General features: G+C 66.8%; 87 protein-coding genes (1 of these 87 only partly in view). 60 read left to right on the top strand and 27 right to left on the bottom strand.

Annotated elements, in window-relative coordinates; genetic code table 11:
• From OXU42_05415 to OXU42_05385, 7 genes are all read left to right on the top strand, one after another.
• The coding region (locus OXU42_05415; protein ID MDE0028830.1) for a hypothetical protein at positions 1-380 on the top strand (380 nt) is incomplete at its 5' end.
• Between the two features lie 228 nt (positions 381-608).
• The gene (locus OXU42_05410) at positions 609-1,628 is read left to right on the top strand and encodes a cupin domain-containing protein (GenBank protein ID MDE0028829.1); all 1,020 of its coding nucleotides are present in this window, start codon (positions 609-611) and stop codon (positions 1,626-1,628) included.
• A 30-nt stretch (positions 1,629-1,658) separates the two neighbouring features.
• Positions 1,659-3,263: a UbiD family decarboxylase gene (locus OXU42_05405; protein MDE0028828.1), complete on the top strand. Its 1,605-nt coding sequence runs from the start codon at positions 1,659-1,661 to the stop codon at positions 3,261-3,263.
• 11 nt (positions 3,264-3,274) lie between these two features.
• The gene (locus OXU42_05400; GenBank protein ID MDE0028827.1) at positions 3,275-4,282 is read left to right on the top strand and encodes a hypothetical protein; all 1,008 of its coding nucleotides are present in this window, start codon (positions 3,275-3,277) and stop codon (positions 4,280-4,282) included.
• A gap of 44 nt (positions 4,283-4,326) precedes the next feature.
• Positions 4,327-5,805 carry a UbiD family decarboxylase gene (locus OXU42_05395; protein MDE0028826.1) on the top strand — a complete coding sequence of 493 codons (1,479 nt, stop codon included), beginning with the start codon at positions 4,327-4,329 and terminating at the stop codon, positions 5,803-5,805.
• Positions 5,806-5,831: 26 nt separating this feature from the next.
• The gene (locus OXU42_05390; GenBank protein MDE0028825.1) at positions 5,832-6,443 is read left to right on the top strand and encodes a glutathione S-transferase family protein; all 612 of its coding nucleotides are present in this window, start codon (positions 5,832-5,834) and stop codon (positions 6,441-6,443) included.
• Complete coding sequence (locus OXU42_05385; protein ID MDE0028824.1) at positions 6,430-7,572, top strand: FAD-dependent oxidoreductase; 1,143 nt, start codon at positions 6,430-6,432, stop codon at positions 7,570-7,572. Before OXU42_05390 ends, OXU42_05385 begins: the two co-directional genes overlap by 14 nt.
• Positions 7,573-7,847: 275 nt before the next feature.
• On the opposite strand, the gene OXU42_05380 is transcribed toward OXU42_05385, so the two are convergent.
• The 7 genes from OXU42_05380 to pspA all read right to left on the bottom strand — a co-directional run bounded on the left by OXU42_05380 (position 7,848) and on the right by pspA (position 11,307).
• The gene (locus OXU42_05380) at positions 7,848-8,177 is read right to left on the bottom strand and encodes a hypothetical protein (protein ID MDE0028823.1); all 330 of its coding nucleotides are present in this window, start codon (positions 8,175-8,177) and stop codon (positions 7,848-7,850) included.
• Positions 8,178-8,301: 124 nt separating this feature from the next.
• The gene (locus tag OXU42_05375; GenBank protein ID MDE0028822.1) at positions 8,302-8,811 is read right to left on the bottom strand and encodes a hypothetical protein; all 510 of its coding nucleotides are present in this window, start codon (positions 8,809-8,811) and stop codon (positions 8,302-8,304) included.
• Positions 8,808-9,080 carry a hypothetical protein gene (locus tag OXU42_05370; protein MDE0028821.1) on the bottom strand — a complete coding sequence of 91 codons (273 nt, stop codon included), beginning with the start codon at positions 9,078-9,080 and terminating at the stop codon, positions 8,808-8,810. Before OXU42_05370 ends, OXU42_05375 begins: the two co-directional genes overlap by 4 nt.
• A 199-nt stretch (positions 9,081-9,279) precedes the next feature.
• On the bottom strand, positions 9,280-9,966 hold the full coding sequence (locus OXU42_05365) for a glutathione S-transferase N-terminal domain-containing protein (protein MDE0028820.1): 687 nt from the start codon (positions 9,964-9,966) through the stop codon (positions 9,280-9,282).
• Positions 9,967-9,970: 4 nt separating this feature from the next.
• Positions 9,971-10,363: a PspC domain-containing protein gene (locus OXU42_05360; GenBank protein MDE0028819.1), complete on the bottom strand. Its 393-nt coding sequence runs from the start codon at positions 10,361-10,363 to the stop codon at positions 9,971-9,973.
• Complete coding sequence (locus OXU42_05355) at positions 10,360-10,575, bottom strand: hypothetical protein (protein MDE0028818.1); 216 nt, start codon at positions 10,573-10,575, stop codon at positions 10,360-10,362. The genes OXU42_05360 and OXU42_05355 overlap by 4 nt, the downstream gene beginning before the upstream one ends.
• A gap of 63 nt (positions 10,576-10,638) precedes the next feature.
• Positions 10,639-11,307 carry a phage shock protein PspA gene (gene pspA, locus OXU42_05350; GenBank protein MDE0028817.1) on the bottom strand — a complete coding sequence of 223 codons (669 nt, stop codon included), beginning with the start codon at positions 11,305-11,307 and terminating at the stop codon, positions 10,639-10,641.
• Between the two features lie 214 nt (positions 11,308-11,521).
• On the opposite strand from pspA, the gene pspF reads away from it, so the two are divergent.
• Positions 11,522-12,541, top strand: coding sequence for a phage shock protein operon transcriptional activator (gene pspF, locus OXU42_05345; GenBank protein MDE0028816.1), 1,020 nt, complete (start codon positions 11,522-11,524; stop codon positions 12,539-12,541).
• Between the two features lie 27 nt (positions 12,542-12,568).
• On the opposite strand, the gene OXU42_05340 is transcribed toward pspF, so the two are convergent.
• From OXU42_05340 to OXU42_05305, 8 genes are all read right to left on the bottom strand, one after another.
• Positions 12,569-13,861, bottom strand: coding sequence for an MFS transporter (locus tag OXU42_05340; GenBank protein MDE0028815.1), 1,293 nt, complete (start codon positions 13,859-13,861; stop codon positions 12,569-12,571).
• Between the two features lie 93 nt (positions 13,862-13,954).
• The gene (locus OXU42_05335) at positions 13,955-14,545 is read right to left on the bottom strand and encodes an MOSC domain-containing protein (GenBank protein ID MDE0028814.1); all 591 of its coding nucleotides are present in this window, start codon (positions 14,543-14,545) and stop codon (positions 13,955-13,957) included.
• Complete coding sequence (gene mutY / locus OXU42_05330) at positions 14,542-15,591, bottom strand: A/G-specific adenine glycosylase (GenBank protein ID MDE0028813.1); 1,050 nt, start codon at positions 15,589-15,591, stop codon at positions 14,542-14,544. Before mutY ends, OXU42_05335 begins: the two co-directional genes overlap by 4 nt.
• 155 nt (positions 15,592-15,746) lie before the next feature.
• Positions 15,747-16,844 carry an ornithine cyclodeaminase family protein gene (locus OXU42_05325; protein ID MDE0028812.1) on the bottom strand — a complete coding sequence of 366 codons (1,098 nt, stop codon included), beginning with the start codon at positions 16,842-16,844 and terminating at the stop codon, positions 15,747-15,749.
• A complete protein-coding gene (locus tag OXU42_05320) occupies positions 16,825-17,643 on the bottom strand; it encodes a TatD family hydrolase (GenBank protein ID MDE0028811.1) in 819 nt (272 codons plus the stop codon). The genes OXU42_05325 and OXU42_05320 overlap by 20 nt, the downstream gene beginning before the upstream one ends.
• 92 nt (positions 17,644-17,735) lie before the next feature.
• Positions 17,736-19,121, bottom strand: coding sequence for a UbiD family decarboxylase (locus tag OXU42_05315; protein MDE0028810.1), 1,386 nt, complete (start codon positions 19,119-19,121; stop codon positions 17,736-17,738).
• Between the two features lie 77 nt (positions 19,122-19,198).
• A complete protein-coding gene (locus tag OXU42_05310; protein ID MDE0028809.1) occupies positions 19,199-21,565 on the bottom strand; it encodes a xanthine dehydrogenase family protein molybdopterin-binding subunit in 2,367 nt (788 codons plus the stop codon).
• Positions 21,566-21,659: 94 nt separating this feature from the next.
• Positions 21,660-22,343 (bottom strand): iron-containing redox enzyme family protein, encoded by a 684-nt coding sequence (locus OXU42_05305; protein ID MDE0028808.1) that lies wholly within the window; start codon positions 22,341-22,343, stop codon positions 21,660-21,662.
• A gap of 157 nt (positions 22,344-22,500) precedes the next feature.
• On the opposite strand from OXU42_05305, the gene OXU42_05300 reads away from it, so the two are divergent.
• The 10 genes from OXU42_05300 to OXU42_05255 all read left to right on the top strand — a co-directional run bounded on the left by OXU42_05300 (position 22,501) and on the right by OXU42_05255 (position 32,113).
• Complete coding sequence (locus OXU42_05300) at positions 22,501-23,691, top strand: ABC transporter substrate-binding protein (GenBank protein ID MDE0028807.1); 1,191 nt, start codon at positions 22,501-22,503, stop codon at positions 23,689-23,691.
• Positions 23,692-23,751: 60 nt separating this feature from the next.
• Positions 23,752-24,612, top strand: coding sequence for a branched-chain amino acid ABC transporter permease (locus OXU42_05295; GenBank protein MDE0028806.1), 861 nt, complete (start codon positions 23,752-23,754; stop codon positions 24,610-24,612).
• Positions 24,613-24,636: 24 nt separating this feature from the next.
• Positions 24,637-25,620 (top strand): branched-chain amino acid ABC transporter permease, encoded by a 984-nt coding sequence (locus OXU42_05290; GenBank protein MDE0028805.1) that lies wholly within the window; start codon positions 24,637-24,639, stop codon positions 25,618-25,620.
• Between the two features lie 26 nt (positions 25,621-25,646).
• The gene (locus OXU42_05285; protein ID MDE0028804.1) at positions 25,647-26,387 is read left to right on the top strand and encodes an ABC transporter ATP-binding protein; all 741 of its coding nucleotides are present in this window, start codon (positions 25,647-25,649) and stop codon (positions 26,385-26,387) included.
• Positions 26,384-27,133, top strand: coding sequence for an ABC transporter ATP-binding protein (locus OXU42_05280; protein MDE0028803.1), 750 nt, complete (start codon positions 26,384-26,386; stop codon positions 27,131-27,133). The genes OXU42_05285 and OXU42_05280 overlap by 4 nt, the downstream gene beginning before the upstream one ends.
• Positions 27,134-27,283: 150 nt before the next feature.
• A complete protein-coding gene (locus OXU42_05275; protein ID MDE0028802.1) occupies positions 27,284-28,528 on the top strand; it encodes an aldo/keto reductase in 1,245 nt (414 codons plus the stop codon).
• A gap of 129 nt (positions 28,529-28,657) precedes the next feature.
• Positions 28,658-29,581, top strand: a complete 924-nt coding sequence (locus OXU42_05270; protein ID MDE0028801.1) for an NAD(P)H-binding protein — start codon at positions 28,658-28,660, stop codon at positions 29,579-29,581.
• On the top strand, positions 29,578-30,540 hold the full coding sequence (locus tag OXU42_05265) for a lysylphosphatidylglycerol synthase domain-containing protein (GenBank protein MDE0028800.1): 963 nt from the start codon (positions 29,578-29,580) through the stop codon (positions 30,538-30,540). The genes OXU42_05270 and OXU42_05265 overlap by 4 nt, the downstream gene beginning before the upstream one ends.
• Positions 30,541-30,596: 56 nt before the next feature.
• On the top strand, positions 30,597-30,869 hold the full coding sequence (locus OXU42_05260) for a type II toxin-antitoxin system prevent-host-death family antitoxin (protein ID MDE0028799.1): 273 nt from the start codon (positions 30,597-30,599) through the stop codon (positions 30,867-30,869).
• Positions 30,860-32,113, top strand: a complete 1,254-nt coding sequence (locus OXU42_05255; protein MDE0028798.1) for an MFS transporter — start codon at positions 30,860-30,862, stop codon at positions 32,111-32,113. The genes OXU42_05260 and OXU42_05255 overlap by 10 nt, the downstream gene beginning before the upstream one ends.
• Here the strand turns inward: OXU42_05255 and OXU42_05250 are convergent.
• The 8 genes from OXU42_05250 to OXU42_05215 form a co-directional block, all read right to left on the bottom strand.
• Positions 32,110-32,595 carry a hypothetical protein gene (locus OXU42_05250; GenBank protein MDE0028797.1) on the bottom strand — a complete coding sequence of 162 codons (486 nt, stop codon included), beginning with the start codon at positions 32,593-32,595 and terminating at the stop codon, positions 32,110-32,112. The two genes, OXU42_05255 and OXU42_05250, sit on opposite strands and share 4 nt — an antisense overlap.
• A gap of 98 nt (positions 32,596-32,693) precedes the next feature.
• Positions 32,694-33,212, bottom strand: coding sequence for a 3-hydroxyanthranilate 3,4-dioxygenase (locus OXU42_05245; GenBank protein MDE0028796.1), 519 nt, complete (start codon positions 33,210-33,212; stop codon positions 32,694-32,696).
• Between the two features lie 70 nt (positions 33,213-33,282).
• Entirely contained in the window at positions 33,283-33,777 is a 495-nt protein-coding gene (locus OXU42_05240; GenBank protein MDE0028795.1) for a protein-tyrosine phosphatase family protein, read from the bottom strand.
• 93 nt (positions 33,778-33,870) lie between these two features.
• On the bottom strand, positions 33,871-34,884 hold the full coding sequence (locus OXU42_05235) for a hypothetical protein (protein MDE0028794.1): 1,014 nt from the start codon (positions 34,882-34,884) through the stop codon (positions 33,871-33,873).
• A 12-nt stretch (positions 34,885-34,896) separates the two neighbouring features.
• Positions 34,897-36,174, bottom strand: coding sequence for an MFS transporter (locus OXU42_05230; protein MDE0028793.1), 1,278 nt, complete (start codon positions 36,172-36,174; stop codon positions 34,897-34,899).
• Positions 36,175-36,195: 21 nt separating this feature from the next.
• On the bottom strand, positions 36,196-37,284 hold the full coding sequence (locus tag OXU42_05225; protein ID MDE0028792.1) for an amidohydrolase family protein: 1,089 nt from the start codon (positions 37,282-37,284) through the stop codon (positions 36,196-36,198).
• Positions 37,285-37,343: 59 nt separating this feature from the next.
• Positions 37,344-38,456, bottom strand: a complete 1,113-nt coding sequence (locus OXU42_05220; GenBank protein ID MDE0028791.1) for an amidohydrolase family protein — start codon at positions 38,454-38,456, stop codon at positions 37,344-37,346.
• An 84-nt stretch (positions 38,457-38,540) separates the two neighbouring features.
• Complete coding sequence (locus tag OXU42_05215; protein ID MDE0028790.1) at positions 38,541-40,001, bottom strand: hypothetical protein; 1,461 nt, start codon at positions 39,999-40,001, stop codon at positions 38,541-38,543.
• Positions 40,002-40,255: 254 nt separating this feature from the next.
• On the opposite strand from OXU42_05215, the gene OXU42_05210 reads away from it, so the two are divergent.
• The 20 genes from OXU42_05210 (at position 40,256) to OXU42_05115 (ending at position 62,854) form a co-directional block, all read left to right on the top strand.
• Positions 40,256-41,143 carry an EamA family transporter gene (locus tag OXU42_05210; protein MDE0028789.1) on the top strand — a complete coding sequence of 296 codons (888 nt, stop codon included), beginning with the start codon at positions 40,256-40,258 and terminating at the stop codon, positions 41,141-41,143.
• Between the two features lie 90 nt (positions 41,144-41,233).
• Positions 41,234-42,406 (top strand): iron-containing alcohol dehydrogenase family protein, encoded by a 1,173-nt coding sequence (locus OXU42_05205; GenBank protein MDE0028788.1) that lies wholly within the window; start codon positions 41,234-41,236, stop codon positions 42,404-42,406.
• 9 nt (positions 42,407-42,415) lie between these two features.
• Positions 42,416-44,170 (top strand): DNA mismatch repair endonuclease MutL, encoded by a 1,755-nt coding sequence (gene mutL, locus OXU42_05200; protein MDE0028787.1) that lies wholly within the window; start codon positions 42,416-42,418, stop codon positions 44,168-44,170.
• Between the two features lie 34 nt (positions 44,171-44,204).
• The gene (miaA, locus tag OXU42_05195; GenBank protein MDE0028786.1) at positions 44,205-45,134 is read left to right on the top strand and encodes a tRNA (adenosine(37)-N6)-dimethylallyltransferase MiaA; all 930 of its coding nucleotides are present in this window, start codon (positions 44,205-44,207) and stop codon (positions 45,132-45,134) included.
• Positions 45,135-45,344: 210 nt separating this feature from the next.
• On the top strand, positions 45,345-46,301 hold the full coding sequence (locus OXU42_05190) for a CoA transferase subunit A (protein ID MDE0028785.1): 957 nt from the start codon (positions 45,345-45,347) through the stop codon (positions 46,299-46,301).
• Positions 46,298-47,059 carry a hypothetical protein gene (locus OXU42_05185; protein ID MDE0028784.1) on the top strand — a complete coding sequence of 254 codons (762 nt, stop codon included), beginning with the start codon at positions 46,298-46,300 and terminating at the stop codon, positions 47,057-47,059. Before OXU42_05190 ends, OXU42_05185 begins: the two co-directional genes overlap by 4 nt.
• A gap of 12 nt (positions 47,060-47,071) precedes the next feature.
• A complete protein-coding gene (locus OXU42_05180) occupies positions 47,072-48,028 on the top strand; it encodes a TIGR03619 family F420-dependent LLM class oxidoreductase (protein ID MDE0028783.1) in 957 nt (318 codons plus the stop codon).
• Positions 48,029-48,030: 2 nt separating this feature from the next.
• Entirely contained in the window at positions 48,031-48,924 is an 894-nt protein-coding gene (locus OXU42_05175; protein MDE0028782.1) for a xanthine dehydrogenase family protein subunit M, read from the top strand.
• Positions 48,921-49,418 carry a (2Fe-2S)-binding protein gene (locus tag OXU42_05170; protein ID MDE0028781.1) on the top strand — a complete coding sequence of 166 codons (498 nt, stop codon included), beginning with the start codon at positions 48,921-48,923 and terminating at the stop codon, positions 49,416-49,418. Before OXU42_05175 ends, OXU42_05170 begins: the two co-directional genes overlap by 4 nt.
• Positions 49,415-50,740, top strand: a complete 1,326-nt coding sequence (locus OXU42_05165; GenBank protein ID MDE0028780.1) for a molybdopterin-dependent oxidoreductase — start codon at positions 49,415-49,417, stop codon at positions 50,738-50,740. The genes OXU42_05170 and OXU42_05165 overlap by 4 nt, the downstream gene beginning before the upstream one ends.
• A gap of 20 nt (positions 50,741-50,760) precedes the next feature.
• Entirely contained in the window at positions 50,761-51,774 is a 1,014-nt protein-coding gene (locus OXU42_05160) for a molybdopterin-dependent oxidoreductase (protein ID MDE0028779.1), read from the top strand.
• A gap of 32 nt (positions 51,775-51,806) precedes the next feature.
• Positions 51,807-52,496 carry an Asp/Glu racemase gene (locus OXU42_05155; GenBank protein ID MDE0028778.1) on the top strand — a complete coding sequence of 230 codons (690 nt, stop codon included), beginning with the start codon at positions 51,807-51,809 and terminating at the stop codon, positions 52,494-52,496.
• An 11-nt stretch (positions 52,497-52,507) separates the two neighbouring features.
• Positions 52,508-53,380 (top strand): DUF6282 family protein, encoded by an 873-nt coding sequence (locus OXU42_05150; GenBank protein MDE0028777.1) that lies wholly within the window; start codon positions 52,508-52,510, stop codon positions 53,378-53,380.
• A 165-nt stretch (positions 53,381-53,545) separates the two neighbouring features.
• Complete coding sequence (cysK, locus tag OXU42_05145; GenBank protein MDE0028776.1) at positions 53,546-54,580, top strand: cysteine synthase A; 1,035 nt, start codon at positions 53,546-53,548, stop codon at positions 54,578-54,580.
• Positions 54,581-54,710: 130 nt separating this feature from the next.
• Positions 54,711-55,946 (top strand): threonine synthase, encoded by a 1,236-nt coding sequence (gene thrC / locus OXU42_05140; GenBank protein ID MDE0028775.1) that lies wholly within the window; start codon positions 54,711-54,713, stop codon positions 55,944-55,946.
• A 158-nt stretch (positions 55,947-56,104) separates the two neighbouring features.
• Positions 56,105-57,472, top strand: a complete 1,368-nt coding sequence (locus OXU42_05135; GenBank protein ID MDE0028774.1) for a UbiD family decarboxylase — start codon at positions 56,105-56,107, stop codon at positions 57,470-57,472.
• Between the two features lie 4 nt (positions 57,473-57,476).
• A complete protein-coding gene (locus OXU42_05130; GenBank protein ID MDE0028773.1) occupies positions 57,477-59,063 on the top strand; it encodes a UbiD family decarboxylase in 1,587 nt (528 codons plus the stop codon).
• A 28-nt stretch (positions 59,064-59,091) separates the two neighbouring features.
• A complete protein-coding gene (locus OXU42_05125; protein ID MDE0028772.1) occupies positions 59,092-60,180 on the top strand; it encodes an amidohydrolase family protein in 1,089 nt (362 codons plus the stop codon).
• Positions 60,181-60,209: 29 nt separating this feature from the next.
• Complete coding sequence (locus tag OXU42_05120; GenBank protein ID MDE0028771.1) at positions 60,210-61,202, top strand: ornithine cyclodeaminase family protein; 993 nt, start codon at positions 60,210-60,212, stop codon at positions 61,200-61,202.
• 164 nt (positions 61,203-61,366) lie between these two features.
• Positions 61,367-62,854: a chlorohydrolase family protein gene (locus OXU42_05115; protein MDE0028770.1), complete on the top strand. Its 1,488-nt coding sequence runs from the start codon at positions 61,367-61,369 to the stop codon at positions 62,852-62,854.
• Between the two features lie 9 nt (positions 62,855-62,863).
• Here OXU42_05115 and OXU42_05110 read toward each other — a convergent pair whose 3' ends face one another.
• Positions 62,864-63,739: a DMT family transporter gene (locus OXU42_05110; GenBank protein ID MDE0028769.1), complete on the bottom strand. Its 876-nt coding sequence runs from the start codon at positions 63,737-63,739 to the stop codon at positions 62,864-62,866.
• 140 nt (positions 63,740-63,879) lie between these two features.
• Between OXU42_05110 and pheA the strand changes: the two genes are divergently transcribed.
• The 10 genes from pheA to OXU42_05060 all read left to right on the top strand — a co-directional run bounded on the left by pheA (position 63,880) and on the right by OXU42_05060 (position 75,884).
• Positions 63,880-64,956: a prephenate dehydratase gene (gene pheA / locus OXU42_05105; GenBank protein MDE0028768.1), complete on the top strand. Its 1,077-nt coding sequence runs from the start codon at positions 63,880-63,882 to the stop codon at positions 64,954-64,956.
• Complete coding sequence (hisC, locus tag OXU42_05100; GenBank protein ID MDE0028767.1) at positions 64,953-66,059, top strand: histidinol-phosphate transaminase; 1,107 nt, start codon at positions 64,953-64,955, stop codon at positions 66,057-66,059. Before pheA ends, hisC begins: the two co-directional genes overlap by 4 nt.
• Positions 66,059-66,913, top strand: a complete 855-nt coding sequence (locus tag OXU42_05095; GenBank protein MDE0028766.1) for a prephenate dehydrogenase/arogenate dehydrogenase family protein — start codon at positions 66,059-66,061, stop codon at positions 66,911-66,913. The genes hisC and OXU42_05095 overlap by 1 nt, the downstream gene beginning before the upstream one ends.
• Positions 66,914-66,915: 2 nt before the next feature.
• Positions 66,916-68,193 carry a 3-phosphoshikimate 1-carboxyvinyltransferase gene (gene aroA / locus OXU42_05090; protein ID MDE0028765.1) on the top strand — a complete coding sequence of 426 codons (1,278 nt, stop codon included), beginning with the start codon at positions 66,916-66,918 and terminating at the stop codon, positions 68,191-68,193.
• A 65-nt stretch (positions 68,194-68,258) separates the two neighbouring features.
• Positions 68,259-68,942 carry a (d)CMP kinase gene (gene cmk, locus OXU42_05085; GenBank protein ID MDE0028764.1) on the top strand — a complete coding sequence of 228 codons (684 nt, stop codon included), beginning with the start codon at positions 68,259-68,261 and terminating at the stop codon, positions 68,940-68,942.
• The gene (locus OXU42_05080; protein ID MDE0028763.1) at positions 68,939-70,741 is read left to right on the top strand and encodes a 30S ribosomal protein S1; all 1,803 of its coding nucleotides are present in this window, start codon (positions 68,939-68,941) and stop codon (positions 70,739-70,741) included. Before cmk ends, OXU42_05080 begins: the two co-directional genes overlap by 4 nt.
• A 29-nt stretch (positions 70,742-70,770) precedes the next feature.
• The gene (locus tag OXU42_05075; protein MDE0028762.1) at positions 70,771-71,073 is read left to right on the top strand and encodes an integration host factor subunit beta; all 303 of its coding nucleotides are present in this window, start codon (positions 70,771-70,773) and stop codon (positions 71,071-71,073) included.
• Between the two features lie 82 nt (positions 71,074-71,155).
• Entirely contained in the window at positions 71,156-72,553 is a 1,398-nt protein-coding gene (locus tag OXU42_05070; protein MDE0028761.1) for a magnesium chelatase, read from the top strand.
• A 22-nt stretch (positions 72,554-72,575) separates the two neighbouring features.
• Positions 72,576-74,171, top strand: a complete 1,596-nt coding sequence (locus OXU42_05065; protein MDE0028760.1) for a VWA domain-containing protein — start codon at positions 72,576-72,578, stop codon at positions 74,169-74,171.
• Positions 74,172-74,672: 501 nt separating this feature from the next.
• On the top strand, positions 74,673-75,884 hold the full coding sequence (locus tag OXU42_05060) for an endonuclease/exonuclease/phosphatase family protein (protein ID MDE0028759.1): 1,212 nt from the start codon (positions 74,673-74,675) through the stop codon (positions 75,882-75,884).
• Between the two features lie 308 nt (positions 75,885-76,192).
• On the opposite strand, the gene OXU42_05055 is transcribed toward OXU42_05060, so the two are convergent.
• On the bottom strand, positions 76,193-76,630 hold the full coding sequence (locus tag OXU42_05055; GenBank protein ID MDE0028758.1) for a type II toxin-antitoxin system HicB family antitoxin: 438 nt from the start codon (positions 76,628-76,630) through the stop codon (positions 76,193-76,195).
• Between the two features lie 44 nt (positions 76,631-76,674).
• Entirely contained in the window at positions 76,675-76,896 is a 222-nt protein-coding gene (locus OXU42_05050; GenBank protein ID MDE0028757.1) for a hypothetical protein, read from the bottom strand.
• Between the two features lie 252 nt (positions 76,897-77,148).
• On the opposite strand from OXU42_05050, the gene OXU42_05045 reads away from it, so the two are divergent.
• The 12 genes from OXU42_05045 to OXU42_04990 all read left to right on the top strand — a co-directional run bounded on the left by OXU42_05045 (position 77,149) and on the right by OXU42_04990 (position 89,815).
• Complete coding sequence (locus tag OXU42_05045; GenBank protein MDE0028756.1) at positions 77,149-77,505, top strand: XRE family transcriptional regulator; 357 nt, start codon at positions 77,149-77,151, stop codon at positions 77,503-77,505.
• Positions 77,506-77,532: 27 nt separating this feature from the next.
• On the top strand, positions 77,533-80,136 hold the full coding sequence (gene mutS, locus OXU42_05040) for a DNA mismatch repair protein MutS (GenBank protein MDE0028755.1): 2,604 nt from the start codon (positions 77,533-77,535) through the stop codon (positions 80,134-80,136).
• Complete coding sequence (locus tag OXU42_05035; protein ID MDE0028754.1) at positions 80,137-81,249, top strand: N-acetylmuramoyl-L-alanine amidase; 1,113 nt, start codon at positions 80,137-80,139, stop codon at positions 81,247-81,249.
• Entirely contained in the window at positions 81,246-83,975 is a 2,730-nt protein-coding gene (glnD, locus tag OXU42_05030) for a [protein-PII] uridylyltransferase (GenBank protein ID MDE0028753.1), read from the top strand. Before OXU42_05035 ends, glnD begins: the two co-directional genes overlap by 4 nt.
• On the top strand, positions 83,965-84,882 hold the full coding sequence (gene xerD, locus OXU42_05025; GenBank protein ID MDE0028752.1) for a site-specific tyrosine recombinase XerD: 918 nt from the start codon (positions 83,965-83,967) through the stop codon (positions 84,880-84,882). Before glnD ends, xerD begins: the two co-directional genes overlap by 11 nt.
• A gap of 45 nt (positions 84,883-84,927) precedes the next feature.
• On the top strand, positions 84,928-85,584 hold the full coding sequence (locus OXU42_05020) for a site-2 protease family protein (protein ID MDE0028751.1): 657 nt from the start codon (positions 84,928-84,930) through the stop codon (positions 85,582-85,584).
• A 10-nt stretch (positions 85,585-85,594) separates the two neighbouring features.
• Positions 85,595-86,572 (top strand): tryptophan--tRNA ligase, encoded by a 978-nt coding sequence (trpS, locus tag OXU42_05015; GenBank protein ID MDE0028750.1) that lies wholly within the window; start codon positions 85,595-85,597, stop codon positions 86,570-86,572.
• Positions 86,573-86,643: 71 nt separating this feature from the next.
• Positions 86,644-87,411, top strand: a complete 768-nt coding sequence (locus tag OXU42_05010; protein MDE0028749.1) for a segregation/condensation protein A — start codon at positions 86,644-86,646, stop codon at positions 87,409-87,411.
• Positions 87,401-87,961, top strand: a complete 561-nt coding sequence (gene scpB / locus OXU42_05005) for an SMC-Scp complex subunit ScpB (GenBank protein ID MDE0028748.1) — start codon at positions 87,401-87,403, stop codon at positions 87,959-87,961. Before OXU42_05010 ends, scpB begins: the two co-directional genes overlap by 11 nt.
• A gap of 4 nt (positions 87,962-87,965) precedes the next feature.
• Positions 87,966-88,739, top strand: a complete 774-nt coding sequence (locus OXU42_05000) for a pseudouridine synthase (GenBank protein MDE0028747.1) — start codon at positions 87,966-87,968, stop codon at positions 88,737-88,739.
• A 15-nt stretch (positions 88,740-88,754) separates the two neighbouring features.
• A complete protein-coding gene (locus tag OXU42_04995) occupies positions 88,755-89,318 on the top strand; it encodes an NUDIX hydrolase (protein MDE0028746.1) in 564 nt (187 codons plus the stop codon).
• A gap of 44 nt (positions 89,319-89,362) precedes the next feature.
• Entirely contained in the window at positions 89,363-89,815 is a 453-nt protein-coding gene (locus tag OXU42_04990) for a redoxin domain-containing protein (protein ID MDE0028745.1), read from the top strand.
• An 85-nt stretch (positions 89,816-89,900) separates the two neighbouring features.
• Here the strand turns inward: OXU42_04990 and OXU42_04985 are convergent, their stop codons facing one another.
• Positions 89,901-90,324: the 3' end of an aminomethyltransferase family protein gene (locus OXU42_04985; GenBank protein MDE0028744.1), read on the bottom strand. The gene runs 638 nt beyond the window's last position; 424 of the gene's 1,062 nt are visible here — the last part of the coding sequence; the start codon falls outside the window, past its right edge; the stop codon is at positions 89,901-89,903.

Genomic DNA, 90,324 nt, shown 5'->3' with positions numbered 1-90,324 from the left:
AGCCGCTCCCCACCACCCGGGCTGCGGTGTTCGGCTGGTTCTGGATCGCGCGCACGCGTCCGTGGCAGGAGGGCCTGGCCGCGTCCACCATCGCAGAGTGGACCAACGACGACCGCCTGCTGGGCGACCTCGGCGGCGGCAACTGCGGCCGGCTCTACGAGAGCTGGAGCAGGGACCTGAAGTTCACCGACGAGCAGATGCCCAACTTCACCGCCCATCGGGCCGCGGACGAGAAGCACGCGGAGATGTTCCTGGACATCCTGGAGCGCTACGTTCCCAAGGGCGGCGAGGACGGCGTGCTGAACACCGCCAGGGAGTCCATGGATCTCCACCGGGCCTACTTCGGCGGCATGGCAACGGCCATGAGCCGTCTTCCTTAGACGGCGTCCTTCGACTTCGCTTCGCTACGCTCAGGACGAACGTAAATAGTAATTGATGAATCGTAAACTTGTCACCGTTCGTCCTGAGCGTAGCGAAGCGAAGTCGAAGGACAAACAGGACAAACCAAATCCGACAGACACGCCGGGTTTCTTTGCGACCATAGCCGGCGGGCGGTTTCGGAGCCGCCCGGGCCGGCGAGCCGACGCCGCATCCCGAGGAATTCTCCCATGAAGATGGAGCTCAAGGACCTCAACGAGTCGCTGGCCGAGCACGACCTCTCGGGGTTCTGGAACACGCGCACGCCCGAGCACAAGGACGAGGCGCCGTACCTGTGGAAGTGGCGCGAGGTGTACCCGTGCCTGATGGACGCCAGGGAGTCGGTGGGGCTGGAGCTGGCGGAGCGCCGTGCCATACGGCTGGTGAACCCGCAGAACCCCACCCGCGCCACCTCCCGGACGCTGCTGTTCACCTTCTCGGTGGTGAACCCCGGCGAGATCGCGCGGCCCCACCGCCACAACATGGCGGCCATCCGCTTCGTGGTGAAGGGGAGCGGCGCCTTCACGCTGGTGGAGGGAGAGCGCTTCCCCATGCACGAGGGGGACCTGATCCTCACGCCCAACTGGACCTGGCACGAGCATCACAACGAGTCCGACGAGCCCATCGTGTGGCTCGACGGCCTCGACGGCCCGCTCATCAACGCGCTGAACGTGCTGTTCTTCGAGAACTACGACAAGGACACCCAGGGCGTGAGCCGCGCCGACGGCGACGCGCAGATGCGTTTCGGTTTCGCCCGCCCGCCGGCCAACGCGGAATCGCCGGGCCGGGGCCTGCCGTTCCGCTACCGCTGGCAGGACACCGACGCGTCGCTCCACAACATCGCCGATGCCGAGGCTGACCCCTTCGACGGCCACCTGGTGCGCTACATCAACCCGGTGACCGGCGGCTACACCATGGCGACCCTGTCCTGCGAGGCGCAGATGCTGAAGCCGGGCTGGGTCACCGGCACCCACCGCCACACCAGCACCTCGCTGTACCACGTGTTCCGCGGCCGCGGCCGCACCGCCGTGGGCGAAGGGTTCCTGGAATGGGAGAAGGGCGATTCCTTCATGATCCCCAACTGGCAGTGGCACCGCCACGAGAACCCTTTCGACGAGGAGGCGGTGCTCTTCTCCATGAACGACCGGCCGGTGCTGGAAGCGTTGGAGCTGTACCGCGAGGAGCAGCGTCCCGCCGGCAACGGCGCGTAACGGCACTCGGTAGAGAACGCGAACCCGGCTATGTCCTATCCCGACCTTCAAGAGCACCTGTCCAACCTGGAGTCCGCCGGACTCCTGCTGCGCGTCCGCCACCCCATCAACAAGGACACGGAGATGCACCCGCTGGTGCGCTGGCAGTTCCGCGGCGGCCTGCCCGAGGCGGAGCGCAAGGCATTCCTGTTCGAGAACGTGGTGGACAGCCACGGGCGCACCTACGACATGCCGGTGGCGGTGGCCGCGCTTGCTGCCTCGCCGCAGGTGTACTCCGTAGGGCTGCAGCGCCCGGTGGACGAGATCCCCGAGCTTTGGGCGCACGCGCTGGCCAACCCCATCGAGCCGGCCATCGTCGAGTCCGGTCCCGTGCACGACGTGGTGCTGCAGGGCGCCGACCTCGACGTCGAGGGCGGCGGGCTGCTGCAGCTTCCGGTGCCCATCTCCACGCCGGGGTTCGACAACGCCCCCTATACCACCTGTTCCCACTGGTTCACCAAGGACCCCGATACCGGCATTCGCAACCAGGGCAACTACCGCGGCCAGATCAAGAGCCAGAAGCGCGTGGGCATGTACGCCGGCATGCACCAGCACATCTTCCCGCACTGGGACAAGTGCCGCGAGCGGGGCGAGCCGCTGCACGCCGCGCTGGTGGTGGGGGCGCCGCCGGTGGTCTCCTACGGCACGGTGCAGAAGGTGCCGCCCGGTGTGGACGAGATGGGAATTGCCGGCGGTCTGGCCGGGGAGCCGGTCCGGCTAGTGCGCTGCAAGACCGTGGACATCGAGGTCCCCGACAACGCCGAGATCGTCATCGAGGGGCTCATCAACACGGATTTCGTGGAGCCGGAGGGCCCCTTCGGCGAATCCCACGGCTATCTGCACCCGCGCACGGTGTCGCCGTTCATGGAAGTGACCGCAATCACCATGAAGCGCAAGCCGGTGCTGTGCTCGTTCATCAGCCAGGTGACCCCCAGCGAGTCCAGCGTCATCAAGAAGGTGGGCTACGAGCCGCTCTTGCGCCGCTACCTGCGCGACACCGTGGGCATCAAGAGCGTGACCCAGGTGGCCATGCACGAGCCCCTCACCAACCTGCGCAAGCTCGTCATCGTGCAGATGAGCAAGCCCGCGGAAGGGGACGTCTGGCGCGCCCTGAACAGCATCGCCAACTACCAGCACGGCGTCGGCAAGATCGCCATCGCGGTGGACGACGACATCGACCCCCACAACCTGGACGCGGTGTGGTGGGCCATCTGCTACCGCTCCAAGCCGCACCAGGACGTGCTGATCCTGCCCGGACGGGTCAAGGGCCACTCGCCGCCGTTCGAGGACGAAGGCCACCTGATCACCGCCAAGGAGCTCTTCTACCAGCCGGCCACCGACTCCGGCATGCTCATCAACGCCATCCTGAAGGAGCCGTTCCCGCCCATCTCGCTGCCGAAGCGCGAGTTCATGGAGCACGCCCTGGAGCTGTGGAACCGGCTGGAGCTGCCGCCGCTCAAGCCCCAGGCGCCGTGGTACGGCTACTCGCTGGGCCAATGGGACGACGAGTGGGAGGAGGAGGCGCAGGCCGCGGTGAAGAGCGACTACCTCCAGACCGGCGCCAAGCTAGCCCAACGCAGGGTCAAGCCCACCTGAGATCCTTCGCCATGTCCGACCCCTGCCACCTCCGTCTCGCGTGCCGCAACTACGACGGCACCAACGCCATCCTCCGCGGCACCTTGAGCGCTCCGGGCATCGAGCTGGAGCCGGTGGAGCAGGTGAGCGTGCAGGGCATGTTCGCGGCCATGTACCGGGGCGAGTTCGACGTCTCGGAGATGTCCCTGGCCGAGCTGATCTACTACACGTCGCGTAACCAGAACGACTTCGTCGGCATCCCGGTGTTCCCGTCCCGCATGTTCCGGCACGGCTTCATCGTGGTGCGGCGCGACGCCGGCATCGACACGCCCCAGGACCTCGTGGGCAAGCGCCTGGGTTTCCTGCGCTGGGTGCAGACCGCCGCGGTGTGGATCCGCGGCATGCTGACGGACGAGTACGGCGTGACGCCGAAGAATTCCCAGTGGCACGCCGCCTCGCTGCACCATTGGGACGACGGCGTCACCGACACCTCGGTAAAGCTCCCGGGCGGCGCCGTAATCGAGGTGCTGCAAGGGGAGGGGAACGCCGCCGAACGGGCCATGCGCGCCCTGCGCGAGGGACGGCTGGACATGCTCGGGGTGACGGAAACGCAGCTCCCGCCGCTGCTGGCCGACCCGGCGCTGAAACGGCTGTTCGAGGACTACCGGGAAGTGGAGGCGCAATACTTCGCCAAGACCCGCCTCTTCCCCATCATGCACGTGCTCGCGGTCAAGAAATCGGTGCTGGAGCAACACCCGGAGGTCGCGCCGGCCCTCTTCGAGCTGTTCAGCCGGGCCAAGCGGCAGGCGCGGCAGTGGTACGCGAACATCCCGAGCATGGTGGTGGCCTGGCGCGAGCACGCGCTGGACGAGGAACGCGCGGTGTTTGGCGGCGACCCGTGTCCCTTCGGACTCGACGCCAACCGCCACGCCATCAACACGTTCATCGAGTACTGCGAGTTCCAGGGCATCTGCGAGCGCAACCTTTCGCCCGAGGAACTGTTCGCGCCCGACACCTGGGATCTGACGGAGCAGGAATGACGTTTCGTAGGTGTGTAAGGCGTATAATCGACGAGAGGTGACCCATGGCCAGACCACAACGGATACAGGACGCCGAGATGACTCCCTTCGACGACCTTCGCGTGTGGCTCGCGCAGGTGGAGGAGAAGGGCCAGTTGGAGCGCATCTCCGGCGCCCACTGGGACCTGGAGGTGGGCGCTCTGAACGAGATCATCTGCGAACGCACGCCGACCCCGCCGGCGCTGCTGTTCGAGGACGTCGTCGGCCACGAGGGCAAGGGGCGCGTCCTGGCCAACATGATGGAGACCATGGAGCGCACCGCGCTCGCCCTGAACCTGCCGCCGGACCTCGGCACCCTCGAGGTCATCGACCGGCTGCGCACGCGCCTGAGCGCCCTGGAGCCGGTGGAGCCGCGCGTCTTGGCGACGGGTCCTGTCATGGAGAACCGCTTGACGGGCGACGACATCAACATCCTCGACATCCCGGTGCCGCGCTGGCACTCGGGCGACGGCGGCCGCTATCTGGGCACCGCGCACCTGGTGGTCACGCGGGACCCCGAGACCGGCGAAGAGAACGTCGGCTGCTACCGCGTCATGGTGCACGAGGGGGACAAGCTGGCGCTCTACATCTCGCCCGGCAAGCACGGCCGCATGCACATGGAGAAGACGCTCCGGGCGGGCAAGCCGGTGCAGGTGGCCATGGCCTTCGGTCAGCACCCGCTGATGTTCGTGGCCGCCTCCCAGGCGGTCCCGCCCGGCGTGAGCGAGTACGCTTGGGCCGGCGGTCTGGTGGAGCAGCCACTGAGCGTCATCGAGGCGCCGATTACCGGGCTCCGCGTGCCGGCCGCGGCGGAGATCGTGGTGGAAGGGGAGATCGTGCCGGGCGACACCCGCCCCGAGGGCCCCTTCGGCGAATGGACCGGCTACTACGCCAGCGCCCGCCGGGCCGAGCCGGTGGTGCAGTTGAAGGCCCTCTACCACCGGGACGACCCGATCCTCACCGGCGCGCCGCCGTTCCGTCCCACCATCCACGGCATGTACCGCTCGATGCTGCGCTCGGCCATGATCTGGAACGGTGTGGAGAGGGGCGGGGTGCCGGACGTGGTGGGCGTGTACGTGCCGCCGCCGGCCCAGCGCTTCATGATCGTCATCGCCATCCGGCAGCGTTACCCGGGCCATGCCAAGCAAGCGGCGATGATGGCGGCCCAGTGTCACGCCGGCGCCTACCTCGGCCGCTACGTGGTGGTGGTGGACGACGACGTGGACATCACCAACCTGAACGAGGTGGTGTGGGCCATGTGCACCCGCTCCAACCCCGAGGAGTCCATCGACATCATCCGCCGCACCTGGAGCGGGCCGCTGGACCCGATCATCCCACGCGACAAGAAGGGCCTCAACTCCCGCGCCATCATCGACGCCACCCGGCCCTTCGAGTGGAGAGACCAGTTCCCGGCGGTGAGCGAGATCGACAAGGACACCCACGAGACCGTGTCCGCCAAGTGGAAGGACGAGCTGGAGCGGGTGGTGCGGGGGCACCGGCCGTAGAGGACGCTAGACAAGAGGAGCCTGCAATGAGCGACGCCATCAAGCTGTACGACTTCACCACCTCGCCCAACTGCCAGCGGGTGAAGGTGGTGCTGGAAGAGAAGGGCCTTGCCTACGAGACGGTCCCCGTAGACCTGCGCAAACGCGAGCAGAAGGCGCCCGAGTACCTCGCCATGAACCCCTACGGCAAGGTGCCGGTGCTGGTGGACGGCGACACGGTGCTCTACGAGTCCTGCATCATCAACGAGTACCTGGAAGAGAAGTACCCGGACCCGTCATTGCTGCCCGCCGACCCCTCGGCACGGGCACGGATACGCATCCTCATCGACTACGGCATCGTCCACACCAACGACAGTCACCAGGCCATCCGCGCCGAGATGATGAAGCCCGAGGGCGAGCGCGACGCCGATGCGCTGGCCGCGGCCAAGGCCCGTTTCATCGAGGAACTGCAACCGCTTGAGAAGGAGCTCGAAGGCCGCGACTACATGGCCGGCGGCTTCTCGCTGCTCGACGCCGCCCACTTCCCGCGGGTCATGCGCCACGTCCAGTGGGGCATCCTGCCGGACCCGGGCCTGCCGCTGCTTGACGCGTGGTACCAGCGCATGACGGCGCGCCCGTCCGTCCGTGCAATCCTCTAAAGAACCGCGAATCGTCCTCCTCGGCATCGGCCACACCAACGCCCATGTCCTCGACCTGTGGCGCCGGGAGCCCATCGCGGGCGCCCGGCTGGTGTGCGTTTCGAGCTTTGCCGCGTCCACCTATTCCGGCATGCTGCCCGGCACCCTGTCGGGCCAGTACCCCCCCGGCAGGTTGGAGATAGACCTCCGGAGCCTCGCCCAAGCGGCCCGGGCCGAGCTGGTGGTGGAGCCCGCGCTGGGCGTGGACGTGGAGGCGCGAACCGTCCTATTCGAGAAGCACGAGCCTGTCCCCTACGACATCCTGTCCGTGGGCGCCGGCTCGGTGCCCAACCGCGCAGGCATTGACGCCGACCCCGGAACGTGGGTTCCCATCAAACCCATGCAGACGTTCCTCATGCGCCTCTACGAACGGCTCCAGGAGATCGCACCGCAGAATGGTGGGGAACTGCGGGTATTGGTCATCGGCGGCGGCGTCGGCGGCATCGAGATCAGCCTCTGCCTGCCTTCATACCTGCACCGCGTGCTGGGGGAAGTGCGCCACGCCATCACCATCGTCGACGCGGGAGAGCGCATCGGCGGCGGCCTGTCGCCACGGGCGCTGCCGCGGGCGGAGGCGCTGCTGGAGGCCCGCGGCGTGGAGGTGATCACGGGCGCCCGTGTCACCCGTGTCGACGCGCACGAAACGGTGTGCGCCGATGGCCGCCGCATTCCCGCGGACCTCGTGATCCTGGCCGCGGGAGCGGCGCCGCCTCCGGTGCTGGAGAACACCGCCTTGCCGAAGGACGCCAGGGGGTTCCTCCTGACCCGCGAAACCCTCCAGTCCACCGGCTCGGAGAGTGTCTTCGCCGTGGGAGACAGCGGCACCATGGCCAACGCCGCCGTCCCCAAGGCCGGCGTGTACGCCGTGCGCCAGGGCCCGGTCCTGTGGCGCAACATCGGCGCGCTGGCGCGCGGCGAGCCCCTCTCCCCCTACGAACCCCAACACGACTTCCTGCGGCTCCTCAACACCGGCGACGGCAAGGCGCTGATGGACTACAAGGGATGGTCCGCCCACGCCCGCTGGTGCTGGCGTTTCAAGGACTACCTCGACAGCCGCTTCATGGCGCGCTTCCGGGTCATCCGGCGCTAATCGAGCGCCACCATTTGTCCCCAAAACAGAAACGGGGCCGTGTGAAACACAGCCCCGTTCATGAAGATCCCCACGTGCCGGTGGGACATGAGGGTACATCAACGCAAATACGGTATCGGAACGCTCGGCATTTGTCTATCGTCTTGGCGAAACTTTCGCCAAAACAAACCGGCCGAGAGGTGGCTACGCAGGTTCCCTCACGGCGCTGCTCATGTCCACTGGAGAAGACGTTCGGTCCCAGCGTTTCGGACTCGTGGAGGTCGGGGGTGGTAGGTTCAAGCGCCCACCATTTGCCGCAATTGCTCCCTTACGAACTCCAGGAGGTCCAATGCATCCTCGTAACGAGCACGACAGTTCTTCCCGTTAACGTATGCGAAACAGGCGCCTCGTCCGTCGTTGCCCACCAGTACCAACACCGAGGACTTCGCGACCGGCGACTTGAAATACAGAGCAATTTCTCCGTCTTCCGTAGGATATACAGTCGGGGCGATTGGTTGATTGGCCAAGGCGACAAGGATTCTTCTGGCCAAGTCCTTCGTGCCCGAAAAGATCGCGGGCAGTCCCTCGTCAACTATTTCCTCGTCCATGGTGGTCAAGTCAGCCACAAGGTCCCCTTCATACGATGGAGCTTCTTGGACGACAAGCGCCCTTGCCTCACCAACGCGCGTGAAAACAGGCAGCTCTTGGAATGCCGTCGACGGAAGATGTCGTTTCTTCGTGAACGACGGTTCATCCTTGCATGTGTCTGTACGCAAGTAGTCCGGTGAGGAAAGTGTCGGCCTGCAGGCTACCGCGTACTCGCTCCCAGTCTCGAAATGCTTGGTCCGTCAGGTCGGCCAGATCAAGGGCCTCCCGTCGGGTGAATCGGAGCGCGCGATTATAGTCTGCCTCATGACGGGCTTCCTGAAGTTGGACGAAGGAAGACGCGACGTCTATCAACTCCTGTTGGAGCGGTTGTTGGTGGAACCCTGACGCCAGCTTGGGGGACACCGCCTTGTTGGTGAATTGGACCGCGATTTGTTTCATGGCAGCGTGATGAAACGCACGTGAGAGACAGTCGCGCAGCGGCCCGCGGGCATGGCCCGACAGCATGAGTTTGGTCGCTTCATCGACCAGAAGGTGAAAGAGCGCGTAGTAGGAAGCCGAAACCGAGCGGCGAAGACTGGCTTGGGTCGGCTTCTTCGGTTCCTTCTGGGCAAGGAAACGTGCCTGTTTCAACAGCTCCGAGTGAAGGCTCATGTTTCCTGCGCCACCTCGGATGCGCCGCGAAATCGAACATACACGAGTATGGAGGAGTCCGTCTTTTCCTGCACGAGGTCGCGGATTATCGAACGCAATCGCGATCGTTTGGTGAATTCAACGTCATCGTCTATCAGCATCGCCCAAACCCATACGGCGGGGTCGTCGGTGGAGTCGTGCCCGGTTTCTACGTGCCAGCGGCTGACGGGGGTAGGCAGTTCAGGGAGTTGCCGAAGCGCGGCTTCGATGGCGTTCGCATTGATGTCCATGTCGGTCACCTCTTGGCCGGTCTGTTTAGCGCTGCAGGTGGCATGTCGGTAGACCCGCGCTACGTCTCAAGACGAGTATGGTGGCGAGGGTAGAGCTTGTCAACTCGAAGACCAGATGAGAGCCTGACGCCGCCGCGCCGCACGCCGAGGGCAAGCTCCAGCCCCGGTGCTGGAAGGAGGACGACGAGGACTTGCCCACCTAGCGTCTCTCGTACTGCTTCGCCCCGTACATGATCTCCCGCGCCTTGTCGTCCATGGGGGTGACGGGCACGTCGGCCATGACCTGGAGACCGCGCTGCACGCCCGGGCGGGCGGTGACGGCTTCGAACCAGCGCTTCACGTGGGGAAAGTCGTCCAGGTTCTGGCCCTGTTTCTCGTGGCCTTGCAGCCAGGGATAGCAGGCGATGTCGGCGATGGAGTACTCGTCGGCGAGATACTCGTGGTCCGCCAGGCGCTTGTCCATGACGCCGTAGAGGCGGCCGGCCTCGTTGGTGTAGCGCCGGACGCCGTACTCGTTGTCGGGCGCCTGGCCGCGGAAGTGGTTGGCTTGTCCCAGCATCGGGCCGATGCCGCCCATCTGGAACATGAGCCACTGGATCACCGTGTAGCGGCGTTCCACGACCGTGGGCATGAGCCTGCCGGTCTTCTCGGCGAGGTACATGAGGATGGCGCCAGACTCGAACACGGCGTAGGGTCGTCCGCCGGGTCCGTCCTGGTCGACGATGGCCGGGATCTTGTTGTTGGGGCTGATCTTCAGGAACTCCGGCTCGAACTGGTCGCCCTTGCGGATGTCGATGGGGTGTATGTGGTATTCGAGCTCCAGCTCCTCCAGCGCAATGTGCAGCTTGCGGCCGTTGCTGGTCCGCCACGAGTATGCCTCGATCACGACGCTAGTCCCTTTCTCCGGTCCGCAGCCTTCGTTCCCAATCGTACTCGCGGTTGGTAACCATGTTCTCCATGCGGCGAATACGGCGGTCGAGTTGACCGAAGGTGCGGCGCAGGCGATTTAGCGCAATCGTACGCGAGTGCGCGTAGCTGTTGTAGAAGTCCTGATCTCCTTCCGTCTGCAAGGGCAGCACGGGCTCCGGCTTGAGGACCAAGGCGGCGAGCAGATAGAGACCGGCAAACGGCCAGAATCCGGTGCTGATCAACAGGACGACGGCGATCACGCGGATCCACAACACCCGCACGTCCAGATGTTCCGCGAGACCGCGGCACACGCCCAGAATGACACCGCGACGCGAGCGATAGATGCGGGTAGTCCTCGAATAGCCTCGAATCATGGGTTTCTGTCCTTTCTGTCGAGTAGAATGGTCTCCAGGGATTCCACGCGGTCTTCGAGCCGGCTCAGCCCCTGGTAGAGCTCTTGCATCAGTTTGGCCTCTTCGCCACCGGCTCCGTTGCCCCGTAGCGACTTGATCGCCCACACCACCATGACTATCAATGCCGCACCCAGGATCAAGAGGACCCCGAGCACGCCCAACACTATTCCCACGATGCTTTCCGGTGCCATCCTCGCTCACCCATGCGCATCAGCCGGACAGGCCGCCGCCGCATCTCAGGTATCGGACCGCCGGGCGGCATCCTTGAGCGCCCGCAGTTCGGCTTCGATCTCTTCGTCCTGTCCGAGGCGGGCGAACTCTTCATCGAGATCCGGTTTCCGCGCAAAGTTGACAAGCTCGGCCTCGGCCTCCATGCGCTCGATACGGTTTTCGAACTGCTCGAAACGCAGCATCGTGTCCGCGCTGCCCATCTTGCGGATCCCGCTCTGGGCGCGCTTGCGCTCGTGCGCCTGAATGTGGCGCTGCACCAGGATGCGTTGCTTTTCCTTCGCTTTCGCCAGCTTGTCTTCCAATTGGGCCATGTCCGACTGGTATTGTTCAATGATGGCGGAGCACTGGATCGCCTCGCTCTCCAGAGTTTCCGAGCGTTCCCGATAGCGCCGCTTTTCCATCAGCGCCTCCCGCGCCAGGTCTTCACGTCCCTTGTCCACGGCGAGGGTGGCCTTGTCCTCCCACTGGTCGTGGCGCCGTCGCGCTTCGTCGAGTTCGCGCTCGACCTTCTTGTGCGTCGCCATCGCTTGGGCGCAAGCCACCTTGATCTCGACCAGTGTGTCCTCCATCTCCTGTATCATCAGCCGGATGAGCTTTTCCGGGTCCTCTGCCTTGTCAAGCATCGAGTTGATGTTCGAGCTGATGATGTCGCTCAAGCGTGTAAAGATTCCCATTTGACTTCCTCCCTCGGAGTTTCGCGGAGAACGTGTCCGTGCCGCTGTGCCCTGGAGAAAGCACGAAGAGTGCCAACCGCGGTCGGGATTTCCAAGGTGCTGTTTTTATTGAGTTTTTGTAATGCCGAGGCATCTCATCATGTTGGCAAAATTTATGTATTCTTGGTGAAAATAACTATTATGTGGTATTTTCTACTATCCACGGGAGATGTCCATGCCCGAATCCTACACGGAGCCGCTGGGACAGTCCAACGCCTTCCTGGACTTCCAGGAAACGCTGTCCCGTGCCGCCGAGGTCGATCGTCCGATCCTGCTGATCGGTGAACGCGGCACCGGCAAGGAACTGGCCGCGGCCAAGCTGCACTATCTGTCACAGCGTTGGCGGGGGCCGCTCGTTGCCCTGAACTGCGCCGCGCTGGCGCCGACGCTGCTGGAGTCGGAGCTGTTCGGCCACGAGGAGGGCGCCTTCACGGGCGCGCATCAACGGCGCACCGGGCGGTTCGAGGCGGCAACGGACGGGACACTGTTCCTGGATGAAATCGCTCAGATCCCCACGGAGGTCCAGGAGAAGATCCTTCGGGTGGTGGAGTACGGCAGTTTTGAAAGGGTGGGATCTTCGGAACCCGTTCAAGTGGACACGAGAATCATCGGCGCGACCAACGCAGACCTGCCCTCGCTGGCCCGTCAGGGCCGTTTCAAGCGCGACCTGCTCGACAGGCTGTCGTTCGACGTCCTCTTCGTTCCACCCTTGCGGGCTCGCGGTGACGACATCCTGTTGCTGGCCAACCACTTTGCCGCGCGCATGGCGCACGAATTGGGTCGGGAAGCGCTTCCCCGGTTCAGCCGTAGCGCGGTGGCGCAGATGGAACGCTACCCTTGGCCGGGCAACGTGCGCGAGCTCAGGAACGTGGTGGAGCGCGCGGTGTATCGATCCGACACGCCCACGGTCGACGAGCTCGTCTTCGATCCTTTCGTCCCGCCTTTCGGCACGGGCGCGGGCGATGGAATCGAGGCGCCGGCGCCGGACCCGGCCCCCACGGCCCGTGTCCCCGAAGGGCCGGAAATATCCCTGGAGGAGGCGGTGAGAGAGCTGGAGGTGCGAATGATCCGCGAGAGCCTTGCGGACGCGAGGTACAACCAGCGCCAGGCGGCAAAGGCGCTCGGTCTGACCTACCACCAGTTCCGCGGCCGGTGGCGAAAGTACCGGGAAGAGTTGGCCGCCGAGGATGAGTGAGAAAGGGGAGACCGATGCCCGGTCCGCTCAAGGGATGAACCTGCCACGACGGCGTCGCGGCACCAGCGGACCTCCGGGGGGACGGATGCCCACGCAAACGGCCGCGCCCGTGAACGCCATGACGAGGCAGGCCAGGAACATGCCTCCGTACGAGCCGGTGGCGTCGTAGACGAGACCTCCCAGCAGGGCGCCGAGCGCCCCGCCGGTGTGATGCACCCACAGAATGGCGCCGGTGATGAGGCCGATGTTGCGGACGCCGAAGTAGTCCCCGGTCATGGCCGCGGCCAGGGGTGCCGTGGCCATCAGCGTGAAGCCCATCAGCAGCGCGGCCGTGAGTATGGCCGGTTCCGCGGACGAGAACACCAGCAACCCGAAGCAGACTATGCGCAGGAGGAACATGAAGGACAGCGGAAGGCCGTGTCCGAACTTCTCCGTTACCGCCGGGAAGGCGAGAACGCCCGCCATGGCGAACAGTCCGGACAGACCCTGGATGTTCGAGGCGTGCTGGCTGGTGAGGCCGGCGTCGGTGGCGAAGGGGATGAACTGGGTCACGAAGAAAAAGTCCTGGAAGCCGCACAGCCCGTAGGCCAGGACGACGAAGAGAAAGCTCCGCGAAAGGAATGCTTCCCGCGGCGCGAGGTCCGCGGCCGGGGCGAGGCGCCAGCCCCGGGCGGTGCCGCCGCGTTCGTAGGGCGAAAGACCCATGTCGGCGGGTTCCTTCTTCATCAGCGCCAGCGCCACCGGCACCACCACCACGGACACCAGGACGCCCAGGCCGACCCACGAGCCGCGCCAGCCGAAGCGCGCCAAGGAGTAGGCCAGGGCGGGGATGACGACGAAGTGTCCGAAGGCCGTGCCCGTCACCGCGATGCCGCCGATGACGCCGCGCAGGCTCAGGAACCAGCGGGAGACCGTGGACGACACCACGCCGATGGTGGTCCCGGATACGCCCACCGCGGTGACCACGCCGTAGTAGAAGTAGAACTCCGGGATGGAGCTGGTGCGGGAGGTGAGGAAGATGCCGGCGGAAGCCAACAGCGCCGAGACGGAGAAAAGCAGGCGCGGGCCGTAACGGTCCAGCATCCTCCCCGCCATCATCTGGCTGAAGCCAAACACGAGCATGTTCAGGGTGTAGGCGAAGGTGATGGCGCCTCGGTCCCAGCCGAACTCCGCCGCCAGGGGCTTCACCAGCACGCCGAAGGAGAAGCGCACGCCGCCGTCCACCACGAGTATGAGGAAACCGCCGAGGAGGATGAACCAGCCGTAGAAGAACGTGGACTGCGAGCCGGCCGGGGCCGGCGTGGGGACGGGAGTGGACACTAGGGAAGCCCTGATTCGTTGCCGCCGGGCAAGATGGCGCCCTTCGACTTCGCTACGCTCAGGGCGAACGGCGCCATCTTGTTCAGAGTCTCCCTATAGAACGGCTATTTCGTCGCCGGGCCGGATGACGCCGCCCTGCACCACCAGCGCGCATATCCCGCTCTTGCCCATGAGGGCTCGGGTCATGCCTGGCTCGGTGATGGACTGGATGTAGGCGCACGGGGGGCGCGGCCGGTCGAACGCCAGCACGGCCTCGCCGACACGAAAGGCGTGGCCCACCAGGTCGTCCAAGCGGGTGTCGCGAGTGACGATGTTGCGCCGGTGCTCGCCGTTGAGCACCTGGAGGCCTGCCGCGGCGGCGATTTCCTCCAGGTCCTCGGCTTCGATCAGGGTCACCTGGCACTCGTCCCAACCGCTGTAATATCCGGTCGACTCGCAGTAGCGGTCCCCCTTCAGCCCCATGCTGGCGACCGCCTCGGCCTCGTCCACCTTGCGCATGTGCGCGCTGCCTTCCGGCGCGATGTAGATCTCGTGTACCGTACCCATGGTGCTCCCGCGGCGCTGGTTTTCGGAGACTATATGCGGCAGGTGGCGGACCGTCAACGCACCGAGCAAGGCCCCGCTCCACCCCTGGATTCCCGCTTCCGCGGGAATGACGGTATGGGGCGGCTGTGCCTCGCTCAAGGATTTTCAATGTCGTCGCTGGACAGACGCGCCGCCAGTCGGGGCCGCGCGGCGGCCAGGGCCTTGGTGCAGAGGGAGGACAGGGGATAGGAGGACAGGCCGGCCGTCTCGACCCAACGCCAGGCCTTGCCCCGCACACGGGCTTCCCGGCGCAGCAGGTAGACCGGAGCGGTGATGCGCTTGTCGGTGATGGCATGGCGGATGACGGCGATGGGTGGCGTGGCGAGGCTGTCTTCCGCCACCTCCGGCGGCAGCGTCTCGGGCGCGGGCAGTTCCCACAGCCCGGCCAGAAGCCCGTCCTCCGGCCGGCGGTGCAGCAGGATTCCCGATTTCGACTCGATGATGACCAGCGGCCATTCCACCGCCTTGGTCTCGCCGCGCCGCCTGCGCGGCAGTTCGAAGGAGCCGGATGCGCGAGCCCGACACCAGTGTGCCAGGGGACAGCGCTCGCACAGCGGTGCGGCGGGCAGACAGACGGTGGCGCCTAACTCCATCAGCGCTTGGTTAAAATCTCCGGGACGCGAGCGGGAAACCATCCGCTCGGCGGTTCCGTCCACGGCCTTCGCGTCGGTGAGACCGAAGAGCCGCGCATAGACCCGCCGGACGTTCCCGTCCACCGCGGGGTAGGGCCGCTGGAAGGCGATGCTCATGATCGCTCCCGCCGTGTACCGGCCGACCCCGGGCAGACGCAACAACGTCTGGTAGTCCCCGGGCAGTCGGCCGCCGTGCCGGCTCGCCAGTAGCCGCGCCGCCTGTTTCAGGTTGGCAGCCCGCCGGTAGTATCCCAGACCGCTCCAGACGCTACGGACCGCGTCCAGCGGCGCTTGGTCCAGGGCTTCCACCGATGGGAACGCCTCCATGAAGCGGTGGTAGTAGGGCAGCACCGTGGCCACCTGGGTCTGCTGCAACATGGTCTCGGAGACCCAGATGGCGTAGGGGTCCCTGGTTCGGCGCCAGGGCAGGTTGCGCCGGTTGCGGTCATACCAGCGCAGCAGGGCGGCGCGCATGCGCGCGCGCAGGTTGGGGGAGTCTGCGTTCTCGGGCATGGCGCAGAAACATTACGAATACGTCATTCCCGCGGAACAGGCCGTGTCAAAACACCATCTGAGAACGGCACCAACCCCCTGAAACGTCATTCCCGCGGAAGCGGGAATCCAGGGGTGGGAGGCGGGGACGACGCGGTCCGGTGTCAGCTCCCCAACTAATCCCGGATATCCTGCAGGAACCACTCCCGCGGCAGCGGGTGGCCCAGGCCCTTGGACTTGGCCATCTCGTAGGCGGTGCCGCCCACGGCGGCGAACTGGAGTCCCTGGGTGCCCTGGTTGTTGAGGAAGGTCACCTGCTCGTCGCTGGTGCGTCCGGGCCAGCGGCCGGCCATGAGGTCCGGGATGGTGCCGATGCTCGCGTTGTCGATCTCGCGGATGGGCGAGGGCGGGATCTTCTTCATCTCGTCCTCGGTGCCGGCGATGTAGGCGAACATGCCGTCGCTGCCGTGGACGGTTCCCGGCGGGGGACTGTCCAGCACCATGGTGGAGGCTCCCAGGCGCGCCTGGATGTCGCACCTGGCGAGGATCTCCGGTCCGGCCTCGTTGGAACGGACGTTGGTGATGTGCATGCCGGGCTCCACCCACTCGGGCTTCATCACCTGGACCAGCGAGTCCGTGGCCAGCGCCACGATGTCCGCGCCGCGGCACACCGTCTCGGCGTCGTCGCAGGTCTCGACGTCGAGACCGAGCTGCTCCCGCATCTCCGCGGCGAAGGCCTCCCGGTTGGCCTTGGTGGGGCTGAACACGCGCAGCAGCTCGATGTCGCGCACCTCGTGGATGGCCTGGGTGTAGGTGCGCGCCATGCCGCCGGAGCCCAGCATTCCCAGCACCTTGGAGTTCTCCCGCGACAGGTACTTGACCCCGAGGCCGGCGCAGGCGCCCACGCGCATGTGCTGGAGGTAGCCGTCGTTCATCAACGCCAGCGGCTCGCCGTTGCGCACGCTCAGGAGGAAGATGAGACCGCAGTAGGTGCCCGGCTCGATGCAGTACTTGTCCTCGGTCTCGAACTCTCCGTCCTTCTCCCAGACGAGCATGTCGGACTTCATGCGGATGGCCAGATAGCCCAGCGACCGGGTGGCCCCCTCCATGGTGCCCCAGCGATAGTAGTGGGGCTCCTGCGGCACGTAGAAGTCGATCCTCGGCCGGTACGCCGCCTCGTTCTTCGAGAGGTCGCGGTAGGCATCCTCCATGGCGTCAAGGCAGGTCTTCATGTCCAGGACTTCCTGGATGTGCTCATTGGTCAGAAACAGCATTGCTCCTCCTTGTTGCGTTGTCGTTCTGTCGTTCCAGTAGTGCCTGCGCTCCCGCGAGCCTCGGATCGCCGCTGATGAGCCTCAGGAAATTAGCCTGGATCACGGCCTCCATCTTCTCCGGGGGCAGCCCCTTGAGCCGCGCCACCTCGGCCACCACGTCGGCGATGATATCCGGCGGCGCCACCTCGCCCGCGAGCCAGCGGTGGCCGCCGGGATTGTCGGTTTCGGAAAGCAGTTGCCGGGGCGGCACGGCCCGCGCCACGTCCCGTATCTTCTCCGAATACAACACTTCGACCCCCACGGTGAAGAGGTACCCTTCGCCGATCATTTCGTCGAGCACGTCCATGGGTCCGGAGTACCAGTGGATGATGGCCTTCTTCACGCCGAACGCACGCAGGGTATCGAGGATGCGGCGTTCGGCGCCCTTGGTGTGCAGGTTGACGACTTTGTCCCGCTCCGCTGCCTCCCGGATCAGGAACTCGAAAACCCGGATCTGGTGCGGATACGTTTCCGTGTCCCGTACCCAGTGGAAGTCGAGCCCCAGTTCGCCGAGCATGGGGCTCTGCTCCGCCATCGGCCGCAGGTCCGACAGATTGCGGGAGTGTTCGGTCGCCCGCCGGGGATGAACGCCGAAGCTGGGAAGGACGAAAGCCGAGTCTTTCGCCAGCGCGAGATTGCGCCGGTACGAGTCGGGGTCCATGGCGTTGGCCAGCGTAAGGATGCGCCGGTCCTCGATACGCGTCAGCGCCTCCTGCGGGTCGTCGTAGTGATCGAGATGGGCGTGGGCGTCGATCAGCATGGCGGGTCCCGGACCATACGGGTCTGGCTTCATTGCGGTGGCGGTGTCGCTTGGCAGGGCCGTGGGCGTGCCCGGCCGCAAGCCCGTACGCGCTACTTGAAACGCGCGCCGAAATACTTCGACAGGTCGATGCCGTCCGTCCCCGGGACCTTGATCTCCAGCGGGTAATCGGACTTGCGGGTGGCGTCCACGCCGACCTTGGTGACCAGGTGGGATCCGCCGGCCGGGTCGTAGGACGCCGGGTCAAGCGGGGACCCACGGGAGTGGGTGATCATGAACACGTCGCGGTCCGCGCGCACGCGGGTGGCGATGGCGTGCATCACGTCGCTGTCGTTGCTGATGTCCACGTCGTCGTCCACGCAGATGACGAACTTGAGGAACGGATCGGCGGCGAAGGCGGCCATGGCCGCGTTCTTGGCGTCGCCGTCGATCATGGACTCCATCTGGATGTAGCAGATGTAGCGGGAACGCCCGCAGGGCGGCACGTAGACCGCCTTCACCCCGGCGCTGGCGATGCGGCAGGTGTGGTAGATGTAGCTGTTCCGCGTCACCCCCGACAGCAGCAGGTTGTCGGCGTGCCCCACGAACGAGCTCTGGTAGAGCGCGTTCTTCTTCATGGTGATGGCCTTCACGTACACCACCGGGTTGATGCGCTGAGGGCCGTAGGTGCCCGGATACTCGCCGAAGGGCGCCTCTTCCTCCATCTCGGTGGGGTGGATCTCGCACTCAAGCACGATTTCGGCCGTGGCCGGCACCTCGACGTCGATGGTCTTGCACTTCACCAACTCCACCGGCCGGCCCAGCATGGAGCCGGCGATGCTGAACTCGTCGGTGTCGATGGAGGTGAAGCTCAGGTTGCCGATGTTCATGGCCGGGTGGCCGCCGATGACCGCCGCCATCTGCGTGGGCAGGCCCCGGGACTTGTTCTTCTTGAGGATGTAGTGGCCGTGGGCGGTCTCGGAGATCTGGATGCCGAAGCGGTTCTTGCCCTTGAGCTGCAACCGGTAGATGCCGGCGTTGCGGATGCCGCTGTCCGGTTCCTTCATGACGTCGAAGGCCAGCGTGATGTAACGGCCGGCGTCGAGCTCATGGTACTGCAGGATCGGGAACATGGTGACGTCCACGTCGTCCCCGGTGAGCACCACCTCCTGGCACGGCCCGCTCTCCACCTCCACCGGCGGCAACGGGTTGGCCTCGCGCCTGCCGTACTCATGGATGAAGTCCGCGGGCGTGGCGTTGTAGGGCAGCCCGATGGCCATGGCCAGCCGCGGGAAGCTCGCGTGCATGTTGGTGACGAGGGGGATGGAGGACCCTTTGACGTTCTCGAAGATCACGCACGGAAACTGCTGCTGCCGCTCCAGCTTCGCCAGGATCCCCGTCACCTCGAAGATCGGGTCCACCTCGCGGGTGACCCGGATCACCTCGTCCGGATAATTGGCCTCGAGAAAGTCGATGGCTTCCCCGAGGGTATCCCCCATGCCATTGGTTGATGCTGCCATAGTGGCGGACGGCTTAGCATGCGGGTTTTTTCGCCGCAAGCGGGACCCAGGGGGGGTCAATCACGGTGACTGCGTATCAGCGCCAGCACCCGCTCGGGGGTCACCGGGGTCTCGGATATCTCTATCCTGGCGATGGGCCGCAGGGCGTCCACCACGGCATTGGCCACGGCCACCGGCGGGGCGATGGCGCCGCCCTCGCCGATGCCCTTGAGGCCGAGGGGGTTGAGGGGGGAGGGGGTCTCCAGGTGCACCTGCTTGATGGCGGGCACCTCGCCGCAGGTGGGCATCAGGTAGTCCAGGAAGGTGCCGGTAAGGAGCTGGCCCAGGTCGTCGTAGACGAACTCCTCGTAGAGCGCCCCGCCGATCCCCTGAGCGACGCCGCCGCGTACCTGCCCCTCGACGAACAGGGGGTTGATGGCCGGTCCCGAGTCGTGCGCCACCGCGTAATCCAGCAGCGTCACCTCGCCGGTTCCCGCGTCCACCTCCACCACGGCCACGTGGGCGGCGTGGGCCCACGTCACGGTCTGCGGCACGTAGTAGTAGCTCGCCTCCAGATTGGGCTCCATGCCCTCGGGCATCCTTGAAGCCCAGCCGGGCACGGCAGCGCCGGCCAACTCGGCCAGAGAGACGCCATGGTCCGGCCGCTCCGCCACGAAGACCCGGCCGCCGCGCGTGGTCAGGTCGTCGGGGTTGGCTTCCAACAGATGACCGGCCAGTTCGAACACCTTGGCCTTGAGGCGCCGGGTGGCCTCGTGGATGGCGGTGCCCGCGTTGACGGTGCTGCGGCTGGCGAAAGTGCCGCAGCCGTAGCGAATGGCGTCCGTATCGCCCCCCACCACGGTGACGTCCTCCGGCGCCACGCCCCAGAGGTCGGCGGTGAGCTGGGCGAACACGGTCTCGTGTCCCTGTCCGTGGCCGCTGGCGCCCACCGAGACCAGCAGTCCGCCGGACGAGTCCACCTCCACCCGGGCGCCCTCGAAGGAGCCCACGCCGGTCCCCTCGGTGTAGAAGCCGATACCGACGCCCACGTAGCGGCCGTCGCGCGGAGCCTCCTTCTGCCGCGCGCGCACCTCCTCGTACCCGCACGCGTCCAGGGCCTTGCGCAGCGTGGCCGGAAAGTCGCCGTTGTCGTAGCGCACGGGCATGCCGTCGCGGTAGAGGACGCCGGCGTCGTACGGGATCTCCTCGGGTTGCACGAAGTTGCGGAAGCGCACCTCCGCCGGGTCGAGGTCCAGTTCGCCCGCGATGCGGTCGATGCAGCGCTCCATGACGAACACGGCCTCGGGCCGGCCGGCGCCGCGGTAAGGCGCGTTGGGCACCTTGTTGGTGGTCACGCAGGTGCCGGTGACCGCGAGGTTGGGGATCCGGTACGGCCCCTGCAGGTGCGCCGAGGTGTTGTAGGCGTCGGTGAGGCCCATGGGGTTGTAGGCGCCGTTGTCCAGCAGGAAGCGGTCCCTGAGGGCCAGGATGCGGCCGTCGCCGTCGAAGGCCAGCTCCATGTAGTGGATCTGGTCCCGGGCGTGAGCGGTGCTGATGAAGTGCTCGCGCCGGTCCTCGATCCACTGCACCGGCCGGCCCAGCTCCAAAGCAAGGTAGGGAACCAGCACCTCCTCGGGATACACCACCACCTTGGGACCAAATCCGCCGCCCACGTGGGGCGCCACCACGCGGATGGTCTCCTCGGCCAGTCCGAGCTGGGAGGCGATCTGCCGGCGCACGCTGTGAGGCACCTGGGTGGAAGACCACACGGTCAGGCGGCGCGGCTTGACCTCGGCCATGGCCACGACGCCCCGTCCCTCCATGGGAATGCCGCCGTGGCGCCGGTGGTGCAGCCGCTCCTCGATGCGGTGGGGCGCATCCGCGAAGGCCCGCTCCACGTCGCCCTTGGCGATGCTGAAGTGGAACACCACGTTGTCATCGGCATCGTCGTGGATCGGTACCGCGTCCGGCGCGAGCGCCGCCTCCGGATCCACCACCGGCGGCAGCTCCTCGTAGTCGACGGCGATGCCGTCGAGCGCGTCCTCGGCCTTGTAGCGGTCCTCGGCCACGACCATGGCCACGGGCTCGCCCACGTAGCGCACCTTGTCCAGGGCCAGCACCCGGGCGCGCGGTCCCTTGAGCACGGGCTTGATGGCGTTGAGCCACGGGGGCGGGTGGAACTCGAAGCTCGATGGGAAGGGCGCGACGGCGTCGCGCACGTCCGCGCCCGTGAGCACCCGCACCACTCCCGGCATCGCCAGCGCCGCGCTCACGTCGATGCTCCGAATCGTGGCGTGGGCATGGGGGCTCCGCAGCACCGCCGCGTGCAGCATCCCCGGAAACCGCAGGTCGGCCACGTAAGCTCCCTGGCCCCGCAGCAGCGGCTCCGCCTCGCGCATGGGAACGCTGCGCCCCATGTGGCGTATGGCGCCCTGATCCTTCATGGTTTCACTTCCGAGTTGCCCCTCCACCCCTGGATTCCCGCTTTCGCGGGAATGACGGAGGGGTGCAGTAATGACGGACGCAGGTGACTCGACCCTAGATCGTCCAGATGTCGTACAGCAGCTCCATGCGCCGGAACATCATCTCCCGCGTCTGCTGCTGCAGGTTGGTCGAGGTGAGGTAGCGGCGCGCGATCTCTTCCGCCAGGGAGCCGTGCTCCTCGTCGGCCTCCACGTGCACGGTGAAGAAGCGCACCGACTCGGGCGACATGCCGTAGCTCTTCATGAACCCCTTGCCCAGCAACGCCGCGGCCGGTCCGAACGTGCCCTCGGCGCCTATCTGGGCCGCCATCACCACGAACCACGGATGCGTGTGGATCACCAGCTCGGCGAAGTAGAGGTGCGCGGCGGTGGCCGGCAGCAACTGCGGGTTCTCCAGGTCCGCCCGCGTGAGTCCGATGGCCTCGGCGAACTCCACGAACATGTCCGGATGGCCGGAGGCGCCCGGCAGCAGGCCGCGGGTTTCCTCCTCCGCAACCTCGAACAGCTTGGGGGCGAACTCGGGGTCGCTGCACGCCACGTAGCGCAGCAGGGCGATGCGCGGCACGGCGGCGCGGAACTGGTAGTCCTGTATCGCCCAGGTGCGGATCAGGTCCATGGAAGCCGTGCCCTCGCATATGGCTTTCACGAACGGGTGGTTGATGCGCAGCTTGTGGAACGCGGCGATCTCTTTCTTGAGTTGCTCGACGAACTCGTTGGACGACAGGGTCGTGCTGCTCATGCGCTTGCCTCCTGTGACGAAGGGTTGAGGTACGCGTAAGGCTATCGGCTTTGCCGCAGGAATGCGAGTTGGCCCGGGGCCATTGCCGTGTCAACGACAGGGGTGTTAAGATCGATCCGCGCTCGCGGGCGCCAGCAGACTCGAAGGAGGTGACACCATGAAGACTATAAGACTTCCGGCCGCATTGTTCGCGGCTTTGTTGATCGTGACCGGGGTTGCATGGGCCGAGACGGTCAAGGTGGGCGTGATCCTTCCGTACTCTGGCCCCAACGCGCAACTGGGACAGCAGGTGGACCGGGGCTTCGAGCTTTACCAGAAGCTCCACCCCAAGGGGACGGGCGACCACAAGATCGAGATCATCAAGCGCGACAGCACCGGCCCCAAGGCCGACGTGGCCAAGCGCCTGGCCACCGAGCTCATCACCCGCGACAAGATCGATATCCTCGCGGGCGTCGTCTACTCCAACAACGCCTTCGCCATCTCCGACGTGACGCGCAAGGCCAAGGTGCCGTTCCTCATCATGAACGCCGGGACCTCGGCGATCACCACGCGTTCTCCATACACCGCCCGTGTGTCGTTCACCATGTGGCAGGCGGCGTACCCGTTGGGGAGGCACGCCTACGAGAAGATGAACATCCGCACCGCCGCCGTGGCCTACGCCAACTACTCGCCGGGCAAGGACAGCAAGACGGCGTTCACCAAGGCGTTCACCGCCGCCGGCGGCAAGGTCGTGGCGGACATCCCGTTCCCGTTTCCTAAGATCCCGGACTTCACGCCGTTCCTGCAGTCGGTGAAGGATGCCAAGCCCGATGCGCTGTACGTGTTCATCCCGGCGGGCAAATGGGCCACCGGCGTCATGAAGACTTACGACGACCTGGGCATGAGGGCGGCGGGCATCGAGCTGATCGGCCCGGGCGACATCACCCAGGACTCGGAGTTGCCCAACATGGGAGAGGTTCCCCTTGGCGTCGTCACCATGCATCACTATTCGGCGGCCGCGGACCGGGCCGAGAACAAAGCCTTCGTGAAGGCATGGAAGGATACCTACGGCGCCGACAGTACGCCGGACTTCTTCGGCGTCCAGGGCTGGGACGGCATGGCCGCGATCCATGAGGCGGTGCGGCGCCTGAACGGCAAGATCGACGCCGACAAGGCCCTGGCGGTGTGGAAGGGGTGGAAGTTCAACAGTCCGCGCGGCCCCATCATGATCGATCCCGAGACGCGCGACATCGTGCAGAACCAGTATCTGCGCAAGGTCGAGAAGCGTGACGGCGCCCTCGCCAACGTCGAGACCGACACGCTCGAGATGATCAAGGACCCGTGGAAGGAGCTGGAGAGCAAGAAGTAGCGTGCGTGCTCGCAAGGTATCGCGCCGCCCCGCGATAACGTGGGGCGGCGCGCCGTACCCGTGATCAACTCCCTCGTCAGCATTGCGTTCGACGGCCTCGCGTTCGCAATGGTCCTGTTCATCATCTCGGTGGGGCTCTCCGTGACCATGGGCCTCATGGGTTTCGTGAACTTGGCCCACGGCATGTTCGCCATGCTGGGCGGGTACATCGCGGTGTCCTTCATCCGGGAGTGGGGGGTGCCGTTCCTCCTTGGCGCGCCCCTGGGCTGCGTGGCGGTGGCGCTCATCAGCATCGTGCTGGAGCGTACGCTCTACCGCCGCCTCTACGGCGCCGACGAACTGCAGCAGGTGCTCCTGACCATCGGCCTGGTGTTCATGGGCATCGCCGTGTGCACGTTCCTCTGGGGTCCGTTGAACGTGCAGCTCGATGTCCCGTCCTACCTCAAGGGCCAAGTGGACCTCGGGTTCCGGGACTTCCCCACCTACCGCACGTTCATCATCCTGGTGAGCGTTACGGTGATCATCGGCCTCTGGTACGGGTTCGAACGCACGCTGCTGGGCGCCAAGGTGCGCGCCGCCGTGGACAACCAGCGCATGGCCGAGACCGTGGGCATCAACATCCGGCGGCTGTTCACGCTGACCTTCGCCTTGGGGAGCGCCCTGGCGGCACTGGGGGGCGCCCTGGGCACGGAGATCCTGGGTCTGACCCCCACCTACGCGCTCGAATACCTGGTCTACTTCCTCATCGTGGTGGCGGTGGGCGGCCTCGGGAGCCTGCGGGGGGCCTTCGCCGCCTCCCTGATCCTCGGCATCGTGGACACCGCGGGAAAATACTATCTGCCCGCCTTCGGCGCGTTCTTCATCTTCGCGGTGACCATCATTCTGCTCCTGTGGCGCCCGCAGGGGTTTTACGCCCGATAGGGGCCGCGCCGCGCAGGGTCCGGTATGGAACAGCCGGCTTACCAGAACGCGCTTCGAACCGCCGCCGTCCGTCCGGCGGAGATGCTCCCCTGGCTGGCGGCGGGTCTGGGGTTCTTCCTGTTCCCCGACTACCTGCAACTGGGTTCCCAGATCCTCATCATGGTGCTCTTCGCCATGTCGCTGGACATGATCCTGGGTTACGCGGGCATCGTGTCCCTGGGCCACGCGGCCTTGTTCGGCACCGGGGCGTACACCGCCGGCATCCTGTCGGCGCACGTGGGCTGGAGCGAACCCCTGAGCGGGTTGGTGATCGCGGGCCTGGTGGCGGGCGCCGTGGGCTTCGTGTGCGGCGCCGTGATCCTCTACACGCGCGGGCTCACCCTGCTGATGCTGACGCTGGCGGTGACGATCCTGTTGCAGGAGCTGGCCAACGAGCAGGAGCACTGGACCGGCGGCGACGACGGTCTGCAGGGCGTGGTGATGGAACCGCTGTTCGGCGTCTTCGAGTTCGATCTCTACGGCCAGACCGCGTACCTGTACGCCCTGGCGGTGCTGTTCGTCATGTTCCTCGCCGCCCGCGCCATCGTGAACTCGTCCTTCGGGCAGTCGCTGCGCGGCATCCGGGAAAACGAACGGCGCATGCACGCCATCGGCTGTCCGGTGTACCGTCAGATGCTGCGCGCCTATACCATCGCCGCGGTCATGGCCGGCGTCGCCGGCGCCTTGTTGGCGCAGACCACGGAGTTCGTGGCCCTGGACGTGCTCAGCTTCGAACGTTCGGGCGACGTGATGATCATGCTGATCCTCGGCGGCACCGGCCGGCTGTACGGCGCGTTTATCGGCGCGCCGCTGTACATGATCCTGCAGGACCAGCTCGCCAAGCTGAGCCCGGAATACTGGCTCTTCGGCATCGGCGCGCTGCTTGTGGCCACCATCCTGTACGCCCCCGAGGGCATGCTGGGGCTGACGGAGCGCCTGCGTGCGTGGGTCAGGCGGGAGGGACCGTGAGCGCCCCCCTGCTGGAGGTCCGCGACCTGTCCAAGAGCTTCGGCGCCCTGGTGGTGGCGGACGCGGTTTCCCTGGCCCTGCGGCCCGGCGCCCGGCACGCCCTCATCGGCCCCAATGGCGCGGGCAAGACCACCCTGGTGAACCTCATCACCGGCACCGTCGAGCCCTCCGGCGGCGTCATCCTGCTGGACGGCCAGGACATCACCTACTGGCCTCAGGCGCGCCGGGTGAAGCGCGGGCTCGCGCGCACCTTCCAGATCAACACACTGTTCCGCGGCTTGAGCGTCCTTGAAAACGTCTGCATGGCCGTCAGCGAGCGGCGTTCCCTTTCGGCCAGGCTGTGGCGGCGCGCCGACGCGCGCGGCGATGTGATCGCGGAGGCCATGACGCTCCTTGAATCGGTGAAGCTCGACGACGACGCCCAAAGGCAGGTGCGCGAGCTTCCCTACGGCCGGCAGCGGCTGGTGGAGCTGGCCATCGCCCTGGGCCTCCACCCCAAGGTGCTCCTGCTGGACGAGCCGGCCGCCGGGGTGCCGTCCACCGAGAGCCACGTGCTTCTGGAGGCGGTCGAAGCCTTGCCCGAGTCCATCGCCGTGCTGATGATCGAGCACGACATGGACATCGTCTTCCGCTTCGCGCAAAGGATCACGGTGCTGGTTGCCGGCGCGATTCTCACCGAAGGCACTCCCGCCGAGGTGGGCGCGGACCCGCGCGTCCGGGAGGTGTACCTGGGCGAGAACGCCGAGTTGCACGGAGGAAGGCGTTGAACGCTCCCGAAAGCCAGGCCCCGGGCGCGGCTCCGGACAAGGCCCTCGCCCTCGCCGGCGTCCATGCCGGCTACGGCCGGACCGTGGTGCTGGAGGACATCGACCTGGCCCTCGACCGCGGCGAACGTGTGAGCATCATCGGCCGCAACGGCGTGGGCAAGACCACGCTTCTGGGCACCGTCCTGGGCTACACCACGCTCCACTCCGGGCGCATCGAGCTGGCGGGGCGCGACATCTCCAATGCCAGGACCTACGACCGCGTGCGCGCCGGCCTGGGGCTCGTGCCCCAGGAACGCGAGGTGTTCCCGTCACTGAGCGTGTACGAGAACCTGGCGGTGGCGCGCCGCGCCGGCGGCTGGACCTTCGAGCAGGTCTACGAGCTGTTCCCGCAACTGGGCTCGCGCACCACCCACAAGGGCAACCAACTCTCCGGCGGCGAGCAGCAGATGCTTGCCATCGCCCGGGCGCTGGTGGGAAACCCGGCGGTGCTGCTCATGGACGAGCCCACCGAGGGCCTGGCCCCGGTCATCATCGAGCAGCTTGTGGACGCCATGCACACCCTGCGCGCCCAGGAAGGGCTCACCATTATCCTGGTGGAGCAACACACCGGCATCGCCCTGGAGTTCTCCGACCGCACCGTGGTCATGAACCGCGGCCGCATCGTCTACGACGGCCCCAGCGCCGCCCTCGCCGCCGACGAGGCACTGCTAAACTCGCTGGTGGGCGTCGCCGGGGATGAGGCCTGATCCGTCAGCGCGCGTGTTCGGGTGCGGGCATGTGGATGTGAATTCCGGAAATGCTCGTTGGACAATCGGTGTCGTTTCAGGTCTACTCTTTCCATAACGTATTGTGCATGAGTCTTTCGGTGAGATCGGCGCAAGACTCGAGGAGCCGCCATGAAGAAGTCCGACGAAGCTGAGAAGCTGGGCCGGCGCGAGCTTTTCCGCCGGGGTGCTCTGGCAGGGGTAGCCGCGGGGCTGCTGCCTTTCACCGGGAACGCGGCCGGGACGGCGCGCGCCGCAACCCGTGCCGAGGTGAAGCGCTACGTCACCCTTGGCCGCACCGGACTCGAGATCTCCGACATCTCGTTCGGCTCCAGCCGCCTCGACGCCGGCGAGGAGCACCTGGTGCTGGACGCCCTGGACCGCGGCATCAACTACTTCGACACCGCCGAGAGCTATCGCGGCGGCGATTCCGAGATCACCATCGGCAACGCGCTCCGGGGCAAGCGCGACAAGGTTTTCATCGCCTCCAAGACCCACACCAGTTCGAGCGAGGGCAGGGCGTCGATGATGCGTTCCCTGGAAGCCAGCCTGCGGCGCCTTCAGACCGACTACGTGGACGTGTACTTCACCCACGCGGTCAACGACGTCGGCCGGCTCGAGAACCCCGAGTGGCACGCCTTCGTGGACCAGGCGAGGAAGCAGGGCAAGATCCGCTTCACCGGCATGTCCGGTCACGCCGGCCGGCTGATCCAGTGTCTGGACTATGCGCTGGACCGGGACATGATGGACGTCCTCCTGGTGTCCTACAACTTCGGCATGGACCCGAAGTTCTACGAACGTTTTACGCGCGGGTTCGACTTCATCGCGCGCCAGCCCGATCTCCCGCGGGTGCTCCAGAAAGCCAAGACCAAGAACGTGGGCGTCATCGCCATGAAGACCCTCATGGGCGCTCGCTTGAACGACATGCGCCCGTTCGAGAAGGACGGCGCGACCTACGCCCAGGCGGCGTTCCGCTGGGTGCTGTCCAATCCCGACGTGCACGCGCTGATCATCTCCATGACCGACGCGGGCGGCATCAAGGAATACCTGGGCGCCTCCGGCTGGACCACCGCGGCGCGCGGTGACTTCGAGCTGCTCAAGGGCTACGCGGCCATGAACGGCGCCTCCTACTGCCGCCACGCGTGCAACGACTGCGAGGGCGCCTGTCCCTACGGCGTCCCCATCGCCGACGTGCTGCGCACGCGCATGTACGCCCGCGACTACCAGGACGAGAAGCTGGCGCGCAGCGAATACGCCCTCCTCGGCCGAGGCGCCGAGGCCTGCCTCACCTGCCCGACCCAGGCGTGCGCCGGCTCATGCACGCACGGGCTTCCGGTGGAGAAACTGCTGGCACCGACGCACCGGATGCTGAGCTGACGCCGTTCCAACCGAAACGCCGGCCCCGCACGACGCTGTTGGCACCAATATGCGGCTGAGACCCCGGAACCGTCATTCCCGCGAACGCGGGAATCCAGGAGCGGTGGGGCTGGGAGTCCTGCCATCGATATCGTAGTCACTGGGGCCAACGGTGTGGTGGGAGTCGCGCTGATCCGTCTTCTGGCGGAATCCGCTCGTCCACCGGGTGAACGTGTGAGTGCGCTGGTGAGAGGACCCGCCCAGGCCGCCGTCCTCGACGGTCTCCCGGTCGAAGTCCGCCAAGTCGACTACGGCGATTCCGGATCGTTGGCGGACGCGGTTGCAGGTGCTGCCGCCGTGGCGCACTTGGCCGGGGCACTCCAGCCTCGGCGTGGCGAGCGGCTCCAGGATGCCAATACCGCGACCACCCGAACCGTGCTGTCCGCCGCCAAGTCCGCCGGCGTTGGTAGGTTCGTCTACCTGAGCGCGCCGGGCGCGAAGTTGAACTCGCCCAACGAGTACCTGCGTTCCAAGGCTCAGGCCGAATCGGCCATCCGCCGCGCGGGATTCGAGACCGTGGTGTTCCGCGTCCCCATGGTGCTGGGCGGGGGAACGCCGTCGACGCGCACTCTGTTCCATCTGGCAGCGAGACGGGTGGTACCCCTGGTGCGCGGCGGCAAGGTGCGCATCCAGCCGGTGGCGCTCGCGGACGTGACCCGCGCCATCCAGTGGGCGCTCACGGTGGAGACCGCCCCGGTCCACGTGCTGGACCTTGTGGGTCCCGACACCCTGACCTACGCCGAACTGCTGCGCCGGGCCGCGGCCCGCATGGACCGCCGTCCGCTGGTGGTGGGTGTGCCCGGCTGGCTGGCAAAGGCAACCGCCGTCATGGGCGGACGGCTGGGGTGGGGCTGGAACCCGACCCTCTTCGACACGCTGTTCAACGAGCATCTCGGGGACGCCACGGAAACGCGCGAGCTTCTGCCGTTTCCGTTGACCCCGGTGGACGAACTGCTGGATGAACTGTCGGCGCAGGCTCACAGGCAGGCTACCCAACACGGACAAGGAACGTGAACGATTCAGCGACTCGTGGAACAACGGCTTCGCCGAAGGAACAGAGCCTCCTGGCTCGCCTCGTGCCGGTCGCGCTGACCATCATCATCTTCGGCATCATCTTTTGGCGCATCCCCTTCGAGGCCTTCTGGCAGGCCGTTTCCGGCGCGCGCCTGCTGCCGTTCTTCGCCGTCATGGGCTCGTTCTCGCTCTGTTTCTTCCTGGCGGACTCGGCGGTGCTCACCGCTTTGATTCGCTGGTTTCACGGACCGATCCGTTACCGGGAGCTGCTGCCGGTGCGCGCGTCCACCTACGTCGTGGCCATCATCAACACGCAGCTTGCCCAAGCGGCGCTGGCGCTTTACCTGAACCGTCGCTTCCGCACGCCCCTGGGCGAGATCACCAGCACCGTGGTGCTGCTCATCCTGCTGGAAGCCACCAACCTCATCTTCTTCGCCACCGTGGGCTCGGCCGCTTTCCCCGGCGGTACGCCGGCGGTCTTCTTCGTCCTGCCGGTGCTGCTGGCACTGATCTGGCTCACCGTGGTCGGCATCGCCCGCGGCCGGCTTGGGGCGCTGGGACGGCGTTTCGGCGGCAACGTACTGCTGTCCACGTTCCGCCGGGTGCGCTTACGACAGTCCCTGGCGATCCTCGTCCTCAAGGGCTCGGTGTTCTTCCTGTCATTGCTGGTCCATTACCGGGCACTCACGTTCTTCGGCATCGAGATCCCCGTGCTGCCGCTGCTGGCCTTCCTGCCCATCGTCTACCTGGTGGCCGCGCTGCCCGTCACCGTGGCCCACCTCGGCACCTCCCAGGCCGCCTGGATCTTCTTCTTCGGCGGCTACGCCGCCGAGGCCGACCTCCTCGCCTACAGCCTCGCCGCCCACCTCACGTTCATGCTCGCCAACGGTTCCTTCGGCCTGATCTTCCTGCCGCGGGTGTACGCGGATTTGTTCGGGAAGAGGACCGTACAGGACTGACCTTTGGGCTTCGGGGAGTTGCGTGTTATCTGGTGAGGACGGCAGGGGAGGAGCACATGATCAACATCTGGAAGCTCGAGCAAGCAAAGACCCGCCTCGAACAGGTGGTGCATGATGCCATGGAGTCGGGTCCGCAGACCATCATGGTGAATGGCCGCAGGACGGCGGTGGTACTGTCCGCGGACGACTACGACCGCATGGCGCGGTCGGAACTGTCGACGGCCGAATTTTTGAAAAAATCTTCCTTGGTGGGAGTCGATCTCAACATCAAGCGCGACAAGTCACGGCCGCGAAGCAACAGGGCGACGGGCGGTTTGGCATGTCGATGATCGCTCCCGACCATAGTCCGCTCGTCCGTTCCCGCACCCAGCGTCTCGTAGACGCCGCCCGCGACCTGGGACAGGAACGGCTCCGTCTGCTGGCCGTCGTGACCGGCGGACACATCGTGATCCACTGGTTCCAGCAGTTGTTTCCGGTGGCGTTGCCGTTCATCAAGGCCGGGCTCGGTCTCAACGCGGTGCAGGCAGGGGCGCTGGGGGCCGCGCGCCAATTCGGGCAGGGTACCCTCAACCTTCCCGCCGGAATCCTCGCAGACGCCCTGCACCGGTACCGGGACATGATACTGGCCTCCTCCCTGGTCATGATGGGGCTGGCGTACCTGCTTTTCGGAAGCCGCGGCGGCTTCGGTGTCGCTTTCGCCGCCAGCGTGCTCATCGGCTTCGGCACCGCCTTATGGCATCCGACGGCCGCGGCGACACTCACGTCCAAGTTCCCGGAACGGCGGGGCACGGCCATCTCGGTCCACGGCACCGGCGCCACGGTGAGCGACAGCCTGTCGCCCCTGGCCCAGGGCGTGCTGCTGGCGGCGTTGCCGTGGGAGGGTATTCTCTGGTGGCAGATCGTTCCCGGGATCCTCTTCGGTTTTCTGGTCCTTCGCGGGCTCCTCGGGTTGTTCCGGCAGGATGAAGTCCCCCGGTCGCGCATCGGACGCTTCGGCGAGATGATGGCGCTGCTCAGGGACGGCACCTTTGTGGCGATATCCGCCTCCCGAGGCCTCCTCACCATGGGCCGGGTCGTGGTCCTGACCTTTCTGCCCATCTACCTCGTGGAGGAGTTGAAGCTTTCGGCAAGTCTGCTGGGTGTCTACTGGATGCTGCTCCACGTCGTCGGCATCTTCTCTCAGACCCCGCTGGGCTATCTCTCCGACCGCTACGGCCGGAAGCTCGTGCTGGTCCCCTCGATGCTTGTCCTCGCGGTCCTCTACATGCTGCTCGCCGTGGCGCCCCCCGTGCTGGGCTTGACCCTCGTCATCACCGCCATCGGCACCTTCTTCTACACCCTGATGAACGTGCTCACTGCGGTCATCGCCGACGTCTCCGGCGCCAACGTGCAGGCGTCGTCCCAAGGCCTGACCACGGTAATCGCCCAGATCGCGGTCCTGCCCACGCCCATCATCGCCGGCTACCTGGCCGATCTCTACGGCCTCGGCTCGGCCTTCGTGCTCGCGGGGGTTTTCGTCTTCGTTGCCGCGGCTTGTTTGATGCCGCTCAAGCTGTATGGCGGCGATCGCTAGTCGCCGGATGAGTCGGACCGCCGAAGATTGCGTGCAAAGACCAGCGCCGTGTAAACGAACACCGCGTTCCCCGCCCAACCGAGCCACACGGGTGCCCGATCCCGGTCCAGCCAGATTCCCAACACAACGGCGCCCACCAGCAGGTAGTAGATGACGCCGGCGGCCTTTCCGGGGAGGTCCTCCAGGAGTTGCGGCCCGGTGTCGGCGTGCGCCGTCCTGTTGCGGTACAGGAACTGCGCCGCGAGGGCGGCGATGCCCAAGGGTACCCAGTAGCCCACGAGTTCGAGCCATGCGGCCGCCAGAAGGGCCGTCGTGTTGAAGAGCACGTCCGCCGAGGCGTCGAGACGGGCCCAGCGTGCGCTCGGGGCGCCGGAGCGGCGGGCGAAGTAGCCGTCGGCGAGGTCTGAAGACGCAGTGACGACGTACAGGGCGAACAGTAGCGCACCGGGGGAGCCTGGGGCTCCCCGGTAGGTTTCGACCATCAGGTAGATGAAGGGGACCGGGGCGGCGAAGCGCCCCAGGGTCAGCGCGTTGGCGAGGCCGCGGTAGAGCCTGGAAGTGGGTGCGCGCGGGTCGCGGCTCAGTTGAGCGGCTCCATGACGGTGCCGCAGCCGTCACACTTGCGGTTGGCCTCGTTCTTCCAGAAGCGCTCGAAGATGGGCGGGAGTTGGGCAACGATGTCGGTGAGCTGCACCGATTCCTCGTAGATCTTGGCGTTGCAGTCGTCGCAGTACCACTGGAACCAGTCCAGCTCGCCTTCACGCCGCTGGCGCTCGACGACGAGCCCGACGGTGTTGGCCCTCCGTTGCGGCGAGTGCGGCACCTTGGGCGGCAGCAGGAAGATCTCGCCCGCGCGGATGGGGATGTCCCGCGGCGCTCCGTCCTCCATGATGCGCAGCGTCATGTCGCCTTCGAGCTGGTAGAAGAACTCCTCGCCCTCGTCCACGTGGTAATCCTTGCGGGTGTTGGGTCCCCCAACCACCATGATCGTGAACTCGGTGTCCTTGTAGACCACCTGATTGCCCACGGGCGGCTTGAGCAGGTGACGGTGCTCATCGATCCACTTGGAGAAGTTGAGAGGGGGTGTGATGCGGCTCATCTTCATGTCCTCCCTTGAAGCTCGATATCCATTCCGGACGATTGAATGATGCCCCTAGCCCTGGGACCTGTCAACTCGCCTTTTCCGACCCGTTCAGCAGGCCCGCCGCCCACCGGATCACGTCGTCCTGGGCGGCGTTCTCGGGGGCGGAGCCGACCTTGCGCACGGCCGCGCGCGCAGCGGCCGGGGCCAGGCCCAGGGCCAGCAGCACGCACACGGAGAAGGTGCCTGTGCGGCCGATCCCTGCTGCACAGTGAACCAGCAGGGTCTCTCCTTCGTCGAGCAGGCGCGCGGCTTTGCGGGCCATGGCCCAGAATGCTTTACGGTCGGTGGGGGCCTCGAAGTCCTCGATGGGAAAGCTCTCGTGCACCCACGGCATCCGCGCCTCATCGACGGCGCGGGCGTAGAGCGGCGACTTGTCGCGCAGTTCTTCCGAGGGCACGAGGCAGATGACGCGGGTGACGCCGTGGTCGATGATGGCGCGCCACGCCTCCTCGAACACCTCGTAGCGGCCGGGCATGCTGCCGACGTAGAGACGGCCGGCGACACCTTCAGGCAGTTTCACGAGGCGATACATCGGTGATGGTTCGTGGTGATGTCAGTATCCTGTCCGGATAATTTGCCCGATCATAGTGGGTAGGCGGCACTCGCCGTACGGTCACAGCGTCCGGCGCAACTCCGCGGCGGCATCCGCCAGAAGTTTCGCCTTGGCGAACGCCAGTTCGCGGCTCACGGTCATGAGGCCGCAGTCGGGAGCCAGCAGGAGCTTGTCGGCGTCGAGGTAGCGGAGGGCGTCACGGACGCGCGTCACCACGGTGTCCACCGGGGGCACGGGGGTGTCGCTGGGGTCCACGGCGCCGAACAGGACAAGGCGCTCCTTGCACGGTTCGAGGATGGCCGGGTCGTAGTTGCTGCGCGCGAATTCCACGGCCAATCCGCCGATGTTGGTTTCGAGCAACAGCGGGAAGAGTTCCGGGTACTCGTACTCGTGCTGCAGGCTCTTGCCGCCGGGATAGCCGTAGCACAGGTGCACGATGGTGGGGATGGTGATGCCTTCGATGCAGCGGTCCAGGGCGCGGGCGCCGTAGTCGGCCACCTTCTCGTGGTAGCGGGTCATGGCGGGCTCATCGATCTGCACCACGTCCGCCCCGGCCGCCTGAAGGTCGCGCAACTCGGCGTTCAGGACCGCGGCCACGTCCATGGCCATGGCGGCCTCGTCCCCGCCGTAGTGTTCGTCCAGGGTGCTGTCAATAACCGTCATGGGTCCGGGCACTGCCATCTTCACGGGCCGGTCCGTGCGCGACTTGGCGAAGCGCAGGTCCTCCACCACGGCCGGGACCCGCCGGCTGATGGGGCCGTACACGCGCGGCACCTGGTGCACCTCCTCGCGCCGCCGGTACAGGCCCTTGGGCACGCGGTTCACCGTGTCCACGCCCTCCATGGAGTTCAGGACGTGGTCGATGAAGTGGGGACGGCGCTGCTCCCCGTCGGTGACGAGGTCGAGACCGGCCAGTTCCTGGCCGCGGATGGCGAGGGCGGTGGCGTCGTCCAGGCCTTCCTGCAAGAGGTCTCCCTCCAGGTTGAAGGTGACCGTGCTGCGGACGGCGCTGGCCAGCCAACCGGGCCGGGGAAAGCTGCCGATGGTGGTGGCGGCGATGGGTGGTAGCTGCATGAGAGTCTCCGTTTACGCGGTGCCCGCCGCCGGGGTCAGGCGGGCCGCCCGCGGCGTGATCTGCAACACCAATGCGGCGGCGATGAGCGCCATGGTGGCGCCGGCGAGGAACGCGTACTGGTACTCGCCGAACGCGTCGTACACCACGCCGGCGATATTGCCCGCCGAGGCGGCGCCAAGCTGGTGCGCCAGGAAGATCCAGCCGAAGATGCGCGCCACCGCGTGCCGGCCGAAGGTGTCCGCGGCGATGGCCGTGGTGGCGGGGCCGGTGGCGTACCAGTCGATGCCGTACACCGTGGCGAACACGATCAATCCCGGCAGGCTGTCGACGAAGGGCAGCAGGAACAGCGCACAGCCGCGCAGGAAGTAGGCCAGGGCCAGGACCTTGCGCGCGTCCACCCGGTCCACCAGCCAGCCGGCGCCGATGGTGCCGATGAAGCTGATGCCCCCCATGACCCCCACGATGAGGCTGGCGACGACCGCGGCGATGCCGAGGTCCTCGACGACATGGGGTATGAGGTGCAGGCCGATGAGCCCGTTGGCGGTGACGCCGCAGACGAAGAAGCCCGCGCTCAGGAGCCAGAAGGTGGAGCTGCGGAAGGCGTCGCGCACCGGGGTGGCCGACGCCGGCACGTCGCGCCGGGCGGCCGCGGCGACGCTACCGGTGTCATGCTGGCCCAAGGGTTCCAGGCCCACGTCCGCCGGTTCGTCGCGCATCCACATGGACACCAGTATCATCAGCCCGAAGGCGATGACGCCCAGGAACAACATGCTGCCGCGCCAGCCGCTGGCGGCGATGATGATGGTGAGCAGCGGCAGAAAGACCATCTGCCCGGCGGCGTTGCCGTTGGTGAGGATGCCGATGGTGACGCCGCGGTGCCGCACGAACCAGTGGTTGGCCACGGACGCGGCGAGCACCGGGGTGGCGCTGGTGCCGACGCCCACCACCAGGCCCCAGAAGAACAGGAGCTGCCACCATTGCTGGATGAAGGCCGTTGCCACCAGCCCCACCGTCACCATGGCGAGCGAATAGTACACCACCCGGCGGGAGCCGTAGCGGTCCACCAGCCAGCCCGCCAACGGTGCGCCGATGCCGAACAGGAGGAGGTTCATGGCGCCCGGCACGGAGACCAGGGTGCGGCTCCAGCCGAACTCGGCTTCCAGCGGCTTGATCAGCAGCGTTGCGGCGGAGCGGGTGCCGGCCGCGGTGAGGTTGACGCAGAAGGTCAGCGCCACGACGACCCAGCCGTAGAAGAAGGGGACCGAGAGGGGAGGGCGGCGCTGCGTCACGGTGAGAAGCCCGGCGGCACCCTATCCGAGTTGGTAGAAGCGCCGGGCGTTGCCGTGGAGGATCGCCGCCTTGTCGTCGTCGGTGAGCTTGGGGTTCTCCCGCAGTTCCTGGATCTCTTCCTTCGCGGTCGCGTGGTTCACCTCGTGCGGAAAGTCGGACGAGTAGAGGAACGGCTTGTTGCCCGCGATGCGCACGGCGAAGGGAAGGGTCAGCTCGCCGCCCTCCACGCCCACGAAGATCCGGCCCGCGTCCACGTGCTTGAGGACGTAGTCCGTGACGGATTCATTGTCCCCGAGCCGGAGAAAGCGCCCGTTGGGATCGTACTGGACGTGGCTGCTCCAGGAACGTTCGAAGCGCTCCAGGCAGTTGATGAACCACGCGGCTCCGGCCTCCAGGAAGCCGAAGCGGGCGTTGGGGCAGCGGTCCAGCACACCGTTGAAGACGATGCCGGCGAAGTTCACCATCTGCCCGAACGGGTGCCCCAGGGCGTTCACTGGCGCATAGGGGCTCATGTCGTCCAGCCCCATGTTGTCGTGGATGCCGCCGTGGACGGCGATGGCGCAGCCGAGCCGGTCCGCCTCTTCGTAAATGGGCCAGTAGCGCTCGTCTCCCAGGTGGTTCTGAAGCTGGGCCGCGCCGGTGCCCGGCAGCATGGCGCCGGTGAAGTGAAGCTCCTCGACGATGCGCCGCAACTCCTCCGCCGCGGCTTCCGGTTCCTGCAGCGGGATCAGTCCCACGGCCTGGAAGCGCGGATTCCGGGCGGTGTACTCGTCGTGGATCCAGTCGTTGTAGGCCCGCGCCAGCTCGATGGCCCAGTCGCGGCTCACGATCCGGCCGAAGGTGAGGCCGTTGGAAGGGTAGAGCACCGTGCTTTCGACCCCTACGTCTTCCAGGAACTCCACCCACCCCTCGAGGCCAACGTTGGCGAACGCGCCCTCGGGAACGAAGTGGCGGTTGGCCGCGTGCAGGTGGTCGTTGGGCGCGAAGGGACTGCGCACGGACCAGTTCTTCCCGCGGTACGCCTCGGGCATCCGCGCCCAGATGGCCTCGTGGTCCTCCACCACATGGCCGTCGCCGTCCACGATCATCTGATCTTGCAACGTGCTCACGGTTGGCCTCCCGTTCATTCTCCATTCGTCCTGAGCGTAGCGAAGCGAAGTCGAAGGGCCTACGCGCCCTGCGCCGCGCCCTCGCCCAGCCGGTAGAACCGCTGGGCGTTGCGGAAGAGGATGGCGTCCTTGTCGTCGTCGCTCAGCTCCTCGTTCTCCTCCAGCTCCTGCAGCTCGTGCTTGCACGTGGCCGCGTCCACCTCGTGGGGGTAGTCGGACGAGAACAGGAACGGCTTGTTGCCCACCACGCGCACCGCCTCGGCGATGGACAGCTCGTCGCCCTCCACGCCCACGAAGATGCGGTCCTCGTCGATGTGGCGGCAGACGTAGTCGGTGATGCTCATGCCGTCGTCGAGCTTGAGGAAGCGCCCGCGCGGGTCGTACTGCACGTGGCTCGCCCATGAGCCGCTGAACCGTTCAAGGCAGGTGAGCAGCCAGGCGCAGCCGGCCTCCAGGAAGCCGATGCGGAGCCCCGGGAACTTGTCCAGGACGCCGTTGAAGATGACGCCGGCGAAGCAGATCATCTGCCCCATGGGGTGACCCAGGGCGTTCACCGGCGCGTACGGCGTCATGTCGTCCATGAGCATGCCCTCGTGCGCGCCGCCGTGGATGCCGATGGCGCATCCCAGCCGCTCCGCCTCCTCGTAGATGGGCCAGTAGCGCTCGGAGCCCAGGTGCGGCATGTTGGCGCCGGTGGACGGCAGCATGGCGCCGCACAGGCCCAGCTCCGTGACCATGCGCCGCAGTTCCGCGGCCGCGGCCTTGGGCTCCTGCAGCGGCAGCAGCCCCATGGCCTGGAAGCGCGGGCTCCGGGCCACGTAGGTCTCGTGGATCCAGTTGTTGTAGGCCCGCGCCAGCTCGATGGCCCAGTCGCGGCTCACGATCTTGCCGAAGGCCAGCCCGGCGCTGGTGTAGAGCACCGTGGCGTCGATGCGCACGTCCTCCAGGAACACTTCCCAGCCCTCCGGCCCGACGTTGGCGAAGGCCCCTTCCGGGACGTAGTGGCGGTTGGCCGAGTGCAGGTGGTCGATGGGCGGAAACGGGCTCTTGGCGCGTGCCTCCGAAAAGGTCTTGCCGATGTACTCCGGCGGCATGTTGTCGATGATGGCCGCAATGTCTTCGACCACGTGGCCGTCGCCGTCGATGATGCGTCGGGGACTGGTTGAGGTCACTGGGTTCCCTCCCTGGTACTGGAATGGAGCGGTCGCGGATGGCGGAAGACCGTCCTTCGGGATTATCCGATCGGCGGCAGCGTGTCAATCTGCGCCGGCCCGGCCGAGGGTCAGCGAGAAGTCGGGTTTGCGGATGTAGATGTGGTTGGCCTTGTCCTGGCGGGTCAGCTCGCCCACCAGCCGGACCAGGGGCGTGCTCGCGCTCAGGTACTCCTTGGGGCGGCCGCCGTCGGGCAGGGCCTTGACCGCCTCCTCGCCGGCGAAGACCCACAGCAGGAACTCCTCGTCGGACACGTGGGTGGCGCCGATCTGGCGGCGCACCTCCTGGATCGACGGCGTGGGCAGCTCCCAGTGTTCCCACTCCTTGGCGCGTGGGCGGCCCAGGATCTTGTCCTTGACCTCCGGGTCCATGTACTCGGCGCCTTCCTTGCCCCAGTAGCCCAGGGCGTACTGGATGGCCTGGTCGGTGACCTCCTTGTAGCGCTCGCCGCAGATGACGTTGATGGCCGCCTGGGTGCCCACGAACTGGGACAGCGGCGTCACCATGATGGGATAGCCCCACTCCTCGCGCACCCGGACGCATTCCTCAAGGATGGCGTCGAGCCGGTCGCGCATGTCGATGAGCGCGAGCTGGTGGCGGAAGTTGGAGATCATGCCGCCGGGCACCTGGTGCGTGTACTGGGACTCGTCGTACTCCACCACCCGGCCCACCGGCAGGTTGTCCCGCCGGGCGATGTACTGGAGCTTCTCCGTCACCGGCCGCAGCACCTCCTCGTCGATGAGCGGGTTGTGCCCCATGGCCCGGAGGTTGCGCGCCACGTTGAAGATCGACGGCTGCGCCGAGCCGTTGGCCAGCGGCGGGATGCCCGTGTGCAGCGTGGTCAGGCCCATGTCCACGGCCTCCAGGTAGCATAAGGGCGCCAGCCCGTTGTTGCAGTGGGCGTGGAACTCCACCGGCGTGTCGCCGATGTTCTCCAGCACGATGGGGATCAGCGTGCGCGCCCGCTCCAGGGTCAGCAGCCCGCCCACGTCCTTGAAGCAGATCCGCACCGGGTTGATGGCCGCGGCCTCCCGCGCCTTTTGCGCGTAGTATTCGTCGGTGTGGCGCGGCGACACCGAGTAGATCAGGTTCACCACCGTGTCCATGCCGAGCTTCTTGAGCCCGGTCTTCTCCACGTCGAACTCGTCGTAGTTGTTCCACGAGTTCGAGGTGCGCGTCAGCGTGATGCCGTAGTCCATGATGCGCTGGATCATCAGCTCGAACACGCACACCGGGATCTTCTCGATGAGCTTGAGGCCGCCGTGGAGCCGGAGCGGGGTCTTGCGGAAGCGCTTGGTGCCCAGCCGGAACCAGTCCCAGGCGTCCTCCTTCTGCTCGCGCACCAGCTTCTTGAACATCACCGTGACGAAGAACTCGGCCGACTCGAACCCGGCCTCGTCGATGTGCTCCGCCACCGCAAGCATCGCGTCGGTGCGCATGTTCAGCGCCCAAAGGCTCTGGTTGCCGTCGCGCACGGTGGTGTCGACAAAACGGACGTCGCTCATGGTTGGTCCCCGGCTCCTTCAGTGCGGTTCGATACTTAGGGTGTTCCGATACGGAGTGTGTCGGTTTCCAGAATGATGCCCGCAGGGTCCGGAGGTGTCAACTTGGAGCGAATCCGCCAGACAGGACGCTAGCCGGGTCGACGCAGGATGTCCACGCTCTTCGCGGCCCGAGTCAATTGATTTACTCATGGACTTGGTCTATCTCCAGAACTGCCCGCGCTTGCGTGCCTCCAGCGACACGCCCAGCCTCTTCCATGATCGACGACCTCACCCTGGCCATCCTCTACGCTCTCGCCGCCGGCATCATCTGGGGCGTGGTCCCGACCTTGATCAAAAAGGGCATGGCGGAGTCGAACGTCACCATGGCGACGCTCTGGACCCAGTACTGGTCCCTGGCGACCCTGGTGGCGGCGACGGCTTGGCGCGGGGAGTTCGTGACGCTGGACTGGCTCCCGGTGCTCTCCTTCACGCTCACCGGCGTGGCGGCGTGCCTTGGGAAGGTCTTTCTGAACCTCGGCATCGACAGTGTCGGAGCGTCGAAGTCGGTGACGGTCAAGAACTCCTCGCCGCTCGTCACCGTGCTGCTCGGATGGGTGTTCCTGAGCGAGCACGTGGGCTGGGAAATCCTCGTCGGGGTAGTGGTGATCGTGGCCGGCGTGCTGTTCCTGACGGTCAGTCCGCTCGAAGAAGAGGGCGCTCCCAACCGGCTGGTCTACTTCATGTACCCGCTGTTGTCCTCGTTGGCCTTCGGCATTAATCCGGTCTTCAAGAAATGGGGCTTGCTGGCAGCCGGGGTGCCGGCCTTCGCGACCCTGATCAACCACATAACGTCCACGGTGCTGCTGTTCACGGCCGGCCCCTGGTTGGGCATCCAGGCTTGGCGGCAGGAACGGGTGCCGTTCAAGAGTGGAGTGCTCTTCGCCATTGGCGGCGTCACGGAGGCCCTCGCCTCGCTCTGCACCTACCATGCGCTCCTGCTGGCCCCCGCGGTCCTGGTGGCGCCCATCTGGCGCATCTCCCCGCTCATCACCTTCGCGCTGTCCCACTTCACCCTCAGGGCCCTGGAAACCGTGACGCTGCGGGACGGGCTGGCCGCGGCTTGCATCGTCGGCGGGGTCTGGGTGCTGAGTCACGGGGGTTGACCGAAGCATTCTGTTGGACATGTGCACGCGGCGCCGTTGACAAACCCGGCTCGGTACCCCACACCTGACGGATCAGCGAGGAGGTAACGGATGGCGGTTTTCCCGTTCGAGTACAGCAATCCGCGCGTGGAGCGCATCGTTTTCGGCCGCGGGGTCGTGAAACAATTGGCGGACGAGGTACGGCGCCTGGGCGCGGAACGCGTGTTCGTTGTGACTTCGCCTTCCATCGCCAGATCCTACCTGCTGGACGCGGTCCGGTCGGCATTAGGCGACCTTTGCGTGGGCGTCTTCGATACCGTGCAGCCCCATTCGCCCACGGACTCCATCGCGGTGGCGGCGAAAGAGGCGACGGATGCTGCGGCCGACGCCTTCGTCAGCGTCGGCGGCGGCAGCTCCATCGACACCGCCAAGGGCATGGCCGCGCTCATTTCGGAAGGCCGTCCGCTGAAGGACTTGGCCACTCACTTCATCCCGCCGGACAAGAAGGAAGTGCCGCCCATGCCGGCGCCCAAGCTGCCGCACATCGCCATCCCGACGACCTTTTCCGGCGGCGAGTACAGCTATTCGGCGGGGCTGGCGGAAGGAGGCCACAAGCTCATCCTGGCCGATCCCAAGATGTCGCCGCGGACGGTCATGCTGGACCCGGAGGCGGCGCAGACGGCCCCGCCCAAGCTCCTGGCGGCGTCCGGAATGAACGCGCTGGCGCACTGCGTGGAGGCCGTATACTCGACCCAGACCCAGATTCTGAGCCAAGCCTACTGCCTGGCGGCCATCGGACCCATTACCACCTACCTGCCTCGGCTGGTGGCGGACATGAACGACTTGGAGGCCATCGGCGAAATGCAGGTGGCGGCAACTCTTTCCAGCTTGGGGGTCTACAGCGCCTGGACCGGCATTCACCACGGCATCGTCCATGTGATCGGCGGCCGCTTCACCGTGCCCCACGCCAACATCCACGCCTTGATGCTGCCCTACGCCATGCGCTGGAACCTCGACGGCACCACCGACGCCATGGCGCGCATGGCCCGGGTCATGGGGGTCAACGAGCCCGACGACCTCAAGGCCGCGGCCGAGGCCCCCGAGGTGGTGTACCGTATGAACGTCGACATGGGACTGCCGCTGCGGCTCCGGGACCTGGAGATCCCGCGCGACGCACTGCCGTCGCTGGCCGAGGCGGCCCTGGACGACATCAGCACCCACAACAACCCCAAGAAGATCCACTCGGCGTCGCAGGTGCTGGAGTGCCTGGAGATGGCCTGGTAGGCGCGTGTCATGAAGATCGCGGTGCTGCCCGACAACCTGATCGACCGCATCGCCGCCGGCGAAGTGGTGGAACGGCCGGCGTCCGTGGTGAAGGAACTGTTGGACAACGCCCTTGACGCCGGGGCCACGGAAATCTCCGTGCTCGTGGAAGGCAACGGCACCTCCCTCATCCGGGTGAGCGACGACGGCGAGGGGGTGGCCGCGGAAGACGTTTCCCTGGCCTTCGAGCGCCATTCCACCAGCAAGATCAGGGACGAGGCCGACCTCGCGGCCATCGCCACCATGGGCTTCCGCGGCGAGGCGCTGCCCAGCATCGCCTCGGTGGCCTCGGTGGAGATGGTTTCGCGCCCCGCGTCCGAGGAGGCGGGCTGCCGCTACCGGGTGGAGAACGGCCGCAAGGGCGTTCCCACGGCCGCCGGCTGTCCCGTGGGCACCACGGTCGAGGTGCGCGACCTCTTCTTCCACGTGCCCGCGCGCCTCAAGTTCATGAAGGCGCCGCGCACCGAGATCAAGTACGTGACCGACGTGGTCAACCGCACGGCGCTGGCGCACCCGTCGGTGCACTTCCGCCTGCATCACGGCGGCAAGCGCCTGGCGGACTACGTCGCCACGACGCGTCTCCAGGACCGCGTGCGCCAAGTGTTCGGCGACGCCGGAAGTGATCTGGCCCCGTTCTCGCTGAACGGCGAGCACGTGCTCTGCACCGGTTTCGCCAGCCAGGCGCCCAAATCCTTCGGCAACTCCCGCTACATGGTGAGCTTCGTCAACCGCCGCTTCGTGCGCGACCGGCTGTTGAACCACGCCATGCTCAAGGCCTACGACACGCTGCTCATGAAGGGGCGCTACCCGGCGACGATCCTCTACCTGGAGATCCCCCACGCATACGTGGACGTGAACGTGCACCCGGCCAAGACCGAGGTGCGCTTCCGGCGCCAGTCCGAGCTTTACGAAACCGTGCTGCACGCGGTGCGCGGGGGTTTGAGGGAGGCGGCTGAAGGCGTGGTGCCGGCGCCGCCCGGCGAAGCGCGGCCGGCGCTGCCTCCCGTCGGTGGCGTCAACGAATCGCCGCTACCCTACCACGCGGGCAAGAACCAACCGGTGCTGCCGCTGGGCCCGCGCCGCGCCCTTCAGGACGCGGCCGGACTCTCGACGCCCGCGCCGCCGACGGCCGCGGAGCCCGGCCCCTTTGCGTCGCTGACCGTGGTGGGGCAGGTGCTGGGTTGCTACATCCTGTGCCAGGGCGGCCCGGGAATGGTGCTTATCGACCAGCACGCCGCGCACGAGCGCATCGCCTACCAGCGCATGCACGAGGATCTGGAGCAGGGACGCATCGAACGCCAGGAACTGCTGATGCCGCAGATCCTGGAGTTGCCGGTTACCGAGGCCTTGGTGCTGGAGGAGCACCTGGGCACGCTGGAGCGTGCGGGGTTCACGCTGGAGCCGTTCGGCCGCAACACCTTCTCGCTCAGGGCGGTGCCGGCGCTCCTGGCCCAGGGCGACTACCGCGACGCCGTGCGCGCCATCGTCAGCGACCTCGCCGAGACCGGCCACTCGGCGGAATTGCACCGGGGCTTCCAGGAGCGGCTGATGACCATCGCGTGCCACAGCGTCATCCGCGCCAACCGCGCGCTCGAAAAGGAAGAGATGGAGGCGCTGCTGCGCGAGCTCGACCGCACCGAGTTCGCCACCCAGTGCCCCCACGGCCGCCCGGTCATGGTGCAGTTCAGCCGCGGCCAGTTGGAGCGCATGTTCCGCCGAGCCTGACCGGGCCGGGCATCGTGCCCGCCGCAATGCCATCATGACGGCCGCCAAACCCAGGATCGTGTGCATCGTGGGCGCCACCGGCGTGGGCAAGACCGACGTGGCCCTGGATGTTGCGGAGCGTCTCGATGCGGAGATCGTCAGCGCCGACTCCATGCAGGTGTACCGCTACATGGACATCGGCACGGCCAAGCCCACGTCGGAGCAGCGGCGGCGGGTGCCGCACCACCTGCTGGACGTGGTGGACCCGGACGAGGACTTCAACGCGGCGCTGTTCAGGGAGCGCGCTCTGGCTGCCATCGAGGGCATACACGCGCGCGGGCGCAACGTGTTGGTGGCCGGCGGCACCGGACTGTACGTGAAGGCGCTGACGCGGGGCCTCTTCGAGGGGCCGGCCCGGGATGCGGCGCTCCGCGCCGACCTGGAACGGGCCGCGGCAGAGCACGGCGTCGGCCACCTCTTCGAGCGGCTCGAACGCGTGGACCCGGAAGCGGCGCGGCGCATTGAGCCGCGGGACCGGGTGCGCATCGTGCGCGCGTTGGAGGTTCACGCGCACACGGGCCGGCCGTTGAGCGAATGGCAGCGCGCCCATGGTTTTGGCGACCGTCCCTTCGACGTGCTCGGAGTGGCGCTGGAGCGGCCGCGCACGGAACTCTACGAGCGCATCGACCGGCGCTGTGCCGAGATGCTGGCGGCCGGCCTGCTCGACGAGACACGGGTGCTGCTGGAGCGAGGCTATCACGCGGGCCTGCGCAGCATGCAGAGCGTCGGCTACCGCCAGGCGGTGCAGTGTCTCGCCGGCCATCTCGACGAGTCCGCCATGCTGGCCGCCATGCAGCAGGCGACCCGGCGTCTGGCCAAGCGCCAGCTCACGTGGTTTCGCGCCGACCCTGGTCTCAAATGGCTTCACCCCGAACGCACCGACGCCATCGGCGAGCTTTGCGCTCGCTTTCTGGTCGGGCATTAGTGGCCTGTTACAGGCCACCAATTGGACCAAGCCATCCCTGGAGCGTCGTGCTCGTCCGCATGGATCAGCGTCCCGGTAGAGTTGACTGAATCCGGGTAAGGTGTTAGCAGCCGTGAGCATGGCGGAGCGCACAACGGACACGATGCAGACTCCTGATTATCCCGGCTCCGACAGCCTCACCGGAGGGTCGCGAGGAGGCGCTCTCTCCTTATGAAGTCGGCTGATTTCGTGGAAGCCCGGAGGCGGCTCGAGGCGAAGCCCCAGTCCACGGGCGACAAGCGCACCACCCTGACAGAGGCGGTCCGAAAGGTCCGCGACGGCGACCATATCGCCATCGGCGGCTGCCTCTTCTCGCGCAGCCCGCTGGCGGCGCTCATGGAGGTCCTCCGCCAGGGACGGCGCGGCCTCACCCTGTCGCGCAACCTCATGTGTTACGAGGGCGAGCTGTTCATGGCGTCCAAGGCCGTGGACGGCCTCATGACCAGTTGGTTCGACATCGCGCTACCTTGGGGCCTGTCCCTCAAGCTGCGCGAGGAGGTGGAAGGCGGACGCATCCGCTTCGAGGAATGGAGCCATCTGGGGCTCGGGCTGCGCTACCGCGCCGGCGCCATGGGGGTGCCGTTCCTGCCCACCCTCACCATGCTGGGCTCGGACCTCATGGGCGTGACCGATACCAAGACCATGGAGTGCCCGTTCACCGGGGAGACCTTGTGCCTGGTGCCGGCCCTGTTCCCGGAGGTGGCGTTGCTCCACGTGCACCGCGCCGACCGCTTCGGCAACTGCCAGATCGACGGCTATCCGCACATGGACACGGATATCGCCAAGGCCGCCGCCACCGTCATCGTCACGGCCGAGGAGATCGTCGACGAGGAGGAGATCCGCCGCCAGCCGGACCGCACGGTGATCCCGGGGCTCGTGGTGGACGCGGTGGTGGAGATGGCCTACGGTTCCTTCCCGCACGAATGCTACGGCCTCTACGAGGCCGACTTCGCCCACTTCGAGGCCTATACCGACGCCGTCAAGGCGCGCGGCACCGGCGCCGTCAACGACTACCTGGAGCGCTACGTCCACGGCGTTTCCGGCCACGAGCAGTATCTGGCGCTCTTCGGCGAAGAGGCGCTGGAACGCCAACGGCGCTGCGCCGAGGAGCTTCTGGGGCCGCGATGAGCTACTCGGACACCGAGCTTCTGGCCGTGGTCGCGGCGCGCCAGCTCGCCGGCGTCACCTCCGTGTTCGCCGGAGTGGGCGTGCCCCTGGTGGCCGCGGTGCTGGCGCAGAAGACGCGTGCGCCGCAGCTCGTCATCGTGGTGGAAGGCGGCAGCATGGGGCCGCGCATGGTGCCCGGACGGCTGCCGTACTCCACCAACGAGATGCGCACCGCGCCGCGGGCGCAGATGCTGCCGGGCATCACCGACACGTTCCTGTTCGCGCAGCGGGGGTTCCTCGACGTGGGTTTCGTGGGCGGCGCGCAGATCGACCCCTACGGCAACCTCAACTCCAGCGTCATCGGCGGCTACGAGCGTCCCAAGGTGCGCCTGCCCGGCAGCGGCGGCGCCAACGATATCATCTCGTTGTGCCGCCGGGTCATGGTGGTGACCATGCACGAGCGGCGCCGCTTCGTACCGAAGGTGGACTTCGTGACCAGTCCGGGCTTTCTGTCGGGCGGCGACTCGCGCCGTGACGCCGGGCTCGTCTTCGGCACCGTGAGCCGCATCGTCACCCACCTGGGCACCCTGGCGTTCGATCCGCAGAGCCGGCGCCTGCAACTGGAGAGCCTCCACCCCGGGGTCACCGTCCAGCAGGTGCGGGACAATACAGGTTTCGAGCTGCCGGCGCCCGAGCACGTCCCGGTGACCGAGCCGCCCAGCGCCGAGGAACTGGAGACCCTTCGCAGCATCGACCCCGAGAGGAATTTCCTCGGGTAGGAGAAACAACGCATGCCGGTACAGTTTGGCGTCGCCATTCGAAATTTCGTCGGTCCGGGCGAGACCCCGGACGTGGAGGGGTTGCTGCGCTACGCGGAGCGCGCCGAGGAACTGGGCTTCGAGTCGCTGTGGGCCTGGGACCATATCCTGCTGGGCGTGGACCCGAGCTTCCCGGTGCTGGACTCCCTGACCATCCTTACGGCCATCGCGGTGCGCACCAAGCGCGTTCGCCTGGGCACCGGCGTGATGGTGCTGCCGCTGCGCAACCCGGTGGTGGCGGCCAAGGTGTTGGGCAGCCTGGACCAGATCTCCAACGGGCGCCTGCTCCTGGGGGCCGCCTCCGGCTGGTACGCGCGCGAGTTCGACGCGGTGGGCATCTCCTTCAAGGACCGCGGCCGTATCTTCGAGCGCAACCTCGACCTGCTGGTGCGGCTGTGGACCGAGGATTTCGTCACCGAGCAGGTGGACGAGTTGAACCTGCGCTCGGCCGTGCTCCTGCCCAAGCCGGTGCAGAAGCCCCATCCGCCCATCCTGATCGGCGGCTACATCGACCGCGTGCTGCGGCGCGCCGGGCGCAAGGGCGACGGCTGGCTGACCTACTTCTACACGCCCGAGGGTTTCACCAAGAGCTGGGCCAAGGTACTGGACGCCGCCGAGAAGGCCGGCCGCGATCCCTCGAAGCTCACGGCCACCAACCAGTTGGCCATCTATGTCGGGCCGCCCCGCGAGGAAGCCGACGCGCCCATGCGCCACTGGCTCTCCACCGAGTGGGACATCGCCAAGTGGAGCGACTCGACCATCGAGCACGCCATCCGCGGCACCGTGGACGAATGCGTGGAGCAGCTCCAGGCCCACGTGGACGCGGGCGTGCACCGGATCATCCTGATCCCGTACCGGTACCAGCCGGAGCAGGTGGAGATCATCGCCTCGGAGGTGATCCCCAAGCTGACCGATCGCCCGGGGACCTGACCATGCGTTTCGACTACTTCGAGCCGACCTCGCTCGACGAAGCGGGCGCCCTCCTGCGCGAGGGAGGGGGGGCGCGCAAGCCCCTTGCCGGAGGCACCGATATCGTCATACAGTTGCGCCGCCGCGCGGCGCAATGCCAGGGGCTGGTGAACCTCAAGCGCATACCCGGTCTCGCCGACTGGTGTTGCGCGCGCGACGGCGGTCTGCACATCGGCGCGTGCACGCCCATGCGCGACCTGGAGACCGCGGCGGCCGTGGCGGGCGGCTATCCCTCGCTGTTCGAGGCGATTCGAGTGGTGGGATCGTTGCAGTTGAGAAACATCGCGAGCGTGGGCGGCAACCTGTGCAACGCCTCGCCGTCGGCCGACACGGCGCCGCCGCTGATGGTGCTGGATGCGATGGCAAGCTACCGGACGGATGATGGCGCCGAGCAGAGCGTGCCGGTGGAGGACTTCTTCGCGGGACCGGGGGCCTCGGTGCTGGGGAACGCGGGGCTGCTGCTGTCGGTGGACGTGCCCGAGCCGGCGCCGCATAGCGGTGACGCCTTCGAGCGCTTCACGCCGCGCTCGGCCATGGACATCGCCATCGCCAGTGCGGCGGCCGCGGTGACCCTGGACACGGACGGCCAGCGGGTGGAGGCGGTGCGCATCGCACTGGGGGCGGTGGCGCCCACGCCCATCCGCGCGGTGCGAGCGGAGGAACTGGTACGCGAGAAGGAGCCCACGCCGGAGCTGTTGCAACAGGCCGGTAACGCCGCCATGGAGGAATGCAACCCCATCGACGACATCCGCGGCACGGCGGCGTACCGAAAGGAGTTGGTGCGCATCCTCGTCGGGCGGGTGCTGCGCCGGGCGGTGGAGAGGGCGCGCGGCGACGGCGGGACGGAGACGCCATGAAACAGCGGTATGTTTTCCGGGTGAACGGCCGGGACCTGGAAGCGGAAGCCGGCGCCCACGAGTCTCTGCTGGACGTGCTGCGCGAAAACCTTCGGCTCACCGGCAGCAAGAAGGGCTGCAACGAGGCCGAGTGCGGATCGTGCACGGTGCTGCTGGACGGCCGGCCGGTGGTTTCCTGCCTGGTGCTCGTGCCCGACGCGGCGGACCGGGACATCGTCACCGTCGAGGCGCTGGCCGAGGAAGGCGTTCCGCACCCGATCCAACGCCAGATGGTGGAGCAGGGCGGCGTTCAGTGCGGCTACTGCACCCCCGGCATGATCATGAGCGCGTATGCCTTGCTGCGGGACAACCCGGACCCCACCGACGAGGAGATCCGTTTCGCCATCTCCGGCAACATTTGCCGCTGCACGGGATACGGCAAGATCGTCAAGGCCGTGCGGGCGGCGGCCCTCGAAATGAAGGAACAGTCAGGGAACGGAGGTGCTGCGTCATGAGCGAAGACCCCTCCACGGAGACCGCGGAAGAGACCCGGGACGCGTATCACTGGATCGGCAAGAACGTCACCAAGCCCGACGCCCTCGAAAAGGCCCTTGGCGCCACCGAGTACGTGGGCGACATGGTGGTGCCAGGCATGCTCCACGGCAAGATCCTGTGGGCGGACACGCCGCACGCGGTGATCAAGCGCATCGAGACCGAGGAGGCCGCGCGGGTTCCCGGGGTCCATGCCGTGCTCACCTCCAAGGACGTGCCGGGCAGCAACCGCTTCGGACTGGCGGTGCTGGACCAGTGCGCGCTGGCGGAAGAAAAGGTGCGCTCGGTGGGGGACGCCGTGGCGCTGGTGGCGGCCGAGGACGAGGAGGCGGCGGAAGAGGCGGTGTCGAAGATCAAGGTGCACATAGAGCACCTGCGGCCGATCCTCACCTACGCGGACGCGCTGGACCCCGATGCGCCCAAGATCCACGAAGGCGGCAACGTCTTCCAGCACACGACGGTGCGCAAGGGCGACCTGGACAAGGGCGTCCGGGAGTCCGCCGTGATCGTGGAGAACGCCTACCACACGCACCGCATGGACCATGTCCCGATGGAGCCCGAAGCGGGACTGGCCTACGTCGATCCGTCGGGCGTGCTCAACATCCTGGTGGGGACCCAGTACCCGTACCGCGACCGCCGGCAGATCGCGCCCGCGCTGGGGCTGCCCATGAACAAGGTGCGCGTGGTCCAGGCGCCCATCGGCGGCGGCTTCGGGCGCAAGGACGACATCACCGCCGAGATCCACGTGGGGCTGCTGGCGCTCAAGACGCGCCGCCCGGTGCGCCTGGTCTACACCCGCGAGGAGTCGCTCGTCGCCAACACCAAGCGCCACCCCATGGCCATGAACTTCCGCACCGGCGCCGACGCCGACGGACGGCTCACCTTCCTCGACGCCGACATCTACGGCGACACCGGCGCGGGAGTTTCCCTGGGCGCGTACGTCATCAAGAAGGCGGGCATCCACGCCACCGGCCCCTACGACGTGCCCAACATCCGCGTGGACACCTACACGCTCTACACCAACAACCTCACCTCCGGGGCCATGCGCGGCTTCGGGGTGATGCAGGCGGCGGTGGCTCACGAGTCCCAGATGGATCAGTTGGCCCACAAGCTGGGCATGTCGCCGCTGGAGTTCCGCTTGAAGAACTGCCTCAAGCCGGGCCTGGCCTCCTCCACCGGACAGGTGATGAACGAGGGTTGCGGCATCGAGGCGACGCTGCAGCGGATCAAGGACTACATGGGCGCGCACGACCTGCGCTTCAACCGGCCCGAGGCCGCGTCGTGAGACGGATGGGTTGAACGGCCATGGCAATCAGAAAAGGCTTGGGCATCGGCTCCATGTACTACGGCATCGGCTACGGTTTCAGCCGGGCCGACATCGGCTCGGCCGAGATCGAAATGGCCGAGGACGGCACCACCACGGTGTACTCGGGCGCCTGCGACATGGGCCAGGGGGTCATGACCGTGGTCACCCAGGTGGCCGCGGAAGAGCTGGGCATCGAGCCCGACCAGATCCGCGTGGTGGCGGCGGACACCGGCAGCACACCCGACGCCGGTCCCACCTCGGGCAGCCGCGCCACCTTCGTCCAGGGGGTGGCGGTGCAGAACGCCGCGGCGGAGCTGCGGGAGCAGATCCTCGACATGGCGTCGCGCATGCTGGAGTGCCCGAAGGAGAACCTCGTGGTGCGGCGCGGGCAGGTATGCGAGATCGAATCGGGTAGCGAGATGGTGTCCGTGGGCAAGGTGGCGCACCAACTCCACTTCCACGGCCGGCGTGCGGCCGCCTGGGGGTGGCACGACAACACCACCGCGGACGTGGACCCGGAGACCTCCCAGGGGGACGCCTATGCCACCTACGGCTGGGCGACCCAACTGGCCGAGGTGGAGGTGGACACCGAGACCGGGCGCGTGCGCCTCACCAAGCTGGTGTCGGCCACCGACGCGGGCAAGGCCATCAACCCGGTGGCGGTGGAAGGGCAGATCGAAGGCGGCGCCACCATGGGGCTGGGCTACGGCCTCTACGAGCAGCACATCCTGGAGGGCGGCATCCCGCGCACGAACTCGCTGGCATTCTACCTCGTGCCCACCGCCATGGACGTTCCCGACATCGAGTGCGAGATCGTGGAGGTGCCCGATCCCCGGGGGCCGTTCGGCGCCAAGGGCGTGGCCGAGCCGGCCACCATCCCCACCACGCCGGCGATCCTGAACGCCATCCACGACGCCATCGGCATCCGCATCACCGAAACCCCCATCACGCCCGAGCGGGTCTTCTTCGCCATCCAGGAGGCCCGGGCCCGGGGCGAGTTCGAGGAAGACTGACAGGCGGACAGGCGGGACAAGGAGACGGCACATTGGCGCAACGGGTAGGATTGCTCATCCCATCGTCGAACACGGTCATGGAGGTGGACTTCTACCGCCACCTGCCGGCATCGGCCACGGTGCACCCGGGACGGATGTACATGGAGGCCACCACCGTGAAGGGCGAGGAAGAGATGCTCGACGATCACTGCCTGCCCACCGCCGGCGACGTGGCCACCGCCAAGCCGGACGTGGTGGTCTTCGGCTGCACCAGCGCCGGGGCGCTCCGGGGCAACGATTACGACGCCGATCTGTGCCGCCGGATCTCGGAGGTCACCGGCAAGCCCACCGTCAGCGTCATCGAGTCGGTGCGGCGCAAGCTCATGGGGCTGGAGGTGCGGCGGGTGGCGGTGATCACGCCCTACATCGAGGACCTCAACGTGCGCATCAAGGCCAGCGTGGAAGACGACGGCATCGAGGTGGCGTCGATCCACGGCATGGGCATCAGCGTCAACTTCAACTTGGCGCTGGTGGAGCCGCCGGAGATCCTGGCCTTCGCCCGGGAGAAGCTCGGCGCGACCCCGGCCGTGGACGCACTGTTCATCTCCTGCACCAACTTCCAGGCGGTGGCGACGCTGCCGCAACTCAAGGCGGCGTATGACATGCCCATCGTCACCAGCAACCAGGCCGCCCTCGAGGCCGTGGGCCGCGAACTGGGCCTGGAGCTGGTGGACATGGGTTGAGGAGGAATGACATGGAATTCATGAAGCTCGACGGCGCCGTGGACTTGCACGTGCACTCGTATCCCTGCGTGTTCCAGCGGCGGGTGGACGACCGTGAGGCCGTCAAGGCGGCCTCGGACGCGGGCATGGGGGCCATTGTGCTGAAGTGTCATCACGAGAGCACGGTAAGCCGCGCCTATCTCATCCAGCAGGAGTTCCCGGACATCAAGGTGTTCGGCGGCGTCGTGATGAACCAGTTCGTCGGCGGCATCAATCCGGCCGCGGCCGAGGTGGGGCTGCGGCTCGGCGCCAAGGAGATCTGGATGCCCACCATCGACGCGGCGCATCACGTCGACGTCCATGGCGCCCGCGGCAGCTACGACACCCAGACCAGCGGCGCGGACTTCGTGTGGGGCGAGCCCATCTCCGCGGTCAAGGACGGCAAGGTGGTGGAGGAAGCCCTGGTGGTGCTGGAGCTCATCGCCAAGTACGACGCCATCCTCGGCACCGCGCACCTTTCACTCGGGGAGATCGAACTGCTCGTGAAGGCGGCCCACGAGCGCGGCGTCAAGAAGATACTCATCACCCATCCCTATTTCCGCGTGCCCGCGGGCATGAACCTCGACTTCCTCAAGCAGATGATGCGCTACGGCGCCCTCGGCGAGTTCGGCTATTGCACCATCTCGCCCATGTGGGCGTACGTGAACCTGGAGTTCACCAAGGGCATCATGGACTCCATGGGCTTCGACAACTGCGTGGTCATGAGCGACACCGGCCAGTCCCACAACCCGCTGCCGCCCGAGGCCCTGTGGCTGTACGCCCAGGGCCTGTACGAGAAGGGAGTCTCGCCGCGCAACGTGGAGAAGCTCATCGTCGACAACCCGCGGGCGATGCTCGGCATCTGACCCTAGTCTCTAGTCGGATGGCGTCCTTCGACTTCGCTTCGCTACGCTCAGGACGAACGGAGAAAGGCTGTCACAACCGCTCGTCCTGAGCGTAGCGAGGGCCACCGAGCGAAGTCGAAGGACGCAAGCTCGGAATTATCGGGAAATGTGTCGGAAAGGACAGCCATGACGGACTGGGCATCCCGGGGACGGATCGCGGAGGACATCACCGAGGCGGCGGGACTGACGCCGCTGCTGCGGTTGCGCAAGGTGGCGGCGGGGCCGCAGACCCTGTGCGGCAAGCTGGAGTTCATGAACCCGTCGTCGAGCCTCAAGGACCGCATCCTGCGGCGCATGGTGCGGAGCGCGGAGGAACGCGGCGACCTCAAGCCCGGCATGACCATCCTGGAGGCCTCCACCGGCAGCACCGGCATCGCCACCTCCATGATCGGCGCGGTGTGCGGCTACCCGGTGGTGGTGGTGATGCCCGAGGGTATGAGCGAGGAGCGCAAGGCCTCCATGCGCGCCTACGGCGCGGAGCTGGTGCTGACGCCCGGGGCGGAGAGCGACGTGGACCTGTGTTTGGAGAAGGTGGAGGAGTTGAAGCGCGCAGAGCCGGACCGCTACTGGGAGCCCGGCCAGTTCTCCAACCGGGACAACATCGCCGCCCACTACGAAACCACCGGGCCGGAGATCTGGCACCAGACCGCCGGCCAAGTGGACGTGTTCGTGGCTTCCCAGGGCAGCGGCGGCACGGTGTCCGGGGTCGGCAAGTTCCTGAAGGAGCAGAACCCGGAAGCGAAGATCTACGCCGTGGAGCCGGAGGAGTGTCCGATCCTGTCCGGCGGCACCTGGGGCCCTCACGCCATCGAGGGCATCGGCGACGGCTTCATCCCGGAGAACCTGGACCTGGACTTCGTGGACGGCGTGGTGACGGTCTCCTCCGAGGACTCCATCGCCATGGCCCGGCGCCTGGCCCGGGAAGAGGGCGTCCTGTGCGGCATCTCGTCCGGCTGCAACGTGGCCGCGGCCAACAAGCTGTCGGCGGCGCTCCCGTCCACGAAGATGATCGTGACCATGATCAACGACACCGGCATGCGCTACTTCTCCACGCCGCTGTTCGGCAAGGACGAGGGCGTGGATATTCCCGACCGCGAGCATCCCATCCGCGAGGAAGACCGCGCCAACCTGGCGCGCCGGAACCTGCACATCGTACGGTAGGATAATTCGTCATTGACATGAAAGTGTCGGATTACGCTTCGCTAATCCGACCTACGGGTCGGCAGGTTACAGCGCCGTACTCGGAGGTAGGTCGGGTTAGCCGAAGGCGTAACCCGACTCCCTGCTGAAGATGCCTCTTCCCGAAAGCCTGACCTGCGTTCTGTGCGGTGCCGCCTACCGGGAAGGTCCCACCCGATACAGTTGCCCCAAGTGCGGCGAGTTGGGGACCTTGCGGGTTTCCTACGACTACGATCGCATCAAGGCGTCAGTGACTCTCTCGGACTTGGCCGCCGCGCCGTTCCTCGATCACTGGCGCTATCTGCCGCTGTTGCCACTTGCGGCCGCCCGGGTCGAGTTCCCCTTGACGGTGGGCGGCACGCCTCTCTATCCCGTGCCGGGACTGCGGAAGGCCCTGGGTCTGGAACGGCTGTGGGTGAAGGACGACACGGCGAATCCCTCCGCTTCCCTCAAGGACCGCGCCAGCTCCGTGGTGCTGCTCAAGGGGCAGGAGTTGGGCCGGCGGGAGTTCGCCGCCGCCTCCACCGGCAACGCGGGGGCGTCGCTGGCGTGCCTTGCCGCGGCCCTGGGACTGCCCTGTCACATCTTCGTGCCCGAGACGGCACCTCGGGCCAAGGTGGCGCAACTCCTGATCTTCGGCGCCGACGTTCTTTCCGTTCGCGGCAGCTATTCCGAAGCCTTCAGCCTCTGTGTCGAGGCGGCCGACCGCTTCGGGTGGTACAACCGCAACACCGGCTACAACCCCTATACCGTGGAGGGTAAGAAGACGGTGGCGCTGGAGATCACCGAGCAGCTCGGCTGGGAGCCGCCCGACACCGTCATCGTCGCCACCGGGGACGGCTGTATCCTGAGCGGCGTCTGGAAGGGGTTCACGGATCTTCACCGGCTGGGATGGATTCCGCGCCTGCCGCGGCTGGTGGCGGCCCAGGCCGAGGGCTCCCAGGCCATCAAGCAGGCCTTCGACGGCGACGGCACCATCAGACCCGTGACCGAGGACACCCTGGCCGACAGCATCAGCGTGGCGCTGCCGCGCAACGGGGCCATGGCGGTGCAGGACCTCCGCGCCTCCGGCGGGATCGCGGTAACGGTGTCGGACGGAGAGATCCTGGAAGCGATGCCGCTTTTGGGCGGGACCGCCGGACTGTTCGCCGAGCCCGCCGCCGCGGCCGCGGTCGCCGCGCTGGTGAAGCTCGTGGAGCGCGGCGACGTCTCGTCCGCGGAGCGCGTCGTCGTCCTGTCCACGGGCCACGGCCTCAAGGACGTGGATGCCGCGCTGCGGGCCGTCGAGGCGCCGGAGCCTTTGGACTGCTCCGTTGATGCGGTGCGGGAGAGAATTGGTAGACCGTGACTCTATGGCGCTGACGCTTCGAAACGTCATTCCCGCGAACGCGGGAATCCAGGGGTGGTGGAGGGATGTCGCGTTAGGTCACACGCTTCACCCGTGCTGGATTCCCGCTTCCGCGGGAATGACGGAGATACGGGAATGAGGAAGGTAAGGAGATTTTCGTGTCACAGGACCTGCAGAGTTTCTTGAAGCGATTGAAAAAGGAGTGCCCTGAGCAGTTCCTCGAGGTCAAGGAGCCGGTGTCCAGGGAATTCGAGGCCACCGCGCTGGTCATGGAGGCCGAACGGTTGCCGTCCTGCCCGGCGGTGATGTTCCGGGACATTGCCGGGAGCGATTTCACCATGGCGGCCAACGTGCTGGCGCACCGTCCGCGGCTGGCCTGGGCTTTCGGCACGTCCGGGGAACGGCTGGTACACGAGTTCAAGGAACGGATCCAGCAGCCGGTGCCGCCCAAGGTGATGGAGGACGCCCCCTTTCAGGAGAACAGTCTACTGGACGACTCCGTGGACCTGGGGCGGCTTCCGATCCTGACCCATTTCGAGCAGGACGGCGGCCCCTACGTGACCGCGGGGCTGGTGGTGGCGCGGGACCCGCAGTCGGGCATGAGCACCGTGGGCTTCCACCGGATGCAGCTCAAGGGGCCGCGCAAGCTGGGAGTCAGCCTCCACTCCCGGCGCCGCATGTTCGAGTACTTCCGGCGGTCGGAGGAGAAGGGCGAATCCCTGGAAGCGGCGGTGTGCATCGGCGTGCACCCGCTGGTCTCTCTGGGTGCGCTGACGCTGCCGCCGGCCGGAACCGAGAAATTCGCGCTCCAGGGCGGGCTGCTGCAAGAGCCCCTTGAGCTCGCGCGCTGCACCACCGTGGACGTCGACGTGCCGCGGTGGTCGGAGATCGTCATCGAGGGACGGATTCTCAAGGACGTGCGCGAGAAGGAGGGGCCGTTCGGCGAGTTCACCGGTTACGCCTCGAGCCGCAGCACCGAGAACGTCTTCGAGGCCACGGCGCTGCACTACCGCAACGGCGCCGTCTACCAGGACATCAACGGCGGCGACAGCATGGAGCACTGCCGCTGCCTGTCCATGCCCCGGGAGGTGGAGTTCACCAACGTGCTGGGTAAGACCATCCCCAACCTCAAGGCGGTGCACGTGCCGGTGCGCTCGGGCATCGGCAGCTTCCACTGCTACGTCTCCATGCGAAAGACCGCCGAGGGGCAGGGCAAGCAGGCCATCTTTAGCGTGCTGGGAGCCGACCACTACGTCAAGCTGGTGGTGGTGGTGGACGACGACGTCGACATCTTCGACGAGGAGCAGGTGCTGTGGGCCATCGCCACCCGGATGCAGGCCAACCGGGACGTCTTCATCGTCGACGAGGCCATGGGCACGCTGCTGGATCCGTCGGCCACCGATGCCATCACCGCGAAGATGGGCATCGACGCCACCAAGCCCCTGGGCGAGTTCGCCTCGACCCTGTCCATCGAGCCGGGCGCGGTGGAGCGGGCGCGGCGGCTCATGGGCAAGCTGACCGGATAGCCGCATGGCGACCTTCCGGACCTTCCTGGATGACCTACGGAACGCCGGCCAGCTCGTCGATGTCCGCAAGCCCGTGGACGTGCGGCATATCGCGGCGCTGGTGGATCAGTCCTCCACCGCGCTGCTGTTCCACCGGGTGCGCGGCTACGAACTGCCCGTCGTCTCCGGGCTGTTGAACGACAGGACGCGGATCGCGCTGTCCGCGAGCTGCGACTACGCGCAGCTGGACCAACGGCTCAGCCGCGCCCTCGATCACCCCGTCGATCCGGTGGAGGTAGACGACGAAGGCGTGCGGGGTTGGTTCCGGGAAGGGGCCGACGTGGACCTTTTCAGCCTCCCGGTGCCGGTCTTTTCCGAGTTCGACGGCGGTCCCACCATTACGGCCGGCGTCACGCTCGCCCGCGACCCGGAATACGGCCTGAACGCCGGCACCTACCGCTTTCAGGTGAAGGAAAGGAACCTCACCGGCATCGACATCGTCACGCCGAACAACCTGCGCAAGCTGGCGGAGAAGGCGCTGGCGGCCAACGCGCCGCTGCCCATCTCCATAAACATCGGCACCCATCCCGTGGAGCTCATGGCGTCGCTCTACAAGGCCCCGCTGGGCGTGAACGAGCTGGGCATCGCCGGCGGCATGATGGGGCGGCCGGTGCGCCTCGGCGCCTGCCGGACCGTGGATGCGCCGTGCCTGGCGGACGCGGAGATCGTGCTCGAGGCGGAGATCCTGCCCACGGGATGGACCCGTCAGGAAGGCCGCTTCGGCGAGATGACGCGCCTCATGGGCGACGTGCACTACAACCCTCACGTGCGCGTGAAGGCCGTCTCGCGCCGCGAGGACGCGATCTACTACGCGCTGCACATGCCCTGGGAGAACATCTGGATCAAGGAGCACGGCTTCCAGGCGGCGCTCAAGCGGGTCCTGGACGCGGCCGGAGTGACCGTGACCGCTGTCAACGTCACCCCGGGAGGCTGCTGCCACTGGCACGCCATCGTCGCGATCCGGAAACAGCCGGGTGATCCCCAGAACGCCATCATGGCGTCGCTGTCGGTGGCGGACCTCAAGCACGTGGTGATCGTCGACGACGACATCGACGTCTTCGACGCCATGGAGGTGGAATGGGCCATGGCCACCCGGGTGCAGGCCGACCGCGACATCACCATCCTCTCGGATGCCCGGTCCAAGCCCCTGGACCCGAGCCTGCCGCTGTCGGACGGCATCCCCACCACCGCCAAGTGCGGCATCGATGCCACGATTCCCGACGACGTCCCCAAGGCGCGCTACCAGCGCATCACCTACCCGTACGCGGATGAGCTGCACCTCGCCGCCTACCTCGGCGAGGCGGAAACCGCCGAGGCTGTTTCGGAGGGCGTGGAAGTTTCCGGCGGAGCCGGCGTTGAAGGCGCGGCCGCGCGGATACGCGAGCTTCTCGCGGCCGGCCCCCGGTACTTCAGCGGCATCGCGCACGAGATTACCGAGGCGGATTTCCAGACCGTGGCGCGCGCCATGGGCGAGCTTCACGCGGCCGGCGAGATCGACCAGGACGCCGAGGGGCGCTACCGGCTGATTGACAGCGTCCAGGGGCTGCGATAACAGCCTGTGGTTCGAAAGGAGACGCTTGATGCCGACCATCAACGACGCGGACGGCCACGTCAACGACTATTTCTTCGGCGATGAGATCGCCAGGTACATGCCCAAGGGGAACCAGTTCAGCCAGATGTTTCCGGTCTTCGACCACCTTCACTTCCGCTACCTGATGAAGAACCGCGTGCCCAAGTACGTCGGCGGCAGCATGAAGACCGCTCCCGGCCCGGAGGAGTGGCTGGCGTTCATCGACGAGACCGGCATCGCCTGGAGCGTGCTCTACCCCAGCGCCGGTCTGGGGTTCGGCCGCATCGTCTCGGTGGAGTGGGCGATCGCGGCCTGCCGCGCCTACAACAACTGGCTGCACGATCGTTTCACCAGCGTCACGCCGCGCCTCAAGGGCGTCGGCCTCATCCCGATCCAGGACGAGGAGGCCGCGGTGGAGGAGCTGCGGCGCTGCGTCCGGGAGCTCGGCATGGTCGGCGCCATGCTGCCGTCCAACGGCGAGGGGATCAAGGGCCACCTGGGCGCCAAGGCTTACTGGCCCATCTACGAGGAGGCGGAAAAGCTCGGCTGCTGCCTCACCGTGCACGGCGGCGCGCACCATCATCTGGGCCTCGACGGTTTCAGCGTCTACTACCCGGTGCATGCTCTGGGCCATCCCTTCGGGATCATGGTGCAGGCGGCGGCGATGCTGAGCCACGGGATCTTCGAGCGCTTTCCGGGTTTGCGGGTGGCGTTTCTCGAAGGAGGCGCCACCTGGGTGCCGTTCTTCATGGACAGGCTCGACCGTTCCTACAACGAGGGGCACCTGCAGATCGACCTGGCGGGCAACCCGGTGCCCGGTCCCGCGCCGGGAGAGAAGGCCAGCGAGCATTTCAAACGCCACGTCCGGGAGGGGCGCATCTTCGTCGGTTTCGACTGCGACGACGCCGGGCTGGCCTTCGCCGTGCAGCAGGCCGGCGCCGAGCCGTTCCTGTTCGCCAGCGATTTTCCTCACGAGGTCTTCGATGCTGCGTCGTGCCGGCATGAGATCGACGAACTGATCGAGCGGGACGATCTCACCCAGGCGCAGAAGGAGGCGGTCCTGGGAGGCAACGCTGCCCGGCTCTACGGCATCGATTGACCGTCCACGCGCCGCCGCACCACGCCATCATGCTCTTTCTGACGGAAGAAGACGTCCTCAAGGCCATCGAGGGCCGCAACGCCTGCGGCGAAGCGGTCGCGGTCATCGAGGAGGTGCTGCGCCAGCAGTCCGAGGGCAGCACGTTCCATCTCAAGCGGCTGACCATGGAGCACCCGGACCACCCGGGCCATCTCTGGCACAACATCCGCATCCTGCCGGGCATGGTGCCGGAGCTGGGCTACGCGGCGGTGCGGGTCTACTCCGGATACCACGGCACCAACCGCTCGGAGGTCATCTGCCTGTTCGACTGGAAGGACATGGAGATGGTGGCCATCATCTCGGACTACCACCTGCACGCCATTCGCACCGCGTCTCCCTACGGGGTGGCGGCCAAGTACCTGGCGCGGACGGATGCGCAAACCATCGGCGTCATCGGAACCGGGCGCTACGCCAAGGGCTTCGTGCAGGCGTGCTGCTCGGTGCGCGACATCCGCCGCATCAAGGCCTACAGCCGCAGCGCTGACAACCGGCGCCGTTTCTGCGACGAGATGACGGCGGCACTGGGCATCGAGGTGGTGGCGGTGGAGTCGGGCCGGGAGGCCGTGCGCAACACCGACATCATGCTGCTGGCCACCTCGGGCAACACCATCGTGTTCGAAGGAAGCTGGCTCGAGCCCGGCGCCCTGGTCATGTCACTGGCGCCGGGCGAGTTCGACGAGGCCACGGTGAAAGGGTCTCGGGTGTTCCTCTCCGGCACGGACCAGGTGCTGGGCGACAGCCCGCCGCGCAAGCCGTTTCCGTCGCTGCTGGCCAGTGGAAAGTTCAGCCGGGATGATGTGGCCGCCGAGTTCTGCGACGTGGTCGCCGGCAAGAAGCCCGGCCGTCGGAGCGACGACGAGATCATCCTCTACGAGTCTCCGGGCATGGGTATCCTCGACGTGGGCGTCGCCAGTTGGATCTACGGCTTGGCGCGGGAGAAGGGGCTCGGAACTGAGCTGCCCTTCGGGGAAGAGCCTGGTTAGTTAGGGGAACTCCGATTAGTTGGGATGGCGTCCTTCGACTTCGCTTCGCTACGCTCAGGACGAACGGAAAAATGATCGGCCAGCCTTCACCGTTCGTCCTGAGCGTAGCGAAGCGAAGTCGAAGGACGCAGAAGTTGTCAGAGCATCCATGACGGAGGCGTGACATGCGTACGTTGATTCGCGGGGGTTGGATCGTCGGCCATGAGGACGGCCATCATACGCTTTGGCGCGACGGCGTGGTGGTGTTCGAGGGCCGGAGCATCGTGCACGTGGGCGCTGGTTTCGACGGTGCCGTGGACCGCGAGATCGACGCCGGCGGCATGGTGGTGGCGCCGGGGTTCATCGACATGCACGTCCACGGCGGGCACCGCGCGTCCCACCGGCTCATCACCGACACCGGGCGGCCGGACTACTTCGGCCAGCCTTTCCTGGAGATCAGCGTGCCGCGGGAGGGGAAGCGGCCGACCGGGGATCCGCGGTACACCCGGCCGGACCAGGCCGGCGCCACCGAGGGCACCGACCTGCACGCGACCTTCACGGTGGCCGATCTGCTGCGCAACGGCGTCACCACGTTCATGGAGATCGGCAGCCAGCTCCGGGTCCAGGAGGGGCTCCTCAAGGAGGTGGAACGGCTCGGGGCGCGGGCCTACCTGGGACCGGGGTTCGATTCCGGCCGCTGGGTGGCGGACGACCAGGGCCGCCTCAAGCGCGCGCTGGATGAGGCGGGGGGCTGGCGGGAGTTCGAAGGCGCCGTGGACTTCATCAAGCGCGTCGACGGCAGTTGCGGCGACCGGGTGCGGGGGATCCTCATCCCACGGGAGTCCGAGAGCTGCACGGTGGACCTGCTGCGGGCCACCCGGAAGGCGGCGGACGAGCTGAAGGTGCCGATTTCGATCCACGCGGCCTACAACTTCATCGAGTTCTTCGAACTCGTAATGGAGCACCGCATGAGCCCGGTGGAACTGCTGGAGTCCATCGGGCTTCTGGGCCCGGACGTCACCATCGGCCACGGCAACCTGGTGGCCGAGAACCCGCAGATGAACTTCGCGGGCGGCCGGGACCTGGAGATCATGGGCGAACACGGCGTGTCCATCTCCCACTGCCCGGTGAACATCGCCCGCCGCGGCCGCTGCCTCGACTCCTGGGAGCGCTACCGCAAGGCCGGAGTGAACATCGCCCTGGGCAGCGATACCTATCCGCGCGATTTCATGATGCAGATGCGCATCGCCTCCTACTTCGGCAAGGTCATCGGACGCAACCTGCACGCGGCCAGCGCCGCCGATGTCTTCGAGGCCGCCACCCTGGGGGGCGCCCGGGCGCTGGGGCGCGACGACCTCGGGCGGCTGGCTCCGGGAGCCCGCGCGGACATCATCATCGTCGACATTTCCGGGCGCGGCACCCTGCGCTACGGCCCGGTGCGTGATCCCATCAAGAGCATGGTCGAGTGCGGCATCGGCGACGACGTGCGGATGGTCATTGTCGACGGCGTGGTGCGGGTGGAGGACGGCGAGATTCCCGGGGTGGACATGGAAGCGCTGCGGGCGCAGGCCCAGGAGGCAGGGGAGCACGCCTGGGACCACCTGCAGGACTGGGACGCGCTGGGCCGCACCGCGGAAGAGATGAGCCCCTGGTCGTTTCCGCTGATGAAGTAGAGATCCCGGTCAGCCGCTCCGGCGCTGCAGGACGATTCCGCCGATGATCAACGCCAGCCCGGCCAGCGTGCTCGGGTAGATGGGTTCTCCCACGACGAACGCGATGACCAGCAGCGAGAGGAAGGGCGTGAGGTAGATCAGTTGTCCCACTTGTGCGGTGGTGCGTGAGAGCTTGAGCGCCTGGAGCCAGGCGACGAAGGCGACGCCCATCTCGAACGTGCCGATGTAGGCGGCGCCCACGAGGCCCCGTGGTGTGGGCACCTCCATGGAGCCGGAGAGCCACAGAAAGCCTCCCGAGAAAAGGCATCCGAACACGAAGTTGACCAGCAGGCGCGTCACCGGATCGCGCCGGTCCTTGACCCCATAGATCCAGTAGAACGTCCAGATCAGCGTGCTGCCGAGGGCCAGGGCCACGCCCCGCGGGTTGGCGAGGTCGAGGCCGAGCAGGTCGCCGCGGGTGGCGATGACGGCCACGCCGGAGAAGCTGATGCCCATGGCCAGGACGGCGCGAAGGCTGATGGGCTGCCCCAGCAGGAGGATGGAGAAAAGCGCCAGCACCACGGGCCAGGTGAAGTTCAGCGTGAGCGCTTCCTGGGCGGGCAGGAGGTCATAGGCGCGAAAGAGCACGACGTAATAGAGAAAGGGGTTCAGGAAGCCCAGGACCAGGGAGGTGCGCAGGTCTCGTGGGCGCCACTCCCGGAGCTGTCCGAGCCGTCCGGTGGCGAGGCTGATGCACAACAGCACGCCGGCGGAAACCAGAGAGGAGTAGAACACCAGCGCGTCGGCGGTCACGTGGCGCAGGGAAAGCTTGAACGCCGTCGCCACCGTGGACCAGCAAAGCACCGTGGCGCCGGCGTAGAGATAAGCCTGGGTCTGTCGTTGCATGGAAGGTCGCCGCTCGCGACCACGGTATCATGATTGCCGTTCGCCATCGACGAGCGCGAAGCCGCCGCTGATTTGCAATTGCCCGGCTCTTGGGCTAACGTAGCGGTTTCCGTCCCGAATCCTTCCCCTCGAGGTTTTCATTGAGCCGCCGAGAATCGCTAGATGCCCTCCGGAAAAAGATCGACCGAGTTGATTCCAGGATTGTAGCGCTTCTCAACGAGAGAGCATCTCTCGCCCTGAAGATAGGGCAGTACAAGAATTTGAACAGAGAACGCGTCTACGTGGCCAGCCGCGAGCGCGAGGTGTACCGGCGGGTCAGCGAGGCCAATCACGGGCCGTTGCCGCCGGCGTCGGTGCGCGCGGTTTTCCGCGAGGTGCTGTCCGCCTGCCGCGGCATCGAAGCGCAGATGAAGGTGGCGTTCTTCGGTCCCGAGGCGACCTTCACCCACATGGCCGCGCAGCGCCACTTCGGCAGCACCGTGCGCTACCGGCCCGAGCCCACCATCGCCGACGTCTTCCGCGAAGTGGGCGCCGGCAACGTCGACTACGGCGTGGTGCCGGTGGAGAACTCCACCGAGGGGGTGGTGACCCACACCCTGGACCTGCTCCAGGACTCGGACGTGCAGATCTGCGGCGAGGTCAGCATCGACATCGAGCTGTGCCTCCTGTCGCGCTCGGGGCGCGCCGCCGACGTGCGCCGCATCCTGTCCCACTCCCATGCCCTGGGCCAGTGCCGCCGCTGGCTGGGGGCGCACCACGCGAACGCTTCGGTCGAGGCGGTGGCGAGTACGGCCCAGGCGGCCAGGGAAGCGCGGGCGGACCGGCAGGTGGCGGCGGTGGCCAGCCGTCTGGCGGGCGACGTCTACGGGCTCAAGATCGTCCAGGCCAACATCGCCGACAACCAGGACAACATGACCCGCTTCTACGTCATCGGCGACGACCCTCCTTCGCCCACGGGGGAGGACAAGACCAGCATCGTCTTCGCCGCCAAGGACCGCGTGGGCGTGCTGCATGAAATGCTCGCGCCCTTCGCCGGGCACGGCATCAACCTCACCAAGATCGAGTCCCGGCCTTCGCGCCGGAAAGCGTGGGAGTACGTTTTCTTCATCGACTTCCAGGGCCACCGGCAGGAGGAACACGTGGAGAAGGCGCTGGAGCAGCTCGGCCAAAGCTGTGTCTTCCTGAAGGTCCTCGGGTCGTATCCCCAAAGCCTATGAGCATCACCGACAAGGTTCCGGACTATATCCGGCGCATCGTGCCCTACGTGCCCGGCAAGCCCATCGACGAGGTGGAACGGGAGTACGGCATCCAGGGCTCGGCCAAGCTCGCCTCCAACGAGAACCCGCTGGGACCGTCGCCCAAGGCCCTGGCGGCCTTGCGGGAGCACCTGGAGGAACTGCACCTCTATCCCGACGGCGACTGCTTCCACCTGCGGCACGCGTTGGCGGCCAGACTGAACGTGGCGCCGGAGCGGCTCGTCTTCGGCAACGGCTCCAACGAGCTGATCGATCTCGCGGTGCGGACGTTCCTGCGCCCGGGCGACGAGGCCCTGATGTCCCGCGGCAGCTTCGTGGCCTACGGCCTCGCCCTCGCCGCCATGGGCGCGGCCGTGCGCACCGTACCGCTGAAGGACTACGGTTTCGACCTCGAGAGCATGGCGCAGGCGCTGACGCCCGAGACGCGCTGCGTCTTCCTGGCCAATCCCAACAACCCCACCGGCACCATCTACCGGCGGCCCGAGTGGGAGGACTTTCTCGAACGGGTGGGCCCCGACGTGCTGGTGGTGGCGGACGAGGCCTATTTCGAGTACGCCAACGACCCGGACTATCCGGACTCGCTGCGCTATCACCGGGAGGACCGCTCGCTCCTGACCCTGCGGACCTTCTCCAAGGCCTACGGCCTGGCGGGCTTGCGTGTGGGCTATGGCATCGCCCACCCGGATATCGTCGCCGTCATGAACCAGGTGCGGGAGCCCTTCAACGTCAATGCCGCGGCCCAGTGGGCGGCCACCGCGGCGCTGGACGACGCCGCGCACCTGCAACGCAGCATCGAGGTCAACCGGCAGGGGCTGACGTACCTGACCGAGGAGTTGACGGCCCGCGGGGTCGAGTGGGTGCCGAGCCACGCCAACTTCATGCTGGTGCGCACCGGCGACCCGGCGCGCGTGTACGAGGAGCTGTTGCGCCGCGGCGTCATCGTGCGCCCCGTGGGCCCCGAGTTTCCCGAACACGTGCGCGTGACCGTGGGGACAGCGGACGAGAACCGGCGGTTCCTCGACGCCTTGTCGGAGATCCGGGCGGGGAACGGAGGCGCCGGCTGATGTTCCGCACCCTGGTGATCGCGGGCGTGGGGCTGATCGGCGGCTCGCTGGCGCTGGCCGCCAGGGAGCGCGGGCTGGTGGAGCGGGTCGTGGGGTACGGCCGCAACGAGAAGACCCTGCGGCGGGCCAGGAGGATCGGCATTCTCGACGGCTACTTCCTGCACGCCAGGAAGTTTCCCGAGGACGCCGACTTCCTCGTTCTGGCAACGCCGGTGAGTGCCATCGCGCCCTTGACCCGGTCGTTCCTGCCGCGGCTAGACCCGCGCTGTCTCATCAGCGACGTCGGCAGCGTCAAGCGCCGGGTGGTGGCGGACATGGAGCGGTTGCTGAAGGGCGGCCCGCCGTTCGTCGGCGCGCATCCCATCGCCGGCAGCGATCAGTGGGGCCCGGACGCGGCAAGGGCCGACCTCTTCGTCCGGCGGCGCTGCATCATCACGCCGACAGGGAAGAGCGACGCCGCCGCGGTGAAGAAGCTGCGCGCGTTCTGGCGCGCCGTCGGCTCGAGGGTGGAGATGATGGACGCCGCGCGCCACGACCGGATCCTGGGCGTGGTGAGCCATCTTCCCCACGTCGCGGCGTCCGCGCTGGTGAACGTCCTGGACCGTACCCGGATCGACTCGCTGGACCTTGCGGAATACTGCGGCTCCGGGTTCAAGGACACCACCCGCATCGCCGCCGGGCGTCCGGAATTGTGGCGCGACATCTGTCTTCTCAACCGGGAGCCGGTGCTCAAGGGGCTGCGGGAATTCGCCCGGGCCATCGATCGCTTCGCGGATTGCGTCGAGCGGAGCGACGGGCCGGGACTGGAGCGGGAGCTGGAACGGGCGCTGGAGACGCGCAAGAGGATGGCGTAGGCATGGTACGGGTGGAACAGGCTTCGCGCCCGCTCCGGGGCGCGCTGGAAGTGCCGGGAGACAAGTCCATCGGACACCGTGCCGTGATCCTGGGCGCCTTGGCGCGGGGAGAGACGCGCATCCACAACATGTCCGCCGGCGCCGACAACTCCAGCACCGTGTCGGCATTCCGGCGCATGGGCGTCGCGTTCCGGCGCGAGGACGGCGCTCTGTGCATCGAAGGCAGGGGTTGGGACGGGTTGCAGGCGCCGCGGGAGACCATCGACTGCGGCAATTCCGGCACCACCATGCGCCTTCTGGCGGGGGTGCTGGCGGGCCGGCCCTTCGCGGTCACCCTGGACGGCGACGGCTCGTTGCGCACGCGTCCGATGAAGCGGGTGACGGAGCCGCTCACGCGCATGGGAGCGCGGATGTCCGACCGTGAAGGATGCGCGCCGCTCGGTATACACGGCGGGGCGCTCCACGGCATCGAATACGCGTCGCCCGTGGCCAGCGCCCAGGTCAAGTCCGCGGTGCTGCTGGCGGGCCTGCAGGCCCGGGGCGAGACGCATCTCGAGGAGCCTTACCGCTCCCGCGACCACACCGAGATCATGCTCCGCGGTTTCGGCGCCAGGGTGGAGAGCGTCGGTCGCGCGGTGGTGGTGCCGGGCGGACAGGAGCTTTCGGGAACGCGCCTCACGGTGCCGGGGGACATTTCCTCGGCCGCGTTCCTGGTGGTGGCCGCCGCCACGATCCTGGGTTCCGACGTGACGGTGCGCGGCGTGGGCTGCAACGCCACCCGCAGCGGCGTCATCGACGTGCTGCGGGCCATGGGCGCGGACATCGAGCTGACCGGGCGGCGCGAGGAGGCCGGCGAGCCGGTGGCGGATATCCGCGTGCGCGGCGGGACGCTCACGGGCACGGAAGTCGCGCCCGAGCTTGCGCCCCGGACCATCGACGAGTACCCGGTGCTGTTCGTCGCCGCCGCCTTGGCCCAGGGAACCACGCTCTTCCGCGACGTGGGCGAACTGCGCTTCAAGGAGTCCGACCGCATCGCCACCATGGCCCGCGAGCTTTCCAGGATGGGCGCGCGGATGGAGGTGCGCGGTGACGACGTCGCCATCGAGGGAGGCGGCTCGCTCGAGGCGGCTTCGGTGGAAAGCCACGGCGACCATCGGGTGGCCATGGCTCTGTCCGTGGCCGGCCTCTCGGCCGCGGGCGGGATACGGCTGGCGGGGGAGGACTGCGTGAAGGTCTCTTTCCCCGGCTTCTTCGAGAGCCTGGAGAAGCTCCGTGGCTGAAGGAGAAATCCGAGTTCGGGGGGCGGCGCACCGTTTGTGCCTGCTGCCCGGGGAGGTTAGGATAGTTGATCGTGGCCATCGACGGCCCGGCCGGCGCGGGTAAGAGCACCGTCGCGAAGGCCGTGGCGAAGCGTTTGGGATACCGCTATATGGACACGGGGGCCATGTATCGGGCGCTGGCATGGAAGGTCATGCGCCATGGGGCGGATCCCGGCGACGAGGCAGCTTTGGGCAGTATTTTGCGGAACACCGCGGTGGACCTGGGCGCGGATGCGGGAGCGCCGTCGGTGATGCTCGACGGCGTGGACGTGAGCGGCGCCATCCGCACCGCCGAGGTGGGACAGATGGCGTCCAAGGTTTCCGGCCTGGGCGTGGTGCGCAAGCGCATGGCCGAGTTGCAGCGCGCCATGGGGCAGGGCGGCGCCGTGGTCGCGGAAGGGCGCGACATGGGCACCGTGGTTTTCCCGGAGGCCGAGGTCAAGGTCTACCTGGACGCTTCCCCGGAAACGCGCGCGCGCCGGCGCTTCAGGGAGCTTGCGGCGAAAGAACCGGGCCTGACGCTGGAAGAGACGCTGGCGGACGTGGTGCGCCGGGACCGTCGCGACAAGGGGCGCGCGGTGGCGCCGTTGCGCCGGGCGGACGACGCGGTGCTCATCGATTCGACGTCGTTGCCGGTGGAGGCGGTGGTGGAGCGGGTGCTGCAGGAAGTCAAGAAGAAATCCAATGAGAATGGGAGAATTGTTTCATGACGGAAGGCGAGGAGAACAAGAACGAGGAGACGTCGCAGAACCAGCAGGCTCCTGCGAGCGAGGAGACGGCGTACGGCCAGGAGGCAGCGCCCGCCGAGGATGACTTTCGGTCCCTGTTCGAGGAGAGTCTCCAGGCGGTGCAGCCTGGCGGGGTGGTGAGCGGCAGGATCGTCGACGTCAACCCCACCCACGTGGTGGTGGACGTGGGCTACAAGACCGAGGGCCGGATTCCCGTGCAGGAGTTCCAGGATCGCGACGGCGCCTTGCAGGTGGCGGTGGGGGACGACGTGGACGTGTTCTTCGAGTCCCCGGAAGGGGACAGGGGCGAGATCGTGCTCTCGCGCCAGAAGGCCGAGAGCATCAAGGTCTGGGACCGGATCGAGAAGGCCTACGAGCAGGCCATCCCCATCGAGGGCACCATCGTGGCGCGGGTCAAGGGCGGCTTCAAGGTGGACCTGGGGGTGGACGGATTCCTTCCCGGCTCGCACGTGGACATTCGCCCGACGCGGAACCTCGACCAGTTCGTGGGCAAGCGGGACCGGTTCACGATTCTCAAGTACAACCGCATGCGCGACAACGTGGTGGTGTCGCGCAAGATGCTGCTGGAGCAGGAACGCGAGGTGCTCAAGAAGGAGACCCTGGCGGTCCTGGACGAGGGCGTGATCCTGGAAGGCGTCGTCAAGAACATCACGGACTACGGCGCGTTCGTGGACGTGGGCGGCATCGACGGGATCCTGCACATCACCGACATGTCGTGGGGCCGGGTCAACCATCCCAGCGACCTCCTCGGCATCGGGGAGACCATCCGGATCGTGGTGCTCAAGTTCGACAAGGAGCGCGAGCGGATTTCCCTGGGAATGAAGCAGATCACGCCGGACCCCTGGGAGGCGGTGGCGGAAAAGTACCCGGTGGACTCGAAGATCACCGGCAAGGTGGTGGGCCTGACCGACTACGGCGCCTTCGTCGAGCTGGAGAAAGGGGTCGAGGGGCTCATCCACGTATCGGAGATGTCCTGGGCGAAGAAGCTGTCCCATCCCTCCAAGGTGGTCCAGGCGGGCGAGACGGTGGAGGCCATGGTGCTCAACGTCGACCCCGGACGGCGGCGCATATCGCTGGGCCTGCGCCAGGTGTTGCCCAACCCGTGGTTCCTGGCCAAGGAGAAGTATCCCGAGGGCAGCGTCATCCAGGGGCCGGTGCGGAACATCACCGACTTCGGTGTCTTCGTGGGCGTCGAAGAGGGCATCGACGGGTTGATCCACATCTCCGACCTCGACTGGACCAAGAAGATCAAGCATCCCTCGGAGCTCTACAAGAAGGGCGATATCGTCGAGGCCAAGGTGCTCGGCGTCGACCCGCAGGTCGAGCGGTTCTCGCTGGGCATCAAGCAGTTGACCATGGACCCGTGGGAGCAGGTGATCAATGAGCACCCCGTCGGCTCCCGGATCCAGGGCGAAATCGTCCGGGTGCTCGATTTCGGCGTCTTCGTGCGCATCGCCGAGGGGGTGGAGGGGTTGATCCACGTCTCGCAGCTCAGCACCGAGCACGTCGACAAGCCCTCGAGCCTCTACCAGGTGGGAGACGAGGTGGAGGCCGAAATCGTCAACATCGACGTCCAGGAGCACAAGATCGGTCTCAGCATCCGTGCCCTCAAGCGTTCCGAGGAACGGGAGGAGCTCGAGAGTTATCTGCAGCGCGAGAAGGAGGCCGGCCGGTTCTCTTTCGAGACCATCCTGAACGAGGAGTTGAAGCTGGATCGCGAAGGCCGTGGCGGACGCGGCCGGGAGCGCAACAAGCGGTAGGCTTCGCGGGACACGCTGTCAGGGAACCCATGACCAAGCGCGACCTCATCGAAGAGATCAACGACCGGTTTCCCCACCTGTCGCGTTTCGATGCGGAGGTGATCGTCAACACCGTCTTCGACTCGCTGATCACCGCCCTGCGGCGAGAGGAGAGGATCGAGATTCGCGGCTTCGGCAGCTTCGTGGTAAAGCACCGCCGGGCTCGCGACGGCCGCAACCCGAAGACCGGAGAAGTCGTCTCGGTGTCGTCCAAGAGAGTGCCGTTCTTCAAGGTCGGCAAGGAGCTGCGGCTGCGGGTCAACCAGAGCGCCGACATCGAGAGCGGCGGCTAGCGCGATAGCGTTCGGGCGCGCGTCCCTCTCGCTCCCCAAGGCAACAGACAACAGGACCTACGGATTGGCAGGAGGTAACGGAGTGGATTCCATCAACACCCTCGGCGAATTGAAACGTAGCGGCATGGCCGTGCGCACGGTGCGCGACGAGATGCGCCACAATCTCATGGAGCTTCTCAGGTCGGGGCAGCGACTCCTGCCGGGTATCGTGGGTTATGAAGAGACCGTTCTTCCGGAGATCGAGAACGCGATCCTGTCGGGTCACCACATGGTCTTTCTCGGGGAGCGGGGCCAGGCGAAATCGCGCATCATCCGCGGCCTGACGCAGTTGCTGGACGAGAAGATTCCCAGGGTCAAGGGTTGCGAGATCAACTGCGACCCCTTCCAGGTGATCTGTGCGCCGTGCCGGCGGCGCTTGGCGGAGCAGGGCGACGACCTGGAGGTGGAGTGGATCGGCCGGGACCTGCGCTACGGCGAGAAGCTGGCCACCCCGGACGTGTCCATCGCCGACCTCATCGGCGAGATCGATCCCATCAAGGTGGCGGAAGGGCGTTACCTGGCCGACGAGGAGACCATCCACTACGGCCTGGTGCCGCGCACCAACCGGGGCATCTTCGCCGTGAACGAGCTGCCGGACCTGACCGAAAAGGTCCAGGTGGGCCTGTTCAACCTCATGGAGGAGAAGGACGTCCAGATCAAGGGCTACAAGATCCGCCTGCCCCTGGACGTGGTCATCGTCGCCAGCGCCAACCCCGAGGACTACACCAGCCGCGGGCGCATCATCACGCCCCTCAAGGACCGCTTCGACGTCCAGATCCGCACCCACTATCCGCGCGAGGTGGAGCACGAGATCGACATCATGGAGCAGGAGTCGGCGCCCCTGGACGGACGCAGCCACCAGGTGGTGATCCCGGACTTCATGAAGGAGGTCCTGGGCCACCTCACCTTCGAGGCGCGCAACTCCAGCGAGATCAACCAGTCCTCGGGCGTGAGCGTGCGCATCAGCATCAACAACTACGAGAGCATGGTGAGCAACGCCGAGAAGCGCGCCCTGCGGGTGGGCGAGAACACCATCGTGCCGCGGGTGAGCGACCTCCACGCGGTGCTTCCTTCCACCAGCGGCAAGATCGAGGTGGAGTACGTGGGCGAGGAGAAGAACGAGGAGGAGCTCATCGAACGGCTGCTCAACCGGGCCATCCTCAAGACTTTCGACAGCCGTTTCGACGTCAACGCGCTCCAGGAGATCATCGAGTACTTCAACACGGGCTGGGGCGTGGAAGTCTCCGACGACATGCGCTCCGAGGACTACCTCGAGGGCATCAAGGCGATCCCCGGGCTGGAGGAGGCCATTCGCTCGTTGGGCGACATCGACTCGCCCGGTCTCCTGGCCTCGGCCACGGAGCTGGTGCTGGAGGGCCTGCACCTGCATCAGAAGCTCAACAAGGAGGCCGCGGGAGGTCGCATTACGTACGGCAAGTGATGACGACCGTGGTAGACGCACGATGATCCATCACGCCCGCTACAGCCGCTGGAACGGCTTTGAGGACAGGTCGCTCCGGCCCGACGACGTCTTCGACCAGCTCAACGAGCACCTCGACGAGACCGGCGACCTGCAGCAGTCCATGCGCCGCATGATGCAGCGGGGCATGGGCGAGGACGAGGAGCGGGTGCCGGGCCTCGACGACCTGCTGTCCCAGGTGGCGCGGGAAAAGCGCCGCATGTACGAGCAGTACCAGATCCGTTCCGCCCTGGACGAAATCCAGGAAATGCTCCAGGACATCGTCAACCGCGAGCGCCAGACCCTGAAGGAGAGCGAGGACCGGGCCCAGGCGCAGCAGAAGGACGAGTTCCTGCAGCATCTGCCCCCCAAGCTGAGCGACGCCATCGAGCGGCTCGCGAGCTACAGCTTCGAGAACGCCGAGGCGCGCAAGGACTTCGAGGAGATCCTCTCCCAGCTTGACAAGATCCGCCGGCTGGAAAACTACATTCGACGTGAAGGAAACCTCTTCAGGGGCCAGGAATCGTTGAACTTCGAGGAGGCCTCGGAGTTGCAGGAGAAGATGGAGGGGTTGCAGAAGCTCGAGGGCCAGCTCTCCAGCAGCCGTCCCAAGGACGTGGACATGGACCTGCTGAACAGCCTCCTCGGCCCGCAGGCCCAGGAGGACTACGAAGGGGTCATGCGCCTCGAGTCGGCGCTGGAAGAGGGCGGCTACGTGGTCGACAAGGGCGACCACTTCGAGCTGACGCCGCGCGGCGTCCGGCGCATCGGCCAGATCGCCCTGCGCGACATCTACAAGCAACTCGCGCGCGACGCCGCCGGGCGGCACCAGATCGCCCGGCACGGCTCCCAGGAACCGGTGCCGGAGTCGAGCAAGCCGTACGTGTCCGGCGACCCTCTCAACCTGAACCTGATGGAGACCTTGAAGAGCACCCTGCGCCGGGACGCGACGCTGCCGCTCAAGCTCGACCCGGCGGATTTCCGCGTGCTCGAATCGGAGTACTCGACCCGCGCCGCCACCGTGCTCCTGCTGGACATGAGCTGGTCCATGAGCTGGGACGGCCGTTTCGCCGCCGCCAAGAAGGTGGCCCTGGCCATGGAGTCCCTGTGCCGCTCCAAGTATCCCCAGGACTATTTCGGCATCGTCGGCTTCTTCACCCGCGCGGTGGAGCTCAAGGCCAAGGACCTGCCGGAAGCCACCTGGAACATGGGCGACCCCTTCACCAACCTGCAGGACGGGCTCCATCTCGCCATCGACCTGCTCAAGAAGCGCAGCTCCACCCGCAACCAGCAGATCATCGTCATCACCGACGGCCAGCCCACGGCCTACTGCCGGCAGGGCCGGCTCTATTGCGAGTGGCCCCTGAGCTTCGGCGGCATCAGCCAGCGCGCCGCCGAGGAAACCCTCAAGGAGGCCAAGCGGGTCACCCAGCGCGGCATCACCATCAACACTTTCATGCTCGACGACAGCCCGGTCCTCAAGGGCTTCGTCGACGAGATGACCCGCCTCAACAAGGGCCGCGCCTTCTACACCCGTCCCGACCGTCTGGGACAGTACCTCCTGGTAGACTACCTCCTGGGCCAGCGGCGCAAGGTATGAGAACAGGAAACGATCTGTAGCGTCCGCATCGTCCGCCGATCCCTTTGAGCCCGTCGAGCCCATCGAGATCGATATCCAGGTCGAGCTCGTGGAGTCTCTCGATCTTCATGTCGGTGATGCCTCTCGTCAGTTCCGCAAGACCCCTCAGAGCGGCGAGGCCCGATGGAGCGTCCGGGGTGGGCTGCTTTCGTTTGGACATCGAATCGGCTCCTCCCGATCAATCATAAACCGAACGTTCTTCCGGACATGGTGATGGACCTCGGGAATGGGATTCGGAGCGGTCCAAGCCTATCTGGACGCCACGAGAGGGGGTGTCTAGACGAATTCCGAATTTTCGAGGACTTCGGTGATCGGACGACGTCGCGCCCGACTGGTGACGACGGGCTGGGAGACATGCCGCACTCGCGATGGCCATCTGCCGGCCTGCGCCGGACTTCGACGGCCGGCTGCAGAGCCAAGGGTGTCCGGTCGGCCGGGATACAGAGCGTTCCAGAGTCCGCCGTGGCGGCACCGCTGGGGTATTCGGCACCGTCAGGCTCTCCGGGCAGGATGATCGCGAACGGACTCTTCGGCGAGAGCTGCGTTGACCGAATAGAGTTGCCTCAAGTACAGTGCTCGCTACTAAAGGACGCTCGTCATGGCCGCAAGAACTACCTACAAATGTCGCTTCAAGGTGGACGGAAAGGATACCCTGTGAAACATGCAATTTGCGCCTTCTTGATTTCTGGCACCATTGGGTTTCTCACCCAAACCGCTGTTGATGGCATAACGTTTGCAACATGGAATATCGCAAACCTGCACCATGAAACGGGAGTATCGCTCAGAAACAGGTCCGTTGCTCGCGAGGACGCCGACTACGCACGGTTGGCCGCAACAGCGGAGCGGCTCGACGCAGACGTGGTCGCGCTACAGGAAATCGGGTCACCAGCGGCGCTTGAACGGATCTTTTCGTCCGCCAACTATCATTTGATCGTGTCCGATCGATATGTGCCGGGCGACGAAGCACGACCGCCCAAAGAAAGGGACATCTTCACGGCTCTCGCCGTCTCCAAAGTTACCTTTCCGGAGCTTCCAGATGTGAAGACCGTATCGGCCTTTGCTCTTCAGCATATCGAACTGACGAGCGACAGGACCGCTGAGAGCATTCGGCCGACTAGGGCCGCCATGCAGATCGAATTCGAGCATGAGGGACGCAAGATCTCCTTTCTCAACGTCCATTTGAAGTCCTCCTGCCACCAGTATTCGTTGCGTGATGTTGAGGATCAGCATTTCGTCAATAAGAAGCCTTTCGGATCGCGATTTGATTGCAGGACGCTGAAGGCGCAGTTGGCGATCTTGGAGAACTGGATCGAAGTAAAGCACGCTCTTGGCCGCCACGTGGTGGTAGCGGGCGATTTCAACCGCCGCCTTAATAGGTTTTATCGCAATCCAACGCGCCACGAGGATTTTTGGGCCGAGTTGAATGACGGGACTCCAGGCGGTCTCGACCTGTCGAAAGGGCCTGAGGACTCGGACTCGGTATGTTGGCCAAGTCATAAGAAGAGGTTTGAGGAGCATATCGATTTGATTGTTGCGGACAACGCACTCTTGCAGTCATTCGCGACCGTCAAGTTTGAGAAGCTGGGGCTTGGCCACGATGACGCACCTGAATACGCGGACCGAAATCGCGAACGCTTGAGCGATCACTGTCCAGTGGTGTTGAGACTCGAGTAGCACAACTTCAAGACTGATGCCCTCGCCGCAAAGAGCCCGACCGCATGAAAAACAATCCACACCCTCAGCGGGTTACTTGCGTCGACTGGAGCCAATATCCGGAGAAGCGGTGGTGTTCTACCGCCACGTTGGACGATGATAAGAGCCTTTCCATAACCGCTTCCTGCCAGCGAATATTTCTGGCGCCATCTGCCGTTTCATGCACGGACTCGGCTTGGCGCAGCGATTAGAGGCGTGCCAGTGGCTGATGGCGATCCCGGGTGTCGGGCTGCAGACGGCGGCCGCGTTGGTGGCGGCGGTGAAGCGGATCACGCAGCCTCGCCGACGGTCACGCTGACACGCTTCCCCAACCGGCGCAAGGCGCGGTCGATGGTGGCCGCCTTGGTGACATGATCCGGATTCAGCATGCGCCGCACTTCGCTCTCGGCGACGTCGAGGTCGCGGGCGAGACGGCGTTTCGACACGCCGGCCTTGCGGAACGCCTCGTAGAGGGCCGCCTTCAGTACAATCGGCACCGGCGGTACGACGATCGGCCGGCGCCGGGTAGCGCGCGACGGTTTCGGCAGGTTCTTCCCCTCGCGTATCGTAGCCGCGATCAACTCGCGAAGCAGGTCACGGGCTTCGAGCAGCGCCTCGTCGCGGGTCGCGCCGTCGGTCGCACCCCACCCAAAATCTGGAAACGCGACCACATAGCGGCCATCCTCGTCGCGATCGATCTCGGCGGGATAGTTGTAGGTGTCAGGCATCGGTTCGGTTCTCCATGTCCAGACAGCGTCGGCACACGCCCATTCTAGAATTCGTCCCTGTCGATCCCGAGATCCGCGAGCATCCTGGCGAGTAGCCCCTTGCCGATCTCCTTCTTTCGATCCTTGACGGCCGTCTTGCGATCGCCCGCGTAGAGCGTTCCGTGCGATCCCGGTCCTTCCGACGCCACGAAGCGAACCGCCAGATTCCGAGCCCTCGCCCATTTGCGCACCCTGGCGATGAACTGCCGCCCGTTCATGCCCACCATGGTGTCAGCCGCCGCCTTCGAGTGTCAAGGATAGCTGCGCGCATTTTTGAGCGCAACACGCAATTCCCCACGATCACCCGACGTTTCCGCCCGGACTTCGGCTCGGGACCGGCTACTCTACCACTGTGGAGCGGAACCCCACATAGGTTGAACCCAATATAGGCCGTATGCTATATTAGTACATGCTCTGGGTCGTCACGTTGCTTGGCGATTTGCGAGGCCGAGTTCGGGCGAAGAGGAAAGGAGAGGACGATGGGGACGACATTGAGGGAGAAGATGTCGCGGCTCGCCCCCGACCGTCGCGAACGGATCGAGGCAGAGACTGAGCGTCTGCATCAACAGTATCTGACCCTTCAGGATCTGCGGAAGGCGAAGGCGCTGACTCAGTCCCAGCTTGCAGAGTGCCTTGGCATCCGCCAGTCCACGGTGGCGCAGATGGAGAAGCGCAGCGACCTCCTGATCTCGACGTTGCGCGGTTATATCGAGGCCATGGGTGGGCGTCTGGATCTGGTGGTGGCGTTTCCCGACCGGGTGCCGGTTCATCTCGGTGGTCTCGGTGAAGAACGGATGGACGACTTGAGCCCAAGGGACCGAACAGGGGCTCTCTGACGCGACTACGCCGGGTTTCCTGGGGACATGATGGAGCGGACACGGCTCACGCCCATGATGCATCAGTACCTGGAGATCAAGGAGCGTCACCAGGACGCCATCCTGTTCTTCCGGCTCGGGGACTTCTACGAGATGTTCTTCGAGGATGCGGAGAGGGCGTCCAAGGTGCTGGACATCGCGCTCACCAGCCGCGGCCGCCATGACGGCGCGGCCGTGCCGCTGTGCGGCGTGCCGCACCATGCCGCCACTCCCTACATCGGCAAGCTCCTGTCCGCGGGATTCAAGGTGGCGGTGTGCGAGCAGACCGAGGACCCGAAGCTCGCCAAGGGGGTGGTGCGGCGGGAGGTGATCAAGGTCATCAGCCCCGGCACACTCACGGAGGGCGAGGGGCTCGACGCGGGGGTCAACAACTACCTCGTGGCGGTGACGGCGTCCCGTGACGAATACGGGCTCGCCTTCACCGACATCACCACGGGCGAGTTCCGCTTCACGCAGATGGCGGGTTATGCCGCCCTCGCCAACGAGCTCGAGCGCATCCAGCCGCGCGAGCTGCTCATCCCCGAGGCCGGCTCCGATGCACACCGGCGCCTGCGCGAGGACTACGCCGGGGTGCACTGCACGGCGGGTCCGGACGAGTGGTTCGGGGCCGCCGCGGTGCGCAAGCTGGAGGGCGCCGGTCTGCACGGCGGTCCGTCCGACGAATGGCCCCTGGGCGTACGCGCGGCTGCGGCGGTCCGAGCCTACCTGGAGGACCGCTCGCCCGGCTCGGTGCCGGTGCTCACGGTGCTGGAGCCCTACCGGGCCGCGCATTTCCTCATGCTCGACGAACATGCCCAAGCCAACCTCGAGCTGCTGCAGAGCTTCGACGGCAGCCGCCGGGGCTCGCTGCTGGGCTTGCTGGAGCCCCCGCGTACGGCCATGGGGGCGCGCGAGCTGCGCAAGTGGATCCTGTATCCGTTGCTCGACGAGCGCGGCATCCGGCGCCGCCAGGACGCCGTGGAGGAACTGGTGGAGGATCCCGATCGGCGCCGGGGCCTGCGCGACGCCCTGCGTGGGGTCCAGGACCTGGAGCGCCTGGCCGGCCGCGTCGCCGCGCGCACGGCCGGACCGCGGGACCTCGCGGCCGTCAAGGACACGCTGCGTGCCCTTGACAGCGTAGGCGACCCCCTCCAGGGGTGCGCCAGCGAGCTCCTGGCGGCGCTCCGGGCGGAACTCGACTCCGTGCCGGAGGTGGTGGACCTGGTGCAGCGGGCGCTGGTGGACGAGCCGCCCGCCACCACGCGAAGCGGTGGCTACGTGCGCCCGGGATTCGACCCCGAGCTGGACTCCCTCACCGCCGTTCGCAGCAACGCCAAGGGGTGGATCTCCGACCTGCAGCACCAGGAGCGCAGGCGTACCGGCATCCAGTCCCTCAAGGTGCGCTACAACAAGGTCTTCGGCTACTATATCGAGGTCACCAAGGCCAATCTGGCCCACGTGCCGGACAACTACATGCGCAAGCAGACCCTGGCCAACGGCGAGCGCTTCATCACCCCGGAACTCAAGGACTACGAGGCCCGGGTACTGGGCTCCGACGAGGAGATTCTCAAGATCGAGGCGCGGATCTTCCAGGAACTCATCGAGCGCATTGCCGCGCACTACGCCGTCCTCAAGGAGACGAGCCTGGCGCTGGCCCGACTGGACGCCCTGGCGGCGCTGGCGGAGACCGCCGTAAGCCGGCATTTCGTGCGCCCTCGGGTGGACTCCAGCCTGAGATTCTCCCTGCGCGCGGCCCGCCACCCGGTGGTGGAGGCGGTGCTGGGGCGCGGCGCCTTCGTCCCCAACGACTGCGAGATGGACCCGGAGAGCACCCAGATCAAGCTCCTTACCGGCCCCAACATGGCGGGCAAGTCCACCTACATGCGGCAGGTGGCGCTGGTGGTGATCCTGGCGCAGATGGGCAGCTTCGTGCCCGCGGACGCGGCCCACGTGGGCCTCGTGGACCGTCTCTTCACCCGCTTCGGCGCCACCGACGCGCTGGCGGCCGGGGAGTCCACGTTCATGGTGGAGATGAAGGAGACGGCGCGCATCCTGCGTCTGGCCACGCCCCGGAGCCTGATCCTGCTGGACGAGGTGGGGCGCGGCACCAGCACCTTCGACGGTATCTCCATCGCCTGGTCCCTGGCCGAGTTCCTGCACGAATCGCCGCACCGGCCGCGCACGCTGTTCGCCACCCACTATCACGAGCTTACCGGTCTGGCGCGCACCCGCGAGCGCGTGAAGAACTTCAACTTCGCGGTCAAGGAATGGCAAGGGGAGGTGATCTTCCTGCGCACCCTGAAGGAGGGTCCGGCGAGTCGCAGCTACGGCATCCAGGTGGCCGGCCTGGCGGGGCTGCCGGGCTCGCTCATCACGCGCGCCAAGGAGATCCTCAAGAATCTCGAGGGCGAGGAGTTGAACGCCTGGGGGCAGCCGCGGCTGGCGGGGGCCGAGCACGCCACGGAGGGCGTTCAGCTCTCGTTGTATGAACCGCGTGATCGTGACGCACGGCTGCGCGAGAAGCTCCAGGACATCGACGTGAACGGGCTCACGCCGCTGGAGGCGTTGAACCTGCTGGAGGGGCTCGTGACGGAGGCCAGAAGGGAAGGCTGATTGGCGCGTCTCCTGTCCTTGCTGGTCGTGCTTTGCATCATCCTCCCGGCGGTCGCGGCCGACGCGGCGGCGCGTCTGACGCGTGTGCGCCATCTTTCCGGGCTGAATTACACGCGGGTCATCCTCGACGTGACCCACCCGGTCAAGTACTCCGTCCACACCCTGGCGCCGGTGCCGGCCAAGGGGCTTCCGCCGCGCATCTACCTGGACCTCGCCGCGACCGGCCTGAGCACGCGGCGGACCCGTGTCGACATCGACGACCGCCTGGTGCGGCGGGTCCGGCTCAATCAGTTCAAGCCCGGCGTCGCGCGCGTGGTCCTCGACCTCAAGCACCCCGGCACTCACGATGCCGTGCTCATGGCCAACCCGCATCGGATCGTCATCGACGTGGAGCGTCGCGCGGGCAGGGCCGGACGCCGCCATCTCGCGGTGCGGAAGATCGTGCTGGATCCGGGCCACGGGGGCAAGGACCCGGGCGCCGTCGGGGCCGGCGGCCTGCGGGAGAAAGACGTGGTGCTGCGGGTCGCACGGACCTTGGCGCCCCGGCTGCGGCAAGAGATGGGGGTGGACGTCGTGCTGACCCGGAATCGGGACGTGTTCGTGCCGCTGAAGGAACGCACGGCCATAGCCAACCGGGAGAAGGCGGACCTGTTTCTCTCGATCCACTCCAATGCCAGCGCCAACCGGCGTGCCGGGGGGCTCGAGACCTACTACCTGGACAAGACCACCGACGAGGCGACCCTGAAGCTGGCGGCGCGGGAAAACCGCACCGCGCGCCGCAACCTCACGGACCTGCAGATCATGCTGAGCGACCTCAAGCTGAACGTATACCTGCCGGATTCCATCAGCCTGGCGAGCCATCTGCAGTCCTCGCTGGTGAGGAAGACCCGTCCGCGCTATCCGCGCGCCAAGGACCTGGGCGTCAAGAAGGGTCTCTTCTACGTGCTGGTGGGGGCGCGCATGCCCGCGGCGCTGGCGGAACTGTTCTTCGTGAGCAACCGGCGCGAGGCGCGGGAGCTGCGGCGCCCGGAGATGCGCAAGGCCATCGTCGACGGATTATCGGGAGGCATAAGGAACTACGCCGACGGACTGCGCAAGAGGGAGGTTCCATGACGTTGCAAACCCCGGCGCCGGAGGCCGGCTCCGGCCGCGTGGACGCGGAGCGGGAGTCTCCCTGGCGCGGGCTCCTGGACGAATGCCTGGAAGGCGGGGAGTCCGGGGAAGGCGTGCGCGCCTACGTTGCCCGTGGACGGCAACTCCTGCTGGCCGCGCATCGCGGCGGCGCCTCGGGCACGGAGGTGGTGCGGCGGCGCGGGGCGATGATGGACGGCCTCCTGGGACGGTTGTTCGAGCACGCGGAAAGGGACCACGGCACGCGCTTTCCGGCCCTCCGCGGCCGTTGCGCGGTGGTCGCCCAGGGAGGCTACGGCAGGGGTGAATTGAACCCGTGTTCGGACATCGACATCCTGTTCCTGTACGGCTGGCGCGCGGCCGGTTACGTGGAGTTCGTCACCGAGCGCATCCTCTATCCCTTGTGGGACGCCGGCCTTACCGTGGGCCACGCCACGCGCACGGTGACGGAATGCGCGCGGCGCGCGCGCGACGACGATGTCATCCGCACGGCGCTGGTGGACGCGCGCTACGTCTGCGGCGACGCGCGCCTGGCGCGGGACCTGGAGCAGGTGGTGTCACGACAGCTCGGCGGCGGCTCGGGGGAGAGCTTCGTGCAACAGAAGATGGCCGAACACCACCGGCGCCACCAGCAGTACGGCGAGTCGGTGTTCCTGCTGGAGCCGGACGTCAAGGAGGGCCAGGGTGGCCTGCGGGACATTCACGGCGCCTTGTGGGTGGCCCGCGCCAAGTGCGGCGCCGGCCGCGTCGAGGACCTGCCCAAGGCCGGCCTGCTGGACAACCGCGACGCGGCGACGCTGGAGAGCGCGCGGGACTTCCTGTGGCGCACGCGCAACGAACTGCATTTCCTGGCCGGCCGGCATCAGGACCGCCTCACCTTCGAGTCCCAGGAGCAGGCAGCCCGCGGGCTGGGATTTACCGGAGAGGCCCGCTTGAGCGAGGTGGAGACCTTCATGCGCAGCTACTACCGGCACGCCGAGGAGGTGAGCCGGCTGTCGTCGCTCGTGATCCACCGGGCGGTGGACCACGACCCCACGCGGCGCCGGCGCGTGCGTCCGGGACGCGAGTTGCGCCCCGGCGTGCGCGTCACCGGGGGCACGCTGGCGCTGGCGCCGGGTAACGGCCGAAGCGGCCCGGAGGAACTGCTGGAGATCTTCGTGGACCTGCAGCGGCACCGCCTCGAACTTGGGCACGATTCGCGCGCGCTGATCCGCGCCCGGACCGAGGCCGCTGGCGCGGCGCTGGCGTCGTCGCGCGAGGCCAACCGGCGTTTCCTCGACATCCTGCGGGGCAGCGACTGGATCTACGAAACGCTGCTGGAGATGCACCGCACCGGCGTGCTCGACGCCCTGATCCCCGAGTTCGGACGCGTGCGCTGCATGGCGCTGCACGACCTCTATCACATCTATACCGTGGACCAGCACCTCATGCGCGCGGTGAAGGAGTTCGAGCGGCTGCGCTCGGGAGAGTTCGAGGAGTCGCTGCCGCGGCTGTCGCAGCTCGCCCGGGAGGCGGAGCGGCCGGAGGTGCTGATCCTGGGGATCCTGTTCCACGATGTCGGCAAGGGCCAGGGGGGCAACCACTCGGAGCGGGGCCGGCGCATGGCGCTGGCGGCCGCGGCGCGCATGGGCCTCAACGAGGACGAGCAGGAGCTGTTGTCGTTCCTGGTGCTTCACCACCTGCTCCTGACCGGCACGGCGTTTCGCCGCGACATCGAGGACGAGAAGACCGTGGCGGACCTGGCCGGCACCATGGACGGGGCGGAAAACCTCAAGGCGCTGTACCTGCTCACGTACTCGGACATGCGGGCGGTGGGGCCGGATGTATGGAACAACTGGAAGGGTTCGCTGCTGGAGCAGCTCTTCAACCGGACGCTGCACGTGCTGGAGGAGCGCGAGAAGGGCGAGTCGCCCGCGCCCGACCGCGATCTCAAGGTGCGGCGCGTCCAGGACCGGCTGCTGGCGCGGCTCGCGGCGGATCCTTCGGAGGAGGTGCGGCGGGAATTCATCGACGCCATGCCCCGGCGCTACTTCCTCACCACCCCCGAGGAGGCCATGCCGTCCCACTACCGGCTCCTGCGGCGCCTCGGCGACGAACCCTTCCTGGCCGATGTGCGCCATCATCCCGAGCACGGCCACAGCGAGGTGGCCATCTGCGCGCGCGACCAGGCCGGGCTCTTCGCGTCCATCGCCGGCGTCTTCGCGGCCATGGAGCTGAACGTGCTGAGCGCGCGCATCAACACGCGCGGCGACGGGCTGATCCTCGACGTGTTCCGGATCTCGCACCAGGGCCAGGCCCAGGTGGTCATGGATCCGGAGAAGTGGACGCGCATGGAGGCGATCCTGAAACGGGTGCTGCGGGGCGAAGTGGACGTCGCCGAACTGGTGGCCCGCTCGCGCCGTTCCCTGGCGCTGAGGCCGGTGGTCAAGGCGTCCACCCACGTGCGCTGGGACAACGAAGCCTCCGACGACTTCACCATCATCGAGGTCTACACCGAGGACCGCGCGGGCGTCCTCTTCACCATCACCTACTGGCTCTCGAACCTGGCCTTCGCCATCCATCTGGCCAAGATCTCCACCGACGTCGACCGCGTGGCCGACGTCTTCTACGTGGCGGACGCGCACGGCCGCAAGGTCCTGGACGAGGGCCGGCTGCGGGAGCTGCGCGAGGCGCTCCACCGGGAGTTGGAGCCGCGGCATGACGGATGAGCTGACCCGGCACGTGGACCAGTACCTGGAGATGGCCGCGGTGGAGCGGGGCCTGTCGGCCAATACCCTGGAGGCCTACAGCCGCGACCTGAACCGCCTGGCGGATTTCCTCGCCAAACGCAACGTGGCCGGCTGGGGCGGCGCCACCCGGTGGGACTTGCGCGCCTACATCGCCGAAGTGCGCGGCGCCGGCCTGAGCGAGCTGTCCGTGACGCGGCTGCTGGGCAGCATGCGGCGGTTCTTCCGCTTCCTGCTGAAGGAAGAGGTGATCGCCGCCGATCCGGTGCCCGACTTCTCGTCCCGCGGCGCCGCCGGGCGCCTGCCCGAGACCCTGGGGCCGGAGGACATGCGCGCGCTCCTGGAACAGCCGGACGAGGCGAAGCCGCTGGGGGCGCGGGACCGGGCCATGCTCGAGCTGCTCTACGGCAGCGGGCTGCGGGTCACGGAACTGGTCTCCCTGACGCTGCAGCAGGTCAACCTCGACGGCAGTTACCTGACGGTCAGGGGAAAGGGCGCCAAGGTGCGGCTGGTCCCCTTCGGCCGCCATGCGCGCGATTGCCTCCAGCGCTACCTGCGCGACGTGCGTCCGCTCTTCCTGCGCGACCGCTACAGCGATTACGTGTTCCTGTCGCGTTCGGGCAAGCCGCTCACGCGGCAGGGATTCTGGAAGCTCTTGCGGGGCTATGCCTTGCGCGCGGGGCTGCAGCACCGGGTGACCCCTCACACCCTGCGGCACTCCTTCGCCACGCACCTGCTGGAGGGCGGCGCCGATCTGCGCGCCGTGCAGTCCATGCTGGGCCATTCCGACATCACCACCACGCAGATCTACACCCACGTGAGCCGTAGCCGCGTCAAGCAGGTGCACCGGCGCTTCCACCCGCGCGAGGCCCCGGACGGGGAGAATTGAAACGGATACGTTGTGTTTTCGCGGCCCGTCCCTTAAGAAAGTCCGATGCCTCAAGACTTCCTGTGGCAGCTCTCAATCTGGGCATTCCCCGTGCTCGTCGCCATCGTCTTTCACGAGGTGGCGCACGGGTGGGTGGCCTGCCGGCTGGGAGACCCTACGGCTGCCATCATGGGACGGCTGACGCTCAATCCCATCTCTCACATCGACATCGTCGGCACGGTTTTGTTGCCCGCGCTGCTCATCTGGGCGGGCGGCCCGGTCTTCGGTTACGCCAAGCCCGTGCCGGTCAATTTCGACAACCTCCGGGACCCTCGCCGCGACATGGTTCGCGTGGCCCTGGCCGGGCCGGGCACCAATATCCTCCTGGCGCTGTTGAGCCTGATCGTGGTGAAGCTCATCATCATGAGCGGCGGCGCCGTCGCCGGCACGGTGTCCTCCTACCTGTGGTACATGGCGCTGACCAGCGTGCGCATCAACGTGATGCTGGCGGTGTTCAACATCATGCCCGTGCCGCCGCTGGACGGAGGCCGGGTGCTGGTGGGCCTTTTGCCGGAGCCCCAGGCCTCCCTGGTGGACCGTATCGAGCCCTTCGGGTTCATCATCGTGGTGGCGCTGCTGATGGTGGGAGCGCTCGACTACACCCTCGTGCCGATCATGGACTTCGTGATCTGGTTTCTGGCCGTCATCGTCGGAGTCGTGTAAGCTGGGGCTCATGCAAACCATCGTAAGCGGGGCGCGCCCCACCGGACTTCTGCACCTCGGCCATCTCCATGGGGCCCTGCGCAACTGGGCCAGGCTGCAGGAGAGCTATCGCTGCTTCTTCTTCGTCGCCGACTGGCACGCGCTCACCACCGACTACCAGTCGCCGGACGCCATCCGGGAAGGCACCGAGGCCATGGTGGCGGAGTGGTTGAGCGTCGGCCTCGACCCCGCCAGGTGCACCATCTTCCGCCAGTCGGACATCAAGGAGCACGCGGAGCTGCACCTGCTGCTGTCCATGCTGACGCCGGTTTCCTGGCTGGAACGGAACCCCACGTACAAGGAACAGATGCGCGAGTTGAGCGAGCGCGACCTCTCCACCTACGGTTTCCTCGGCTATCCCGTGCTCCAGGCCGCCGACATCATCATGTACAAGGCGCACCGCGTGCCCGTGGGAGTGGACCAGGCGCCCCACGTGGAGCTGACGCGGGAGATCGTGCGGCGCTTCAACAGCTTCTACGGTCCGATCTTCCCCGAGCCCGAGGTGCTGCTCACGGAAACCCAGCGGCTGCCGGGCCTGGACGGGCGCAAGATGAGCAAGAGCTACGGCAACTCCGTGCTGCTCTCGGACCCGCCGGAGACCATCGAGCGCAAGCTGAGCCGCATGGTGACCGACACCGCGCGCGCCCGGCGCACCGACCCGGGCGAGCCGGAGAAGTGTCCGGCCTTCAACCTGCACAAGATCTACTGCACCCCGGAGGAGATCGAAGAGGTGTCGGAGGGATGCCGGAGCGCCGGCATCGGCTGCCTGGACTGCAAGAAGGTGATGATCCGCCACGTCGTCGACGACCTCGCCCCCTTCCGGGAGAAGAAGGCCGAATACGAGAAGCATCCGGACGACATCCGCGACGTGATCGCGGAAGGCAACCGGGTGGCGGGCGAGCAGGCCGCCGCGACCATGAGCGAGGTGCGCTCGGCGTTGACGCTCTGATTTTGCTCCCCGTGCATGCGGTACGGGCCTGGCGGCGCGCGCGCGGCCCGGACAGGGAGATTGTCCCCATCATGGCGGTACAAGTCCAACTGAAGATCTACGAAGGCCCGTTGGACCTGCTGCTCCACCTCATCCGCAAGAACGAGATCAGCATCGTCGACATCCCCATCGCGTCCATCACCGAGCAGTACCTCGCCTGCCTGGAGTTGATGCAGGGTCTCGACCTCGACCTGTCCGGAGAGTACCTGGTCATGGCGGCGACGCTCCTCCATATCAAGTCCAAGACCCTGCTGCCGCCGGAGGAGGAAGAGGGCGAGGACGACGACGAGGGCCTCGACAGCCGCGAGGCGCTGGTCCGCCGTCTGCTGGAATACGAGCGCTTCAAGAACGCCGCGCGGGAACTCGAAGAGCGCGAGATCCTGAACCGCGACGTGTTCGCCCGCCGGGGACGGTCCACCCCGGTCACGGAGGTCAGCTTCGAGCAGCTCTCCGTGTTCGACCTGGTATCCGCGCTGCAAAAGGTGCTGGAACGGTTCCCGGGACCGTCGGTGCACACGGTGGTGCAGGAAACGGCGTCCGTACGCGAGCGCATGACGCATATCCTCGATACCCTGCACCGCCGGTCGTCGGTGCGGTTCCACGATCTGTTCGACGCGGCGCGCTCGCGCATGGACGTGGTGGTCACTTTCCTGGCGCTGCTGGAGCTCATCCGCATCCGCGCGGTGCACGCGGTGCAGAAAGAACGCCTGGGTCCCATCGTGATGGAGCCCATGCTGTCCCTCTCCGAGGCCAGCGCGGCCCTGGAGGCGGAGTCGCGGGAGGGTGACTATGGAGAGTGAGCGGCTGCGGGCGGTTGTCGAGAGCCTCCTTTTCGCTGCCGACGGGCCGGTGTCCGCGGAGCGGCTGCAGAACGCGGTGGGCGAGGTTCCGCGCAAGGAGATCATCGATGCGCTGGAAGCCCTGCGCCACGAGTACGAGCATACGGGCCGGGGGTTGCGCTTGGCGGAGGTCGCCAACGGTTACCAGTTGCGCACCGCCAAGGAGCACGCCGAATACGTGCGCCGGCTCACCGCGGTCAGGCCCGCGCGCATGAGCCGGGCCAACCTGGAGACCCTGGCCATCATCGCCTACAGGCAGCCCGTGACCCGCGCGGAGATCGAAGAGATCCGCGGCGTCAACGTCGACGGCGTCGTGGCCACGCTGCTGGAGCGCCGCATGATCCGCATCGTGGCGCGCAAGGACGTGGCCGGCAAGCCGTTCCTCTACGGCACCACCCGCGAGTTCCTGGAAGCCTTCAACCTGAAGGACCTGGCGAGCCTCCCGACCCTGGAAGAGATGGAGGACATGACCTGGGCGCTGCGCGACACCGAGTCTTCGGAGGGGGAGTGATCGCGTGGAACGCCTTCAGCGCATCATTGCCCACGCCGGACTCGCGTCCCGCCGCCAGGCGGAACAGTGGATTCTCGAAGGCCGCGTGACGGTCAACGGGGAGCGGGTCCTGGAGGTGGGCACCAAGGCGGACGCCGCCCGCGACAACATCCGGGTGAACGGACGGATGCTGCGGCCCGCTCCGGCGCGCGTCTGTCTCGCGTTCCACAAGCCCGCCGGCGTCATCACCACCATGCGCGACACGGAAGGGCGGCCCGCGGTGGCCGACTACCTGCGCCTGGCGGGTTACAGTGCGGGCGTCGTTCCGGCGGGCCGGCTGGACTACGCCAGCTCGGGTCTGTTGCTGCTCACCAACGACGGCGACCTGGCCCATCGCTTGACCCATCCCCGCTACGGCGTGCCCAAGACCTACGAGGTGAAGCTGAGCGGCATGCCGTCGGAAGTGCAACTGGAACGGCTGCGCCGGGGGGTACGGCTGGACGACGGCGTGACCGCGCCCGCGGCCGTGAGGGTCGCGCGGCGCCTCAAGCAGAAGGTATGGCTCCGGGTTGAGTTGCGCGAGGGCCGCAACCGGGAGATCCGGCGGATGGTGGAAGCGGTGGGCCACACCGTGGAGCGGCTCGTGCGCGTCCGCTTCGGCCCCATCGCCCTCGGTACCCTGGAGAGCGGCGAGATAAGGCCGCTCACGGCGGAAGAGGAGACTCGCCTTAAACGTGCCGTCGGACTGGCCACGCCGGCATCCGCGGCTCCCCGGAAAGGGAAGCGGAAGGCGGGCTGAAACGGGAAGAGAATCATGGCGACTCACGACCCTCATCACCACCACGGAAACCACCACCACGGAGGAGCCCGCTACCGCTTCTGCCCGCGTTGCGCGGGGAGCCTGTCGCCGCGTGTCCTCAAGGAAAGCGAACCCGAGCGGCTGGTGTGCGACAAGTGCTCCTTCATCTTCTACCAGGACCCCAAGGTCGTGGCCGGCGCCGTGTGCGTGCTCGACGGCGGCGTCGTGCTGCTGCGCCGCGGCATCGAGCCCGCCATGGGCAAATGGGTCTTCCCGGGGGGCTACGTCGATCGCGGCGAGAGCACCGCCGAGGCGGCGGTGCGCGAGACTCGGGAGGAAAGCCACCTCGAGGTGGTGACCCGGTCGCTCCTGGGGGTCTATTCCTATACCGGGAACCCCAACGTCATCATCGTGTACGTGGCGGACGTCGTCGGCGGCGAACTGGCCGCGGGCGACGAGAGCACCGAGGCCGGGGTCTTCCCGCCCGCGCGCATACCCTGGGACGAACTCGCCTTCCACAGCACCACGGAAGCCCTCAGGGATTTCGGCCGTCTTTATTGGCCGGAACAAATGTGTTAAGCCGCGATTCAACACATCATCGGAAAGGAGACCGTTGGATGGCGATGCCAAGTGTAGGGGAGAAGGCCCCAGCCTTCAGCCTGCCGGTGTCCCGGGACGAAAAGGTGTCCCTGAGCGACTACGCGGGCAAGAAGAACGTCGTGCTGGCGTTCTATCCGCTGGATTTCACCGGCGGCTGACAGAGGGAGTTGAGCAACTTCGAGGCTGACAAGAGCAGCTTCGAGGCCAAAGACGCTCAGGTGCTGAGCGTAAGCGTGGATTCGGTTTTCGCCCACCAGGCGTTCGCGGAGAAGATGGGCGGCATCAGCTTCCCGATGCTCTCCGATTTCTGGCCCCACGGGGAGGTCTGCGAGCAGTACGACTGCCTGCGCCCCCAGGGCTTTCCCAAGCGGGCGGTTTTCATCATCGACAAAGAGGGAACCGTGCGTTACGCCAAGCTCTACGAGAGCGGCATTCCCGAGAACCAGGACCTGCTGGCGGAGCTCGACAAGCTGTAGCGGGCGGCCCTCGCGACGGGAACTTGCAAGGAAAAGGGGCGGCGCATGTGCGTCGCCCCTTTTTTGCGCCGCCGTGGATGGCGGCTCAGAAGGGGAGGGCTTGCACCGTCGCGGGGACGGCTTGTCCGCCGTGCTCGATGGCCACGGAGGTGCCCGGTTCCAGGTAGTCGCGGTGCAGGTAGCCGAGGGCGATGACGCAGCCGAACCGGGGGGAGGCGACGGCGCTGGTGACGCGGCCCAGGGTGCGGTCGCCGTCGACGACGGAGTCGCTGGCGGCCGGCGCTTCGGCGCCCTCTACCTTGAGGCCCGTGAGCTTGCGGTTCACGTGGCCGCGGGAGTGGATGCGCTCCACGGTTTCCTGCCCGAGGTAGCAGCCCTTGGTGAAGCTGACGGCGTCGTCCAGGCAGGTTTCGAGCAGGAGGGTGTCCGCGTCCATGTCGATGCCGTAGCGGGGAATGCCGGCCTCGATGCGCAGCGTCTCCCGGGCGCGAATGCCGATCCATGGAATG

The sequence above is a fragment of the Deltaproteobacteria bacterium genome (genome assembly GCA_028818775.1).
Lineage (GTDB): Bacteria > Desulfobacterota > Binatia > UBA9968 > JAJDTQ01 > JAJDTQ01.
Note: the sequence above shows the minus strand (reverse complement) of the source record. Positions and strands in the feature narration are given on the sequence as shown.

What these genes read in the sequence shown, in the direction of transcription:
- OXU42_05235 (MDE0028794.1), bottom strand. Translation starts at nt 34,884, where the DNA reads ATGCAGCTACCACCCATCGCCGCCACCACCATCGGCAGCTTTCCCCGG.
- OXU42_05260 (MDE0028799.1), top strand. Translation starts at nt 30,597, where the DNA reads ATGATCAACATCTGGAAGCTCGAGCAAGCAAAGACCCGCCTCGAACAG.
- OXU42_05290 (MDE0028805.1), top strand. Translation starts at nt 24,637, where the DNA reads ATGGAACAGCCGGCTTACCAGAACGCGCTTCGAACCGCCGCCGTCCGT.
- OXU42_05095 (MDE0028766.1), top strand. Translation starts at nt 66,059, where the DNA reads ATGTTCCGCACCCTGGTGATCGCGGGCGTGGGGCTGATCGGCGGCTCG.
- mutY (MDE0028813.1), bottom strand. Translation starts at nt 15,591, where the DNA reads ATGCCCGAGAACGCAGACTCCCCCAACCTGCGCGCGCGCATGCGCGCC.
- hisC (MDE0028767.1), top strand. Translation starts at nt 64,953, where the DNA reads ATGAGCATCACCGACAAGGTTCCGGACTATATCCGGCGCATCGTGCCC.
- OXU42_05310 (MDE0028809.1), bottom strand. Translation starts at nt 21,565, where the DNA reads ATGAAGGATCAGGGCGCCATACGCCACATGGGGCGCAGCGTTCCCATG.
- OXU42_05300 (MDE0028807.1), top strand. Translation starts at nt 22,501, where the DNA reads ATGAAGACTATAAGACTTCCGGCCGCATTGTTCGCGGCTTTGTTGATC.
- scpB (MDE0028748.1), top strand. Translation starts at nt 87,401, where the DNA reads ATGGAGAGTGAGCGGCTGCGGGCGGTTGTCGAGAGCCTCCTTTTCGCT.
- OXU42_05150 (MDE0028777.1), top strand. Translation starts at nt 52,508, where the DNA reads ATGGAATTCATGAAGCTCGACGGCGCCGTGGACTTGCACGTGCACTCG.
- OXU42_05395 (MDE0028826.1), top strand. Translation starts at nt 4,327, where the DNA reads ATGGCCAGACCACAACGGATACAGGACGCCGAGATGACTCCCTTCGAC.
- OXU42_05215 (MDE0028790.1), bottom strand. Translation starts at nt 40,001, where the DNA reads ATGAGCGACGTCCGTTTTGTCGACACCACCGTGCGCGACGGCAACCAG.
- OXU42_05370 (MDE0028821.1), bottom strand. Translation starts at nt 9,080, where the DNA reads ATGGACATCAATGCGAACGCCATCGAAGCCGCGCTTCGGCAACTCCCT.
- OXU42_05130 (MDE0028773.1), top strand. Translation starts at nt 57,477, where the DNA reads ATGGCGACCTTCCGGACCTTCCTGGATGACCTACGGAACGCCGGCCAG.
- OXU42_04995 (MDE0028746.1), top strand. Translation starts at nt 88,755, where the DNA reads ATGGCGACTCACGACCCTCATCACCACCACGGAAACCACCACCACGGA.
- mutS (MDE0028755.1), top strand. Translation starts at nt 77,533, where the DNA reads ATGATGGAGCGGACACGGCTCACGCCCATGATGCATCAGTACCTGGAG.
- OXU42_05185 (MDE0028784.1), top strand. Translation starts at nt 46,298, where the DNA reads ATGAGCTACTCGGACACCGAGCTTCTGGCCGTGGTCGCGGCGCGCCAG.
- OXU42_05010 (MDE0028749.1), top strand. Translation starts at nt 86,644, where the DNA reads ATGGCGGTACAAGTCCAACTGAAGATCTACGAAGGCCCGTTGGACCTG.
- mutL (MDE0028787.1), top strand. Translation starts at nt 42,416, where the DNA reads ATGAAGATCGCGGTGCTGCCCGACAACCTGATCGACCGCATCGCCGCC.
- trpS (MDE0028750.1), top strand. Translation starts at nt 85,595, where the DNA reads ATGCAAACCATCGTAAGCGGGGCGCGCCCCACCGGACTTCTGCACCTC.
- OXU42_05045 (MDE0028756.1), top strand. Translation starts at nt 77,149, where the DNA reads ATGGGGACGACATTGAGGGAGAAGATGTCGCGGCTCGCCCCCGACCGT.
- xerD (MDE0028752.1), top strand. Translation starts at nt 83,965, where the DNA reads ATGACGGATGAGCTGACCCGGCACGTGGACCAGTACCTGGAGATGGCC.
- OXU42_05165 (MDE0028780.1), top strand. Translation starts at nt 49,415, where the DNA reads ATGAGCGAAGACCCCTCCACGGAGACCGCGGAAGAGACCCGGGACGCG.
- OXU42_05080 (MDE0028763.1), top strand. Translation starts at nt 68,939, where the DNA reads ATGACGGAAGGCGAGGAGAACAAGAACGAGGAGACGTCGCAGAACCAG.
- OXU42_05075 (MDE0028762.1), top strand. Translation starts at nt 70,771, where the DNA reads ATGACCAAGCGCGACCTCATCGAAGAGATCAACGACCGGTTTCCCCAC.
- OXU42_05065 (MDE0028760.1), top strand. Translation starts at nt 72,576, where the DNA reads ATGATCCATCACGCCCGCTACAGCCGCTGGAACGGCTTTGAGGACAGG.
- OXU42_05175 (MDE0028782.1), top strand. Translation starts at nt 48,031, where the DNA reads ATGCGTTTCGACTACTTCGAGCCGACCTCGCTCGACGAAGCGGGCGCC.
- aroA (MDE0028765.1), top strand. Translation starts at nt 66,916, where the DNA reads ATGGTACGGGTGGAACAGGCTTCGCGCCCGCTCCGGGGCGCGCTGGAA.
- OXU42_05250 (MDE0028797.1), bottom strand. Translation starts at nt 32,595, where the DNA reads ATGGTCGAAACCTACCGGGGAGCCCCAGGCTCCCCCGGTGCGCTACTG.
- glnD (MDE0028753.1), top strand. Translation starts at nt 81,246, where the DNA reads ATGACGTTGCAAACCCCGGCGCCGGAGGCCGGCTCCGGCCGCGTGGAC.
- OXU42_05275 (MDE0028802.1), top strand. Translation starts at nt 27,284, where the DNA reads ATGAAGAAGTCCGACGAAGCTGAGAAGCTGGGCCGGCGCGAGCTTTTC.
- OXU42_05305 (MDE0028808.1), bottom strand. Translation starts at nt 22,343, where the DNA reads ATGAGCAGCACGACCCTGTCGTCCAACGAGTTCGTCGAGCAACTCAAG.
- OXU42_05170 (MDE0028781.1), top strand. Translation starts at nt 48,921, where the DNA reads ATGAAACAGCGGTATGTTTTCCGGGTGAACGGCCGGGACCTGGAAGCG.
- OXU42_05050 (MDE0028757.1), bottom strand. Translation starts at nt 76,896, where the DNA reads ATGGTGGGCATGAACGGGCGGCAGTTCATCGCCAGGGTGCGCAAATGG.
- OXU42_05160 (MDE0028779.1), top strand. Translation starts at nt 50,761, where the DNA reads ATGGCAATCAGAAAAGGCTTGGGCATCGGCTCCATGTACTACGGCATC.
- OXU42_05255 (MDE0028798.1), top strand. Translation starts at nt 30,860, where the DNA reads ATGTCGATGATCGCTCCCGACCATAGTCCGCTCGTCCGTTCCCGCACC.
- OXU42_05120 (MDE0028771.1), top strand. Translation starts at nt 60,210, where the DNA reads ATGCTCTTTCTGACGGAAGAAGACGTCCTCAAGGCCATCGAGGGCCGC.
- OXU42_05410 (MDE0028829.1), top strand. Translation starts at nt 609, where the DNA reads ATGAAGATGGAGCTCAAGGACCTCAACGAGTCGCTGGCCGAGCACGAC.
- OXU42_05360 (MDE0028819.1), bottom strand. Translation starts at nt 10,363, where the DNA reads ATGATTCGAGGCTATTCGAGGACTACCCGCATCTATCGCTCGCGTCGC.
- OXU42_05210 (MDE0028789.1), top strand. Translation starts at nt 40,256, where the DNA reads ATGATCGACGACCTCACCCTGGCCATCCTCTACGCTCTCGCCGCCGGC.
- pspA (MDE0028817.1), bottom strand. Translation starts at nt 11,307, where the DNA reads ATGGGAATCTTTACACGCTTGAGCGACATCATCAGCTCGAACATCAAC.
- OXU42_05320 (MDE0028811.1), bottom strand. Translation starts at nt 17,643, where the DNA reads ATGCTGATCGACGCCCACGCCCATCTCGATCACTACGACGACCCGCAG.
- OXU42_05390 (MDE0028825.1), top strand. Translation starts at nt 5,832, where the DNA reads ATGAGCGACGCCATCAAGCTGTACGACTTCACCACCTCGCCCAACTGC.
- OXU42_05055 (MDE0028758.1), bottom strand. Translation starts at nt 76,630, where the DNA reads ATGCCTGACACCTACAACTATCCCGCCGAGATCGATCGCGACGAGGAT.
- miaA (MDE0028786.1), top strand. Translation starts at nt 44,205, where the DNA reads ATGACGGCCGCCAAACCCAGGATCGTGTGCATCGTGGGCGCCACCGGC.
- OXU42_05245 (MDE0028796.1), bottom strand. Translation starts at nt 33,212, where the DNA reads ATGAGCCGCATCACACCCCCTCTCAACTTCTCCAAGTGGATCGATGAG.
- OXU42_05405 (MDE0028828.1), top strand. Translation starts at nt 1,659, where the DNA reads ATGTCCTATCCCGACCTTCAAGAGCACCTGTCCAACCTGGAGTCCGCC.
- OXU42_05315 (MDE0028810.1), bottom strand. Translation starts at nt 19,121, where the DNA reads ATGGGGGATACCCTCGGGGAAGCCATCGACTTTCTCGAGGCCAATTAT.
- OXU42_05110 (MDE0028769.1), bottom strand. Translation starts at nt 63,739, where the DNA reads ATGCAACGACAGACCCAGGCTTATCTCTACGCCGGCGCCACGGTGCTT.
- pspF (MDE0028816.1), top strand. Translation starts at nt 11,522, where the DNA reads ATGCCCGAATCCTACACGGAGCCGCTGGGACAGTCCAACGCCTTCCTG.
- OXU42_05190 (MDE0028785.1), top strand. Translation starts at nt 45,345, where the DNA reads ATGAAGTCGGCTGATTTCGTGGAAGCCCGGAGGCGGCTCGAGGCGAAG.
- OXU42_05180 (MDE0028783.1), top strand. Translation starts at nt 47,072, where the DNA reads ATGCCGGTACAGTTTGGCGTCGCCATTCGAAATTTCGTCGGTCCGGGC.
- OXU42_05400 (MDE0028827.1), top strand. Translation starts at nt 3,275, where the DNA reads ATGTCCGACCCCTGCCACCTCCGTCTCGCGTGCCGCAACTACGACGGC.
- OXU42_05020 (MDE0028751.1), top strand. Translation starts at nt 84,928, where the DNA reads ATGCCTCAAGACTTCCTGTGGCAGCTCTCAATCTGGGCATTCCCCGTG.
- OXU42_05115 (MDE0028770.1), top strand. Translation starts at nt 61,367, where the DNA reads ATGCGTACGTTGATTCGCGGGGGTTGGATCGTCGGCCATGAGGACGGC.
- OXU42_05375 (MDE0028822.1), bottom strand. Translation starts at nt 8,811, where the DNA reads ATGAGCCTTCACTCGGAGCTGTTGAAACAGGCACGTTTCCTTGCCCAG.
- cysK (MDE0028776.1), top strand. Translation starts at nt 53,546, where the DNA reads ATGACGGACTGGGCATCCCGGGGACGGATCGCGGAGGACATCACCGAG.
- OXU42_05125 (MDE0028772.1), top strand. Translation starts at nt 59,092, where the DNA reads ATGCCGACCATCAACGACGCGGACGGCCACGTCAACGACTATTTCTTC.
- OXU42_05325 (MDE0028812.1), bottom strand. Translation starts at nt 16,844, where the DNA reads ATGCTGTTTCTGACCAATGAGCACATCCAGGAAGTCCTGGACATGAAG.
- thrC (MDE0028775.1), top strand. Translation starts at nt 54,711, where the DNA reads ATGCCTCTTCCCGAAAGCCTGACCTGCGTTCTGTGCGGTGCCGCCTAC.
- OXU42_05205 (MDE0028788.1), top strand. Translation starts at nt 41,234, where the DNA reads ATGGCGGTTTTCCCGTTCGAGTACAGCAATCCGCGCGTGGAGCGCATC.